The following is a 114856-nucleotide window of genomic DNA, read 5'->3' as shown; positions in this document are numbered from 1 at the left end:
GTGCCACCATAGACTTCATGTTTCATTAAAGGTACACCAGCCAGCTCATCAGGCAAGTGTTCATCGGCATCATGTTCACATATGATGATACCTTCGTCTTTCAACAGATCATGTTCCCTGATCGCTTCCACCAGTTTTTCATAGGATACTTGCTGATAGGGAGGGTCAAGGAAAATGATATCGAACTTCAAGCCACGTTTACCGGCAGCTTTCATAGCACGGAAAGCATCTGTTCGGAATACCTCTGCCTGCTCTTCTATATTAAGCGACTTCAAATTCTCGTATATCGTCTGAATTGCTTTTGGATGTTTATCGACGAACACACAATGGTCCAACCCCCGACTCAATGCTTCGATGCCAAGACCGCCACTTCCTGCGAATAAATCAAGTGTCTGGCCGCCTTCGAAAAAAGGACCAATGATTTGGAATAATGCTTCCTTAACTTTGTCCGTTGTCGGACGAGTAAGGCGGTTAGGGACCGGACGCAGCTGTCTTCCTTTATGTTCTCCAGCAATCACTCTCACAAGATATCCTCCTTATGTAGAACAGTTATCAGCTAATTTCTTTTTTAAAAATAACCTGGAACAAGGATTGGTGATGCCAAGTCATTCTCCATTATCCTACCACAAACTTTCTTCTTCGTGAAACTTCTCCCATTGCTAATAAAAATAAGGAAAAATTTTTGTATAAATTCCTGTTGTAGCGTTCATAATAACCAATGAAGCAGGAAGCAATGGCTTACTGCTTTAGAAGACGGAGAAGGCTTACATCCCCATAAGCCTTCCTCCGGTTTCTCCTCTCCCTTTGCTTTTTGTTTCTCCAAGTCAGAAACAAAAAGACGGGCTGTCCGTTTACCGGGCAGCCCTATTTTTGTTTTTCCTCGAAGGTAAGTCGTTGCTATACTTAACCGTTCACAACTTCTGTATTACATGCTAAAGTAAATGCGGGACACATTACATAAAATGAGGTGGCATATACATGAATCAAAAATTCATTGAACTGGGAGAAGGAACCGCTGACTTGTATGAACTGATTGAAATCGGGGACCGGATGGCTGACCGCGTTAAACACCTGATGACATTTGCTACAATTAAGAATGGTCAGCCTGTCGTTTCACTCGCTGTCGTTCTCCATCCATCAGGCGATGATAAATTCCAGCCGATTTATATCTGCCGGGAAGGTATTCCGGATCCTGAAGAAAAGAAAACACAACGTTATCAAATGTTTGAACAGCTCGCAGTCCGTCTGGATAAGTCTATCATTCCTCTTACAGTGAAACCTTCCGATCAATTTTATGAGACAGCGCTCTATTATCAGCACCTGATCGGAATCCTACGGATGAATCGTTATATTGCACCATTAACTTAGATTCATAGACTGTTTTTACCGGCCTTTATACGGCAACCTATCTGAATCCGGCCTCTTTCGGACAGGTTTTTGCTTTTTTCACTGCAATCTGTCCCAATCAAAAACACAGAGTAATCCATCCCAATAAAAAAGCCAGTCCCGCCTATCGCAGGCAGACTGGCTTTTTTCATCATATTCCCATTTTGTAATCGTATTGTTTAGCTTTATCTGGCTTTGCGTTTTCGTAGTTTGTTTTTACCTCCGGCTTATAGGAAGGAACCACTCTCGAGACGAACGGAAAACGTTCGAGTTTTTCCATCGTATCTTCGTGTTGCTCTTTATCTACGTATAAAATGGCATACTTGCTCTTTTTGGAAGCATAGATCAAATGACCATGCTTTTTTATTTGTCTTAAGTTCTTCATATGCTGAAAATAAATGACCATACCTTGTCGCTCGACGTTCATAGTTTTTCCTCGCTTTTATAGGCATTTACAGCAAGTGTATCAGAATTATAATTTTCAGGCAATTATTGTGGCATAGGATTTGCTTGTTATTGAAAAACGCAGATGGGAAAGATAGGATAGAATAAACGCGGTGCAGGAATGGAGAGATGGGAATGACGGATCACGAACGTGCATGGGAGAAATTTATCAACTATATGAAAGAAGCAGAAAGCATCCGTACCTTTGAAGTGAAATCCTTTACCGGCCTCCCTTTCATTTATATCCAACCCCGGCCGGAAACCTCGCAGCAGGAATTGGAAGAGCTCCTGAAACGCTCTGCAGCAGGTGCTATGAAAGGAAAACGCCTGACTCTTGCGATGAGTTTCGTTCGCAAAAGCCAAGCGTTCTATGTGTATAGGGTCCGATTTCTGGTCCCTCAGCGTAAAATGTTCTGTTGCGGAAACCTTTGTGATGACTGCATCCGTTTCACTGATCCCTTATGAATCAGGAGGCGCACCCACAGCCTCCGCCAGTACCGCATCCACAGCCGCTGTCAGTTAGGGCCATGCCATCACGAGGTACCTTGATATTTTCTGAAACACTGAAGGCCACAAGTTGACTCACTTCATCAAGAAGCTTCTGGAGTGCCCGTTCTTTCATCTTGAAAGCGGCAACTTTATCATTCATGTCCATTTCCCGTTTTACGGATCGGACCTCTTTCATTATACGGTAGTAATCAGGATGGTAGCGGCCAAACCGCTCCACATCTTCATATTGATCTTTGATTTGTTGAAAGTCATGAATCAGCCGTTGTGCCTGATCGTCTTCTTCCAGCTGCTTTTTTGCAGATTGGTAGTCCTCCATGACCTCTGATTGCAAAATCATTTGCCCGATTTGCTCAGAGGAATCCAACAAATCGACGATTTCCATCGTGGCCAGCATTTGTTTCACCTCCACTACTATCATATCAAATATGATAGTAGAAAGAAATGCACCAGGTTATTCATCTTTCATAGCTCTGGCCATCTGAACCAGCATATTCATCATTTGCAGCTGGTTCCCGATTTTTTCCACGCGCTGAATCGGTGTCCGTCCAAAGAACCGTTTCATCTCTTTATCAAAGACTGTCTGCTGTCCTGGGTCTCTTGTCAACTTTCTGTACCATTCAGGATTCATGCGAATGAAAGCCAGGCGTTCCTCATTCTCCTGTAAAAAACGATAGTTTTCTGCTTGCAATTCAGATCAGTCCTTTAAAAACGGAAAATTGTTGTTACCTGGGCCTTTAGGGGAGCTTTTCATTTCCTGAAACTGCTTTACCAGTGTCTGCAGATTTCCAAGCGCGCCATTCAAGTGATGGATATGGCCATTGATATTTTCCCAATTGACCTGGTCGACCATGTGTACAAACTGGTTCATCCATTCCTTTTTATCTGTTGACTTCTTCTCTTGTGATTGATCGTGATGGTCATCGCTTCGATAATCATCAAAGAAAGGGTCACCTTCTCCTAATAGAAGCCACTTTTCATAATAGTGTTGGAGATTTTCACGATTACTGCGCAGCTCTTTTTTCAGTTTCGGGTGATTATTTACGAATTCTCGGAACTGTTCAACACTTGGATGAAGCTTGTTGCTTACCATATGCTGCACCTCTTTTACTCAAGGATTACCTGTTATCAGCCTATGCCCACGCCTATAAAATGTGCGGGGAGGACGAGGAGGATTTATATGTTCATTGCATCCGTAGTGGTTCCTATCCTTATTTTTTATTTTTATCTGCGTACAAAAAGAGAACGGGAAAAATATGAACAGGAATGGCGAACATACGGAAAAGTTACATCCGGTGCTATTCTGGAGGGGAGAATCCTCCGAACCGTCTCTTATAAAGAAAAGTTTTACCAGGACCTTTATCTGCTGGTTACGGAATTGTGGGTCGATAGTAAGCAAGGAAGAGTGAAAGCGATAAAAAAAGAACCCGCATCCTCTGACCATGAGAAGGCTGGGTTCCGTACCGGGGAACATGTCCGGTTATCTGGCGAATGGCATCATTCTACATTTTATTTTTAACGAGGCACCAGGAAGTTTTGCGTATAGTAGTCTTTGTAGACGCCGACGCCAAGATGGGAATAGTTATCATGAAGCAGGGCTTCCCGGTGACCTTCACTATTCAACCATCCTTCCATAGCTGCAGCAGCATCCGGATATTGGGCGGCTATATTTTCACCAGCACGCGAGTAGGTCACTCCATCAGCCTGTAACCGTTCCTGCAGCCCAACGCCGTCCGGTGTATAATGAGAGAAATAATTATTATCCCTCATATCCTTACTGTGCTTGAAAGCCACTTCTGCTACAGGCTCCGACCACTCCAACGCACCTTTACCAAACCGGTGCCGGTAGCGGTTGGTTATATCAAAGATTTGTCGCTCCCTCGCTTCTTCAATTGCTTCCCAGTCTTCCTCCAATACTGTTTCCTTGGGCAGTTTTCCCCGATAAGAAATCTGATATGGCTGTTGTTTTAACAGAACTTCATAATTCATGACGCGAATAGATGAAAGCTGTTCAGTAAAGGTGTCGAAATAAAGCTGGGCATAAACACTGTGACTTAATTGTACCAGCGGCCGGGTCTTCAAATCATCCTCGGATAATTGAAAAGTGTATTGTTCCACACCTTTTTTATAAGAGACTTCTTTTTCAAAATCATGCTGGGATTGAACCGCTTGATACTCATCACCAATGGTAAGTGGATCAGCGTTCGTCTCGTCTCCTGTCAGAAACCAGGTCACAATCTTTTCCTCATCGATTCCGAATTGTAAATACTTATCGGAATCCTGATTATAAACCCACCAAGTATAGCCATAAGCGGTTGGGTCTTTTCGCTCCGGCTCTCCGTACTCCTCGATCAAGGATTGTTCGTCTTTACCGATCCATTTATACATATCCCCTTCAATAGACAAGCTTTCCTCTTCTTCGCTTGTATCAGGTGGTTCTTCTGATTGATCTTCTTCTAACATTTCAGCAAGCTTTACTGCAGCATCCTTTCCTTTCTGCAGCCCTTTTTCAAGTTTTCCATCAGCGAAATCTCCTGTAACTGCCAGGTAGATTCCCCCAGCTATCAAAATTAGCAGGACGAGGCGTATCAGATTCATGTCTTCTCTCCCTTATTTTAAATCATGTGGATTCTATCACAGATGCTACTATATTTTTACCATCAGTATAGTCGAACCTGCAACTATTTATGACTATCCTAACCGCATCAGAGACAGTTCTTTACTACCATAACTCTGTTTGCTATTGATTTTACCCACGGAAAGCGATCCGTTTTCCCAGCCACCATAATTACTACCTAACGTCTCGAAACTGAGTCTTCAGTAAAAGGGAGTTTTAATGGAATATCAACACAGAAATTTAACGGAGTCACAAAAAAACACGAGCCTGCATCATAGGCTCGTGTTTTCTGAATTAATGCACTTCTGGGCGTTCGGAGATTTCTTCTAAGGCTTTTCCCGCTGCTTGATCGGACATATCGTCCAGTGACAAGTCACCTAAAGAAAGAATCCCTACAAGTTTACCTTGTTCGACTACTGGCAATCGACGTACCTGGTGGTCTGCCATCACTTCACTTGCTTCCTGCAACGTGGCATCCGGCGTAACATGGTAAAGCTTGTCACTCATCACTTCCTGGATCGGGGTAGAACCAGGCTTTTTATTGGCATAGCCACGAATGACTAAGTCGCGGTCCGTCACCATACCAAGCAGCTCCTGATTGCTTCCTACTACAGGCACAGCACCTACATTTCTTTCTTTCATCAATGTTGCTGCATCGAATAAGTGATCATCTGCTGTACAGGATGAAATTTCTGATGTCATCACTTCACGAACTGATTTCATTATTTGTACCCTCCTTCTAATAAAAAGACAGTCATAACTGTCCATTCATCAGGTAGTTTATCCAAAACGAAAGAAAGTTTGCATGCAACGTTAAACGATTTATAGTATAATGAATTGCAACGTGCTCAATTTCATACTATGATAATCTTAACTACATACAATTATTGAGAGGTGTTTGGAATGAAACTAGAAGGTACTGGTATCGAAGGGTTAGTCATTAAACAAAAAGCGCTTCATCATGTCATGAACAAAGCCGGCTTTATCCGTGGCGGGCAATGGGATTACGAACGCGTCACCTATGATTACAAGATCGGCTCGCCTGAAAAGAATATTACTTATTATGTGCGTGTGCAGGGTTATGCAATTGAAGGAGATGTAGATTCGGGAAACGCTGTCTTCAAAATGCTGACACCTTTACTAGGCCGCCACTACTATCCTCACGGGGTTGAATATGGAGAGCAGGAAGGCTTTTCTAAGGACTTGATGGACCGCGCAGCTAAGTTAGTCGAAAGAGCTGCCGGGGATATCAAGAATCATCAAGAAGTGGTTTAAGCAATAACTGATACCGCATCCTAACTAACTAGTCAGGTTGCGGTTTTTTAACATCTTACACTCATTAACTGTTCAAACACCCACGACTTTGCTATATTTTGAATTATAGGTGTTATTTAGGAAAGGAGATACATAAACAAATTGTTCCGCTACCTTACAAAACGTCAATGGATCTTGATTGTAATTACCTTACTCTTCATCATTGCGGCTTATTTCCTACTGCCAGTATCTGTCCCTTTAATTATGGCTTTCGTGACCGCTTTGTTTCTTAATCCGGCCATCCGGATGATGCAATTCCGTTTCCGCATGAAGCGGAAATTGGCGGTCATCATCACCTTTCTTCTCTTTTTATTACTGATCAGTATACTCGGTACATTTGTAGTCACCAAAACAGTAACCCAAGTAGCGCATGTGGCAGAAAATGCACCGACATATGTGAAACAGATCAACCAGATGGTACAGAATTGGGAAGAAAGCATCGACCGCTATGCCCAAGACCTGCCGGATGAGTTTGTAACAGAAATCACTGCAGGTATGCAAAGCAATGTGAGAAATCTCAGTGAAACCATAACAGATACGCTTACCATCGAAAACATAACGAAAGTATTTGCTAAAATTCCAGAGTATCTCGTAAGTTTTATCGTCTATTTAATCGCGTTATTCCTGTTCATGCTTGAAATGCCAAGGCTGAAAGAAAATACGTACGAATTTATGACAGAAGAAACATCCGAAAAAGTGAAATTCATGAATGCTCGTTTATCTTATGTGGTATTCGGTTTTTTAAAAGCCCAATTTCTTGTAAGTATCATCATTTTTATAGTAACCTTAATCGGCTTATTGTTTATCTCACCCGAGGTTGCCGTAGTCATGGCTCTAATCATATGGGCTATTGACTTCATCCCGATCATCGGTTCGATTGTCATCTTAGCTCCTTGGTCATTGTATATGTACCTTGCCGGGGACGCAGTGGCAGGTACGAAACTTGCTATCTTAGCCGTGCTGCTCCTTGCCATCCGCCGTACAGTAGAACCGAAAGTGATGGGAAGACATATCGGTCTGTCTCCCCTGGCGACATTGGTTGCCATGTTTCTCGGTCTTCAATTGATGGGGATTATGGGTTTCATTCTCGGACCATTAATTTTAATTGCCTTTAATTCAGCCAAAGAAGCTGGCATTATCCGCTGGAACTTCAAAATATGATATAACAGAATATTACTGGGTATAAAAAAAGCTGATCCAATAAGTCTGTAATAAGACAAAATGGTTCAGCTTTTTTTATCGGTTTAGAAAAAATCAAGAAATGCCGGGTTATTTTTTGGAAGCCAGTTCGTCAGCAGCGTCAAACTGTCTGATGCCCCTGACAATTTGTTCATAAAAGCGGCTTTCTCTACAGAAAGACTTCCTAGGACAACAGCGGAGAGAGTCCGGATGTCCATTTCTATATCCGCACCACCTGTTGTCTTCTCAACCTCCATGTTGCCATCAGTAAGTGTACATACCCATACCCCTTCATTCCATGGTGCATAGCGGTCTGTGACCTTCAACTTAAGTGAACCGTTCCCCTGTTTCAAAAAAGGGTACTCCTCAAAGAATTTAACCACATCTACAATTCTTGCCATAAAGTATGGTTTTCTTACTTCCTTGAAAGAAGGATTGGCAAAATGAAACGCGTCCAAATCACCTGGAAGCATAGAGAGTTCGATATCGCCTGTCATGGAATCATGATTCTTCATCCATTGCAATAGACCTGTGAATGCCTCGTAACTTTGGTAAATGAACTCTTCGATCACCAGGCGGTCTCTTTTCATTTCCGCCAGCAGGTAACCTTCTATTTTTCCATATGCTTCGTAAGCGATGATCTGGGTATTTTCCGAGATGACCCGCCGCTCCCACCACCATGGTTCCCGCTTTAGCATCAGCATATAGTCTGATACTGCCTGTTCATAAACAGGATTCAACAGGCGGGCTGCATCTTCCTTATGTATTCGCTTCAACTTTCCCTTCTCTGGGGTCTTCCCTGAAATAAGATGTTCCAGTTTCCCTTTATATGTGTAAGTATGTTGCGTGAGCTCAAAGCCATAATTCCGATAAAACGGTATAGAAAATGGATGAAGCATGGAAAGGGATGTTCCCTGTTCGTACATTGTAAGCAAAGCATGCTTCATCAGTGCTCCGACATATCCTTTCCTCCTGTCTTCCGGCCATGTTGCCACACCGGCAATACCACCCATTTTAATCATCTGTTCATTTAATGTTACATGTAACGAATGAAGATGAAGTTTAGCAGCCAGTTTTTCTTCATCAAATATTCCATAAATATCCTGCTTATCCATCTGCCATTTCCTGTCTTCTATTTGAGTTTGCGTCAATGTATAATTAAAAGCGTTCTCACCTAACCTCAAACAATCATCATAGTTCGTGTCTGTGATTTTTTTCAGTTCACTCATCTACTGTTCCTCACTTTCTTAAAAAATAATATGGTATCCTCACGACCATAAATTTTAAAACCTGTGTTCTTTAGTACTCGTAACGAAGGAAGGTTGGATTGATCACATTGAGCAGTAATAACAGCGACTTTTCGCGTGAAGACCCAATCAGATACTGCTGCTACCGCCTCTTGGGCAAAGCCCTTTCCCCTTGCAGATGGAACAATCGTATAGCCTATCTCCACTTGCTCTCCCTTATCTGCACTCTTCAAGTTAACATTACCGATTACTTTCCTGATTGGTTTCTCAATCAAATACCAGGGACCGAAGCCGGCTTCCAGTTCTTTTGCTTCCAGGGCTTCTGTATAAAAAGGAAGCAGTGCTAGCAGACCATTACCTGGCCACTCAGTGGTTTTAATCAAGTGATTTTCCTGAAAAAACTTATTCCTTTCATTGATCAGCCATTGTGCATCCTCCTGAGTCATCGCACGAGCCTGAAGCCTTTTTGTTTCTAAAAACAAATGAACCTTCTCCTCTCTTCGTTTCGGGTATTCATTGTTTACTTTACCTAAAGAATAAAAAAATCGCATGAAACCGTTTTGGACTCCATGCGACTCTCCTGATTAGAAACCGAAAATTGCTCGAAAAACATTCGTTGTTTCGCCGGGTTCGTAGATGATGTATAGAAGGAAAAATACAATGACACCGGTAACAGCTGAGAAAAACCAAATCACACTGGTGACTGGCCCTAGTTTACGGTGCTTAGAGATATTACGCTTCAAAGCAAGCCTCAGTGTTACTAAGCCGAAGATCGCACCTGTGGTAGCCAATATGATATGGAAAATCATATAGATGGTATAGTACGTCTCTACCCCTTCAGGTCCGCCGAAGCTTGTATTTCCAACTAAAATAGTTCTAGTTAAGTAAATAATAAAAAATAATAGGGCACTGATGGCCGCGGACAACATCACTTGCCGGTGACGGCGACGGTGTCCTTTAGCAATCAGCACCCACCCAATCGCTACAAGCGTACCGCTAATAGCAATAAATAATGTGCTGATTGTTGGCAGTAAAGGCATAGACGGTCATTCCCTTCAAGCAAAATCCTGATACTCTTTCATACTAATAAAGATAAGGAAAATGCACAAGTTTGTTAAATAACTCCAGAACTCACAGAACATTATCATCGTACCGTTTAAGACAACCTTCAGCTTTTCATAAAGTATGAAAAAAAGCTTTCCTGACAAGTCAGGAAAGCTTTCCAGGCTATCAAGAATCTTGGGTTATATGTGCTGGCACCGGATCGATGATGTCCCGCTCTTTGTTGAACCAGGTGAAGAAGATCTTTGCGATAATAGCCCCGAAAATGATCTCCTGGGCAACTTTCATAATAATTCCTGCACTCTGCTGATCATCTAATAAGGATAACGGAGAGAACAGCTCAGGGCCGCTCATTTTCAGTCCAGCCATCCCATTTAATACATCCTGAGGAACACATAGACTCAAAGCTTGCACCCATGGTCCTCCTTCCGTAAATGTCGCGTACAATGGAACGTCTGCAAATATGATCAAGGCACATGCCGGTGTAATCAATACGCCATTGGCAAATATATAACCAATTTTCAATAGCTCACTGAGGCGATCCAATTCTTCCAGTGGAGGAAAAACGGACATCCACATCAAAAAGGCAGTAAACAAAATACCAAGGGTTATGCCTGCATGAGCAAACTCCCCGGTTTTCGCGTAATCGAATACCGATGGCAGGTGATAAAGTGAAAATGAAGCATTGAATAATAACAAGGCAATCAACGGCTTAGAAAGGAGCAATAAAATCGGACGAACTACCGGGATATGGAATAATTTCTTCCACATCCATTTAGGAATCCCTTTAATGATTAATATTGGGAACAATAAGTAATAAAGAGCCATTTGCGTCATATGTGCCGTAAAAATGATGTGGGCAAGCAAATCAATTGGCGATCCTTTGATAATATACAAGACGATTAAACCCGTATAGAACAAGGCCTGCTGCTTCCCAGTCGGGCGCCCTTCATCCGTGAAGTGATGGCGGCCTGGACCGGTAATGTAATAGTAAAGCCCGGCCAATAGCAATATAAATAAAAAATAGTAAGGACTCCACAGTGCCCGGAACCCGAATATCTGTAATTCTAACCACATAATGTTCACTCCATATTGGTCTGTTGTTATAACCCTATTTTAACTAAATCCGCTGAAATTCTCGACTATTTTTACCTGATCGCTGAAATGTTCACAAAAAAGACAAAATCTTTCCCTAATTGAAGAAAGAGATCGGAACAAATTGTCCCGATCTCATAAAGCTTATTCTTACCACCAAATAATCGTTGTGAATGTAAGAATTGTCATGAACGCTACCGCGATTCCTCCATAAATCATCAATGCCGGCATTTCATGGTCTTTATTTTTCATATGCATGAAATAATAAAGCTGGAATACGACCTGGACTACTGCCAACAGCAGAATGATTGGTATCGTGAAATATTTACTGACATCACTGACCACTAACGCAAAAGCTGCGATAGTAAAAATGATCATCATGACAAAACTGATTACCTGATGCTGCATCTCTTGTTTATGTTCTGCTTTTTCAAACTCGTTATGAGTGGAATTGGTGTCTTTTGCCATTGATTAACCCACCTTTCCCATCAGGTATACAACTGTAAAGATGAATACCCAAACGACGTCGATGAAGTGCCAGTACAAGCTGGCAATATAAAACTTTGGAGCATTGTACAGGTTCAAACCACGCTTGGCGTTCCTGCCCATTAATGTAAGAATCCAAAGAAGACCGAATAGTACGTGGCCCCCGTGGAAACCGACGAGTGTATAGAAAGCTGACCCTAACGCAGAAGACCGGAAAGTAAATTCATATTCATGAATATAGTGATAGAATTCATAAATCTCAAATCCAAGGAAAGTAAAACCTAGAGCAACTGTTACTCCAAGCCAGACCATCATCTTGGAAAAGTTATTATTTTTCATGTGATACATGGCATAGACACTTGTCAAAGAACTTGTCAATAACAGCATGGTCATGACAAATACGAGCTCCAGGCCAAACAATTCCTCCGTACCTGGCCCACCAGCAGTAGAATCATTCAATGCCAGATAGGTACCGAATAGACTTGCGAATAAAACTGTTTCTCCCCCAAGGAAAAACCAGAATCCCAGGAATTTATTTTTACCTTCAAGGGTGGCTTTTTCCGGTTCGTGGGGCATTTGTTTCGGATTTAAAATATCTTCGTTACTCATACCTGGCCATCCCCCTTTTCCAGATCTTCTTTATGGATATGATAACCAAGGTCGTCTTTTACAGAACGGACGAACATGGAACCAAGTGTAATACCCATACCAATGAATACAAGAGACAACCAGACAGGATTATCGACTTGGTAGATGAAACCGAAACCTGCAATGAACAGCCCGAAGGACATCACAAAAGGAATGATGGAACCGTAAGGCATATGGATATCTCCAAGCGGCTCAGCTGGTGTCATTGCTTTCTTACCTTCCGACTTCTCAATCCATAACGCATCCAGACCACGTACCAAAGGTGTCTGTTTAAAGTTATAAAATGGAGGCGGTGAAGGAATAGACCATTCCAGTGTACGTCCATCAAATGGATCGGCAGATGCTTTCGGCTCTTTCATAGCTGTATAGATGACATTCCATAGGAAGATGATGACACCAAGCGCCATGAAGAAAGCACCAATCGTACTGATCAGGTTTCCAGTATCAAGCCCTTGCCCATCAAGGAACTTCCAGTAACGTCTAGGCATACCCATCAGACCAAGGAAGTGCTGGATGAAGAATGTCAAATGGAAACCGATGAAAAATGGCCAGAATGCCCATTTTCCAAGCTTTTCGTTCAGAACTTTACCGAACATTTTCGGCCACCAGTAATGCAAAGCAGCGAAAATACCGAATACAACCCCACCTACGATGACGTAGTGGAAGTGAGCAACAACGAAATACGTATCGTGGTACTGATAGTCAGCAGCAGCTGCTGCAAGCATGACACCAGTCATACCACCGATAGTAAATGTCGGAATAAATGCTACCGACCAAAGCATTGCTGTTGTCATTCGAATTGTTCCGCCCCACATGGTAAATAACCAGTTAAAGATTTTAATACCTGTCGGAACAGCGATCGCCATTGTAGTTACAGCGAAAATAGAGTTGGCAACCGGCCCCATACCTGTTGTGAACATGTGGTGAGCCCAAACCATGAACCCTAGGAAACCGATCAACACAGTTGCAAACACCATGGCGGAATACCCAAACAGACGTTTTTTGGAAAATGTAGAGAACACTTCACTGAAGACACCGAACACAGGAAGAATCAAAATGTAAACTTCCGGGTGACCGAAAATCCAGAATAAATGCTCCCAGATAATGACGTTACCGCCGGATGCGACATCAAAGAAGACGGACCCGAACATACGGTCAAACATCATCAAGAACAAACCGACTGTCAAAGCCGGGAATGCAAACAGAATCAATGTACTTGTGACAAATACTGTCCAGGTGAACAGTGGCATACGCATATAGCTCATACCTGGCGCACGCATATTGACGATTGTCACCAGGAAGTTGATACCACCGATCAATGTACCGGCACCTGAAATCTGAAGACCCATCACATAGAAGTCTACCCCATGTGTAGGGGAAGTTGTGGATAATGGAGCATAAGCTGTCCACCCGGCATCAGGCGCTCCACCCATAAACCAGGAAAAGTTAAGGATCAGACCGCCAAAAAAGAACAGCCAGAAACCTAATGAGTTAAGAAACGGGAATGCTACATCTCGTGCCCCAATTTGAAGTGGAACCACGGCATTCATTAATGCGAATAGTAATGGCATCGCTGCCAAAAAGATCATGGTTGTACCATGCATCGTAATCATTTCGTTGTATAAACCTGCACTGATGAATTCATTGTCCGGTTTAATCAGCTGAATCCGGATAATCATAGCTTCCAGGCCGCCCAATAGGAAAAACAAACCACCGGCGACAAGATAAAGATGCGCAATCTTTTTATGGTCGACCGTCGTTAAGTAATCCCACATAAAAGCGCCGAAGCCTTTCTTTTGCGCTACTGCAGTACTCACGCTTTTAACCTCCCTCTAAACTAAATACCTATATCACATAGCTTTTAAATTATTGTGCACTTTCCGGTGTTACCTCTGAAGGCTTCAATTGCATCAAGTATTCAGCCACCTTACCTGCTTCTTCTTCGTTTACAAGGTTTGGAGGCATGGTGTTGCCTGGCTTGATTTCATTAGGATGCAGGATCCAATTTACAATGTTTTCTTTTGTCGGTTCCAGAATCCCTGCCACTTTGGCACGATCACCGAAGTTTGTCAGGTTAGGACCGACACCTTTTGGCTGAGAACCGATGGCGTGACAGCTTAAGCAGTTGTTTTCGAAGATTTCTTTACCTTCTTGTGCAACCTCTGTCTCAGGCTCAGCTTCAGGGTCTGCATTTTGCATATCGCTTACCCACTGTTCATACTCTTCCGGACTAACAACAACGACACGGAAGTCCATCAAGGAGTGGGAAGGACCGCAAAGTTCAGTACATTGTCCCCAATAGACGCCTTCTTCTGTTGCTTCCAGGTACATTGTATTTTCGTTATCCCCCGGGTTCGTATCGATTTTACCTGCAATCGATGGCACCCAGAAGGAATGGATGACGTCAGCTGACTTCATCGTTAAGTATACGCGTTCCCCTTTAGGGATGTATAAATCCTGGCTGGTTGAAATTTCTTCGCCAGCATAATCGAACTGCCACCAGAATTGTGCGGAGGTGACATCAATTCGTATGTCTGCTTCATCTGATGACTCTTCTGCCAAGTCAAAGACAGCCGTCACTGTTGGTACTGCAAGCACTAACAATAGAATAATCGGAATGACTGTCCAGATGATTTCAAGCATTTTGTTACCTTCGGTTTGTTTAGGAATATAATCCTCTTGCCCTTTTTTCTGACGGTAACGAATCAGAACAAATGTGTAAATGGCCATAACGACGATGAATACAAAGATCATAATGGCAATACTCAGAATCATCAAATCGTATAGTAGTTCCGCTCCATACCCTTCAGGTTTAAGTGCGCTGACTTTATCAACTCCACAGCCTGACAGGATCAAGGAGAGCGATCCGAGCAAGAACAAAGCACGGAATTTTCCCATCCATCCTTTCATGAATACAACCTCTCTTTCTCTTTTTAGCTTTACTTTTATTTCATAATCAGATGATGGCTTCTATGCCATCATCTGATTTGATTAATAAGGCAGTGTGACAATAACCATCAATGGGAATAGGATGGTCAGGTATAACAAGGAATAAAGGAACATCCATGTTGCCCATTTAATGTCATCTTTCATCTTGAAACCGGCCAGTGCCAATACCAGCCAGCCTGCTGTCAACAAACCACTGATAATCATAAAAGTGATCCCCAGTGAAGCTAAATAGATAGGCAGTGGCAACAGACATGCCACATAGACGACCATTTGACGTTTCGTGATGCCGAAGCCGTGGACGACTGGCAACATCGGAATATTAGCCGCTTTATACTCATCTTTCTTCTTCATAGCTAGTGCTAAGAAGTGAGGCGGCTGCCAAATGAACATGATCAAAAATAGGATGAGCGCTTCAAGGCGAAGGCCTGGTTCAATCGCAGCCCAGCCGATAAGCGGAGGAACCGCTCCAGAAAAGCTCCCGATGACCGTATTGATCGTATACCTTCTCTTTGACCACATCGTGTACAAAATTACATAGACAAACCACCCAAAAGCACCGAGAAGTGCAGCTTCAACAGTTGTAAATAACAATAATAAGAATCCAACGATGGATACGACGATGCCCATTGTCTTCACATTGGAAAGTGAGATCGTACCAGTGACAGTAGGACGTGTCTGCGTTCGTGACATAACAGGATCGATGTCCCGATCATACCAGTTATTAAGGATACAACCTCCCGCTATAATGAAAGCGGTTCCGACCATCGTAAGCAAAAATGTCGGCCAATGAGCTATGAAGGATGACCCGGTAAAATGCAGGGCCAGCCAAAAGCCTGCAAAGGTCGTAATCAAATTGGAATTGATGATTCCTATCTTGATCAGACTCATGATATCAGCCCAAAGTGATGATTTGCTGACAGTCGAATGGTTGATGGCTTGTGACGATGCCGTCTCGACTGTTCTCGTATTGTTCATCAGTTTATCTTCCTCCTTCAACCTCCCTCACAAAACAATGGTTCGACATAAAATGGAAGCTGTTTTTTTAGGGTGGGGTTTCAAAAAAATCATTGAAGGGGCAAGAACCCTCTCAAATAGCCCTTGGGGCATCAAAGCCATTGTATCACGGAATACCTTTTCAATCTATTTAATCACATTATTTTTGTAAGATGTGACAAATTTGTGAAAACATGCCCCCATAATAAAATAAAAGGCAATCCAGCCTTTCTCCATGTTTTACTATTGACTTGGAAATGCCTTCAGATCAAGGTTTTTACGTTTATTCCGTTTCAATATCCCCTATATATTTCTAGCAAACAACAGCTTCATTTGCAAGTGTTTTTTACATTTCCATGCTGTTAACAATACAAAATAAACAAAAATGTGACAAACAGATTTCCATTAAAAAAGGCTGGCCTGTTTGATGAGGCCAGCCCTTAGTGTTACCACTTATTCAAATTCAATCAATAGATCGCCTACGTGAATTGCCTCGTTGTTCTTAACATATATATCTTTAATTTGACCGGAAAACGGAGCCTGGACGGTTGTTTCCATCTTCATCGCTTCCGTAATCATCAAGTGATCACCTTTCTCTACATTCTCACCCTTTTCAGACAACACTTGGATGACGGTGCCCGGCATACTTGCACCAATATGCTTATCGTTGGATTTATCCGCCTTCGGGCGTTCCTGGACAGCTGATTTTATACTATTGTCCTTGACGACCACTTCCCGCGGCTGGCCGTTCAGTTCGAAGTAAACCGTTCTTGTTGCATCGGCTTGTGCTTCACCAATAGAAACAAGTTTAACGATCAGCGTTTTCCCCTGCTCGATTTCCACTTCGATTTCTTCGCCCAGTCTCATGCCATAGAAGAACGTCGGAGTATCCAATACGGACATATCTCCGTATTGTTCATAGAAGCGGTGATGATCCATGAATACTTTCGGATAGAGCGCATACGTAATCATATCAAAACTTGTAACTTGACGATCCAGTGAATGGAATAAGGTGTCCCGCAATTCCTTGAAATCCACCGGTGGCAACAGTTCCCCCGGACGGACCTGGATCGGTTTCCTGCCTTTCAATACGATACGCTGCAATTCAGCAGGAAAGCCTTGATACGGCTGCCCTAAATACCCTTCAAAGAACTCGACGACGGAATCAGGAAATGCTAATGAATCTCCTTTTTCATAGACATCGTCTTCTGTGAGATCATTCTGTACCATAAACAATGCCATATCCCCGACTACTTTGGAGGAAGGTGTCACTTTAACAACATCACCGAACATATCGTTTACTTTCCGGTACATCTTCTTTACTTCATCCCAGCGACTTGCGAGACCGACAGCCTTTGCCTGCTGCTGAAGATTGCTGTATTGCCCGCCAGGCATTTCATGCTCATAAACTTCCGTATGCGGGGATTTCATTCCGCTTTCAAAGTCAGCGTAATAATTACGGGTGTCTTCCCAGTAATGGCCTAGCTCTTCATATGCTTTAATGTCCATGTTCGGTTTGCGGTCATTGCCTTCCAAAGCATAATATAGACTGCTCGCACTAGGCTGGGAGGTGAGTCCTGCCATTGGACCCGCTGCCACGTCCACGACATCCACTCCTGCCTCAACGGCGCGGGCATAGGTGAAAATACCATTCCCGCTCGTATCATGTGTATGAAGATGAATCGGTATATCGATCGAATCTTTCAAACTGGATACAAGCTGATAAGCAGCTTCAGGTTTTAAGAGTCCCGCCATGTCTTTAATTCCAAGAATATGGGCTCCGGCATTCTGCAATTCTTTTGCCATTCGGACGTAGTAATCCAAGTCGTATTTAGGACGGGAGGAATCAAGAATATCTCCAGTATAACAAAGGGCTGCTTCTGCCACTTTTTCATTATCCCGGACGGAATCGATAGCTAGCTTCATGCCATCAATCCAGTTAAGACTGTCAAAGATACGGAAGACATCGATGCCCGCTGTAGCGCTCTTTTCAACAAACTCACGGATCAGGTTATCCGGATAGTTTTTATAACCGACCGCATTACTCGCTCGTAAAAGCATCTGGAATAGTACATTCGGCATCTTTTCACGAAGCTTCAACAAACGCTGCCATGGGTCTTCTTTCAGGAATCGTGAGGCCACATCAAATGTCGCTCCTCCCCACATTTCCACAGAGAACAACTCAGGTAAAAGACGCGCAGTCGGCTCAGCGATGGTCTCCAAATCTTTTGTACGAACCCTCGTCGCCAGCAAGGATTGATGGGCATCCCGGAACGTAGTATCTGTCAGCAATACCTCATTTCGTTCTTTCAGCCAGTTCGCCAGGCCATCCGGGCCCTGCTGGTCCAATATTTGCTTGGTCCCTTCCTGTATCGGTTCAGAATATTTCACTTTAGGGATTCTCGGCTTGGCATACACCGGTTTCTTTTTATTTTCTAATCCTTCAAAACCGTTGACTGTCCGGTCTGCAATATAATTAAGCATTTTTGTACCACGGTCTTTTCGTTTCGGAAAGACGAATAGCTCAGGAGAACGATCAATGAATGTTGTATCATACTCCCCAGACAGGAACTGATTGTGCTGGATGACGTTCTCCAGAAACGGAATGTTCGTCTTGATACCGCGAATACGGAATTCCCGAAGGTTACGCACCATCTTCTTGGCTGCCTGATCAAATGTAAGCGCCCAAGTGGAAACCTTGACAAGTAACGAATCATAAAACGGGGAAATGACAGCTCCCTGGAAGCCGTTACCTGCATCAAGCCGCACCCCGAAACCGCCGCCGGAACGATAAGCCATGATTTTTCCTGTATCCGGCATGAAATTATTCAATGGATCTTCTGTAGTAACCCGGGACTGGATGGCATATCCATGGGTCCTTATCTCGGATTGCTGAGGTATGGCGATCTGTTCCTCATGAAGGTTATACCCTTCCGCAATCCGGATTTGCGTCTGTACGATGTCGACCCCGGTGATCAATTCGGTGATCGTATGCTCTACCTGCACTCGCGGGTTGACTTCAATAAAGAAATATTCATTATCTGTCACCAGGAATTCTACTGTCCCGGCGTTGATATAATTCACATTTTTCATCAGCTTTACTGCTGCTTCACAAATCTCTTCTCTTAAGGTTTCTGTAAGTGACACACTTGGGGCCACTTCAACCACTTTCTGGTGACGACGCTGCACCGAGCAGTCACGTTCATACAAGTGGATGATATTCTGGTCCACGTCCCCGAGAATTTGAACTTCAATATGCTTCGGCTGTTCGATTAACCGCTCGACATAAACCTCATCGCTGCCAAATGCCGCCTTGGCTTCTGATTTGGCACGGTCATAGGCTTCGTGGACGTTATCAGCGCTTCTGACAATACGCATGCCTCGGCCGCCGCCTCCCAAGGCTGCCTTAATGATGATAGGATATCCATGTTTCTCCCCAAATTCTTTCACTTCATCAAAGGTCGAAACCGGTCCGTCTGTTCCCGGAATGACGGGTATACCTGCCTGGACAGCCTGATCCCTGGCTTTTACTTTATCTCCAAACATATTCAAATGCTCACTGGAAGGCCCGATAAAAATGATGCCTTCTTCTTCACAGCGACGGGCGAAATGAATGTTTTCAGATAAAAAGCCATAACCTGGATGGATCGCATCTACTCCTACGTTTTTTGCAATTTCAATAATCCCTTCAATATCCAAATAAGCATCAATCGGCTTTTTACCTTCACCGACAAGATAGGCTTCATCTGCTTTATAACGGTGGAAAGCGCCAGTGTCTTCTTTTGAATAGACCGCCACCGTACGAATATTCATTTCTGTACAGGCACGGAAAACACGAATGGCGATTTCACCTCGGTTTGCTACTAAAACTTTATTGATCTTTCTGGTTTCAGTCATGATCTCACTCCTTGTCGTTCTGGTTGATTAGTGTTTTGAATCGTAGTACTTTTACCGGCAGGCACTGGCCGACGATCTTTTGTCTGTTCTTCTTTTACATGGACGGTGAGTGCGACATTATTCAAGATACCGACAGAGAGCATCATAATTAATAAGGAGGAACCGCCATAGCTTACAAATGGCAGCGGCACACCGGTGATTGGCAGCATACCGGACATTGCACCAAGATTGATGAATGCCTGGATGCCGATCATGGCGGAAATTCCAAGCGCAAGCAGGGAACCGAAAGTATCCTTACACTGCCTGGATATGTACAATCCCCGCAATACCAGTCCACCCAGCATACCAATAACGATGATCACTCCAATAAAACCTAATTCCTCAGCGATTACAGCCATAATAAAATCCGTATGCGGCTCAGGAAGGAAACCTAACTTCTGTACACCTTGGCCCAGGCCTTCCCCAAATAACCCGCCTGTGCCGATTGCCACGTAGGATTGGATTAAATGATAGCCGTCCCCATCTGGTGTTTCGAACGGCTGGAACGCGCCTGTAAAACGAGCTAACCGTTCGTCCGTCACCATTTGAGGTGCTAATAGTAAAATGAATACCAGCGTGACCCCGATCAATAAGGCGATGTGCTTTCCTTTAATTCCGGAGCTTGCAATAACAAAGCTGGCAATCAAACCGATAATGGCCGCCGTCCCAATATCCGGCTGCAACACGATTAAACCTAGAATCATGCTGGTCAAGATTAAGGGCGGAAGGACGGCTTTACCAAAATCATCGATGTAACGCTGCTTTTTCGAATAGATCGCAGACAGGTAAATGATCAATCCAATTTTAACGAATTCAGCTGGCTGAAAACTCATGAATTTCAAGTCATACCAGGATGTGGCATTGTTGACGTTCTTACCGAAAAAGAAAAGACCCACCAGCATGAATATCATCAATAATACAATCAGTTTAGTCATGCGCTGCAGGTGTCTGTAAGGAAAAATAGTAAAAAAGAACAGCAAGCCTATGCCAATGAACCCCCACATCAGCTGTTTTTTCAAAAAGTGAAAACTGGACGTATCCAATAATACTGGGCCATAAACCATGCTGGCGCTATAGATCATCACAGCTCCAAATCCAGTCAAAAGAATCGGTAAGATAAAAAGAGTAAAGTCGATATTTTTCAATTTTTGTCGCATTACGTTCCATCCCTCTATAATAATTTACTAGATTCGTCGCAAAATTCCTTCTTTTTATAACCAAGTATTTTTATAGCTGTCGAGTTATGTATGATATAAAAATCAGAAAAACCTGGTGTGACGCCAAAAGTTTATCTTTTCATCGCGTCATTTAAATGCCTGGCTTATCGCCAGGTCTTTTTTGAAAAAGCCTTCGTATATGTCCTGCATTAATCCTTTCTCAAAGTATAAAAAAACCCAAATTACAACATTAGCTGTCGCAATTTGAGCTTATATATCAAGATTTCTGTGCAGCTTCATGTAATACATTCAACTGTTGTTCCAAGTTATCCAGCAGTGCTTTGCCTTCCTCCTCGGTTATTAGATCGAGTCGTACCGCGAAATCGATTTCACGTGACAGCCCGAACATTTGTGTATCTAAAACTTCTTCATATAAAGGACATTGTGGCATGGTCAGATTATCCATTTGAACCTTGATTAACTTCAAGATCTTATCTGCATCAGCCTTGAGAAGGGCGTAGGCTTTTTCGCGATGATCTACAGCCAAATCAGATAACATCAAAAATCCCCTCCAATAACAGACTTCTATCTACTATATTATCGTCTGTCCCGCCAAATTGCAATATAAGATATAGGTCAAACTTTAAAACCTATTCCTTTTATCCTTTTTCTCGTGCCTGAATGCTATACTATTGTCATTTAAAAAATGGCTCTGTTAAACTTTGTTGTTGATTTTCATAATAGGCTTATTCAACAATAGGGCCGAATTGTGGAAGACTCAGTTTCAAGATAGTGAGGGTTCTTTACCATAATAGCGTCAGGGATGTCCGGGAAACTACTCGCTTTCCTGCGGGGGAACCGGCAAGCCTCCTCGGTCGTTTTCACTCCCTGTGGGGTCTTGCCTAGTCCCTTATCCCGCTGGAGTCTCGCAGTTTCCCTGCCACCCCATCCGAAGGATGGGAGAAAAGAACCCCTGTTATATTGCAGATGTCTTCTACTTTTAATGGATAATTGAATAAAGACGCGGCTTTAAGCTCATATTTCATGCATAGCTCACTCTTGGTTTGAAGAACGATATACCGATGCTTCCGTATCTCTCATAAACGCAAGGAGGTCCGGGAAATTGCGAGACTCCAGTGGGATGAACATGAGCGGTGAGATCCCGCAAGGCGAAGCCTGAGGAAGCTCACCACATGCCCACGGAAAGCGAGTAATTTCCCGGACCTCCACACCGTTACTACCGTAACGGAAACAAACTATCTCGAAACTGAGTCTTCAATTAAAGGGAGCTATTTTTGTGAAATCAACACGGAGCTTTAACAGAGCCTAAAAAATAGATAAATCATAGCGGTTGGCGAGGAGTTCCAATAGCTTTAAGCCGACGACGCTGTTTCCTTTCTCGTCGAGAGCTGCCCCGTATACGGCGATCCCGCCAAAGCCGTTGACCGACCCAACCACAGCGCCGGAGACGCCACTTTTCGCTGGTATTCCCACCCGGATGGCAAAAGAACCAGAAGCATCGTACATGCCACACGTCACCATAAATGTTTTACAGATACGGGCCAAATGCCTTGGAATGATTTGCCTGCCAGACTCGAGGTCTTTGCCATCATTGGCAAAAATAGCACCGATACGGGCGAGGTGATGGATGTTCACTTCGATTGCACACTGTTTCGTATAAGCATCCAGGTTTTCTTCCACACTTCCTTCAATTACGCCATGCTGTTTCATATAGTAGCAAAGGGAGCGATTCAAGTATGCTGTCTGGAATTCAGACACCGCCACGTCTTCGTTATACCGGATAGACTGGTCATCTGTCATTTCATGAATGAAACTGAGCAGTCGCCCTACTTTTTCATCAGGCGTTGCCCCGTGAATCATATTGGTTACAGCCAGGGCGCCGGCATTAATCATCGGGTTCAGTGGTTTGGAAGGTGCATGCTGCTCCAGTCGATAAATCGAGTGGAATGGGTCTCCGGTCGGCTCCATGCCAACACGGTCGAAGACATATTCTTCCCCATTGTCCATTAAAGCTAAAGCAAGGGAAAGTACTTTGGAGATACTTTGCAGTGTAAAACAACAGACAAGGTTCCCGGCGCTGACACATTCTCCGTCCAGATCATAGACAGCGACTGCCAGTTCGTCGGGGTCCTGCTTCGCTAATGCAGGTATATAGTCTGCGACCTTTCCATCTCTCGCTAAGGGTCTTACGTTTTCCAGCCAATCTTCTAATACTTCTTTCGTTAAATTTTTGGCCACTTTTATTACCTCCTTCGGGTGCAATGATTACAATTTTTTGCTATTCTGAATTATGGTGATTATTTTATTGAAAGGTGGCCCTTGCCATGATTGTCCAAATAGCAGGAAATGTGAACTATCCAATTACACTGGATCCGACCGTCTGGATCTTTGATGATCGGAAGGTAACTATGGAAGAAGCATTCGGTACGGTTGATAAAGAAAATACGGAGGAAGATGAACTCCAGAAAGCTTCCATGCGTTGGGATCGTGAAATTTACCAACAAAAAATCGACCCACCCGTTAATAGGAGTATTTCCCGTTTTGAGAAAGAAAAAATCCTAAAAGAGACATATTTAATCGATTTAAAACCTTTTATTAAGACAAGCGAACCTGCCAATGATTCGATAGGCGTTACGCTAGAAACTACAAAAGGTAACAAAGAAGTGTCAATCGAAGACATGAGGCAGGCACTTGCGTTGTTTTCTGTCGAAGGCCGTCCGCTTAAAGAAGATGGCCCAATTCATCTGTATTGGGCAGACGGAAGCAATCAAAACGATCCAATCACAGGCGTCACGAAAATCATCTTCAATTAATTTGCATCCATGCAAATTAAGCTGGCTGGCAGGTTTGTTTGAAGTCTCCTGCCTGCCAGCTTTTTATTTATCGTGTGTTTACAAGAAATCGGCTGCGAGCTGGGCGAGTGGTGAACGTTCCCCTTTTATCAGTTTCACATGTCCGCTCAAGTTATGATGCTTGAATTTCTCCACCACATGCATAAGCCCATTATTATATTCGTCTAAATAAGGATGGTCGATCTGCTGAGTGTCTCCCAGAAGGACAATTTTGCTTCCCTCCCCGATTCTTGTCAGGATTGTTTTTACTTCATGGCGGGTAAGGTTCTGCGCTTCATCGATTAATATGAGCTGATCGGGTATACTTCTGCCCCTGATGTAAGTCAATGCTTCTACTTGTATCGAACCAAGACCTGATAAAATGCCGTCCAGCTCACCCGGCTTTTTCACATTGAATAAATGCTCCAGGTTATCATATATCGGCTGGACCCACGGTCTAAGTTTTTCATCTTTCTCTCCTGGAAGATAACCTAAGTCTTTCCCCAGTGGTACAATCGGGCGTGCTACTAACATCTTCTTATACAATCCTAAGTCTTCGATTTGCATCAAACCGGCAGCAAGCGCCAGCAGCGTTTTGCCTGTCCCTGCTTTCCCCGTCAACGTGACTAATGGTATGTCCCGTCTTAGCAGCAGCTCCATCGCCATGATTTGCTGCGCATTTCTTGGTTTTATCCCCCACACATGTTCATTGGAAAATTGGCAAGGCTTTAAAAACCCCTGCTGGTTTACCATTCCCATTGCTGATTGGGAAGGATTGTTCCGGTTTTTTAAAATAAAAAATTCATTCGGGTAATAAGACCGTGTCAATTCCTGGATGGGAAGCTGTCCATCTTTGTAAAAGCGGTCCAGGGCTTCTTTTTCTGCATAAAGTTCGGAAAAGCCTGGGTATATTTCATCTTTGTGAATGGCCCGTTCATTCAGAAAGTCTTCAGCTGGTATTCCCATCGCATCCGCTTTCACCCGCATCAGCATATCTTTCGAAACAAGTATCACCTGTTTGCCGTCTTTCTTTTGTTTTTCTTCTTCGTGCAGATTCAGCGCTACTGCCAAGATCCGGTTATCATTTGTTTTTTCAACAAAAATTTCTTCCATTTTTTGATAAGATCGGTGGTTCAATTCGATTTTCAATTTACCTCCATTGCGAAGCAGAACCCCTTTGTGCAGTTCACCTTTCACGCGAAGCCTATCAATGATACGCGATACCTGCCTTGCATTGCGGCCTATTTCTTCCATGATTCTTTTCTTCGTATCCACTTCTTCTAATACGACGGCTGGAATGATGACTTCATTATCCTCAAAAGTATAAATTGCGTTTGGATCCTGAAGCAGGACGTTCGTATCCAAGACATAGATTTTTTTCAAACAGTACGCCTCCTATATATCAGGTTGAAGGGTTCCAAGGGTTCTTACCTCATTTATATGTTCCGATGCATAAGGATAGACGACCTGACAAACGCTAGTAAAAAAAGAAGGTGAACTTACAATGAAAAAACATATGCTTAACGCCTTGATATTGACTGCTTTATTCGCTTTGACGGCTTGTCAGAACGACGATCCGGAAACATTACAGCAAGAGCGTGATGGAACAGAACCGTTGATGGTAAAAGATTCAGATCCTATAGAAAAGGAAGATCGTTCCAATCAGGAGATTGCGCAACACCTAGCTAAACTGGCAACAGAAGTCCCAAATGTGCATGATGCTACTGCGATTGTGCTGGGTCCTTATGTTGTGGTGGGCATAGACGTTGATAAGGAATTAGATCGGTCCCGGGTGGGCACGATCAAATATTCTGTAGGAGAATCATTGAAACATGACCCATACGGAAAACAAGCAGTTGTTGTTGCCGATGCAGACGGTGTAGAACGAATCAGGCAATTGAACAACAAACTGCAGGAAGGCCATCCGATTCAGGCCATTAGCGAAGAATTAAGTGCCATTGTCGGCCGTTACATGCCGGAAATGCCAATTGATGACGACCGTCCGGAAGAGCCTGATCCGAATAAAGAATCTGTTCCTGAAAGAGAAGAACAGAAGCTGGATGAAATCGAAGAAGAGCAATCCAACGAACATTTGAACAAAGAAAATAATTGAATTACAAAAGCGCAAGCGCCTTGCTCACCCCTGACAAGCTTAAGGCAATCCTCGCCGTGACGTTTTTTGTACTTTAGACCAATTAAGTTTATAAAGGTTTAAAGTATAAGTAAAACTAAAGCTTTCGCCATAAAACATTGGCGATAAGCCAAGTTTTTCTAATCACAGAGAGGATTGACTTAAGACCTCGAGGGGGTAGGCGCTGGAGCTGGATGTAACCACTACGTAAAATTATACACAAAAAGAAAATTTTATAATTTATTAAACCAAAAAGAACAGCTAAATCCTTTTCAGGATTTAGCTGTTTGCTTTTTCAAGTATTTCTCGTTCTTTTTCGGTCAGTTCATTATAATACTGGACCCCGAATTGAGAACCTTCGGACACCATCTTAGTATTTTCGTGATTGTCTTCCTGCGGATTTCCAGCTGCTTCTACTGGTAAATCACTGCCATTAGACTTTGTGAAAAGTGACTGCGCTTTCCCTTTCCATTGGCCCCGGCGTTCTTCATCCTTCAGCAAGTATGCTAAAGTACCTGCGCCTAGTGCACCTACCGTTGAAAAAATCCATCTTTTCCTCAAAGAAATCATCCTTTCTTGGTCTTCTGTAAATACACTTCCCGAAATGTATTTATTTGAAACAGTATTTTTCTGGTTAATCCTTCAAGGAGGTCATGACCTGGCGATCCAGCTTGGCCGCAGCTTTCTCATCATATGTTTTATCATAGTCAGGTCCTTTAGAAATTTTCGCTCCGTAAAACATGACATCTCTTACTTCTTCAATGTCCACTTCAATTTTGGCGAGCTTCAACGGAATCTCTTCGATTCGTTCGGTCAACACCTTCCCCTCTCCTTTAATGGAATAAGTGGAGTCTGCATCAATTAAAGTCAACACGATTTTAGGGGCGGATTTAATATTCCGGACAATAACCGAACGATTATCCACCGCGAATACAAGGGTTCTTCTGTCTTTGGCATATACCCAGCTGATCGCATTCACCATCGGAGAACGCGTCTCTTCATGATAAGTAGATAACAACATAAATGTTTCTTGTTGCAGCAGTTCATATTGTTTATCGTTTAAAGCTTGTTCTACTTGATTCGCCATTCCTATTCCTCCTTTGTGTTTAACCCAGTCTTGAGGGATAACTGATAAACCTTTGCTTTAATGCGTCTATATATATGGTATGTTATACTTTTACTATAGGCTTTCAAGCTAATAGGTGAACTACTATAAGGATAAAAGCCGTCTTGTAAATCAGGCTTTGTCTTTTTGGATGAGCCTGTATCAGAAAGAAACCAATGATTAACTGAGGTGAAATTTATGCGGGTCAAATGTGTCATTTGTGATGATATAAACAATATCGACAGTAATTGCCTACAGGCAAAACGGCTGAGAAACCGGCGCCTCACTACGTACATGTGTCCAAGCTGTCATGATCGTATTGAGGAAAAAACTAAACAAAGATTGGCAACTGGTGATTTCCGCATCTATAAAGAACGGAAAACCGAAAAATATCTTAGTTAGAAAAAGGGCTGACCGGAGAGATTCACTTCTCTATCGAGGTCAGCCTTTGTTGTACATGAAGAATGTTTTACTCTATTAAGTCATCGTGACGACTTGGCGACAAGCCAAGTCCTTCTAGTATTAATGATAATTTTTAAATTTATGTGGCTCTTCTTCAATCTGGTTAAGGATCAGTTCAATCAGTTCAGTCGGAAAGCGGAACTTGCGCACTTTATCCTCTGTGATGCATTCCACTTGATACATTTCTTCATCCCGATGGATTTCTATGTCTGTCAGGTGATGATCTTCCTTCAGCATTTCGTAAAAAAAATCGGCTGTTTCGTTTGCAGACAGGTCGTCGGGACGGTTTTCGGCAACTACTTTGATGGTGAGCCAATTATAAACAGCATCCTGCAGTGAGCGCATTCCTTCACTCTCCTTATATTATCCTTCGTTTCTTCCGCTTCGTTCCCTATGGAGCCGGAGTCGGTAAATCCCTAATACGACGGCTGAAGCAAGCAGGCTTTCTGCAATCGGTAGGTTCAAGCCAAGAATCAGCGTCAAAAAGAAAGTTCCAATAATTAATACAGCATATACAATAATGTTCTGTATTAAAGGCAGTTTCCTTGCAAAACCAAGCTTGAACGTAACGATCGCCAGGATGACGACGGTTAAATACAATAAAAAGAAGCCACGGAAAAGCAAGGCTACTTCATTTTCATTATTCATATTCACTTCTGTACCCAAGCCCTGGAAGAAGAAATCTGCTATCGGCCACAAATCATTGGGTACATTTAAAACATTTTCCTCGTTCATGATGTTCCCCCTTGTTCTCTCTTGTCTCCATCATACTAAACATATGCAGCTGGCGCTAGAAGAAATTATCAGGATCCCCCTTAGGATTCGACCATTTTCAACAAACGATAACTCAGCTATACTTGAATAGTACATATAAAAGAGGTGAGAGTTATGGGAAAAATAGACTGGAAAAGGATGTTTACCGCTTTTTTAGCGATCCTTTGTTTTGTATTTGTAGGATTCGCCCTGGGTATGAAGAACTTCTGGCTAGCCGGACTGTTTCTTTTGCTTGGTTTTGGGGTTATGGGTTTTGGCATAGCTGCTAAACGTAAAAAACGATCGTGACTACAGGGTCACGATCGTTTTTTAGTTATTTCTTCAATTCGATATACTCACTGACAATTTCTTTGTGGATGTCCTTATGGGACGTCAGGATGGAGTTTTTCTCTAGCATATTGACCGGCTCTCCATCAGCCTGGGTGGTTATTCCTCCGGCTTCATCAACGATGACAATTCCCGCCGCTATATCCCACGGCATCAGACTCATCGTTAAATAACCATCAATAATACCTTCCGCAACGTATGCAAATTCCAGTGCTGCTGAACCAAAGGAACGGGTCCCTCTTACTGTTTCAACAAGACGGTGAATTCCTTCTTCACTTACCCGTTTATTGCGTAACGCCCAGAACGAGTTGATACATAAAATCGAACTTTCCAATGATTGAGGCTTTCTCAGAGAGTCCAGTCGTTTATCGTTCTTATAAGCACCTTCTCCCCGAATCCCTGTATAAAGGACGTCAGCCATGACATCATAAATGATTCCAATTTCTCCAACTCCGTCTTGATATATCCCGACTGATATGGCGAAGTTCCGCTTTTGATGGACGAAATTCATGGTACCGTCGATCGGATCAACGATCCAAACAGTGCCATCAAGTGTCTTGATTTCATCCCCGAATCCTTCTTCTCCAAACAGCTTATGATCCGGATATGTGGAGTTTATTTTCTCAACGAAGAATTTTTCTGTTGCCTTGTCTAATTCTGTCACAAGATCATTGGGGCCCGCTTTGGTTTCCACCTTAAATGGCTGCTCCATCTGCTGACGAATGTTTTCCCCTGCTTCAAGCACCCATGACTTTGCCTGTTCGAATAGATTTTGCTTTGTTTGTGTTTCCATGACAAGAACTCCTTTAACGTTTTAACGTAAAAATACTGTATGATTAGCCTAACAAATATCTACCATATCATACACTTATTTCTTTTACTCATTATATATTAGAAAAATTTGACTTGTCGCCTATCACTTATGCGGAAGCCTTCATGTTTTCTTATACTTTGATTCTTTACAAAAGTTAAACTTTTTAAAGTACAAAAAAAGAGCAACTAATCAGCTGCCCTGTTTATGCCATCCATTGAAGTAGCTCGGTACGCAGTTCATTCAATCGTTGCTTGCTTATGGCTATTTGCTCTTCATCCTCCTCCATCATCGCATCATATAAAGTCATCAGTTCATAATCTATTTCCAGACGGATGACGGGAAGTTTCTCTTCAGCCTCTCTTTGCCACAACGCTTCCATAACACGCTTCATTGTTTACCCTCCCTTTGTCGAAACCCTCTTTTGTCTATTTATATGAGCAGTTTGCTTATTCGGTATGTGTTTTTATTTACTTTTATTTAACCAATCTCACCGGGTTTCAAACCAATAGAACGTATTATTTAGCAGTTTGGCTATACTATGGTAAACTTTCAATTAGCAAAATTGTTTAGGAGTTGATGGTACATGGAGCGTTTTAACGGGTTTACCGATAAGGACTTTGACGTATTCACGATACCTGGTCTCGAGGAACGGATGGAAGTGCTACGGTCACAAGTGTCACCGAAGCTCGAAGCGATTGCAACTGAGCTCGCACCGGATGTAACGGCGCTGACAGGAGACGAAATGTTTGTTCACGTCGCCAAGCATGCCCGACGTACGAAGAATCCACCGGAAGATACATGGGCAGCGCTTGCTAACAATAACCGGGGGTATAAAAAACTTCCTCATTTCCAAATCGGATTATGGGAAACGCATGTATTTGTCTGGTTCGCAGTTATTTACGAAAGTCCCGTAAAACAGGACTTTGCTAAAGCAATCAAGAAAGAAGATAACCAAATTCGAAAAGAAATACCAGAAGACTTTGTATGGTCGATCGATCACACGAAGCCGGATGTCCTTCCTCAAAAAGAATTGACGGATGAAAAATTCAGTGAGATGGTCGATCGGCTGGAAAATGTCAAGAAGGCTGAGCTGCTTTGTGGTCTGAATATCGATCGTAATGATCCGGTTTTGAAAGATGCTGATAAGTTTCTAGCCCGTTGCAAGGGTGCCTTCGAAACACTCGAACCTCTTTACCGCATGGCAAAACAAGCCTGATTGCACATCCAGAGTTGATCAGCAAGATAAGCGACTCACTTTTATTAAAAAAGTCTGACCTTAGCCAAAATGGCATTATGGTCAGACTTTTTATTAAGACATGCTTACTTTATCGCCGTTTTCCAATTCTTTTGCTTTTTTCACGGTCCGGTAGCAAGAGTAACCGGATTCTTTCTCGAACTTGCCGCATAATTGCTTTTCTTCACTTTTGGAAGGTACAATCTGTTTGAAGCGTGTATAGGCGAGCATCAGCTCATCCCGTTTTACACTTTTTTCATATGCCTGCTCTACTAACGAATAAAAATTGACAACATCGATAATTTCCTGTTTGGACCATGTTTCATCGATAGGATAGGTATAATTCATACTGGAATCCCCTTTCTTCTATGTGCACCACTTCTTACGGATATTTTCCGCTTCATTAATCATGTTATCTATTAAAGCTTTTACTGTAGGAACATCCTTTATTCTTCCGGCAACCTGTCCTGCCCAGGCAAAACCTTCTTCCACTTCTCCCTGATAGATATATCGTTTATTGGCTTCCCCGCTGATATAGTTCTTCAAACCTTCATAGCCCTGGTTCGTCGCTTCCAGAGCAAGAATTTCATCAGTCCATTTATTTTTTAGTGCCCGGGCCGGTGCTTTCAGGGAACGTTTGATCACCGTGGTACTCATTTCGTCCGCATCTACCAAGGCCTTTTTATAACTTTCATGAGCGTGGACACATTCTTTCGTGGCGATGAATCGGGTACCCATTTCGATGCCTTCCGCCCCAAGACTAAGCGCAGCCATCAATCCTCTTCCGTCTCCGATACCGCCGGATGCGATGACAGGAATGGACACGGAATCGGCTACCTGGGGAGTGAGAACAAACGTGCCAATATCATCGCGGCCGATGTGTCCCCCTCCTTCCTGGCCAACAACCATGACGGCATCGGCACCAAGTTGTTCCGCTTTTTCTGCCTGCCTTCTGGCTGCGACAAGTACCAACTTTTTAATAGCTGTCCCTTCTACCATTTCTAAGACGGGTTTAGGGTTCCCTCCTGTAACAGAAATGACAGGGACATTTTCGTTCACAGCAACTTCCACCATATGTTCGAACGGCCGGCCATGCTGACCGATAGCAAAGTTGACGCCAAACGGTTTATCGGTCATGGCTCTGACACGTCTGATTTCTTCTTTCAATTGCTCAGGTCCATCCATACTCATAGCCGTAATCTGGCCGAGCCCTCCCGATTCAGAAACGGCTGCGGCAAGTTCGGAATAAGCGAGGTGAGCCAGGCCACCCTGGATAATCGGATATGTAATACCTAATAGCTCCGTTACTTTCGTTTCCCAATTCATGTTTCCATCCTCCTTTTTTTCATTCTATCATGATTGACTTACAAGGCATCAACTAATAACCACGATTAAAAAAAGCTAGCCACATTGCCTGCCATCTGCTATAATTCATTTGTTTTATATGATTACATGAAGAGGTGTATCGATTGTCTCAAGACAGAACTCCATTATTCTCGGGCCTCATTGCTCACGCAAAGAAGGATCCGATTCAATTTCATATACCAGGTCATAAAAAAGGAAAAGGGATGGATAAGGAATTTCGTGAATTTATCGGAGAAAATACTTTATCCATCGATATGATCAATATTGAACCGCTGGATGACCTTCATCACCCACAGGGCATTATTAAAGAAGCACAAGATTTGGCGGCAGAAGCATTTGGTGCCGACTATACGTTTTATTCCGTCCAGGGCACTAGTGGAGCCATCATGACGATGGTCATGAGTGTCTGCCAGCCAGGCGACAAAATCATCGTCCCCCGGAATGTCCATAAGTCCGTAACATCTGCGATTATTTTTTCAGGGGCGACACCGATTTTCATTCATCCGGAGCTTGATGGTCAGCTCGGCATTTCTCATGGGATTACGCCCGAAGCAGTAAACCGGGCGCTTCATGCTCACCCGGATGCCAAAGGAGTACTCGTTATCAATCCGACCTACTTCGGGATAGCGGCTGACTTAAAGAAAATCGTCGAAGTAGCTCATGATTTTCATGTGCCTGTACTGGTCGATGAAGCCCACGGCGTCCATATCCATTTCCATGACGACCTTCCTCTTTCAGCCATGCAGGCAGGAGCAGACCTTGCTGCCACCAGTGTCCATAAACTGGGCGGCTCTATGACTCAAAGCTCCGTATTGAACTTGAGAGAGGGGCTTGTGTCCCATGAACGAGTGCAGGCCGTTTTATCAATGCTGACCACCACTTCCACTTCTTATGTGCTGCTGGCATCGCTGGATGCGGCACGAAGACAACTCGCAATCAAGGGAAAAGAAATGCTCGAGCGCACGATCCTCTTAGCACAAGATACACGTCGGGCAATCAATGATATACCAGGCCTATATTGTGTCGGCAAAGAAATACTAGGCAGTGATGCCACATACGATTACGACCCCACTAAATTGATCATCTCCGTAAAAGAACTGGGCATGACAGGCTATGATGTGGAGGTTTGGCTGAGGGAGCACTACCGGATTGAAGTAGAGTTATCAGACTTATATAATATCCTCTGTCTGGTAACACCGGGAGATACCAGCGAGGAAACGGAAAGTCTTGTCCAAGCGTTGAAAGAACTTGCTGCCTTACAAACGGATCGTGCGGCAAGACAACCCGTCAAGGTAAAAGTTCCGGAAATACCACTGCTCGCCTTGTCACCAAGGGAAGCTTTTTATTCAGAAACAGAGGTTGTACCTTTAGATGAAGGAATTGGAAGAATCAGTGCTGAGTCGTTGATGATTTACCCTCCGGGAATTCCTATTTTCATTCCCGGCGAAATCATAACAGCTGATAATGTAGCCTATATCCGCGATAATCTCGATGCCGGCCTTCCTGTCCAAGGGCCTGAGGATGAAACACTGGCAACCATCCGCGTCATTAAAGAACATCGCGCTTTTAAATAATCAGGATGCATATTTGCGGATTAAGCATCATAAAAATAAAACCCCGCCGGGATGCCGGCGGGGTTCTCTTATGTGTGAGGAAGACTATTTCTTTTTCGGATGACAAGACGGACAAGTACTATAAAGAGTGGAAACCTTCTCATCTTCATAATGCTCAATGATCTTCTGGCAGTCTTGACATACAATTGTACCCATCTGAATATCCAGCTCCTTTACAAGTAATTTGTAATCGTTTTCAGGTTATGGTCTTATTTTAATATGACACATTTAAAAAATCAAGCCCAAAAAGTATGTCACATTTATTTTTTTCTTTCCCAATTAAGATAACCTTTAAACGAACTGGCTGGAATTATTCGTAAGAAGCTTCCATCAGCTCTGCCGGAGGCACTACATCATTCAGAAAATCAGCGAGATCCATCGCAACCATTTTATCCGGGAGACGGAATTTTTTCTGCAGGAAATCCAGATCCTTTACATCCGAACTGTCAAGCAGCGAAGATTGGCCGGTTTGCATACATACCACGAGGGGCTTGCCGAAAAATTGACTAGTGTACACAATACCAAAGTCATACCTTCCTTCTTTCGTAGTGAATCCCACAAACCTGACATTAGACTGCTCCATTTCATCATACAATTTCTCCATATACATATATTTACCTCCTCAATATTTTAAGCCTGGTTGGCTTTTTTGTAGAAATAGATGCCAGCTTTTATTCCGTAAACGTGACAAATGTTATTGAGCTACCTTTATGGGAAGTGCTAACATAAGATTAGAAACCTATGACAGGAGTTGGAAAAATGGGTAAAAGTGCATTCATTCATTTAGTAGAAGAAAGTGTACAGCAAACGATTTCTTTGAAAGAGGTACATGATTTACTCAACTATTATCAGGAAATCACTGCTAAAACCGGGGAACAGCTCGATTGGAGTTACAACAGCCACGCTTTTCCTTACTTAGTGACAGAGAAAAACGACGATAATGGCAACTACCTGCATTTAAGAGGCACGGATCCAAATTATCAACATTTGCTGGTGGGAGTAGGAAGTACAAAAGGATCAACAGACGACCAGGAACAATTTTTCATTCAAATAACCCTGCCTGAAGCCTCTACACATGGAGATAAAAACAAAGGGAATGAGCTGGCAAAATTCTTTGCGAAGAAATTAGAAGGAAAGTTACATTTATTCAACGATCGTATTATGTATTATTATAAACGAAAACTATCGTAATTAGAATAATAATGCACGTGAATGTATTTCTTTTTCTCAGAAAATGGAGACAAGCCAGTCAAGCAGCGGCCTGGTTGAACTTTTATATTGTATAAGAGACAATGGATCAATAATCGAGACAACAACGTTTTAAGTGAGAACGTAGACAGAGGATGAGAGACAATTCTTCGATTTTGAGTGACAAATTTAAAATTAAACGAGACAAAAACTAGAAAAAGAGAGAGCCTCTCCTCTTTAATGAGACAAAACACCACCCCACAAAGGGTGGTGTTTCATATTATGGCCGCTTGATCAAAAGCGGGTCCAGTATTTCAAAGCCTTTTTCTTCCAGCCCAAGGACAATATCATCGAGACCTTCTGCAGTCCATTCACGATCATGCATAAGCAAATTGGCGCCGTCCGCTAATAAAGGAGATTCGACCATAATGTCGGCAATGGCCGATGCTGTCTGGTAATCCTGTTCCCAATCATAGCCATATGTCCAATTCATCAATAGCATACCTTCTTCCTCCACTAACTGTTTGGAGTAATCGGTATTCTGTCCAAACGGTGCGCGGAAAAATTCCGGGCGCTCTCCAATTATTTCTTCGACCCGGTCATTCAACCCGACTATTTCTTCATACTGTTCCTCTTCTGTCAAGCTGGGCAAAGAAGCATGGTTGAAAGTATGGTTTCCGATTGGAAAGCCTAATTCGTGGATTTGTTTCAGCTTCTCCTCTTCTTCCGGTGTGTCAAGGAAATGGCCATTTACAAAGAATATGGCAGGCGCTTCAAGTTCTTTCAACGTTTTCGCCATGTCGACACTAAACTTATCAGGCGCATCATCAATCGTGACGAGCGCTACCTTTTCATTTGCCTGATCATCGATCGGCTTTACAGCCCAGTTTCCAGCCAACTCATATAATGGCTCACTCACTTGCTGATACGCCTCTTCTTCCTGTGGTTCATCTCCCTTTTCTCCTGCTTCAGCAGCCTTTTCATCCCCTTCGGAATTCTCCTCCGGCTGCTCGACTGGATTGTCTTTTTCTTCAGCATTAACAGAATCTTGTTCTGCTTCTACATCCTCTTCCATACTGCATGCACCTAACACCATCACCAAAAACAGCAGCATCAAACCTTTTCTCATGTCAAAATGACCCCCAAGATGTTATTTTTTTCTATGTATTTCCAACAATTTCATTATACCTGATTTTTTATAGTTTTTACTATGGTTTCTTATTAATTTATACTATAATAAGAAATCGTGGCTGGAGCCTAAGGAAATGTAGGGTGAATCTATATGATGGAACGTCTTCGGCAATTCAAACTTTTTGGAAGCAGGACACTAAAAACCGGCATCTCGGTCTTTATAACCGCACTGATCTGCGGTTATTTTGGTTGGCCGGTTATTTTTGCTGTCATAACAGCTATTGTCACAATTGAACACACGGCAGCAGATTCCATCCGGAAGGCAGCGATAAGGTTTCCCGCCTCGGCAATAGGAGCACTGATTGCTACCACCTTATATGGGGTGTTCGGAAAAGGGGCACTCACGTATGCATTGGTAGCTATGCTTACCATCGCGATATGCCATAAGCTCAAGCTTCAGGACGGGATACTGGTAGCTACGATTACGGCAACTGCTATGATCCCTGATTTCCAGGAAAATTACATTGTTTCGTTCTTCATAAGATTGGGTACTACATCTATTGGTATAGTAGTTTCTTCCCTAGTCAACTTTTTTTTGCTGCCACCGAATTATTTTACAAGTATTCACCGCAGTATCGACCGGCTGTATGGACAAGCAGCTGACTTGCTGGAGTTGATATTAAAAGAAGTGATTGGAGAGCGTCATGCAAAGAAGGGCCTTATTAATAGAAGGTATCAAGAGCTAACAAAACATATGGAACAAACCCACCAGCTTTCTCAATATCAAAGGGAAGAATGGTCCTATCATAAGCACACCAATTTCGATATGCGTGCCTTTCAATTTGCTCAAAAAAAGCTGGACTTATTGCAGCAGATCATTTATCACTTAGGAAATCTGCAGTATATCCACACAGATGCAGGTGATTTCAATCACCCTGAAAAACATTTGATCGGAAGAATGATTCCTTCATTTGTGGCAATATTAAGAGCACCTGAGCATGAAATTCCAGAAGAGCATTTTAAGCAAATCGAAGAACTGGATCATGTGTTTTGGGATTGGAAACAAGAACATATCGAACACGAATCAAGATACCGTCACCATCTACCGCCGCAGACGGTATTGCTTTATGAATTGCTTTGTTTGCATGACGTTATGGAAGAGTTGAAGGAACTCTCCACTTCCAAACACGCAGCTATTTATTATCAATATGTAAAAAAACAGCAAGGGATGAGCTGATAACCTCAAACAGTAGTAATTTCTTACGAAAGGATGATGAAATTGAAACAGGTTACAAAGGTTTTTTATATTTCGGTTGTTATCGCCTTAATATTCATCATTTGGGGCGTCATACCGGAATCAACATTACCAACCTGGAACCTTAATAACGTTACAACCAGTATACAAGGTTTTATAACGGAGAAGTTTGGATGGTTTTATTTACTTTCTGCAACAGGCTTCCTGGCATTTGCAATCTTTTTAATCTTTTCCCGTTATGGAAAAATTAAATTGGGAAAGCCGGATGACGAACCGGAGTACCCTTACATTACCTGGTTTGCCATGTTATTCAGTGCTGGTATGGGTATTGGACTTGTTTTCTGGGGTGCTGCTGAGCCGCTATCCCATTTCCATGCACCGCCTACTGCTGATCCGGCAACACAGGAAGCGGCACGGGAAGCGATGCGCTACAGCTTTTTCCACTGGGGACTGCACCCATGGGCTATCTATGCCGTAATCGCATTAGCTCTTGCTTATTTCAAGTTCCGTAAAAATGCTCCAGGTGTTTTTAGTGCAGCATTGGTGCCATTGCTTGGTGAAGAACGAATTAAAGGACCAATCGGCACAATAATAGATTCCATTGCCGTATTCGCAACCATTTTCGGGGTGGCTACATCTCTTGGATTCGGAGCCTTGCAGATCTCGAGTGGTCTCGCTTATTTGATTCCAGGATTAAATGATAATTTCATGCTGCAGTTATCTATTATCGGTGTTGTTACCGTCCTGTTCATGCTTTCTGCCATGACAGGATTGAATAAAGGCATCAAATACTTGAGTAATACGAATATTGTATTGGCCCTATTGTTGATGTTCTTCCTGCTATTTGCAGGTCCTACAAACTTTATCATGGATTACTTTACAACCACATTCGGGTCTTATATTTCAAACCTTCCACAGATGAGTTTGCGTATGACTCCGTTCTCGGAAGAAAATAACTCCTGGATCCAGGGCTGGACCATCTTCTACTGGGCCTGGTGGATTTCATGGGGACCATTCGTAGGAACGTTTATCGCTCGTGTTTCCCGCGGCCGTACTGTCCGTGAATTCATTCTTGGTGTCCTGCTGGTACCAACTATATTCGGCGCACTTTGGTTCTCTGTTTTCGGCGGTACAACGATTCACCTTGAATTCTTCCAAGGCATGGATATCCAGTCCGCGGTGGATGAACTAGGGACAGAAGTTGCCCTATTTGCAATGTTAGAAAATGTACCACTTGGCATGGTAATGTCAATTATCGGACTGTCGTTGATCAGTACGTTCTTTATCACATCGGCTGACTCTGCTACCTTCGTACTTGGAATGCAGACGACAGGCGGCAGCTTGAATCCACGTAACCCGGTTAAGTTTACGTGGGGGGTAATCCAGTCTGGTGCGGCGGCTGTGCTGCTATGGATGGGTGGCTTAGAATCTCTCCAGACGGCAGCCATCATATCCGCCTTCCCGTTCACGATTATTATGATTATGTTATGCGTCTCGTTATTACGGACGTTTGCTGAAGAGGATAGAAAAATAGGATTAAAAGCTAAAAAATAATTGATCTGTTATAGTTTAAGAAAGGCGAGTATAGAACCGCATCGGTTTTATACTCGCCTTTTCATTTTCTTTATACTGTTAAATTAAAGCTCCCTTTTGTTGAAGACTCAGTTTAGAGACTTTAGATTGGATTGAGGTGGAAAGCGAACCCTTCCCCAACGCCCCTTTACTTCTACAATCATCTCGAAATCAAGTTTTCGACTTTTTGGTCTTTTAATTGAGGTTATCGTTGTTCCATTATTACAATTTAACATTGCGATTAAACAACACTTCTGTGGTTTTTCACTTCCATGACATTTCGATAACATTCGCTTTTTTTCGTATCTTCTCTGATAAAATGTAACCAGTTTCTACGATAGAAAGAGAGTGGTATTGCATTGACTAAACTACTTCTGCCAGTCGGTTTGATTTTCATCATGATTTCAGGGTGCTTCCCTGAACAGAAAAAAATAGAAGTCATCAGCGCCAATTCGAATGGATATGAAGTTCAGTTATTGACCGAGGAAGAGGATAAAGACATCGACAAAGCATATATGGATGCCTTTCTCTCTTTTAAAAACCAGCACAACCAGCAGCCAATTGAATTTTTCAAAAGTACTGCATCGTTATATCAGGTGGAGCAACACATTAACAAGCTGCCCGCCTTTCTAATCCGAAAAGACGAAAAAACGGTAGCTACCATTACCGGTGAACGGCAAAGTGAGGAAATCGTCGAGCAGCTAATGGAAATCATAAAATAAATAAACTTCAATCATAATAAATGGAGCTGTCTTCGTGAATGCAGCCGACATGCTCCACCCCTTTCTCGAATATTGCGCTTCTCTTATAGAAGTACTGCTGTCCTTCTCCTAAAGTTTTGTACATATTAGCAAAACTTTGCTTATCGCAAAGTATTTTATTCCGAAAGCCTAGTGTTTCTTATACACCATTCCTTGATCAAGGTTAAAGTATTTTAAAATATAAAAAATCCTGAACCAATAAGGTTCAGGATTTTTTTGAATGCATTATTATTTGATGTGGATTGGTGTTCCAAGAGCTACTTCAGCTGCTTCCATGCTGATTTCCCCTAGGGATGGATGAGCATGGATCGTAAGTGCAAGGTCTTCCGCAGTCATACCAGTTTCAATTGCCAGTCCTAGTTCAGCAATGACATCACTGGCATTGGCTCCGGCAACTTGTGCACCGATAACCAGGCCATCATCTTGACGGGTAACCAGTTTTACGAAACCGTCTGTTTCGTTCAAGGACAGCGCACGGCCGTTTGCCGCAAACGGGAACTTGGAAGCTTTGACTTCGTAACCAGCTTCTTTTGCGTCTTTTTCGGTATAGCCGACAGATGCAAGTTCCGGATCAGAGAAGACAACCATTGGAATGCCAAGGTAGTCGATTTCTGATTTTTCACCTGCAATAACTTCTGCAGCAATTTTACCTTCATAAGAAGCTTTGTGTGCAAGTGGAGGACCTTCGACAATGTCACCGATCGCGAAGATGTTATCTACGCTTGTACGGCATTGTTTGTCGATCTTGATAAGTCCCTTGTCTGACATTTCGATACCAACTTGCTCAAGGCCGATTTCATCTGTATTAGGCTTACGTCCAACGGTAACAAGCAGGTAGTCTGCTTCAATCGTTTTCTCTTCGCCTTTCACTTCATACGTGACTTTTACGCCATCTTTTGTTTCTTCAACGCCTTGTGCCATCGCATTTGTAACAACATTGACACCTTTTTTCTTCAGACGCTTCTTGACAAGCTGCGTCATCTGTTTCTCGAAGCCGCCAAGAATGTCTTTGGTTCCTTCAAGGATAGTAACTTCTGTATCGAAATCAGCATAGGCAGTCCCAAGCTCTGTTCCGATATATCCGCCGCCGATGACAACCATCTTCTTAGGAATTTCTTTCAGGTTCAAGGCACCTGTAGAATCCAGTACACGGTCGGAATATTTGAAGTTAGGCAGTTCAATTGGAGTAGAACCTGTAGCAATGATGCAATTCTTGAACGTGTACGTTTGAGAATTTTTGTCATCCATCACGCGTACTGTGTTCTTATCGACAAAGTAAACTTCGCCTTTAAGAATATCCACGCTGTTTCCTTTTAGTAGTCCTTCTACACCGCCTGTAAGTTTATCAACGACTTTCCCTTTCCATTCTTGGACTTTGGAAAAATCGACTGTTGTGTTTTCGGACTGGATGCCCATCTCGTCGGCACCTTTTGCATGCGCGTAACGGTGGCCAGCCTGGATTAGTGCTTTAGAAGGGATACACCCTACGTTCAAGCAGACACCACCAAGTGTTCCTTTGTCTACGATTGTTACCTTTTGACCAGTTTGTGCGGCACGGATAGCAGCTACATAGCCGCCAGGACCCGCACCAACTACTAACGTGTCTAATTCAATTGGAAAATCTCCTACTACCATACTTTACGCCTCCATCATAATAAGTTGTGGATCGTTCAGTAAACGCTTGATGTGGTTCATTGCGTGCTGAGCTGTTGCACCATCGATGATACGGTGGTCAAAGCTCAAGGATACAGCAAGAACTGGAGCGACTACGATTTCACCATCGCGCACAACGGCTTTTTCGCCGATGCGGCCGATTCCAAGAATCGCTACTTCCGGATGGTTGATGACCGGAGTGAACCATTGGCCGCCGGCAGAACCGATATTAGTGATTGTAGTAGAACCGCCCTTCATTTCTTCAGATGACAGTTTACCATCACGAGCTTTCACAGCAAGTTCATTGATTTCACTTGAGATAGTGAAAATGGATTTGCGGTCAGCATCTTTTACGACTGGTACAAGCAATCCTTTGTCAGTATCTGCTGCTATACCAATATTATAGTAGTGTTTCTGAATAATTTCATCCGTTTCGTCATCAACTTGTGTATTTAGCGCCGGATATTTTCTCAAGGCAGATACAAGTGATTTGACTACATAAGGAAGGTAAGTCAGTTTAATATCCTGTTCAGCAGCAACTGCTTTGAACTTCTTACGGTGAGCGACAAGCTCAGTTACATCCACTTCATCCATCAATGTAACATGCGGTGCTGTTTGCTTGGAATTAACCATCGCTTTAGCGATCGCTTTACGAATACCGCTCATCTTCTCACGAGTTTCTGGATATTGACCTTCCAGTACAGGCTGTTGTTTTTCAGTAGAAGCCGCAGCTTGCTGGTCTTGTGCTTCTTCTTTCGCTTCGCCTGCTTCTGCCTGTGGCTGCTGATCGCCGCTCAAGTATGCATCAACATCTTCTTTTGTTACACGGCCGTTTTTACCACTGCCTTGGACCTTACGGATGTCGACATCGTTATCACGAGCGTGTTTGCGGACAGATGGCATGGCGATGACACGCTTACCTTCATCTACTTCTTCATCGTCTGCAGCAGGAGCTTCTTCTTTAGCTGCGCCTTTGTCTTCAGCAGCTGGCTCTTCAGATTTAGCTTCTTCTTCAGGAGCTTCTTCCTGTTTATCATCTTCGCTGTCGTCAGACTCATATCCCTCGGCATCAAATGTGATGATTGTGGTACCAACTGTAGTGGTAGCACCTTCTTCCACTAATACCTCTTTGACAGTACCTTCAACAGGAGATGGGATTTCTACGACAGCTTTATCATTTTGCACTTCGCAAAGAACATCGTCTTCTTTTACTTCGTCACCGGCTTTGACAAACCATTTTACAATTTCACCTTCATGGATGCCTTCACCGATATCCGGTAGTTTAAATTCGAAAGCCACGAATATTGCCTCCCTTTTCTAGGTTTCAATTAAAAGTTAATTACTTGATTAACTTTCTCTACAACGTCGTTATGGTTTGGAAGCCATACCGTTTCTGCTTGAGAGAAAGGATAAACCGTATCTGGAGCAGCTACACGCAATACCGGAGCTTCCAGATGAAGGATTGCTTTTTCCTGGATTTCAGCAACAACCGCTGATGCAACTCCAGCCTGCTTCTGTGCTTCCTGTAATACGACCGCACGATTAGTTTTTTCAACAGATTGAAGCACTGTTTCATAATCGATCGGAGCAACTGTACGTAAGTCGATAACTTCTGCAGATACACCGTTTTCTTCCAGCTCATCCGCAGCTTTCAATGCGGTATGAACCATGGCACCGTATGCTACTAACGTTACGTCTTTACCTTCACGTTTCACTGCAGCTTTGCCAAGTTCTACTGTGTACTCCTCTTCCGGTACTTCTTCACGGAAAGAACGGTAAAGCTTCATGTGCTCAAGGAAAATAACCGGATCGTTGTCACGGATAGATTGAATCAACAATCCCTTCGCGTCATATGGATTGGAAGGAATGACTACTTTCAGACCAGGCTGCTGGGCCATCAAGCCTTCCAGGCTGTCCGCATGAAGTTCAGGTGTGTGTACTCCACCGCCAAACGGTGAACGAACAGTGATAGGCATGGTACGAGTACCGCCGGAACGGTAACGATACCGAGCCATTTGTCCACTTATTGCATCCATAGTTTCAAACACAAAACCGAAGAACTGGATTTCAGGTACCGGACGGAATCCTTGCAGGGCAAGTCCGATTGACATGCCGCCGATTCCTGATTCTGCTAACGGTGTATCGAATACACGATCTTCACCGAATTCTTTTTGTAAGCCTTCCGTAGCACGGAAAACACCGCCGTTTTGGCCGACGTCTTCACCGAAGACTAGCACATTTTCGTCATTTTTTAATTCTGTGCGCATCGCATCAGTGATGGCTTGGATCATTGTCATTTGTGCCATGGTTTATTTCGACTCCTTTGCCTCGTATTCTTCCCTTTGCTCTTGAAGGCTGGCAGGAAGTTCTTCGTACATGATATCCATCAGTTCTGTAACTTTCTGTTTTGGCTGCTCGTCTGCTTTTTTGATGGCAGCTTTAACTTCTTCTTTCGCTTGTTCGATTACTTCATTTTCTTCTTCTTCAGACCATAGGCCTTTGTTTTCAAGGAACGTACGGAAACGGACGATAGGATCTTTTGCTTCCCATTCATTGTCAGTTTCTTCTGTACGGTAACGTGTCGGGTCGTCACCAGCCATCGTATGAGGACCGTAACGGTATGTCATTGTTTCGATCAATGTCGGACCTTCACCGTTAATGGCACGTTCACGCGCATCTTTGGTTGCTGCATAGACAGCCAAAACGTCCATACCGTCTACCTGGATGCCTTCGATACCAGCTGCGACTGCTTTTTGTGCGATTGTTTTCGCAGCTGATTGCTTTTCTACTGGAACGGAAATGGCATAACGGTTGTTTTGAACTACGAATACTGCTTGTGCGTTGAATGCACCAGCAAAGTTAATACCTTCGTAGAAGTCACCTTGGGAGGCACCGCCGTCCCCTGTGTAAGTAATTGCGATTGCGTCTTTGCCGCGTTTCTTCATACCAATACCGACACCAGCAGCTTGTGTGATCTGTGCACCGATAATGATTTGCGGGCTGACTGCATTCACACCTTCTGGCATCTGGTTACCGTGAAAGTGTCCACGGGAGAATAGGAATGCCTGGTACAGCGGCAGACCATGCCAGATCAATTGAGGTACATCACGGTACCCTGGAAGAATAAAGTCTTCTTTTTCTAATGCATAATGACTGCCTAGCTGGGAAGCTTCCTGTCCTGCTGTCGGAGCATAGAATCCCAGGCGGCCTTGACGGTTCAAGGCAATGGAACGTTGGTCCAAGATACGTGTGTAAACCATGCGGCGCATGATCTCTTTCAAATCATCGTCTGAAAGGTCAGGCATTGCATCTTCGTTTACGATTTCGCCTTTTTCATTCAGAATTTGAAACATTTCGAACTGATTTTCAATGTTTTCAAGTGAGCGTTTCAAACTGATTCACCTCTTCCTTCCTATTAAAAAAATGGATACTTTCCTTAGCTTTCCCAAAAGCTGAAAAAACCTGTACCGATTTGCTCTTATTCTTTTACCCTTTAGCCATTTATATTAATCATAAGCCTTACACAATGGAAACTGTTACAATAAGAACACAAAAATAACTGGTACAATGAAATGTTCTGTTTGTAGTTTAGCTTATCTTACTAGGAAACGTCAAACAGTTTGTATCATTTTTCATGGAGGTTTTTTAATAACAGCTGGGGCAACAAGGATGAAACAGGCTGGATGGCATGCAGCCTATGAAGTCTGTTTCAGTAAAATGCCACCCCTGTATCAATTACGGTTCTGGAAAAAATGGATCTCGTGTTATTTTGAATGATTAATATCCTAAAATGCTCAACAAAAAAAGACCGCCAAGGGCGGCCTTTTTATTCCTGGTCTGTATCTTCTTCCTCTGAATCGGGGTTATCTTCTTTCTCCTGCTCATTGGATTCCGATTCGGAAGCTCCATTTTCTTGTTCGCTGTATTCCACATTCAAATCTGCCGCTTCATAGAAAGTTTTCTTCTGCTCGTTGTATTGTTCCGTATACTGATTGAATTCCTCATTCGCTTCAATGACTTTATCATAGCTGTCATTGATTTTGTCGATTTGATTCTGCAATGTTTCTTCTTCTAAATCTTCTTGCTGAAGCAGCTCGTATAATTCTTTATCCAGTTCAATCGCTGCCTGGTAACTTTCATACAATTGCTGGTAGGCATCATAACGCTTATTCATCGTTTCCACCAATTTTTGTGCTTCTTCCTTGGCTTCTGCCTGTTCTTCTTCATCTAAATCATCAATAATCGGTTCGATTTCATCAAATTCTTCTTTAGCTGCATCGATGCTTTCTTTTTCACGGTCAATCTTTTCCTGACGCTCTTCCACTAAAGATGCCGCTTCCTGGGAATACTCCTGGATCTGGTCGAACTCGTCCATACTCAGGTTAATGATTTTGTTATACAGTTCCTGTTCCTTACGTTCCAATTCAACGATCGGCTCTTGTTGTTCCCGGAATTCTTCCTCCAAAGAAACAGCTTCTTCAAGATGTTCATAGATCTGTTCCTCAGGAGCCGGCCCATTATTGCAGGCTGCTAACATAACCAGGATGAGTGTTAATGGTATGAATAGCTTTCTTAAAAACACGAAACTTCCCCCTTAAAGAAGTATGGATTTTTCCATACTTTTCATCATAATTTACATACTATAATAAAAAAAATTAAATTGGAAGGATATTTTATCCAATATTGTAGTAGAATGGGGATTTCTCTTATCCCCCTTCTGATGTCATCTATGTTAAACTATATGAAGATATTTGAAGACAGAGATAGAGAGAAAGGATGGACATTGGTATGATTACAATGAAAGATATTGTCCGGGAGGGTCATCCGGTACTTCGTGAAGTGGCTGAAGAGGTGGAAATGCCCCCTAGCGAGGAAGAGAAAGAAACCCTGGAAGAAATGCTGCAATATTTAATAAACAGTCAGGACGAACAAATCTGTGACCGTTACAGCTTAAGACCGGGTGTAGGATTGGCCGCTCCTCAAATTGGGGTATCCAAAAGGATGCTTGCGGTCCATTTTACGGATTTCAATGATAAATTATATAGTTATGGCTTGTTTAACCCGAAAATTGTCAGTCATTCCGTTGAAAAAGCTTATTTGACGAGCGGTGAAGGGTGCCTGTCTGTAGATCGGGAAGTGCCTGGATATGTTCCGCGATATGCACGCGTCACAATCAAAGCGACTGATTTGGAAGGTAACGAAGTCAAATTACGTTTGCGTGATTTTGCGGCAATCGTCTTCCAGCATGAAATCGACCATTTGAATGGCGTGATGTTCTACGATCATATCGATTCGGATAATCCATTCAAAGAACCAGAAAACGCCAAAGCCCTCGATCATTAAAAACAAATTTTCATTTCATAACATAGTAAAAGCATAGAGCCCTCGTGGCTCTATGCTTTTTATTATGGTCCCATTCAATTAAAATGCCGAAAAGTCGAAGACTTGATTTCGAGATGATTGCTTGCATGACGGCCCGGTGGGGAACGACTCCCTTTCCGCGGACATGCGCTGAGCCTCCTCGAGCTTACGCTCTGCGGGGTCTCACCTGTCATGCTCATCCCGCAGGAGTCTCGCCGTTCCCCACCGGACCTTGCCATAGAAAATTCTCGAAATCACACTTGATGCTATCACCCAATGATGCCATTTATGATCATTGAATTAAGAGATGATCCCCTTTTCGTTCTTTACCATCTGTTTTTGAAGGGTCCGTTTATTACAAAGCTGGCTGGATGGGCAGGGAAACGGCGAGACTCCCGCGGGAGAAGGGGCTAGGCGAGATCCCGCAGGGCTTTTGCCCGAGGAAGCTTGCCAGGTCCCCCGCAGGAAAGCAAGTCGTTTCCCTGCCCATCCTTCTCTTACATGATAACGGACCTCTTAGTTTTCTAGAAGGCCGACTTCGTGGATGGCTTTGACTAGTCCGCCTTCGTCGACATCATCGGTTACGTAATCAGCGAGGGGTTTAAGTTCGGGAATTGAATTCCCCATCGCTACGGCTGTTCCGACCACTTCCATCATTTCCTTATCGTTCGGTCCATCACCAAATCCGTAAGAGTCTTCGATGCGCAGACCGCTTGCCTCGATCATTTTTTTGATTCCTTCTGCTTTCGAACCACCGCCAGGCAAGACATCACAGGCTTTCGGATGCCAGCGGATAAAATCAAAAGCGTCGTGCTCCCCGCGATATTCTTCAATTTCATCCCCTTCACAGAAAATCAAGGATTGATATATATTCCTGCCATCATAAAAGGCATCGTCGATATCCGGGTAATCAAAATGTAAGCTCGCCATACTTTCCGAAATATGTTCATGCCCGGGTTCTGTCGCTTTCATTTCTTCATGATTCATAAATACCATCGGGTGGCCGGTTTCTTGTGCATGTTCAAAGAGAGTGGTCAGCCTTTCTGTTGAAAGAGGATTCTCATAAATGACCTCCCCTTCAAATACCACATACTGGCCATTAAAACTTACAAACGATTCGATCCCTAGCGTTTTTCTAATATCCTCGAACATGAATGGTGCCCTGCCAGTCGCAATAGCGCAGTAGACTCCTTCTTCCTGAAGGCGTTTGATTGTCAGAATCGTCTCTTCCGGCAGTTCTTTATTATGATTTAGCAAAGTTCCATCAATATCAAAAAAAGCAATCTTCTTATTCATTTTTTCATCCTCCTGCTGTTCCATTATTATCTGTTATTTCTTTTCAGTTATTTTTAATCAATGAATACACCATAGCATGACTGAAACAAGATGAGAAGGGAAAAACTATGGGATAACTACAGGAATTTCAAGCGCCAATTTAGGGTATCGTTGGATAATAAATCCTCTCAGATGATAGTTCTTTGTTTCATTATTTCTCAAACCGTATTATACTAAGAGTAACGGGATTGGGTCGGTTGAACGTTTTTAGTTGTTTTCTTCATCACCTTGAAAGGAGATGAGTGCTATGCTGAAGCGCTTAAGAAGAAAGCTGAAAAAACGTTGGAAAGATTTTTGGAAGCGTAAAACGTTAGCCTGAGACGGTCTTCTCCTACGAATTAGGAGTAGCAAAAAAACATCCGATAAACTATGCGCTATTATTATTGCTAGGAAAAAATGGAAAACATTAGCAGTTAGGAGAGATATTAGAAAATGGTATATAAAGTGTTATATCAGGAACTTCCTGCCGAAGTTCCTGTTAGAGAACGTACAAAAGCTCTGTATGTAGAAGCAGAGACAGAAAGAAAAGTTCGTGAACATCTGTCCGATCGTGGGATTAATATTGAATTTATTCAGGGGTTAGATGAGGAACACCTGAATTATGAAAAACAAACGGTTGAAAACCTTGAAGTGGAGAACGGCTGATCATGAAATTCGTAAAAAATGATCAAACCGCTGTTTTCGCACTAGGCGGCTTAGGTGAAATCGGTAAAAATACGTATGGCGTCCAGTTCCAGGACGAAATCATCTTGATTGATGCGGGTATCAAATTCCCGGAAGATGAATTACTTGGAATTGATTATGTCATTCCGGATTACACCTATCTCGTGCAAAACCAGGACAAAATCAAAGGTCTTTTCATCACCCACGGACACGAAGACCACATAGGCGGCATTCCTTATCTTCTACGTGAAATCAATGTGCCTATCTATGCAGGAAAGTTAGCGATCGGACTACTTAAAAACAAATTAGACGAACACGGTTTATTACGTAATGCTAAATTGAACGTAATTCAGGAAGATGATGTCATCAAATTCCGTAAAACATCGGTGACATTCTTCAAAACAACACACAGTATTCCGGATTCATTCGGTGTCGTTGTCAAAACACCACCAGGGAATATTGTGCATACTGGTGATTTCAAATTTGATTTCACCCCGGTTGGAGAGCCAGCAAACCTAGCAAAAATGGCTGAAATCGGAAAAGAAGGCGTCTTAGCTCTATTATCGGATAGTACGAACAGTGAAGTCCCAGGTTTTACAAAGTCTGAAAGTGTTGTCGGACAAAGCATCCAGGATATTTTCAGCCGCGTCAATGGACGAGTTATTTTCGCCACTTTTGCATCCAATATCTATCGTTTACAGCAGGCGGTAGAAGCAGCGGTGAAACATAACCGTAAAGTCGCCGTATTTGGACGCAGCATGGAATCGTCCATTCGAATCGGCCAGGAACTCGGCTATATTCAGGCGCCGAAGGATACTTTTATCGATGCCCATCAGATCAACCGTCTTCCAGCACATGAGGTCATGATCCTGTGTACCGGCTCCCAAGGTGAACCAATGGCAGCTCTATCCCGTATCGCCAATGGTACACATCGTCAGATTCAGATCATGCCAGGAGATACTGTCGTGTTCTCCTCTTCCCCAATCCCAGGGAACACGTTGAGTGTATCTAAGACAATCAACATGCTTTACCGTAACGGTGCGGATGTTATTCACGGACCACTAAATGACATCCATACTTCTGGTCATGGAAGCCAGGAGGAAATGAAATTGATGCTTCGTTTGATGCAGCCTAAGTATTTCATGCCGATTCATGGTGAATACCGTATGTTAAAAGAGCATACGAAACTGGCACAACAGACAAACATCGATCCGAGCGACTGCTTCGTTATGGATAACGGGGACGTTTTGGCCCTCGGAAAAGATAATGCAATGATTGCAGGTAAAATCCCATCCGGTTCTGTATATGTAGATGGAAGCGGTATTGGTGATATCGGGAACATCGTGTTACGCGACCGTCGCATCCTTTCTGAAGAAGGGCTTGTGATTGTAGTTGTAAGTATCAACATGAAGGAATTCAAGATCGCATCCGGTCCAGATATTATATCGCGCGGTTTTGTCTATATGCGTGAATCTGAAGATCTCATCAAAGAAGCGCAAAAGCTAGTTTCCCAGCATGTTGAAAAAGTGATGGAACGCCGTACGACCCAGTGGTCGGAAATCAAGAATGAAATTACGGATACCATTGCACCATTCTTATTTGATAAAACAAAACGCCGTCCGATGATCCTTCCGATCATCATGGAGGTATAAGAACAAAAGCGCAAGCGCCTTGCTCACCCCCGACAAGCTTAAGACAAGCCTCGTCGTGACGTTTTTTGTCACAGAGAGGTTTGTCTTAAGACCTCGAGGGGGTAGGCGCTGGAGCTGGATAGAACCAACCACGTAAAGTTATCCAAAAAAGGAAATTTTATAATTTCCTAGATAATAATTAAGCCCGGACATTATAAAATGTCCGGGCTTTTTATTACTATTCAGGGTCAGATAAAGATCCTTTTTTTATTGTAGTAAAGAGCTATCTGCCATCAGGTTAGTCGGTCGATTGTTTTTTTCATATCAGGAAGTTCAATGTTGCCTGTATCGAAGAACTCTTTAATCAAAAATTTGCTGTAATTGACTGCCTGGGTATAACCGATGTGACCTGGTAATGGCGCCTGTTCTTCAATGACGACGTCAATGATGGCGGGTTTGTCGCTAGCGAATGCCTGGTTCATACTGCTGCTTAAGTCTTCAAATTTTTCCACACGATAACCTTCTCCGCCGCACGCTTCCGCAAACTTAGCAAAATCCATTTCGCCTAAGTCAGTTTGATATGTCTGGTGTCCCATTTGCTGCTGCTCGTATTTGATCATGCCAATTGATTTGTTATTGAGGATAATCACTTTGATCGGAAGTTCATATTTTACGGCTGTCACAAAATCCTGGGACACCATATTGAAGCCGCCATCCCCGCATACAGCAATAGCCTGGCGATCCGGGTAGGCAATTTGTGCCGCTATTGCCCCTGGAAGTCCACTTCCCATCGTCGCCAGCCAGCCTGAAATGATAAAATCCTGCTGCATCAATGGAAGAAAGCGGGTCACCCAAACGGTTACATTCCCGACATCGCACGAAATAACGGCATTCTTTTCCATCACCTGTTCCAGCTGGTACATCACTTGCGGGGCATGCATTGGATCCTCTTCCAGCTTTTTCTCCTCCTGAATCTTAACATGCCATTCTTTCATTCTTTCCTGACTCTCTGTTAAAAACGAATCGTCTTTCTTTTCACTCATATGAGAAGTAAGATAGGCAAGTGTTTCCTTGGCATCGCCTGCAAGTCCCACTTCGATTGGATACATTTTTCCAAGATGTTCAGGCTTATAATCAATCTGGATGGCTTTTACACCATCAGGCAGGAAATCACGGTAAGGAAATTGGGTACCTATTAAAATGATTAAGTCTGCGTCCATCATTGCCTTGTAGGCAGGTTTTGTCCCTATCTGCCCATGCTGTCCAAGACAAAGCGGATGCTGATCCGGGATCACCCCTTTAGCTAGCAGACTAAGAATGATTGGTGCTTTGATATGTTCAGCAAACGTCACCAGTTCCTCACTGGCTCCTTTCACCCCTTTACCTGCGAGGATGACCGGCTTTTTCGCCTCGTCAAGCAGCGATCGAGCTTCTTTTAATGATCCCTCTGATGGGAAAATTTGCGGACGATAGTGACCTTGAGACGTCAGCCGGCTTTCATTTTTGAATTTCCTCGCAAATAAATCATCCGGTACAATCAATACCGAGACACCTTTATTTACATAGGCCTCACGAATCGCCTGATTCAATAAGTCAGGAAGCTGGGATTCCGTCGCTGCCCGCTTGTTAAAAACGGCGACATCATCAAACATACGCTCCAGGTTGACTTCCTGAAAGGCATCCGTGCCAATTTCTTCACTGTCCACTTGCCCGACAATGGCGAGGACAGGTGCCCTGTCAGCTTTGGCATCATATAACCCATTCATCAGATGGATGGCTCCTGGTCCTGCGATGGACATACATACCCCGATTTTTCCGGTTAGTTTAGCATACGAGGCGGCAGCGAGCGCTCCTACCTCTTCATGGCGCACTTGAATAAATTTTAATTTCTCTTCCTGTTTTCGTAAATCGTCAATCAATTCATTGATGGAATCACCTGGCATGCCATAGACATGATCAATACCCCAATCAATCAACATTTCTGTCATCACGGCACCCGTGCGTTTTTCTAACAACATAAAGCACCCTCTCTACATCTAGTTATCTTATATCCATGTGTATATCCTTCCCCGCAACAAAGGAAACCTACCCCCATAAAATTACTTGGCAGGAAATGATCATACAAAAAAGACTGACAGAGTTCATTCTCCGCCAGTCCTTAATCAGCTTATCACCATTTTTTGTAAAACATTTCTATTTTAATCGTCTTCTACAACCAGGTTTTTCTCGAAGCGTGAGATATCCTTATCAGCACCGATAACGATCAGGATATCGCCTTCTTGAATCATCTCTGTTGCCATTGGAGAGACGATAACATCTTTGTCACGCTTAATAGCAACAACGTTACATCCATATTGCGCACGAATATCAAGGTCGACAAGTGACCGTCCGCTCATTTTATTTCCGGCTTTCACTTCCACGACACTGTGGTCGTCGGAAAGCTCAATATAGTCAAGAATATTGTTAGACATGATGTTATGGGCAATTCGTTTACCCATGTCACGTTCCGGGTGAATGACATGATCGGCGCCTATTTTGCTCAATATTTTTTCATGGTAATCATTCTGAGCTTTGACAGTAATCTTTTTAATACCAAGCTCTTCCAGGATTACGGTAGTCAGAAGACTTGCCTGGATATTGTCGCCAATGGCAACGATCACATGATCGATATTACGGATTCCCAGTTCTCTTAACACGGTTTCGTCGGTAGAATCAGCAATAACAGCGTGGGATGCAATTTCTTTGTATTCATTTACTTTATCTTCATCTAAATCAATGGCGAGTACTTCAAGACCTTCTTTGCTCAATTCCTTGCAGATGCTTCCGCCGAAGCGTCCCAAGCCAATGACTGCATACTCTTTCTTCATCGTAAATCCTCCATTTTTGCTTACATCAGATAGAAGTATTCTATCATAATTTAAGGTTTGCGACGAGCACCCAAAAGAATTAAGAACAGCCTCCGCATTCAGGAGGCTGTCGTCATCACTTTTTCCCTTTGACATAATCAGCATCAAACAAGAACATCCTCATTAATAAAATGAGCGATGGAATCAATAGGAACAATCCGGCAATAAATGCAATCACAAGGGCAAGCCCCATCGCATCATTGACGACACCTTCGGAAAGGGTGATGTAAGGATAAAGCAGGTAAGGCAAATGAGAAGCACCATAACCGAAAAATGCGGTGAAAAACTGGAACATGACGGCTATGAACGCCCAGCCGTAATATTTGCCCTGGTAAATCAGGAAGATGGCAAGCATGAAAAATCCGACAGACAGTCCAAACACCCACCATAGTTCCATCATCCGATTAAAGTGATCTTCATTATGCTGACTCATCGCAATAAATGTGGTGAGACTGGCAATAATCGTAGGCGAACTCCAAAACAGGGCATACTTTTTCACTAAATTCAATGCTCCCTGGTCATCAGCACGGTGAGCATAGAAGCTTAGGAATGCTGCACTGATATACAGGACAGAGACTATTGCTAGAAATACCACGCTCCAGGAGTACGGACTGGTTAGTAATTCACCTGTCAGTAAGTGTACGCCTTCCGCTGTCTCTTTTATGAACCCGCCTTCCGAGATGGTCAATGCTGTTGATAAGGAAGCAGGAATCAACAGACCAGTAGCTCCATAAAGGAACAAATAAACGTTACTCTGTTTCGACCCGTAGTTTTCAAATGCATAGAATGAGCCGCGGATAGCAATCAGTACAATTGCTATACTCCCAGGAACGAGCAGTGTCTGCCCGTAGTAATAGGCCGCATCCGGGAAGAAACCGACAAGTCCCACGAAGAAGAATACAAAAAAGACATTGGTCACTTCCCACACCGGGGATAAATAACGGGAAATCAATCGATTAATTAAATGATCCCGCTTTGTCACCTTGGCATAATAGGCAAAAAATCCGGCACCGAAATCAATCGAAGCGACAATAAGGTAGCCATATAAAAAGACCCATAATACAGTGATTCCTATCAGTTCGTATGTCATCAGCGCTCCTCCCCTTTAGTCGTGAATTCTGGATAATGCCGTTCCAGCTCTGATTCAGCAGGGTTTTTTTTGAACAATTTGCGCAGCACGGTGACGACACCGATCCCTAACACGGTATATAAAAGAATGAACAGTAAGAGCATCCAGCCGACATTCGGAGAGGTAGTGGCACCTTCTGCAACGGTCATGTAGCCTCTCAAAATCCATGGCTGGCGTCCTACCTCGGCATAAATCCAGCCGAATTCAATGGCAAGCATAGCAAGCGGACCGTTGAATACAATCAGCCACAACAGCCATTTGTTATTTTCATTCCATTTTTTTACCTTAGCAACTATCAAATAGAGCAAGCTCACCCCTAAGGAATAGAATCCGATCAGCACCATTAAGTCAAACATATAATGCACCCATAACGGAGCTATTTCATCTTCAGGAAATTGATCAAGTCCGACTACTTCGCCATTGAAATCTCCGGTGGCAAGAAAGCTCAATGCTTTCGGCAGACGAAGGGCATTTTCGACTTCATTCTCCTCGTTCAACCGGCCGAATAATATCAAATCTGCGCCTTCCTCTGTTTCAAAATGCCATTCTGCTACGGCCAGTTTTTCCGGTTGTTCATGCGCCAGGAATTTCGCAGATAAATCCCCCGCGACAGCCGTTAATAAAGCAAAAATGAAAATGGAGCCAACCGTCAGTTTTAAAGCTTTTTTATGGTATTCGGTGTTTCTTTTTCTAATGATATAAAAAGCAGTAATAGCCGCGAGGATTGCGGCAGATGTCAAATAAGCTGTCGACAGCACATGGAACACCTTCGTCGGTGTCGCCGGATTGAACATCGCAACAAGCGGCTGGACATTCACTAACGCACCATCCTTGACTTCAAACCCTTGCGGCGTATTCATAAAGGAGTTGACGGTCGTAATAAAAAACGCCGACATTCCGGCTCCAATCACGACAGGAATGGATAAAAACCAATGATAGATCGGCTTTTTAAATCGATCCCAGGTATATAAGTAGGCACCAAGAAAAATTGCCTCAAAAAAGAAGGCGAACGTTTCCAGGAACAATGGGAGGCTGATGACGTTACCAGCAACCTGCATGAAACTCGGCCATAATAAGGACAATTGCAACCCGATAGCCGTACCGGTTACCACACCAACCGCTACGAGTATAATGAACCCTCTTGTCCACCTTCTGGCCAGCAGGGTATAATTCGGGTCTTTCTTTTTGATCCCCATGAATTCCGCAATGGAAATCAATAGCGGAACCCCGACCCCGATCGTTGCAAAAATAATATGAAAACCAAGCGTTAACGATGTCAATAACCTGCTTAGCATGACGTTATCTAATTCAAACAAATACCTTCCCTCCCCATTACACTTCAAAATACATGATCTCTATGGATACTCTACCCTAAAAATACTAACCCTAGTATAATATGTGAAATCGTTTTATATTTCATATAATCATGACTATTTTGTGACATACTTCACATATTATTTCTAGTTTTTATCGTATAATATTTGTTTCGTTATTGTCCAAAGAAAAGTTTACCCCGATACCACCTTCTACAAAACAGGCTCGTTGATGGACAAGATAAAAAAACGCCTGGACTTTGATATCCAGGCGTTTTGATATTTCTTTACTTTTTATATAGCGTCTAGCATTTGGAATTGCGTCTTGACCAGGTCGTAATATTCACCTTTTTGGTCCATCAGCTCATCATGGCTGCCTTGTTCGAGAATTTTACCATGCTCCAGCACAATGATGTTATCCGCTTCCCTGATCGTAGAAAGACGGTGGGCGATAATAATCGCTGTCCTTCCTTTTAGTAACCTGCGCAGTGCAGACTGAATTTTCACTTCGGTTTCTGTATCGATGCTTGCTGTAGCTTCATCCAGAATCAGGATTCTTGGATCAGCGAGCAGCGCTCTTGCAAACGATAGCAATTGGCGTTCCCCTGCGGAAAGAACGTTGCCCCGCTCTTCCACTTCTGTCTCATATCCATTCGATAGACGCTGGATAAATTCATCAGCCCCAACGACCTTTGCCGCTTCGATTACTTCTTCATCCGTTGCATCCGGACGGCCGAAACGAATATTTTCCATGATGGTGCCGGAAAAAATGAAGGTATCCTGAAGGACGACACTAATTTGCTGGCGGATACTGTCAATGGTAACATCGCGCAGGTCGGTTCCATCAATTTTCACAGCTCCTTTAGTAGGATCATAGAAACGGCTGATCAAATTGGCAATTGTAGATTTACCGGAACCTGTATGACCGACCAATGCTACAGTCTGCCCTTGTTTCATCTCCAGTGAAATTTCATGAAGTGCAATCCTTTTATCATCATATGAAAACTGGACATGGTCGAATTCGATATGACCCTTGATGCGGTCTAACTGTGTCGCATCTGGCTTCTCCGCCACGTTTGGCTGCTCATCGAGAAATTCAAATATCCGTTCTGACGCCGCCATTGCCATCAGCAGCTGGTTATACATCTGTCCGAGACGTGAAATCGGCTCCCAAAACATTCCGAGGAAAAAGGCAAAGGAGACAAAGGTACCAACTTCAATTCCCCCGTTCGCCGGTCCCTGAATGATCAGCCACGCCCCATAAGAAATAAGAATGACGGTGCCGATGGCGTTACTCATTTCTACAAATGGACGGAACATAGCACTTTTCTTCGTCGCATTCCGCCAGGCTTCAAAACTGTCGGTATTGACACCGTCAAAGAACTCAGCATTTTCTTTTTCCTGCGAAAACGACTGGGTGATCCTAATACCCTGAATGCTTTCATTCAGATGGGAATTCAAGCGGGATTGCTGGATCCTAACCCGCTGCCAGGAACGCCGGATATTACGGCGTAATTTCGTTGAAATGTAAAACATTATTGGCAGGACGACCATGATCGCCAATGCGAGTTTCGGGCTCAGCACGAATAATATTATGATAATGCCAAGCAAGGTCACAATGTCCATCAATAGATTGATAATTCCATTGGTGAACAGTTCCTGCAATGAATTGATATCATTCATGATCCGGACAAGTATCGAACCGGCTGAACGCGAGTCGAAAAACCGGTGTGATAACCGCTGGACATGGGAGAACAAGTGCTGACGCAAATCATAAATGACGTTTTGCCCCAGGATGTTCACCCATTTAATCCGGAATACGTTCCCAAGATAACTGAATAAGTAAAGAATGGCGATTCCGACTACGAGTTGAATCAGCATATTGACGTCCTGATTCGCAATCGCAATATCAATCGCTACTTTACCTATCAGAATCGGTACGACTAACCGGATGATCGTTGATACCAGCATGGCGATGATCGCTGCCGGCAGCAGCGTTTTTGCGTATGGTTTTAAATATTTTAATAACCGGACCATCTGTTCCCAGTTGAACGGCTTCTCAATCGCCTGGTCGATGGTGTAATGAAACCGGTTCAAGTGCTTATTTTCCTGTGGTTTCGTTTTTTGTCTGCGTGCCAAGGTGACTCCCCCCTTTTTGATTTCAGGTATTGGATGCTTTCAAAATCTGTTCTTTATCCTGATACTGAATATCATAGATACGCTGATATGGACCACCGTTAGAAAGCAGGAAGTCGTGGGTACCACGCTCTTTTACTTCCCCATCCTCCAGGACGATAATTTCATCCGCGTGCTTCAAGGAAGAAATTCGGTGTGCAATGATGAAGGTCGTTCTCCCTTGCATCACTTCCTTCAAAGCTTTTTGAATCTTGAATTCTGTTTCCATATCCACAGCAGAAGTAGCATCATCTAAGACAAGAATACTCGGGTCAATCAATATCGCCCGTGCAATTGCAATCCGCTGCTTTTGTCCACCGGATAAGCCCATTCCGCGCTCACCCAGCAACGTATCGTAACCTTCAGGCATATCCATGATGAATTCATGTGCCTGCGCCCGCTTGGCAGCATCGATGACTTCTTCTAACGTAGCATCCGGGTTCCCATAAGCAATGTTTTCTTTGATCGTCGTTGAAAAAAGGAACGATTCCTGAAGTACAAACCCGATATTGCGGCGTAAAGTTTTCAAGGCATAGTGGTCGACGGGTTTGCCATCAACTAGTACCTCTCCGGTTTCAGGTTCATAAAATCGAGTGATTAACTGGGTGATACTTGTTTTCCCGGAACCAGTGGCCCCGATTAAACCGATGACCTTGCCTGGAGGGGCATCAAAATTGACATTTTTTAATGCTGAATCATCGTCTTCTGTATAAGTCAGTGTTACATCACGGAAAGTGACATGACCGTTTAAACGCTCCAGAGTAATTGGTTTATCCTTTTCCTGAATATCTTCTTTTGCTTCTAAAATTTCGAGAAGACGTTCCCCGGACGCTTTCGATTGAGAAAATAAGTTAATAACAAAACCGAGATTCATTAATGGTCCAAGGATATACCAGACGAGGCTGAAGAATGCGACGAGTTCACCGAGGCCAAGATTCCCATTGACGACCATGCTGCCCCCGTACGCCAGCAATGCGACGACAGATACATTTCCGATGAACTCCATCAATGGAAAGTATTTTGCCCAGATATTGGCGGTGGTCAGGTAATTCTGTCGGTAGTCCTGGTTACGGTCGGAGAATCTGCCGATTTCAAAACCTTCCCTTGATAATGATTTAACGGTTGTCATGCCGCTAATATTTTCCTGTACGCGTGTATTCAATTTCCCGAACGATTTACGAATGCCTCGGAAAGCTGGATGGACGCGTTTATCAAACTGGAAAACTACGACTGCCAGAAATGGCATGGCTGCCATCGTTACAAGCGCTAGTGGCACGGAATAATAAAACATGACACTTAGGCTGATGACAATCAATAACGTGATACGGATCAATTCAGCAATACCGAATGAAAGGAAAAATCGGAACCCTTCCACATCCGCTGTCAGCCGGGACATGATATCGCCGGTTTTGGCGTTGTCATAATACTTAAATGGGAGACGCTGTAATTTTTTATAAAGTTCATCTCTTAATTTATAGACGGAAGTGATACCGAATAAATCACCTAAGTATTGTTGTAAGTAAGTGGCAATCCCTTTGATGGCCATCAGGATAATGAAGGCGCCTGCCAAATAAGGAATAAGATTATACCGTTCATCTGCTACAACATCATCGATTGTGATCTGCAAAATGATCGGGTATACCACAGTAATCCCCGTCACAAATAATAAAAACAACAGCGACCAAAAGAAATACTTTTTATAAGGCCAGTAAAATTCTTTCAGCTTTTTGAAAGTATCCATTGTCTCCCTCCTCTTTCTGTAACATTTTAACGTAATTATAAATATATCGGGTTACGAAATAAATATCCACCTTTTTGAGCTAATTTTTTAAAAATTCTCCATGCTTTATTCTAGTGTAAAATTGGACAGCACTAATGTACATGACAGGTGGATCTTCATAGGAAAACGAAGGATATAAGTCATTAAAAAACCACCAGCCTTAACTGGTGGTTTCGATTACTGCTTATTTTTCTTTATTGCCAAGGACGCGGTTGACGCGTTTGCGGAGCATTTTCATACCGCCGCCACCTGCCTGGAAGTGACGAAGGTTGCCTTCTTCATCGAACACATAGTACGCAGGTACATATTGATTTTCAAAGGCATCGGTAAGTGCGTGTTTGTTGTCTACGAAAATTGGCTGCGTAATATCATGCTCAGCAGCGACTTCTTTGATTTTATCCAAATCAAGGTCTTTTTCAGAGCGTGGCATATGGACAGCAACCACGTTCAAGTCGTCTTTGTATTCGTCACGGAATTCATTGACATTCGGCATAGCTTCTTTACATAGACCGCAGCTGACAGACCAGAAATGGATCAATGTAGGTTTATCCCCTAAAAGCTCATCTTTAGAGACTTGTCCGTTCAACCATTCGGTTGCGCCTTCCAGTTCAGGCATTGGTGCTCTTAAACGCATGTTAATTCCTCCTTAAAAAAGGTACAGTTCGATTATTTAGATATAAAAGGGCCTAACATGAAGTTAGACCCTTGTGAATAGCTTGTCCTTTTATGACCCCTATTATAGAGTCTCTTGACCTGGCTTCCAGTTTGCAGGGCAAAGTCCGCCAGTTTGAAGTGCTTGAAGTACACGTAGTGTTTCATCAACGTCACGACCGATGTTGTTGTGGTTAACTACTTGATACATCAATTCGCCTTCCGGGCTGATGATGAATAGGCCGCGAAGTGCAACACCTTCATCTTCAATTAGTACACCAAAGTCTTCAGAGACTTTATGGTTCGTGTCAGCAGCCAATGGGTAAGCAAGATCGCCTAGGCCATTGTCATCACGGGAAGTGTTGATCCATGCCAAGTGTGTGTGGATAGTATCTGTAGATACTCCAACTACCTCTGCATCCAAATCTTCGAATTCATCGTAACGATCGGAAAGTGCAGTGATTTCTGTCGGACATACGAAAGTGAAGTCCATTGGATAGAAGAATAGCACTGTCCATTTGTCGTTTTTCATGTTTTCTTCCAAAGATACTTTTCCGAATTCTTTGTTCGGAAGTACTGCGTCCATTTCGAAGCGTGGAGCTTGTTTTGCTACCATACGTTCTGCCATGAAAATCCCTCCAAAAATATTGAATTAGTTGTTGTAATCACTCACAAGTCCTATTATAACGAGCAGCTTGTTTAAAGTCAATATTAAATTATAATAAATTTAATCTGGCTTCTTCGACTTCCATAATCAAGCATGCCCTAATAATATAACCCTTACACATTCTCATTAAACAATAATGATTGATGAATGTAAAATGATAGGCTTTACATCCGGTAAAAACCTTTTCTATCCCGGTTATTAGCGAATCAACCGTTTGATTTGATAAATTATTACAAAATCCGCTATTCTATTACATAGCATGGTATGAAATTAAGGAGTTGTTCACATGAATTTGTTTGAGGATGGTTTCCAAATCAATTTAACGGAAATCACAGAGCTATTGATTACAGTAGGATTAAAAATCCTGGTGCTTCTCATAGCATTCGCAATTATAGCACCGATTGGCCGCAAAGCGATCAGTGGTGCCATCAACCGGATCAGCAGGCATCGGAAAATTCCGGAGCCACGCACGAAAACGCTGGAACGTCTTTCGATCAATTTGTTTTCCTACATTATGATGTTCGTTTTTGTGGTGATGCTGCTTGAGATGGTCGGCATTCCGATCGGACCATTACTTGCGGGTGCTGGTATTGTCGGTCTCGCCATTGGTTTTGGCGCTCAAGGCCTTGTCAGTGACATCGTTACCGGTTTTTTCATTTTGATTGAGCGACAGGTAGATGTAGATGATTACGTGACCGCAGCAGGTTATGACGGAGTGGTGGAAGAAGTTGGCCTGCGGACGACTAAGCTGCGCGGCTTTGATGGAACTCTTCATTATATCCCCAACCGGGAAATCTCAGGTGTCAGCAACCACTCTCGCGGCAACATGCGCGCGATGATCGACATCGGCATCGCTTATGATGAAAATATCGAGGAAGCCGTCGCTGTTCTTCAGCGCGTCTGTGATGATTTTGCAGCCAACGATGAACGAATCAAAGAAGGACCAGATGTCCTTGGCGTTCAAACACTTGGTTCCTCCGATGTCGTCTTACGAATTCTTGGCAAAACCACAAACATGGAACAATGGGGCGTCGAAAGAGATTTACGCAAGGCGATGAAAGAAGCGCTTGATGCTGCGGGCATTGAAATCCCGTTCCCGCACCAGGTGTATATAGAAAAGAAGGATAACGCCGAAGCTTAACGGCCCCCTGGACCGGCTGTCTCGTATATGGGTAGTTTGTCTCGAAAATTTTCGTTTTTGTCTCATTAAATCACGAATTTGTCTCTCAAAATCGAAATATTTTCTCATTAATGAACCCGACGGAATCACAAACGGAGGTAAATTCTCATATAAGCCGAATCTGTCTCTTAAAAAGTTAATTCCTAAAAAAATTATCCCGGGCATCTGCGCCCGGGATTTTTATTCTTCCCATACCTCTACTTTTCTAATTTGCCCATCAATCATATCAACGATTTTAAAATGATGATTCCGGAAGGTGACCTCTGTCCCTTCTGAAGCATCGATATCATTTGTATAAATAAAGCCAGCAATCGTGTCGTAATCTTCATTCTCAAGATCCAAATCAAAATATTCATTCATATCCTGAATCGAGACTTTCCCTTCCACAAGGAAGTGGCCGTTTTTCAGACGTTTGATCGCCCGCTCTTCTTCGTGGTCAAATTCGTCGCGGATCTCCCCTACGATTTCTTCAATAATATCTTCAATGGTTACAATCCCGGATGTCCCTCCATATTCATCGATCAGGACAGCCATATGCGTCCGTTCTTTTTGCATCCGGACCAGCAAGTCATGGATCGGGATATTTTCAAATACTTTGAATCCCGGGCGGATGAAAGGCTCTAACGTATCCAGGTCTTCGAAATCATTATAAAATAATTCCTTCAAATGAATGACACCCAGGATATGGTCTTTATCACCGTCAATCACTGGATATCTCGTAAACCGTTCTTGCTGGATATAACGACTGATCGCTTTAACTGAATCGTTGATATCGATAACAGCCATTTCCGTACGGGGAATCATGATTTCCTTTGCTGTCCGGTTATCGAATTCAAAAATACGGTCCACGTAGGTGAATTCCGATCGGTTAATTTCCCCTTTTTGATAACTTTCTGATAATATGTGGCGCAATTCTTCTTCGGAGTGCACCTCTTCGGATTCATTGGCAGCATGAAGTCCGAACATACGAACCAGGATATTGGCAGACCCGTTCAGAAGCCAGATCAACGGATACATTAGCTTGCTGTATAATATCAGCGGCTTTGCCAACAGCAGCGTGATTGCTTCTGCTTTTTGGATGGCTACTGTCTTTGGGGCTAGTTCTCCTAAAACCACATGTAAAAAGGTGATGACAAAAAAGGCGATTCCGAATGAGATGGTATGACTGACAGCACTCGGCAGCTCAAATCCTTCCAATAACGGGTGGAGGAGCACCTCAAGGGTCGGTTCACCGAGCCAGCCTAATCCCAATGCGGTAATTGTGATTCCCAGCTGACAGGCAGATAGGTAATAATCCAGGTTATTTGTCAGCCGTAATACACTCTTCGCTTTTTTATCCCCTGCTTCAGCCCTTGCTTCCATTTTTGTTTTCCGTACCTTGACGATAGCGAATTCACTCGCTACAAAAAAAGCCGTCAATACGATCAGCAAGGCTACTGCCAAAAGCTTAAATGTGGTTTCCATCCAATCTCTCCTCTAACGACTATGTATCGGGGCAATGCGCCCCATTTGCTTATCGCATCCGCTGCTCCACTTGCTGACAGACTTCTTCCGCTGTCGCACCATGGGCATTGATGACTGACTGCTCTGTTTGTGCGTCCGCCATTCCCATCACATCTTTATCCTGACCGGAAATGACACAGCAGTCGCATCCTTGTGCATCCTGTTCATTTCGAAGGGTTACTATATCATACCCTTTTTCCTGTAAAGCGGAACTAATATCTGTCAAACTTTCCTCTACTGCAATTTTTCTCATTTCTTATTCCTCCTTGAATAGGGTAAGGTCTACGTCCCTATTGTTACCAACGTTAAAGGAGGTATGCAGATAACCATGCTTACCAGTTTCGGGTGACAGCTTCCACTATGTCCACCCCAACAGCTAATGCTCGTTCATCCGGTGTAAGTTTTGCGTGATGAAGTCCATATTCAGATTCCACTCCAAGCCAGAACATAAACCCGGGAATCTCTTTCAGCATATAACCGAAGTCCTCCCCAGTCATCGCTGGAGGTGCCTCCTGGAACGTGACACCATCCACTTTTTCGGAAATCTGCCGGAAAGCATCCACATGGCTGCCGTTATTGTACACCTGATAATAATTAGCTCCATAATCAATCGAAGCGGTACATTCATGGCCGATTTCAAGTCCTTCTGCCAGCCGTTCAATATTCGCCTTTACTTTTTTCATCGCTTCCGGGGACATTGCCCGGATGGTCCCCTCCAGGCGGGCGTGTTCTGCAATTACATTCTGGACCGTTCCACCAGTAATTTTGCCAATTGTGACGACTGCACTATCCAACGGATCGACACGTCGGGCAACGATTTGCTGCAGCTGCGTGACAAAATAGCTGGCAGCCACTACCATATCATGCGTCTGATGTGGATAAGCGGCATGTCCACCCTTCCCTTTCAAATCAATAAACAACTCGCTCGTGTTAGCAAACAGCAGGCCTTCTCTGGAGGAAACGGTCCCGACCGGCAGATCTGGTGCAATATGAAGAGCAAAAATGACATCAGGACGCCACGCTTGAAATTCTTTACTATTCAAAAGCGGCTCGGCACCGCCTGGTCCTTCCTCTGCCGGCTGAAAAATAAACAATGTGTTGTCAGCTGCCGGTTTTTCAGCAAGCCGTCTTAATGACCCCAATGCGATAGTCATATGGAAGTCATGACCGCAGGCATGCATGCTGCCTTCATGTCGGGATTGAAAATCATACCCGGTTTCTTCCGTAATAGGCAATCCGTCAATATCGGCCCGGTAGCCAATCGTTTTTGATGGCTTCTCGCCTTTTACAAAAACTAAAATTCCTGTCCGCCATGTTTTGATTTCGATATGTTCCTGCGGCATTCTTCCAATCTCATCTAAGAGATACTGTTGTGTTTTGTATTCCTGGAAGCCAAGCTCCGGGATCTGATGCAAGTCTCTTCTAATTATTTGAAGCTGGTTTTTATCCAACCCGCCCACCTCTTTCCTTTAGGATCTGCTAAACATATAAATGTTTCCGTTTTTCCCATAAACGCAAGGAGGCCCGGGAAATTGCGAGACTCCAATGGGATAATAGTACAAGGTGAGATCCCGCAGGGCTTTAGCCCGAGGAAGCTCACCGTACGCCCATGGAAAGCGAGTGATTTCCCGGACCTCCCTACCGTTACTACCGTAACGGAAACAAATTATCTCGAAACTGAGTCTTCTATTAAAGGAAAACGGATGCAATAATTCTTATAGAAAAGGCCCTGCGATGTGCAAGGCCTTAAGGGTTGATCAGTTATCCAGTTTGCGTAGTTCCTGTTTGATTTCTGTCTTGGATTTCGTCTGATCGTCGATATCTTTGATTTTTTTCGCTGGTGTACCGGCAACCAGTGTATTTGGAGGGACATCTTCTGTAACGATGGATCCTGCTGCTACAACAGAACCTTCACCGACCGTGACACCTTCCAGTACTACTGCGTTGGCGCCGATTACGACACCATCTTCAATTACTACCGGGCTGGCAGATGGCGGCTCGATAACTCCTGCAAGTACCGCGCCTGCTCCGATGTGGCAGTTTTTGCCGACCGTTGCGCGTCCACCTAGTACTACGTTCATATCGATCATCGTACCTTCACCAACAACAGAACCGATGTTGATCATCGAACCCATCATAATGACACAGCCATCGCCGATTTCCACCTGGTCGCGGATGACAGCGCCTGGCTCGATACGAGCGTTGATGCCCTTCAAGTCAAGCAATGGAATTGCAGAGTTTCTGCGGTCGTTTTCTACTACGTAATCCGCAATCGCATCTTTATTATTATCAAGCAGCTGTTCAACGTCTTTCCATTCACCGAAAAGTACACCGCTTTTTTCTTCGACAAAATCCTGAACGTTCTCACCGAAGTCGATACTCTTCAAGTTTTCCCCTTTCAGGTAAACTTTGACTGGTGTTGACTTGGTGCTATTCGAAATAAACGAAATAATTTCGTTTGCATCCATTTGTTTCATGTGTCAATTCCTCCTTCATGGTATGTAACGTACTGCTTCATTTACTTTATCAAAGTGAAATGTTTGTGACAAGAATTTCACTTGTTTCTTTATTTTTTCGTCACGTTGCTTTTGTCCCCTTTTGGCAACAAACTGATCAAAAAAAGACTGATGATCGCCAGAACCAATATACCGAGATAGACAAGATGAAGCCCGGAGGTTAAGGCGTCCTGTAGCACTTCAAGGGCACCGGGGGAAAGACTCTCCCTTTTTTCCGCATCCAGGAGCAGGTTGGTAGAGTCGACGGTCAACTCCTTGCCGAGGTCCGCTTGAGCAATGGCTGTCTGAATTCTGCTGTTGAGCATGCCTCCGAGCAAAGCTGCGCCCACCGCACTCCCCAGGGAACGCATGAACATGTTGGACGCTGTAGCGATCCCCCTTGTTTTCCAATCTACCGTACTTTGAATCGAGACAATGAAGGAAGTCGTCGAAAGCCCCATGCCGACACCGATGAAAAACGAGCCTGTCGCTGCCCAAACCGGACCTTTTTCCGGAGATAACAAAAAGAAGAAGATGCCCCCGATAATTAAAGAAATACCACCAATGAATGAGGTGGACCGAAATCCGATCCGAAGCAGCAATCTTCCTGCAAGAGCAGATGAGATAGGCCAGCCAATCGACATCGTGGTTAACGTGAAACCGGCGACAATCGCAGGCTTCTCCATCACACCCTGAACGAATGCCGGCAAGTAACTGGATACACCGATCAGGATCATTCCTGTGGTCAATGAGGTGATATTGGCAATGGATATTGAGCGATGCTTCCAAATTTCAAATGGCATCATCGGTGCGCTTACCCTTTTCTCCTGGAAGAAAAAAAGGACGAATCCGATAGATGATAGACTGGCAAGTAAGAGCATCAACTGTGAATTCCAGTCAATCCTGACCCCGCCTTCCACCAGAATCAGCATGAGAGCACTGACAGCAATGAACATGAAAAATGCACCGCCGTAGTCGATTTTCCTGTCTGTCTTATCCAGTTCCTCATGAAAGAAAAGGATAATTCCCGCCATCGCCAGCACTCCTAACGGGATATTCATCCAGAATACATAGGGCCAGCTCAACACATCAACAAAAAAGCCGCCGAGTGCCGGGCCGGTTACAGCCGAAATTCCCCAGACGCTTGATAGGTAGCCTTGAATATTGGCCCGCTCTTCTTTCGTATAAATATCGCCGACAATTGTCGTGGCAATCGGCATCAATGCCCCGGCCCCTAATCCCTGGATGAGCCTGGTGAAAATGAGCATTTCCATAGAAACAGCAAACCCGCTTAATGTCGAACCAATTAAAAATACCGATATTCCAATTAAAAATATCGGCTTTCTTCCAAAGATGTCTGAGAGTTTACCGAATATCAGCACCGTCGCAGCATTCGTCAGCAGATAAGCAGAAAATACCCAGCTGTAGAGACTGAATCCTCCTAAATCGGCGACGATGCTTGGCATCGCTGTAGAAACAATCGTAGCTTCAATTGCTGCCAGAAACATGGCGAGCATAATTGATGCTAACACGAGCGGCCGTTTAATCGTTTTTTTATGTACAACAGACTGTTCCATAAATCCCCTTCACTTTCTTCACCTTAAGATAAAACAGGGGCTGACTCTTTAATAGAGTCGAGCCCCGGTTGATTATATTATCTTTTTTCTCTACCCCTTTACCTTATCCCGTAAGAGGTGCGTTTCTGTATGCAAATAACGATTCAACTGCTTTAAAATTGCTCTGCGCGTCAAAATACCATCAAAAGAACCTTCTTCATCTGCAACACAGACAAACGGGTGATCGATGACATATTTCAACGCCTTTTCAAACGAATCATCCCGGTGAAGAATCGGGATATCTGTTTTCATGACCGTGTTGACACACATCTCGGATAGTTTATTAAATTCAAATTGTTCGATTCCTAATGTTTGTTCGATGATAGCGGCTTTGCTGATTGTCCCTTTCAGCTTAAATGCAGCATCCAGTACAGGAACAGCAGAATATCCGGTCTTAACTAAGACCAGTAAAGCGTGCTCGAGTGGATTGCCTACCTGAACATGGGCGACTTTATCAGCAGGAATCATCAGTTCGTTTACTGTGGTGTGGAGCAACTCATCGTTTGGTACATTAATCATTTTTCAACACTCCCTTATCATCCAGCAGTCGAAGGAGCATACGGAAAACACCATACATAGCAAAAAGGCTTTATTATCAAAGCCTTCCCTCCCACTGTTCATGGATATTACATGGAACCACGGGATATGCTACTTCATTATTTTAACATAATCCGGTGAAGCGAGTAGACTTTTATGGAAGAAAACTTTTTTAACGTGCACTTCCGACTGATCCCTCCTATTCCTCACTGACAGCTTCTTTATCGACATTAATGATAATTTCGACTAATGTAATTTTATTACATTTCTTACAATACCCCGGCATTCTATAAAGCAAACAGCATTTAGGACATTTATAAAACATAAAAAAAACACCCTTTTTAACAGTTTATGTACCATTTAAAGCCGGGGTGTTCTCTAGCCAGGAAAAATAAAACATGAGATAATGGATGTTAATGAAAGAAGACAAGGAGATGTTCATTCAAAAATGTCAACACATACCTTTACGAAACCGGAAGAGATAGCCAATACAATTACCCATGGGATCGGAGCGATATTAAGTGTGGCGGCGCTTATATTACTTTTAGTGTTTGCCAGTATGGAGGGAAACCCGTGGCACATTGTTTCCGTAGCTATTTACGGAGCGACCATGGTATTAATGTATGTTTCTTCCACATTATGTCATGGTTTTCCAAAAGGGAAAATGAAAGATCTCTTTGAAATTTTTGACCACTCGGCCATCTATTTATTTATAGCTGGAACTTACACTCCAATTATGCTCGTTCCATTGAGAGGCACTCTGGGCTGGACGTTGTTCGGCATCGTGTGGGGCATTGCTATCCTGGGCATTGTTTTCAAAGTATTCTTTGTCAAACGGTTCGTCATGCTGTCGACTTTGTTCTATATTTTGATGGGGTGGCTGATTATTCTTGCTTGGGGACCGCTGACTGCGGAGTTACCGGCACAAGGGATAACCTATCTTGTTGTCGGCGGCGTGCTGTACTCGATCGGCAGTATTTTTTACGTGTGGCGGAGTTTTCCATTTCACCACATGGTGTGGCATCTATTCGTGCTAGGAGGATCCCTGTTCCACTTCTTCACCATTTTCTTTTATATCCATTGATTGATAACAAGCAGTGACGCATAAGTGAAAATCTTTAAAATTTTACTCATTTAAGAGAAAAAAATGCCGGATTTGAGAGAGTACACCATATAAGAGAGACAACTTTTTGATTAAGAGAGACAAATTTGAAAATAAAAGCGACAATACCTGCATTATATGAGAATGAAATAAGTGTAAGAGAGAAACCAACCTTTATAAGAGAGAAAAGTGAAGGACCACCTGACAGGTTCAGGTGGTCCTTCTTGTATTTCTATGCAAATCGGGGCCTGTATAACCTTAAAAAGGGAATTGGTTGAGCCATTGGCCGCCGTCCAGGGTGACGACCTCGCCATTCATATAAGACGCCTTATCCGAAAGTATGAAATGCGCCAAATCAGCAATTTCTTCCGGGGTGCCCAGTCTTCTCAATGGAACCGATTGAAGCGTCCGCTTCGCTGCCTCTTCGGACTCAAACAGTTTATCTGCCCCTCCGGTTCGTTCGATCGGACCAGGCGCTATCGCGTTGACCCTTACCCCATATTTGGAGCCCCATTCGACGGCCAATGTCCGCGTCATACTGAGCACGCCTGCTTTTGCGGCTGCGGAATGAATGACACCGGCTCCAGCATTCCAGGCATAAGTAGCCACCATGTTCAAAATAGTACCCTTTGTTTTATTTTCAATCCAGTAATTTCCAACGGCATGACTACAATAGAATGTTCCGTTCAAAACGATATCAATGACGGTCTTCCACCCATTTGCAGACAGCTTCTCTGCAGGAGCGATAAAATTACCGGCCGCATTATTGACCAGGTGATCAACCCGCCCGAAGGCTGCTTCTGTCTCTATTACCATCCGTTCGGCATCTTCTATATTTCTTACATCCATAACAATGGTAAGTACCTGAGCCGGGTCATCCCCCATAATTTCCTCTTTTGCTGATTGCAGGCGTTCCTCATTACGGCCGGTTATGACAACATTTGCGCCCTCCTGGACGAACTTCTTTGCCATGTATTTCCCCATTCCGCTGGAACCGCCTGTAACTATTACAACTTGACCTTCCATAACAACTCCTCCTTCACTATGTATGTATTCCATATCAAAAACTGAATTCCTGTTCATTTTTCAAAATATATCAATCTATTTTCATTTTCACTATAAATCTAGCACATATCCTACTTTCTGCTATAATAACCTAGACTGAGGGAATATATGATGCAACCGAAGACATTTACATGGATATAGAAAGGAAATTTATATGAAGATGAATCGGCGAGCTTTCCTGAGAAAAGCATTCGGCAGTCTTCTTGCCTTCATGGGCCTAACCGGCGGAACATACTATTATGCGAGATACATGGAGCCGGATATGCTCACCATCCAGGAAGAAACACTGACAAATAGTAAAATTCCCGGGTCATTCCGTGACTTTAAGATCGTACAGTTTTCCGATACTCATATCGGCTTTCACTATACATTGGAGCAATTGAAAGAAGTCGTTGATCGAATTAACCGTATGAACCCGGATCTGATACTTTTCACTGGAGACCTGGTCGATCGTCCGAACGCCTACGAATGGAATGGCAAGATTGTAGAGGTATTAAAAAAGCTGCAAGCTCCCCATGGGAAGTACTGGATTTACGGCAATCATGACCATGGTGGTTATGGCACAGATATCGTCAAGAAAAAGATGGACGAAGCCGGCTTTCAACTGCTCCAAAACGAACATACTGTCATAAAAAAGGAACAATCTTCCTTTATTCTTGCTGGGGTTGACGATCTCATGCTTGGTAAACCGGATATGGAAAAAACACTTCAGGGAGCAGATAGCGATTCTTTCGTACTTCTGATGGTTCATGAACCGGATTATGCGGATGAGGTAGCCAACTATCCGGTAGACGTGCAATTATCAGGGCATAGCCATGGCGGTCAAGTCCAGATACCTTTTTTCGGATACCTTGTCACACCACCCTATGCTGAAAAATATGTAGAAGGCCGGCATACGATCGGTAATCTCGATCTCTATGTCAGCCGTGGTCTCGGTACCACCCGGCTTCCTTACCGATTCTTGTGTAAACCGGAAATTACGATTCATACGTTAAAAAATAGTTGAGAAAAATACGACATTTTTATGACAAATAAGCCAAAAATAGCAACACGCCAGCCTTCATGTTACAATAAATTCCGAATGTTAAAGAAGATGGACAGCTTCAGGTTGGAGGGAACAGGATGAAACTTATGTACAAACTGTCCTTGCCTTTTTTTGCTGTGTTGTTATTCCTTGCTGCATGCGGTCAGGAAATTGAGGAAAATATGTCCCGGGATGTAGAAGAATTCTCAGCAATCAATGAGCAAGGCGAGGAAAGAAGTTTAGAAGACTACCAGGGTCAATATTGGGTAGCTGATTTTATTTTCACCAATTGTGATACCGTATGTCCGCCAATGACTGCTAATATGGCACGCCTTCAGACAATGATGGAAGAAGAAGGTATTGAAGATGTGCAGTTAGTCTCTTTCAGTGTCGACCCTGAAAATGATGATCCTGAGGCATTAAAAGAATTCGGAGATAAATTCCAGGCAGACTTTGGCAATTGGGACTTTTTGACTGGCTATGATTTTGATGAAATCCGTCAGCTTTCCATCAAGTCGTTTCAATCCATGCTGGAAGAAGAACCCAATTCAGATCAAATGATGCATGGTACACGCTTTTATTTGGTGAATCCTGATGGAGAAGCAATCAAACATTACAGTGGTACAGAATCGGGATCCATGGAAGAGATTTTAGAGGACCTTAAGAAAACACAATAATCCAATGGCGCACCTTATTGTGCGCCTTTACCTTTACCCTTGTCCAGTGTTGTAAGAAAGGAGTGTATCCGTTGAAAGAAAAACATGCCTTGACCGACCATGAATTAGCCGAATCGTTATTTATTATCAACCGCCACGCTAAGACAGCACCTGAACCAAAAGAATTATATGATTTAAAAAAACAAACCATCGCGAAGCTTCTCAAGGAAAACCGCGCCAAAAAAGTCGGTCTCCACTTTTCTGATCATCCTAAATTAAGTCAGCAGCATTCCACCCTGTTGATTCAGATAGGAAACTATTACTTTCATATTCCCGCTCAGAAAAAGGATTTTCAGGAACTTCGCCATTTAGGGAAGTTGGACAAGGATTACCGGAACCCCAAACCACGATTGTCTCTTTCCCGCGCGAAGAAAAATTTGTATCGTTATTTGGATCGGAAACCGGCACCCTCCAATAACAAATCTTTTCAAAAAAGCTCCTATACCTCCTCCTATCTTGGAAGTATGAACTTCCGCCCCTGGAATCAACGTGGTAAACGGTCTTGATTGAAAATCAAATAAAAGAAATAATAAATTCTCCTAAAAAACTTTCAGCCATTTTTGACTGGAAGTTTTTATTTTTTCGCCAATATTTTTTCCATTAACACCCAGTCAAAAACTTCCCCAACCCGCTCTGAACAGGTATTCACCCGCCATACAGAATATACTTTTAAAATTTTTTAGAAATATTTTTTAAAAACAAAAGGTTGTCATTTCAACGATGTAAGCGTTTACCGTTTTTCTGATTTATCTAAACTATCAGAAAATTTACTTTTACCCTGTTGACGCCCTGCAAATAAGGGCGTATAGTAATCGTCAAATTCAAAAAAAATTAATTTTCTGAAAGCTGAAAGGCAGGAAGTTTTGGGCCCTGAAACTTACACATATTTTGAAAGCCGGGCTCATAAATTTCACAACAATCCTTTATGAATTTTAAACAATAATCAGTTAAAGAGAGGAGTGTGCAAAAGGATGAGTAACCAATGGATTTATCTCAACGGCGAATACGTCACCAAACAGGACGCAGTCGTTTCTGTTTATGATCATGGTTTTCTATACGGAGATGGGGTGTTCGAAGGTATTCGTGTTTACAGCGGAAACATCTTCAAACTCGATGAACACCTTGACCGTTTATATGACTCAGCAAAATCGATCATGCTGAATATTCCCTACACAAAAGAGGAGTTTCAGGACATTATTGTCGAGACTGTCCGCAAGAATCAGTTGGAAACAGCCTATATTCGCGTCGTTGTTTCCCGCGGTCCAGGAGATCTCGGGTTAGATCCAAATAAGTGCTCAGAACCTCGAATCGTAGTCATCGCGGAAGCACTCGCTCTCTTCCCGAAAGAACTTTATGAACGAGGTGTCCGGCTGGCATCGGTTGCAAGTCGAAGGAACCGTGCCGATGTTCTTCCTCCACAAGTGAAATCATTGAATTATTTAAATAATATTTTAGTGAAAATGGAAGCGAACCAGGCTGGAGTCGATGAAGCGCTGATGCTGAACGACCAGGGTTATGTCACAGAAGGATCCGCCGATAATGTCTTCATCGTAAAAAACGGGGTCATCAAAACTCCTCCCGTCTACCTGGGAGCCCTGGAAGGCATTACAAGAAACACAATCATCGATTTAGCGAAGCAATTAGGTTATGAAATGCGGGAAGAGCCATTCACCCGCCACGATGTCTATGTAGCAGATGAAGTATTCCTGACAGGGACAGCGGCTGAAGTCATTGCCGTCAATGAAGTGGATTCCCGGGTAATTAACAATCGTAAACCGGGTAAGGTCACCAACCATCTGTTGTCTGAATTCCGCAAACTCACTACCGAAGACGGTGTGAAAGTATATGATTCTGATGCAAAAGTTCAAGTAAGCTGAAGCAGACAAATTAATAGTTAACTCCATGACGGGAACAAAGGAATAAGTAACTGTATTCACAGAGAGCCGGGGTTGCTGGAAGCCCGGAAATACACCTTATTCCGACATCCTCCCTGAGTGTCGGGCTGAACGATTCATCCATTAGGTCCGACCGGGTGCCTTCCTAAGCACCTGTTATCAAAAGAAGCTGTACTGGTTGAATAGGCAGCTTCCCAAGGCAGTATTTGTGAGGATACTGTAAACGAGGGTGGTACCGTGAAAAGCAAAGTCTTTTCTCCCCTCTTGCTCCACACGTTAGTTCGATGTGGAAACAAGAGATGGATGAAAAGGCTTTTTTCATTGCTAAAAATGTTTAGATTAAAAGAATCAACTATCACTTAGGAGGGATTTAAAAAATGAAGGTAGAAGCGAAGCCGCACTATGAAACCCAAACGAAACCAAAGTCAGGTGCGGACCTGCTCGTGGATGCATTGATCCAGGAAGAAGTCAAAACCATTTTTGGATATCCGGGGGGTGCAGTATTACCGATTTATGACGCGCTGTATCGCGCCGGTGATGCATTCCATCACGTCTTAGCACGGCATGAGCAAGGTTCTATCCATGCTGCTGAAGGCTATGCCAGAGTAACCGGGAAGCCAGGCGTTGTCATTGCCACTTCCGGGCCAGGGGCGACAAACCTGATTACCGGCATTGCGGATGCCATGATGGATTCCCTTCCGGTCGTCGTTTTCACCGGGCAGGTGGCCCGCGGCGTTATCGGAACCGATGCTTTTCAGGAAGCGGATGTTATGGGTATTACAACTCCCATCACCAAGCATAACTACCAGGTACAGTCGCTGTCCGACCTGCCTAGAATTGTAAAAGAAGCCTTTCACATCGCTTCTACCGGACGGCCGGGACCTGTTGTGGTTGATATTCCGAAAGATATTTCAACGGAGGTGGATGACAATCCTCCAAGCGTGGAGTTTTCACTTCCCGGCTATCAACCGAACTTGAAACCGAATCCGCTCCAAATTAAAAAGCTGACAGATGCGATGGCGCAGGCAAAGAAACCAGTGCTGCTCGCCGGGGCCGGCGTCCATCACGGGAAAGCTTCCGAAGAGTTGAAGGCTTTTGCTGAACAGCATTCCCTCCCTGTCGTACACACACTGCACGGGCTGGGTACTTTCCCTGGCAGCCACTCCCTTTCATTCGGAATGGCAGGAATGCACGGCACCTATGCAGCCAACATGGCGCTTTATGAATGCGATTTGCTCATCAACATCGGATCTCGTTTCGATGACCGTCTGACCGGAAAATTAGAACATTTCGCACCGAAAGCAACCGTCGCTCATATTGATGTCGACCCAGCAGAAATCGGAAAGAATGTACCAACCCAAATACCGATTGTCTCCGACTCAAAAGCGGCATTGGAAGCTCTATTAAAAAATGCAGATGCTTCCCCATCAACGGAAGAATGGTACAAAAAGCTGGATAGCTACCGTGAAGAATATCCACTTTGGTACAACAAACCGGAAACGGACATGGTGCCACAATGGCTGATGGAAAAGGTCCACAGCTACACCGGTGGAGATGCTATTGTGACTACGGACGTTGGCCAGCACCAAATGTGGGCTGCACAGTACTACAAATTGGAAAAACCGAATCGCTGGGTCACTTCCGGAGGACTTGGCACCATGGGATTCGGCTTCCCGGCAGCCATTGGGGCTCAGCTTGCTGCTCCTGAAGATAAAGTCGTAGCTGTCGTTGGCGATGGCGGATTCCAAATGACATTGCAGGAGCTGTCCCTGCTTCAGGAAATGAAGCTTCCTGTAAAAGTGATCATCGTCAACAACCAGGCACTTGGAATGGTCCGCCAATGGCAGGAAAGCTTTTATGAAAAACGCTATTCCGAATCGATCCTGTCGACACAGCCTGATTTTGTAAAGCTTGCCGAAAGCTACAATATAAAAGGCATGAGAATCGAGTCACAGCAGGACCTGGAAGAAAGACTTCCAGAAGCACTCTCAAACGATGAACCAGTTGTCGTTGACTGCCGGGTACTCCAGCAGGAAAACGTCTATCCGATGATTGCACCAGGAAAAGGAATCCACGAAATGATCGGGGTGAAACCATGAGAAGAATTGTGACAGCAACTGTTCAAAACCGAAGCGGCGTACTGAACCGGGTGACAGGGCTGTTAGCGAAACGGCAGTTCAATATCGAAAGTATCTCTGTTGGCCGCACGGAAGCAGAAGGTATTTCAAAAATGACATTTGTCGTCGACGTTGAAGACGAACGGAAACTGGAACAGCTGACCAAGCAACTGAATAAACAAATCGATGTTCTCAAGGTTTCCGATATTACCGATAAAGCGATTGTTGCAAGTGAACTTGCATTGATACGAGTAGTCAGCAATGCACAGATAAGAAATGAAATTCAGGGTATCATCGAGCCATTCCGGGCGTCGATCATCGATATCAGCAAGGACAGTCTGACCGTTCAGGTGACAGGCAAACACGAAAAAATTGAAGCATTAATCGACCTGCTTCGCCCATACGGTATCAAAGAACTGGCACGGACCGGCCTCACCGCCTTCCTCCGCGGCCAGCAGCCACAAGTAGCAGAAATGAAAAACTACTCTATTTTAAAATAATAGTTTATTAGTTTAAGCATTGTTGATTCACCCATAGGCATGGGAAACGGCGAGACTCCCGCGGGAAGAGCAAGACTGACAAGACCCCACAGGGCGATAGCCCGAGGAGGCTTGACGTCTTCCCCGCGGAAAGCGAGTCGTTTCCCCCGCCTCCCATTAAAATATCAACAATAAATTACAAATAATAAAATTCTGGAGGATGATTAATTATGGCAAAGGTACTTTATCACAACGACATTAACGAACAGGTATTGATGAATAAAAAGGTAGCGGTTGTAGGCTATGGTTCTCAAGGTCACGCTCACGCACAAAACTTGAAAGAAAGCGGCCATCAGGTAGTTGTTGGTCTAAGACCAGGAAAGTCCTGGGACAAAGCGGAAGAAGACGGCCAGGAAGTCAAAACCGTACCAGAAGCAGTTGAAGAAGCAGACGTAGTAATGGTGCTCCTTCCAGATGAACACCAGCCGAAAGTTTTCGAAGAACAAATCAAGCCGAATCTGCAGGAAGGCAATGCACTTGTTTTCGCTCACGGATTCAACGTCCATTTCAACCAGGTCGTCCCTCCTTCTGACGTCGACGTATTTCTTGTAGCACCGAAAGGCCCAGGACATCTGGTACGCCGGACATTCGAAGAAGGCGCAGGCGTTCCGGCATTGATCGGTGTCGAACAGGATTATACTGGTGAAGCAAAAGAGTTAGCACTTGCCTACGCAAAAGGCATCGGCGCTGGCCGTGCAGGCGTATTGGAAACGACGTTCCAGGAAGAAACAGAAACAGACTTGTTCGGTGAGCAAGCGGTCCTTTGCGGCGGGCTTTCCAATCTTGTCAAATCCGGTTTTGAAACATTGACAGAAGCAGGCTACCAGCCTGAAGTTGCCTACTTCGAATGTATGCACGAACTGAAATTGATCGTCGACTTGATGTATGAAGGCGGACTGGAAGGCATGCGTTATTCCATTTCCGATACAGCACAATGGGGCGACTTCGTTTCCGGACCACGTGTCATCAACGAAGAAACAAAAGCCCGCATGAAAGAAGTGCTAAGTGATATCCAGACAGGTAAATTCGCGAAGGGCTGGATCACAGAAAATCAGGTCAACCGTCCAGAATTCAACGCAACCAACAACCTTGAAAATAACCATCAAATCGAAAAAGTGGGACGTGAATTACGCGAACTGATGCCTTTCGTCAAGCAGCAGAAGAAACAAAAACAGGAGGTGTAAGTATATGACCCATGTGAAGGTGTTTGATACCACCCTTCGTGACGGTGAACAATCAGCCGGAGTCAATCTAAACAAACTGGAAAAAATCGAAATCGCCAAGCAGCTGGAACGTTTCGGCGTTGATATCATGGAAGCCGGTTTTCCGGCTTCCTCAGAAGGAGAGTTCGAAGCGGTACGCGAAATCGCCCGAACCATCAAGAATGTTTCGGTGACAGGATTGGCTCGCGCAGTAAAAAGTGATATCGATACAGCATGGGAAGCATTAAAGGATGGTGTGGAGCCCCGTCTCCACGTCTTCCTTGCCACCTCCCCCATTCACATGACTTATAAATTGAAGAAAACACCGGAAGAAGTTTTGCAGACGGCAGTCGAAACAGTCGCTTATGCGAAACAGAAATTCCATCACATCGAATGGTCAGCGGAAGATGCTACCAGAACGGACAAAGATTTTCTTGTCAAAATCATCGAAGCTGTCATTGATGCCGGAGCTACCGTCATCAACATCCCGGATACGGTCGGCTATACGACACCGGAAGAATACGGCAAACTGTTCCGCTACCTGAAAGAAAACGTTCCAAATATCGATAAAGTCTCCCTTTCCGCCCATTGTCATGATGACCTTGGCATGGCAGTAGCTAACTCGATTGCAGCGATTGAAAATGGTGCAACCCAGGTGGAAGGTACGATCAACGGCATCGGCGAACGTGCCGGCAATGCTTCTCTTGAAGAAATTGCGGTCGCGATGAAAATTCGCCAGGATGTCTATCCATTTACAAACAGCCTGAACTTGAAAGAAATCAAACGGACGAGTGACATGGTAAGTAAGCTGACCGGCATGATGATTCCTGGAAACAAAGCAGTGGTCGGCCGCAATGCGTTTGCCCATGAATCAGGAATCCATCAGGATGGCGTCTTAAAAGAAGCCTCCACTTACGAAATCATCACACCGGAAATGGTCGGAGTGAAATCAAATAACATGGTGCTTGGGAAGCATTCCGGCAGCCATGCATTCAAAGAAAAAGTTCATGATCTCGGCTATCGCTTCAACGATGCCAAAATGAAAGAAGCGTTCAAAGCGTTTAAACAGCTGACAGCCAAGAAAAAAGAAGTCACCGACGAGGACTTGTTTACGATTCTGATGGATACGCAAGTCGACAGTGCTGCCATCAAAAAATATAAGCTGGAAGCATTCCAGGTCCAATATGGTTCTGCCAACCTGCCAACAGCGACTGTAGCTTTGACTACCCCGGAAGGAACAAGACTTGAACATGCCGGCACCGGTCAAGGAAGTGTCGAGGCGATCTACAATACGCTCGAAAGTCTTGTCCATGAAGAAATTCACCTGGAGGACTATCAATTGAGCTCGATTGGCAAAGGACGCGATGCCTTAGCAGAAGTCCATGTAAAAATGACCGTCAATGATACAGAAACAAGCGGCCGGGGTACTGCCCAGGACGTATTAGAAGCTTCCGCCAATGCATTTTTGAATGCGGTCAACCGCGTATTTGTCACCCAGCACGTTCAGGAACAAAAACAAGCGCACGTATAACCAACAAAGGACCACTACTTTTATTGAGGGAGGAAATTTTATGAACAAACATATCGTATTGCTGCCGGGAGATGGAGTCGGTCAGGAAATCATCGGTTCCGCCCGTTCCGTCCTGGAAGAAGTTGCTGAAAAATACGGTCATTCGTTTACGTTTGAAACTCATGCCATCGGCGGTACGGCTGTCGATGAGCATGGCACTCCCCTTCCGGAGGAGACAGTTGCCGCTTGTAAACGAGCGGATGCGGTTTTGCTGGGTGCGGTCGGTGGTCCAAAATGGGATGACCTCCCTTCCCACCTTCGTCCTGAAAAAGGATTGCTCGGCATTCGGAAAGAACTTGGGCTGTTTGCCAACCTTCGTCCGGTCAAAGGGTTCAAAAAATTACTTGGTGCTTCCCCGCTGAAGGAAGAACTTGTCGAAGACAGTGACTTGTTGATTGTCCGTGAATTAACGGGAGGGCTTTATTTCGGTACCCCTTCTGAACGCCAGGACAATGGACAGTCGGTTGTCGATACCCTTTTCTATGAGCGCCATGAAATCGAAAGAATCGTAGATAAAGCATTCCAAAGCGCTCGTCTGCGCCGCAACCATCTGACTTCGGTCGATAAAGCCAATGTACTGGAATCCAGTAAACTGTGGCGGGAAGTCGTCGAAGAGAAAAAGGCCGATTATCCGGACGTTACGGTCGAGCATATGCTTGTTGATGCGGCGGCTATGAAGCTGATTCAGAACCCTGCACAGTTCGATGTCATCGTCACAGAAAATATGTTCGGTGACATTCTGAGTGATGAAGCTTCTGTATTGACTGGATCACTGGGCATGCTTCCTTCTGCCAGCCTTCGTTCCGATGGTGTCGGACTGTATGAACCAGTACACGGTTCTGCACCGGATATTGCCGGGCAGAATATCGCCAACCCGCTGGCGATGATTTTATCTACAGCCTTGATGCTGCGCCACTCTTTCGGTATGGAAGAAGAAGCAGCCTGCATTGAAAAAGCGGTAGAAGAAGTCATCGACACCGGTTATCATACAAAAGATTTGAAAGTAGCGAATGGCATTGAAACGGATACGACGAACATGACTCGTAAAGTCGTGGAATATCTGACAGAAAGTGATGCGGCCAGCTGTATCATGAGTGCCTATGCCTGATTACTGACGCGAGGAGTGAAAACAATGACCCAGCCAAAAACAATCATCGAAAAAATTTGGGAGAATCATATCGTCCATCAGGAGCCTGGCAAGCCTGATCTGCTTTATATCGATTTGCATCTGATTCATGAAGTCACTTCTCCCCAGGCTTTTGAAGGACTAAGAATGAAGGGGCGGAAAGTGCGTCGTCCTGAATTGACGTTCGCTACGATGGACCATAATGTCCCGACGAAGCAACGGCATATCATCAAAGATGAAGTTTCAAAAAAACAGATGCACACCTTGAAAGAAAATTGTGAAGAGTTCGGTGTCCCGCTTGCTGACATCGACCACCCTGATCAGGGGATCGTCCACGTTATCGGACCAGAGCTTGGTCTCACCCAGCCAGGCAAGACCATTGTCTGCGGGGACAGCCATACCTCGACTCACGGTGCATTCGGGGCATTAGCCTTTGGAATTGGAACGAGTGAAGTGGAACATGTCCTTTCCACCCAGACACTTGGCCAGGCAGCTCCGAAAACACTTGAGGTTAAAGTGAATGGCAAGCTTGGCACTGGCGTTACGGCTAAGGATTTGATTCTGGCTATCATCGCCAAGCATGGCGTCCGTTTCGGCACCGGCTATGTAATCGAATATACCGGTGAAGCTGTCCGCAACCTTTCCATGGAAGAACGGATGACGGTCTGTAACATGTCGATTGAAGCCGGTGCCCGCGCCGGTCTGATTTCACCAGACGATACAACGATCGAGTACCTTCGCGGCCGACGCCATGTTCCGGATGGAGAAGCTTTTGATGAAGCTGCCGATCAATGGCGTGCCCTGGCTACCGATGAAGGTGCAAGTTACGATGCCACCGTTGAAATCGATGCCGATGAAGTCGAACCTCAGGTAACATGGGGAACGAATCCATCCATGTGTATTCCGGTCAGCGCCAATGTACCGGACCCTGCCAGCCAGGAAAAAGATTATGAGCAGGACGCTGTCCAGCGGGCTCTCGACTACATGGGACTGGAAGCCAACCAGCCGATCGACTCTGTTAAAGTCGATTATGTGTTCATCGGCTCCTGTACCAACTCCCGGTTGAGCGATTTGAAAAAAGCAGCAGATGTCATTCAAGGCAGAAAAGTCGATGAAAAAGTCACTGCCCTCGTTGTTCCAGGCTCGAGAACAGTCAAGGAACAAGCGGAAGCAGAAGGTCTGGATGTCATTTTCAAAACAGCCGGCTTTGAATGGCGTGAAGCAGGATGCAGCATGTGCCTGGCGATGAATGACGATATCGTCCCTCCTGGCGAACGGTGCGCATCTACTTCCAACCGTAACTTCGAAGGCAGACAAGGAAACGGGGCCCGCACCCACCTGGTCAGCCCGGAAATGGCGGCAGCGGCTGCACTTGAAGGTCATTTTGTTGATGTAAGAAAAATTACCGATACAGCAGTAAACAGATAGGAGGTCTTTCCATGGAACCGATACGCGTTCATTCCGGGCTTGTCTACCCATTGAATCGCTCAAATGTCGATACAGACCAAATCATCCCAAAACAATTCCTGAAACGAATCGAACGCCAGGGCTTCGGCCAATTCCTTTTTTATAACTGGCGTTTTGATGAAGAAGGAGAAAAACGTGACAGCTTTACGATGAATGATGAGAAGTATAATGACGCTTCCATTCTGGTCGCCGGAGATAATTTCGGCTGCGGTTCCTCCCGGGAACACGCACCCTGGGCAATTTTGGATTACGGCTTCCAAGTTGTAATCGCACCAAGCTTCGCCGATATTTTTTATAATAACTGCGTCAAGAACGGCATCCTCCCTGTCAAACTGACAGAAGATGAAACACAGGCAATCATTAAAAAAGCGGAACAGCAGATGCTTAACTTGACGGTTGATCTGGAAAAGCAGCTGGTCGTCGATGAAGAGGACTTCAGCTTCAGCTTCGACATTTCGGATTACCATAAACAGATGCTGTTGAACGGCTGGGATGAAATCGCCGTCACATTAACAAACGAAGACAAAATCACCGCCTATGAAGAACGTCAGCAAATTATTGGATGATGAGATTGGATAGAGTTTAATTCTTCCACCATCATTAGAAAATCATAATAAAAAATTATAAGGAGTGTGAAGACATTGGGAATTCGTTATTATTAACCAAGGTGGCGGATGCTATGGAACAGCTTTCCTCTGTTGTGCATCGTACCCCGCTCACCACTTCAGCGACATTAAATGAACAAACAGGAAAAAATGTGTTTATGAAGATGGAAAACCAGCAAAAAACCGGCGCATTTAAAATCAGAGGTGCCAGCTACAAAATCTCGCAATTGACCAAGCATGAAATGAAGCGTGGGGTAATTGCCGCTTCTGCCGGCAACCATGCCCAGGGTGTCGCGCTGGCAGCCGCAAAACGCGGCATCGAAGCAAAAATTTTCATGCCAGCCAACACACCGAAAGCAAAGACTAAAGCTACGGAAGGCTACGGAGCAAAAATCGTGCTGACGGGCGAGTCTTTTCAGGAAGCCTATGAGGCGGCTATCGAAGAACAGAAGCGATCCAAAGCTGTATTCATCCACCCTTTTGATGATCCCGATGTCATGGCGGGACAAGGAACGATTGCTATCGAGATGCTTGAGGACCAGCCTTCCCTCGATACACTTATCGTCCCTGTCGGCGGGGGCGGCCTGATCAGCGGCATCGCTTTTGCCGCGAAAAGCATCAACCCGGCCATCCAGGTAATCGGCGTTCAGGCGGAAGGTGCGAGTGCCACTTATAATCAGTTTCACTCCAAAGGGGCTACTTCCCTTCCATCTGTTTCGACGATTGCTGATGGAATTGCAGTAAAACGCCCGGGAGAAAAAACGTATCCGATCATCCGAAACTATGTCGATAAGATGATCACAGTTTCTGATCAGCAGATTGCGGCCACCATGGTCCAGCTGCTGGAACGGGAGAAAACTATGGTAGAAGGTGCCGGCGCTACAGCATTAGCAGCCCTCCTTTCCTATCATAAAAAAATCAACTCCCATAACTGTGGTGTCATCGTCAGTGGAGGTAACATGGATATTGCAAAACTCCCTGCCATCCAGTCCTTGTCTCAGCAAAACAAATATAAAGTCGTATGATCGTACAGGCAGCCCACGGTATGGGGCTGCCTGTTTTCGTGAACTATTTTACTCATTTTTCAATGAGATGATTAATGCTCGCTTTCTGGTGGTATGTTATACATTAAAAGGAGGCATTTGATTATGTTAAAATACATTCTGGCAGTACTACTGCCGCCTTTAGCAGTATTTATGGCAGGCAGACCAATGACAGCTTTATTCAACTTGATTCTGACAGCAATTTTCTGGATTCCAGGTGCCATCCACGCTGTCTTAGTCGTACGTAACAAAGAACTTGGCACCGTTTAACTAAAATTCATTCTGAAAGGCCCCTCTCCCCAGGGGTCTTTTTCATTTGGCTCTTTCCGTATCCTTTACTTCCCTTTAACTCATCACTGGATAGAACAGTGAAATAAATAAAGGTTCAGGCTAACCGCTGCGGAAATACACTACGCTTTCCGCAGGCGGCTGATGAGCCTCCTCGAGCTAACGCTCTCCGGGGTCTCATTTAGGCCTCTGCTCCTGCAGGAGTCTCCGTGTATTTCCTCCGCTGATAGCGTGCATCGTATTCTTTGCCTTCTTAGGTTCCATAGGTTTTTATATAGCAAATTCTTCATTAGAGAGTTCGTCTAAGCGTAGGCAGAATACGTAGACTCCTTGGGGAACAGCACGATTCCGAAGACCCCGCAGCGGTGGGTTTCCGCGAGGAGGCTGAGGCCGTGCCCCAGGAAAGCGAAGTATTCTGCCGAAGCGGCTGCGAAGCACTCTGGAAATATCACTGAGCAGTTTATAATTGCCTTTTCTTTTACACAGCTTACGGATAGGCATAGAATAAGAAGGAAGAAACATAGACTAGCCTAACGATATATAAGGAGGGATCCCATGCGAACTGCTAATCCTACGTTGAATGACCGGACTTTCAATAAACAGCGTGCTGCCACTGGTAAGCGCACGATGACGGTACAAGGGACCGTCAATCGAGTATTCATTCTGCTGTTCCTTTTGATGGCTACTGCCTACTATACCTGGAACCTCTACGCTGCAGGTGAGCCTGTCGGCGTCTACATTTGGGTTGGCATCATCGGCTCGTTGATTTTTGCTTTAATCACAGCTTTTGTACCAAAAGCGGCTCCTGTCACAGCTCCAGTATACGCCGCGTTAGAAGGGTTATTCATCGGAGCTATTTCGGCGCAGTATGCCAGTTTGTACGAAGGCATCGTCGTCCAGGCTGCATTGCTTACAATCATGACTTTATTCGGTCTATTGATTATCTATAAACTGCGTATTATCAAGGTGACGAAGAATTTCCGTATGGGTGTGATGGCTGCTACCCTCGGAATTTTCCTTGTCTATTTAGTGGATATTGTCCTTCGTGTCTTTACATCATCCATGCAAGTGCCCCTGCTCCATGAATCCAGTCTGCTCGGGATCGGCGTCAGTCTTTTCATTGTAGCGATTGCCGCCTTGAATCTCGTACTTGATTTTGATTTTATCGAACGGGCATCGAATCGCGGAGTTCCGAAGCACATGGAATGGTATGGAGCATTTGGCCTTGTCGTTACCCTTGTCTGGTTATATATTGAGATGCTCCGGCTGCTTGCAAAATTAAGAAGTCGCTAGAACCACCTGCAATCAGCTCTAGGCTGACTGCAGGTTTTATTTTTTCCGATAAGAGGAAGATAGATGGTAGAGGAGGTAGATATGATGGATCAAATGAATGATTTTCTCTATCAATTGAAACGGCATATGCAATACACAAGTGAACTCAGGGACGCTTACGAAAAATTGCCAGTCGAGCAAAAAGAAATCGTGAAAAATGCTTCCCCACGGAAGGAATCCCCGGAGGATCTATCCAAGCATGCCTATCAATGGCACGACAACCTGTTCAAGGTGGTTGACAAATAGAATTAGAAAAGGCTGTACCCAACTGGGTGCAGCCTTGGTTATGTATCGTACGATTTTTACAGACGCGCAGCTGGTTTACTAGACAGAAGGTGTAGCCTTCTGGACATCTTGATGAACTTACTAGACAGTTTCTGAAGTTTATTGGACACTTATTATTTTTTACTAGACATTGCTGAACATTTACTGGACACAGCCACTGATTACTAGACAATTTCAGAAATCAGACGTCATTACGGATGATTAAGTAAATGATCAAGCCGATAACCGGAAAAAATAAAGTGCCGATTAAAATGAGTAAGGCATACTCCTGGCTTTTACCTTTTCTCCGTGAATCGCGGTAAGCCCAAATGCTGGTTATAATATTCAGCACAAAGACCAGCACTCCAAATAATAGGAATAAAGCAAAAATGCTTCCCACTTCCACCATCAATATACGCTCCCTTCTGTTTCTCCCATTCTATTATCGGCTTCCTGCGTTTATGTTTCAAGAATTTGAAAACCATGCCTGAAGCTAATTTTATGATTTTCCTACAAAAAATAAAACACGTCTATGGTGTAGACGTGTTCATGTCGCTTGCCCTTCTTCAAACCAGCGATCTTCCCATAACCTGTACTCCCACTCTTTGATAAGATCGAGACCTGCCTGGAAAGAAGTACAATCTTTTTCACTAACAGGCCTGGCATGGCAGTCATAACTTCCATCACGCCTCGCTGTCATTAAGGCAACCTTCCATTTTTCTTTTACATCTTCCGCATCGGCTCCTCTTAATACGATCAGCCAGTACGCTGCCTCCCTGTCATTACTATTCACTAAACTTCTTAACACTTTCAGATCTCTTTCTCCAATCGAAATCGCTTTTTTCGTATAGTATTCTACATAATTCATCCCAGCCTTCCCCCTCTCCTGAAATCAAAATGGTAATTTGAATTTTCTGAATTCAGCGCTCAAAAATGTTGTGCTGCCCCTATGATTAAATTAAGAGCAGCACTTTCAACTATGCCAGTCGGAATACGACGCCATACCCGCCTTTCGGGTACTTCCATTCAATATTATCGTGAGGACAGCCAATCCTGCAGCTGCCGCATTCATGACAACCTTCATACCCCACCTGAATCCGGTCCCCTTCAAACTTATACACTTCTCCCGGACAAAAATACGTACAAGGCTTATCCGGACATTTTTCCAGGCAAATCGTCTGGTCAAGAATCTTCAAATGGGATTCCTTATCCGCTCGGAACCTGACGAGATATTGCTTTTCTTCAATCGTCGCTTTCGCCATTATTTCATCACCTTCCATGCCCGGTACATATCCTGTACTGTCCGGATTTTTCCGCGTTCCATAAACATATTGAAAATCCCTTTTTGCTTTTCCTGTTTACTTATTCCGTCCACGGTAAAGAAGATGCGGGCAGCCCGGTTCAGCATCGGAATATACTCTTTCAAATATTGTGGATGGTTTTCCAATGTTTCCGTGGCATCTTTATACTTTTCCAAGTCCTTGCCAATAAAGCTTTCGTAGACTTTTTCCCGGTAGATATCCAGTACTTCTTCCGTATACTTACCGGTTTGTTTTGCCAGCAAGATGGCTTCAGCAGCAAAACTACCGGATTTCATCGCCATATTGGAACCTTCGCGGTGAATGCCGTTGACGAGCTGGGCGGCATCGCCGGCAACAATCACTCCGTCACCAACCAGCTTCGGAATAGCATGATATCCTCCTTCCGGTATTAAATGGGCGAGATATTCCGCCTCTTCTGCTCCTTTAATGAGCGGTTTGACCATCGGATGATGTTTTACATATTCCAAAAGGTCATAGGGCTTCATTTTACTGTTAACAAGGCTCGACAATGTGGTTCCCACACCGATATTCAGGCTTTCCTTGTTTGTATACAGAAACGCTGTTCCGAGATGACCTTTTGTGGCATCCCCGAACATTTCAATGGTACACCCCTGCCCATCTTCAAGGTTGAACCGTTCATTGATGGTTTCGGCTGAGAGGTTGAGTACTTCCATCACCGTCAATGCTACTTGAGCGGGCTCGATTTCCTCGTGGAATCCGAGTTGTTTGGCTAGCAGCGAATTGACACCGTCTGCCAGTACGACGACATCAGCGTATACATCCCCATCCGGACGATCGGTTCTTACCCCGACGACTTTTCCATTTTTAACGAGACAAGCATCCACTACCGTTTCGTTGATTAACGTTACCCCTTGTTCCTGCGCTTTTTTTGCAAACCATTGATCGAACTTGGCACGCAATATCGTAAAGTTATTATAGTTCTCCTCATTAGCCCACGCCTGGCCCTTATAGCCAAGTGTAATCGCAGATTCTTCATCGAGCAGCCACATCCGCTGCTCTACTACTGGACGTTCAATGGGAGCTTCCTTCCAGAATTCAGGAATGATTTCTTCTAACTGCTGCTTATACAGCACCCCGCCCATGACGTTTTTTGCGCCAGGATATTCCCCTCGTTCAATTTGGAGTACTTTCAGTCCGTTTTTCGCACATAAATAGGCACAGCTGGTTCCGGCAGGACCGGCACCAACGACGATGACGTCAAATTTTTCAGGCATGGGAAACCACCTCTTCCTTCAGAAGCTCGTCAAAAGCATCAATCAGAACCGGCAGGATTTCCCTGGCATCCCCTACAATCCCATAGGTAGCGACATCAAAGATAGGAGCCTCCGGATCGTTATTAACGGCGATGATTATTTCGGAGTTTTTCATCCCGACTGTATGCTGGATCGCCCCGGACACTCCGATGGCGAAATAAATTTTCGGCGTCACTGTCTCACCCGTCTGCCCGACCTGGTGATCATGGGAAAGCCAGCCTGCTTCGACAGCATCCCTGGTACCGCCAACCGTGGCACCGATTGTTTCAGCAAATTGATGAATGAGCTGGAATCCTTGTTCATCTCCCATCCCTTTGCCGCCGCAGACAATGACATCGGCATCTTCCAGGTTTACCGACTTACCTGGTCCTTTGACAATTTCAAGTACCTTCGTGCGGATATCCGCTTCCTTCATGTCCAGTCTTTCTTCGATAACCGTGCCTTTCCGGGAAGAGTCCGGTTTTAATGCTTTCATCACCTTCGGGCGGACAGTCGCCATTTGCGGCCGATGTTTTTTACATAGAATGGTCGCCATGATGTTGCCGCCAAACGCAGGTCTGCTTGCCTCTAATAGTCTTTTATCCACATCGACATCAAGCATTGTACAATCGGCCGTAAGCCCAGTCTTCAAGTCTGTGGCGACTGCAGATGCAATGTCTTTTCCATTGGGAGTTGCTCCATAGAGGATGATTTCCGGCAGGTGCATGCGGGCTAATTTTCCCATTCCTGCTAAATAAGGTTCGGTTCTGTAGTCCCTTAAAATAGGTGCATCGATGACATATACTTCATCGGCACCATGATGGATCAACGGATCGGTAAGTTGTCGGACTTCATGCCCTAACAATACCGCTGCAAGCGGCGTTTCCAGCTTATCTGCCAACTCTCTCCCTGCGCCGAGAAGCTCAAGCGATACTCCTGCTATGCTGCCATCGACAACTTCAGCGAACACCCAAATACCTCGATGGTCTTCTATCATACCGCTGCTCCCCCTTTCTTTTGGAACAAGTGCCGTTTTTCATGCAATACATCGAGCAGCTGGTCCACTTGCTCCTTGGGGGTACCTTCCAGCGTGTGGCCGCCTTCCTGCTTCGGAGGTGCAAACATTTTCCCTACTATGGTCGGCGATCCTTTCAGTCCAAGTTGTTTTCGGTCTACTTCTCCTAACTGGTCGACATTCCAAACGACCGGTTGATAAGAGACTGCTTTCAACATATTCGGAAACGGTGCATATTCAATCTCGTTTATTTCTTTTTCTATTGTTATCAGACAAGGAAGTGAAGTACGGATATGGGCATAACCGTCTTGAAGCTTACGTTGAAGTTCTACGTAGTCTTTGGTGACTTTTGTGATGGAAGTGATGTTTGTTACTGGCGGGATGTCGAGCCTGCTGGCAATACCGGGTCCTACCTGCCCGGTATCTCCGTCAATCGCATGTTTTCCGCAGAAAATCATATCGATCGGGGAAGCAGAACTGATTTTTTCGAGCGCTTTTGTCAGGGCATAACTGGTGGCTAATGTGTCGGCTCCGGCAAATGCCCTGTCGGAGATCAAGTACCCTTCATCAGCACCGATTTCGATACTTTTTTTGATAACCGCATCGGCCTGAGGCGGCCCCATGGATAATACGGACACCTTTCCTCCGTATTCGCGTTTCAAACGCACGGCTTCCTGTACCGCATGAGCATCATAAGGATTCATGATCGAGGGGACGCCCCGCCGGTCCAGCGTATTTGTTTTCGGATTGATTTTGATTACTTTCGTATCTGGTACCTGTTTCACACAAACAACAATGTGCATGCAGTATCAACCCCCTTTCTTTTAAATGGCCTTGTTCCCAACCCTAACCAGCAAAGGAGCAAAGCCTGATAGTAAGATTTTCTGTCCATCATTTGTTAGCGCTTGCAAGATTGGGTGAACAGGCGAATGTTCCCAAGAGCAAGACAGATAACGGGGATGAAATCTATCTATTCCGATTAGATGATGACAGAAAATTCATTTTCCACCTTGATACTAGCAAACAACTGAACCTTCCTCTATGACATACATCACAGATTGCTCAGGGTAAGGAATAATTTTTGCAAACGACGATGAGATATATGCTAGTTTTATCTTTACTTGGTCCTCCCCTCATGTATTTGGGCATAAAAAAACCTGCTGCCTTTTTAGCAACAGGTTTGTAATCTTTACCACCGCTTGACGGCGGGTCTTGATGATTTTCTGAAGAAACGGAACACTTGCCTGATGAGGCCATACAACGTATAACAAACACCAAATACTACGACTGCGAGCAGCTGCACAGCCAATGCTTCCTCCGTAATACTACCATTTAATTTCACCACCCTGTACAACTGAATGCTGATCAACAGATTGGTTACCGCCAGGCTGATCACCAAAAATGTGAGCAGCCGCTTCCAGTTGGCGTGCATAAGCCATAACGTAACCGGTTCAAACAGCCAGACTCCGGCAGCCAGCAGCATAAACGGCAGAAGAAAATGTATATAAATCGGATCGATTCCAAGGATTGCAAACGTGTCGAGATCGAACTGCAGCCACTTGCTTATCATATTCCAATTAAACCAGTCTTTCATTTCATCACGTCCCCTTTTCATTTACGACCAGTGTGGCCAGGCCAGGGGGATTTTAAACCCATGTAAGTAATCGGAAAGAATGATAGCCGGTCAGCTTTTACTTCTGATATAATTCGTTCATCAGGAGGAATTTGAATGAAAAAAGCAATCCTATTCGTGCTGATCGGCGCCTCGCTTTGGGGAACGATCGGGTTATATGTAAAAATGCTGGAACAAGCAGGCTTTACCCCTATGGAAATTGTAACGATCCGGGTGTTTTTCGCCAGCGTGTTTCTGCTTGGCTATATGCTGCTCCGGTATCGTAAACAGATGAAACTGAAAAACTGGAAAGACATCCGGTATTTTATCGGCACCGGAATCGGGAGCATTGTGTTCTTCAACTATTGCCTGTTTGCCAGTATGGCAGAAACCAACATCCCAATTGCCACTGCCCTCTTATATACTGGTCCAGCTTTTGTCATGATTCTATCTATTATTCTATTTAAAGAGCCGTACACGGCTAAAAAGGGGCTGGCACTAGGGCTGACACTGGTCGGTGCTGCTTTTGCAGTTGGTGCCTTTCCCTCACCGGATGCAAGTTTATCTACTGCCGGTATTTTACTCGGAATCGGATCCGGCTTCGGCTATGCCTTATATAGCATTTTCAGCAAATTCGCCTTTGTAAAATATGACAGCCTGACCATCACCTTTTATACATTTATTACGGCGACAGCGGCTTTGCTTCCGTTTTTTCCTTACGGAGAAAAATTGGCGATTCTATTGTCTCCCGGCCCGCTCATGCTTGGCATCGGACTTGGGTTGTTGCCGACAGCTGTTGCCTATATCTCCTACACACTCGGATTATTTGAAATGGAAGCATCGAAAGCGTCCATATTGAGCACCATCGAACCGGTAGTGGCCATTATCATCGGCATTACTGTTTTTGAGGATGCCTTCAATGGATGGCAAATGGCTGGCATGCTTGCTATCATTTCTGCAGTGGTCGTCATTTCAAAAAGTCGTAAACGTGTGAAAATCACAGCCAGGGTGTGATTTATATCATTATCTCCATAGTGGATACCTTGTATGATAGAGGTAACCAATGAAGGAGGTAGATGAAATGACTACTTTTACAAGAGAAAATACACCTGCTGAAATCGTAAATATATATCCGAAGGCGAGCGACTTATTCAAAAAGAACCGGATCGACTTCTGCTGCGGAGGAGATCGTCCGCTAGGTGAAGTATTTGAGGAAAAGAAAATGGATGAAGGCATGATTTTACACCAGCTGAACGAAGATTACTCCGACTGGATTACAAAAGGAAATGAAGGTCCGGATTGGAGCAAAGTTTCCAACACCGAACTCGTCGATCACATTGTTTACACCCATCATGCTTTTTTAAATGATGAACTGCCGGCATTAGGACAGTTTGTCACTAAAATCTACCGGGTCCACGGTGCCAACCACCCGCATTTGCAAGAATTACATCGATTGTATAATGAGCTGAAAGTCGAATTGGAATCCCACCTGATCAAAGAAGAAATGGAAGTATTCCCGCTGATCAAGCAATATGATGTGGAGCCTAGTGAAGAATTGCGACAGCGGATTCACGAGGCGAATGGCGGCTTAGAAGATGAACACGACCAGGCCGGGGATCTCTTAAAAGAAATCCATAACCTGACCAATGGGTTTGAACCACCTGTGGACGCTTGCAACTCGTACCGGATCACTTACAAGCGGCTGGCAGAACTCGAAGCCGATACATTCCAGCATATCCATTTAGAAAATAATATTTTGTTTAAGCGGATCTAAATTAAAAAAATCCACCTGGACGCGGTCCGGGTGGATTTTTCTATGCTTTCAAAAAGGCTTCCAAGGCTTTCTCCTGCTGTTTCATTTCGTTATAACCTTGCATGTAAAGATTATGGAGCTTTTGTTTGTTACGCTCTATTCTCCCGACCGCAAGCGGCTCATCCGGTCGGATAATGAATACTTTCCCCTCTTTTTCAAGCTCATGCAGCCTTCTGGTCAACTGGTTGTATTTATCATGACGAGTCAGGAGGCTGTCCACGAATTTAGGATATTGTTTGAACTTGCGCTGGATATACCAGCCAAGCCGCATCCTTTTCTTCATATATCCTTGATTTCTCGTCAGGATGACGACATGCTTTTCGTTCCCTTGTTCAATAGACCGCTCGATTGGCACAGGGTCGGCTATCCCGCCATCCATCAGATATTTACCATCATAAGGAATACTCGGCGATATCAATGGAATCGAACACGATGCCCGCATGATCGTAAGTAAACTGTTCCGGTCCGGAAAATCATTATAATAGTGGGGCATTCCTGTCTCCATATCTGTTGTAGCAACCGCAAACTTCGTCTTTCTCGCTTCGAATGTATCATAATCGAATGGAACAAGTTCATTCGGCAGTTTGTCAAAAATAAAGTCCATGCCGAACAATTCTTTTTGACGGAACGCCCGTTTATAGGAAATATACTCCGGATGATCCCCGTAGCCGACGAGCACATCATAGTTCCTGCCCCGCTGTTTGGCTACATAGGAGCTTCCGTTTGACGCTCCTGCCGATGCACCGACTACATAGGGAAAATGAAGATCCATATCAAGAAAATAATCCAGCACACCTGCAGTATAGGTCCCTCGCATGCCCCCGCCTTCTAATACAAGCCCTGTTTTTTCCATACCTAAACACCTTCTTTTTGCTGATATGGAAATTTTAACATTTTTCAGGTTGGGGTCAAACGTATCCACTCAAAATGTAAGACAGCTGCCTGGTTATAGGCAGCTGTCTGTTTATTTGTATAAAATGGAGGCTTTCGCCATAAAAAACCTGGCTGCAGGCCAAGTTTTTCTAATGGTATAATCAGTTTACATTCAGTTTGACATTTTTGGATTGCTTTTCTTCGAGATTCTTCTCGATTTCCTGCATGGCGCGCGGATCTCTTAAAAGTTCTTCCTTGTTTTTGTTGACAAGTTCATCAAAGGAAGGTAAATTTGGTCGCATGTCGTATGCTCCTTTCATGAAGTTTACGTTATCATTATATCAAAGTTATTAACTCACTTATCTAAATTGTTTGAACATTTTGTTAACATTTTTGATTTTTCTAATAATTGGAGGCCTTTTTTATGGAACATTTAGTGAACAAAAATATTAAAGACATCGAAATTTCCGGCATCCGCAAATTTTTTAACATGGTCAGTGACTATGAGGATGTCCTATCCCTATCAATCGGCCAGCCTGACTTCCACACCCCGGAGCACGTGAAACAGGCTGCCCATCAGGCAATCGACGCAAATTACACTACCTATACCCACAATGCCGGCATTTTAAAACTGCGGGAGGCAATCAGTTCTTCTGCCTCCCATAAATATAACCTGGACTATGACCCGGCAGAAGAAGTGATTGTGACGGTCGGGGCATCTCAGGGCATTGATATTACCTTAAGGACCTTGCTTTCCCCCGGAGATGAAGTTCTGTTGCCAGGACCGGTTTATCCGGGTTATGAACCTTTGATCCACTTGGCTGGCGGTGTTCCTGTCCATATTGATATAACAGGTAACGGGTTCAAAATGACAGCTGATTTAATCGAACAGGCAATGACCGACCGGACAAAGTGCATCATCCTTCCCTACCCGTCCAACCCGACCGGAGTTACGTTGACCAAACAAGAGCTGAAAGAAATCGCCACCCTCATTGCTGGTAAAGACTTGATTGTACTTGCCGATGAGATCTACAGTGAGCTCGTTTATGAGCAGGAGCATGTATCCCTTGCTTCGTACCCTGAAGTAAGGGATCAGGTCATTGTCGTTAATGGGGTTTCCAAATCCCATGCGATGACCGGCTGGCGGATCGGCTATCTGCTGGGGCCGGCAGTATTGATGAAACACATATTAAAAGTACACCAGTACAACGTGTCATGTGCCACCTCCATCAGCCAGTATGCAGCACTGGAAGCGATTGAAAACGGAGCAGACGACCCGGCTGCCATGCGCGAAGAATATCGAAAACGTCGTGATTATGTGATGGAGCGGATGGATGAAATGGGGCTTGAATACATCCAGCCTGGCGGAGCCTTTTACATTTTTCCAAAACTTGCGAAAGGGGAACTGACTTCCTTTGAGCTTGGGCTTGAACTGGTACGTGAGGCAGGAGTTGCATTAGTGCCGGGGGATGCTTTTTCCAATTACGGTGAAGGATATATGCGGCTGTCTTACGCCTATGATATGGAGACGTTGGAGAAAGGAATGGATCGTCTGGCCGAATTTATGAAAAAGTAATTTTCACCTCTTTTGTGAGACAATTTCACGTTAAATGAGCACTATTTTGATTAAGATAGACAATAATAAGGGTAAGAGAGAAGCTCTTGAAATTATGAGAGACAAAATCGAAATTATGAGTGACACATTTGAAAATAAGAGTGAAATAAAATTCCTAATAGAGACAACATAAGAAATGAAAAGAAGTCAAATTAATAACACCGCTGGCAGCTTCCAGCGGTGTTTTGCTTACTTGTAAAAATTGTAGACAGCTTGTGTGCCATCGTCTTCATAACCTAGTTCAACGAGACGCTCATAAATGGACTCCGACAGCTTAAGACCCGGAAGTTCCAGTCCCATCCGGTCAGCTTCTTCGATGGCGATTCTCAGATCCTTCACAAAATGCTTAATATAAAAACCAGGAGCGAAATCGCCGCCGATCATTCGCGGAGCCAGGTTGCTTAACGACCAGCTGCCTGCTGCCCCTGTGGAAATGCTTTTCAGTACATTTTCCGGAGATAAGCCAGATTTCTCAGCATAGACGACCGCTTCTGCTACTCCTAACATATTAGAAGCAATCGCAATCTGGTTGCACATTTTTGTATGCTGACCAGCACCAGCCTGTCCCTGATAAACAATGTTGGTTCCCATCGCTTCGAAAATTGGTTTGACCGTTGCAAATGCTTTTTCAGAGCCGCCAACCATGATGGACAGCTTGCCTTCTCTTGCTCCTATATCCCCGCCGGACACCGGTGCATCTAATGCTTCTGCCCCCTTCTCACTGGCAGCCTTCGCTATTTTCTCAGCCAGGCTTGGGGTCGATGTTGTCATATCGATCAGGTGCATTCCCTCACGAACATGATCCAGCAAACCGTTTTCCTCGAAATAAACTTGTTCGACATCGTAAGGATAGCCTACGATCGTGATGATCGTATCACTTTTTTCTGCCAAATCCTCGATATTATCACACCACTCTGCCCCTGCTTCTATCAACGCTTCAGCTTTTGATTTCGTCCGTGTATGTATACAAACCTCATAACCTTTAGAAAGCAGCTGGCCGATCATACCTTTCCCCATGACTCCTGTACCGATAAAACCAATGTTCATGCAGCATTCCTCCTTTGCCCTTTCTATCATGATAGCAGATAGAACATCAATCAAACCAGATATATCAATCATCATTATAAAAAGGCTCTCCCATTGCGATAAAGGACAGCCTTTTTATGTTTTTTTATATTTGTTTGTATAATTGTCATAGATGTTCAATAGTTCGTCCAGCTCCTGGCTGATACGAACCGATTCAGGGCTTGAGAAACCTTTCGCTAAGGCAACCCTGGTCATGTTGTTACGTAAGCGTTCAATTCTTTCCAGAAGTTGTTCAGCCTGATTGAAATTGGACACAAGGTTACCTCCAATCCCTGCTTTTAAAGATAGTTTACCATAGCAGAAATGGATTGACACCTATCCGTTTTCAGGCTAGCTGATTTTTCTTTTACGTTTCATATACTCGATGATAAGCGTATCTAAAACCTGGCTTTGCTTAATGGTATATAGACTATCCCTTCCGTACTGATCAGCTAAGGACAACATCTTTTTTTGAGAATGGTTGATCTTTCCTTCCAATTCCACCAATGCGACTTCCTTTTCTAATTGTGCCACGAAAATAAAACCTCCAGCTATTTTTTTCACCGAGATAAATTATGACCGATAATCAGAGGGTTGTAAATAAAATCGCAAAACTAGACAAACATCGTCAAAATTAGTTGTTCTATTATGGTAAATATACTCGTATTTATACATTTTAACTCGGATAATTTTCCTAAGGTAGAAAATTCAATTTTCATAGACAGAGATAAAAGAAAATTTCAAGGTCTGCTCATGATAGCTGACAAATGTGTTAAAATAAGGATGGATGAAGCCGTGCTGTACACGTGCTTCGCAGGACAATCACGTCCCCCCTCTTCTTGATGTCCAAGAAGAGCTTATCACATTGGCTATCATTAGGAAGGGAAGATCAAGATTGTCAGAAGAAGCTAAAAACGAGTGGTGGGAATGGCTGAAAGCGATCATCATCGCTGTTCTCCTTGCTTTCTTATTACGCACTTTTTTCTTTGCCACCTCGATCGTCGAGGGTATAAGTATGAATCCAACGCTTGAGAGCGGCGAGCGTGTCATGTTCAATAAAATCATCTATTACCTGGAAGAGCCTTCGTATGGCGAAATTGTCATTATTCATAGACCAGTTAAAAGTTATGTGAAACGCATCATCGCCTTGCCGAATGATATTGTCGAAGTACGCGATCACAAGCTTTATATCAATGGGCGAGAGCAAGATGAAAGCTACCTGGATAAAGATTCCATTCAAGAAACGACCAATTATGGGCCGGTTAAAGTACCGGAGGATCACTATTTTGTAATGGGGGACAACCGGTCGATCAGTAAAGATAGCCGTAACGGACTCGGCTTCATAGAGAAAAGTGAAATTATCGGACGCTCCGAACTTGTCATCTATCCTTTCAACGAATGGGGCATGACCCGATGAGGACGTTCCATCGTAAAAACCATCCTGTCTTTTAGGCAGGATGGTTTTATCGATTATGGATTCAATTTTTCTGGCAGTTGGTGTAAGGTCTCGATCATGATATCAAGTCTACCCTCCACTCGGTGAAGCAGATAAAAAGTCACCGCGATGGGGAAACCGACATCTGTGAGCAATGCTACCCAATGGTCCATCTCCTATTGTCCTCCTTTCCTAACTAGAAAGAGGCTGCCCTGCCGGACAACCTCTTTGGACTTACAATTGGATCTCTTCGACGTTACGTTCGACGATACGTGCTTCTTTTTTAGTAACGAGATCACCGCCGTTTGAATAAAAACAATTAGCAGCAATGATGGCATCCATCGCAGTATTGATCAATGCAGGATCAGCCGGTTCGACAGGCTCATCCAGCGTTATGGTCACTGTCTTGTCCTCTTCGTTTTGAAATTTCAATTCAAGTTTCTTCATGATTCTCCTCCTCTCTTGTTAATAGAATTTGATTAAATGTTCATGATTTTGTTGTCGTCTTTGCGTTCGATCGCATAAAGTTCGCGCTGCTGTAACGGCTCTAACGCTTTAGCTACCGTATACAACTGTTCTGCTGTTGCTTCTGTTTTTACGTTGTTGAAGTTTTTGCTTTTGAAAATAAAATTTCCTCGGTCGTCCTGTCCGTTCTCCAGTACCATACGCAACAGGGAGCCTACTTTTTCACTTGTCACTGCCATGTCCCTCACCTCCTTTCAACTCTATAATCGAAAGGAGAATGAAAGTGGTGCTGGTCTATTTAAAAAACTTTACTCACAAGAACCATATTCAATTCGACGTCTGAATTGTGGTAGACTCGATTTCAAAATGATTAGTGGAGTTTAGGAGCTTCGGGAAACGATTCGCTTTCCGTGGGCGTGTGCTGAGTCTCCTCAGGCTTCGCCTTGCGGGGCCTCAGCGCTCCCGCTTATCCCACAGGAGTCTCACCGTTTCCCTACGCCCCTTTGCCATAAAAGTATATTTGAAATCGATTTACAACAATTTGCGCAGGGTTGTAAAAATAACGCTCCTTTTTTTATGAATGGTCTTCATTGTATATACTAGGATGGTTTCGTTACTCTTTTTATGGTAATGGGGACTTGGAAATGACGAGACTCCTGCGGGAAAGGATAGACAGGCAAGACCCCGCAGAGCTTTAGCTCGAGGAGGCTTGCCGTCTTCCCCGCGGAAAGCGAGTTATTTCCAAGTCCCCATTTTCTCACGTAAAAGTAACGAAACCGATCTTCAGTTAAAAGGAGCTTTAGCTTTTATCTTTTACAAATAAAAAAGTAGTTCAGCTATGGGGTACAATGCTTGTTTGTACTCCAAAACTGAACTACTTTTGATTTCCTTTTGAGGAATTAACCGTGATCAAAGATACAGTATCCGATGTTCAAAAGGATGATAAGTGCTGAAATAATAAAAAATGTTACCTCCCACATGTGCTTCACCTCCGAAACTGTAGAAAGGATCGTACAAATCCATTCTCTTTAACAGTGTGCTCATAAAATAAGTAATCAATCATTGCTCTTCATCAGAAGATATGTCTATTAAGATTTTACCTGCCTTTTCCTTTTAAATCAAGCAAATTCATGCGTCCACCCTTTCTCGTGTGTGCATCCGTTGCCAGCAATTCACAGGTTTGCCACAACTTTATTACCAAAATGTGAAATCCATCACAAAGTTTCCTCAAAATTGATAAAAGGTGATATGATGTAACTGTAAAAGATAACACCAACACAAATAGCCGGCTAAGGTGTTCTTCTTTTAGCTAATCATGTGAAATGTTGAACAAAACACTATTTAAGGAGTGGGAATCATGATTAATAACTTTTTAAGAGAAAACAATGTTGCGGCAGCTATTCTTACGGTGATTCGGGTCTATCTAGGTTATGCCTGGCTGACTGCAGGCTGGGGAAAATTGACTGGAGGCGGTTTCGATTCTGCCGGTTTCATCCAAGGGGCAATTGGCAAAGCAAGCGGTGAACACCCTGCTGTTCAAGCCTGGTGGGCCAGCTTCCTGGAAGGTGTAGCACTTCCTAACGCAGAAATCTTTACGTTCCTTGTCATGTGGGGTGAAGTATTAGTAGGTATCGCACTTATTCTAGGAATTTTCACTAACTTTGCAGCAATCATGGGATTAGCAATGAACTTCGCCTTCTTGTTCAGTGGAACAGTAAGCACGAACGCTCAAATGGTTTTATTGACAGTATTCATTGCAGCAGCTGGATACAACGCTGGCAAGATTGGTTTAGATCGCTGGGTCATCCCTTACATCCGCCAATATACTACTAAAAAAGAAGCCAAAACAGCTCCGGCAGCTTAACTAATGCAACAGCTTATTAATACCACCAGCCGTTCACTTCCACCATAACAGGCGATTCTCGATAAGGAGAATCGCCTGTTTGTTATTTATCCTTTATCGACACAAGCATCATCCGACGGTATCCGAAGATAAGAAAAGAAGTATGATCAGATTCCGTCACGTAATGAAAATAGTCCAGCAATCGCCCTCGTTGATCATAATAGTCGATCACTATGTCCACTGGGACGTATAAGGTAATAGCTTCCGTCGATTCACCCTGGTTTATAGGAGGGAAGGCATCACCGTAGCGCGCTTTTGCATTCAGCTTAGAATAACGGGGGTTCGCATGGATCAAGCGCAGTATAGCTTCTCCTGTTGGCGGCCGTTCGATTGGATATGTCTCCATGCGGGCTCCTCCCGGATATTCAATAAGGCAATAGATATGGGTGGCAGAAACGTTTTGCTTCTCTTTGCCAAAGCGGAATGTTGAACCCACCAGGGTCCAATGTCCTGCCGACAGTTCATGATTACGGCCATCCACTTCTACTGAAACAGATCTTTTACCGGCATTTATCAGGACAGACCCCTCCGTCAATTTGATTGTTGCAGCTGCCTTTTTCATTGCTCCCCTCCTTCCCTGTTCATTATTAATATATTTTTACTTTCCTTTCCTCATGTTAGAAAAACCTGGCATACCTTCTAAGTATTTATGGCGAAGTACTTTGTATTTTTTCATAAAAAAGTACGCTTGGAAAGTGAAATCCAAGCGTTTTGTTTGTTCTGTATTTGATTTTTTCTACGAAACCCTGCCTAAGAAGTAAAGCTTTTTATAGGTATTCACATTCATGTTTTGCTTTGAGACGATTCCAGCGTTTATCTACTTCTATTTCAAATGCGCGATAGAGCTGTTCATGTTCCGGTTTCAGCATATGCTTCGCTTTACCGAGATACTTCAGCCATTCACTGACAGGTTCCCGCTTGTTTTTGGCTTCTGGATTATAAGTGATGGTTGTCTTCCCTTTTTCTACTTCATATAACGGGAAGAAACAGGAATCCACGGCCGCCTTGATGATCCTCTGACCATACCGCTCTTCACTTTTCCAGTTCAACGGACAGGTAATCAGAAGCTTCCCGTAAACCAATCCTTCATGCTTGGCGTACCATTGGGCTTTGGCTGCTTTTTTGATCAAATCCTGTGGATATGCTTCTGTCCCTGTGAAAACGTATGGAATATTCGTTGCTGCCATGATTTGCGGCGTATCTTTATGGTGGAATGCTTTCCCCTTCTGGTTCTTGCCGACATTCGACGTGGACGTCATATGACCGATTGGAGTCGAATAAGACTGTTGCGACCCGGTATTCATATAGCCTTCGTTATCATATTCCACGATGATCATTCCATGGTTTCGCAGCGAAGTCCCAATGGCAGACCCCATCCCGATATCCATCCCGCCGTCACCGGTTACCATGACGAATGTGAAATCATCACCGATTTCAACTTCGCCACGACGTTTGATTTCATAAAAGGCTTCCACTGTCCCGGATAAGGTGGCTGCCCCATTTTGGAAAAGGTTATGGATGAACGTCTGCTTATGGGATGTATGTGGATAAGCCGCACTGACGACGTAGCCGCATCCTGTCTGGAATAAAACCATGACGTCCCCTTCAATTCCTTTGAAAAATAATTCAAGACCAGGGAAGATCCCACAGCCTGGGCAAGCGCCATGCCCTGAGGCAATCCGCTTCGGTTTACTCATCAGCTGACGGAGCGGCGGAACTTTCACTTTCAATTGATCGGTTTCCGCGTCATGCGTAACTTTTATCAGTCCGGTATCAAAAGAACCTGTTTGCGGCTCGATAACCGGGAGCAGCCGTTGTTTCTTATCACCAGCATGAATGCCATGATAATCAAACGGCTTCGCAGCAACAGAGGTTTCTGCGGCTTCTAAGGCGTCATCGAAAAACACCTCTGCGTCTTGTTCATAAAAATCTTTTCCACCGACACCAAAGACACGGCTTAACACCACCGGTTGTGCTCCTGATAGCTCCTGGAGAGCTGATTTGATTTCCAGTGTCATATTGGCTCCATTAGCGCCATAACTATCTGCCCGTTCTCCAACGAGGACAGCTTTGACGTTTTTTAATGCCTCTTTCATTGCTTCTTTTGGAAATGGCCGAATCATGTTCGGTGTGATGACACCGACTTTTTTTCCTTGTTTCCGATAGCGGTCGACGACATCTTTCGCGGTCTCAGCCGCTGAGTTGATTAAAAATACTGCGGCTTCTGCGTCTTCCATGGCATAGGTTTCAATTGTCGGATAGGACCTCCCTGACAATTTTTCATATTCTTCCTGGATTTCTTCAAATACCTTGTCTGCATGGTACATCGCCTGGGACTGCTGGTAATTATTATGGATCAAATCGTCGCCATTCATATGGGCCCCGATGGTTACCGGGTTATTTTTATCAATAGCATTCGGGAAATCTGCCGGCCGTTCGCCAACAAATTCAGTCACTACTTCTCTATCTTTAAACGATAGGACTTTTCTTTTTTGATGGGAGGTAAAAAACCCGTCATAAGCGACAATGACCGGAAGACGGACGTCTCTGTGCTCTGCCACTTTCAATGCCATGATGTTCAAGTCGTAGACTGCCTGTGGTGTATTAGCAGTTAATATGACCCATCCGGTATTGAGAGCAAAGTATAAATCCGAATGGTCGCCGCGAATATCAAGCGGGCCGCTCACAGCTCTGGTGACGAGATTCAATACCATCGGAAACCTGGTGCCTGACTGTACCGGCAGCTGCTCCAGCATGAACAGGAAACCATTCGCACTTGTCGCGTTGAAGACCCGCGCTCCACTGACCGAGGCACCGTAACAGATTCCTGCCGATCCATGTTCCCCATCGGCTGGAATCAGCTTGATGTCATGCTCGCCTTTCGCCTTCATCTGATCGAGATATTGAGCGATTTCAGTTGAAGGAGTGATTGGGAAATAACCCATGATGTGATAATTGATCTGAGCGGCAGCTTTTGCCGCCATTTCATTGCCGGATTCAAAACTTACCTGCTGATTGACAGGTGCCTGCAATTTCTCCTGTTCTGTTATGACGTGATTCATCTCATCACTCCTTCTGTGTAAGGAAAAGGTTGTTTGACTCGATTCTCATCGCTGAAACCAAGCGTTTCACGGATTTCGGTTAAAGCGGAAGTCGGACAGACTTCGACACATTTCAAACAGCCCTTGCAATAGTTATAGTCAATACCTTGAAGAAACATCTGTTTCCGTCCCCGTTTGTCTTCCCCTTCCTCCCATACAAAACAAAAATCCGGGCATACTGTATCGCAATGGGTACAATTGATACATTTCTCTTGTTCGAAAGCTGGAAGAAATCCCTGTCTCGAACCGCTCAAGTCTTTTTCAATACTGTTAGCCTGGGCACTGATGATGCCGCCGATTTCCTGGGTTTCATATCCCAGGCGCGGCAGTTTCCGCTCGAACTGTTTTTGTACGGCGTTAAGCGTTTCGAAACTTTGAAACTGTACTTCTTCATAACCCCGGTTGAATGTACGAAGGTTAGCTTCGACGAGGTGTGGATATTTTTTTTCGAACGTCTGGCGGATGACATCCCGCATATTATCGGCATCTAAAAAACCAAGTACGCGATAAAGTGCACCCAGCATAGCGGTATTTAGACGAGAGTTTTCTTCTACAGCAATGTTCATCGCATCGATCACCGCTAACGTTCCGTGATGAAGCTCGAGCTCTTCTTTCACTTCTTCCATAGAGCGTTCACTGTTGACCAGCACGATGCCATCCGGCTGCAAGCCGCTTGTCACATCAACCGTCTTGTACAACGCTTCATGAAAAACTCCGATAACATGAGGCTCTTCAATCGGAGAATGGGCACGGATTTCCACCTCAGGATTACAGAAACGGATGAATGCTTTGACCGGTGTCCCCTTTTTTTCTGAACCATAGGAGGAAAAATTAGAGCCATTCAATCCATGCCCTAACACACCGGCTTCCGCCAGCATTTTCCCGGCAAGGTTAGCGCCAAGACCACCGATCGATTCCAGACGGATTTCAAAAAAACCGAGTGCATTGGTTTTCGGTAAAATAGTCATAAGATCCCCCTTACTTTTTTGAAACTTCGTATTAATTGACGCGTAGGCTGATTCTACATCCATTATAAAAACGGTTGCAGCTTTTGTATGTGACAAAGGTCATAACTGTATTATTTTTTCATAAGAAACCATGAAACACATTCTTAAAACAGGACTGAACTTCAACCTATAACACGGAGACAGAAACTCATTTGATATATAACAGAAATAATAAGTTTGCATACATGAGGAAATTACATAAGCATGTCTTCATAATCTGCCGGCTGATGGGGATGATAGAAATAAGGAGGGATGTCTGATGCGTGAAGAAAATATCGAACAGCAGATGGACGAATTCACTTCATTTCCACATCAAATTAATGCACCGAATGTCGATAAGAAAAAAAGGAAAGCTCCATTTGTGAACCCATATGGTGTGACGATCGGAGACAGTTACTATGACTCCATGAATTCGCCGCTCAATCATTGGAGCGAAGAAATCGATCCAGCTGTCATGTCCGGTGATGAATGGGTGCATGAGACCAATGATATTGGGTGGAATACGTCTCATAACCGCAAACTCATGGAAGAAAATTATTATGCTAAGCGAAAAAACTTCTCCCACCCTACGCATGATGCCTCTTATCAGACCGACTGAATCGAGATAAATGACCGATATTTGGGTAAATGACCATACACGAAACTCCCGGTTGCATATAGTATCAGTGTACCAACCGAGGAGGTGAGCTTTTCATGTACCATTGTTACCCATACGGACGCCGAGGTGGTTATGGCAACAACTTCGCGTTGATTGTAGTGTTGTTTATTTTGCTCATCATTGTAGGAGCAGCATTCTACTGCTAATAGCAGATGAGAAAGCACAAAAAGCGCTCTCCTGGTGTCAGGAGGCGCTTTTTTTGTGTTCATTAAAGCTTTTTCTTTATCCGATGATGATACGTTCTTTAGGGTAATGATAGTTGCCTGTTTGCTTCTTCTCCTGTTTTAAGGTAAACAAGAAGGTCAGTATCCCAATTCTTCCGATGAACATCAGCATCATCAATACAAATTTTGCAAAAGTGGACAACCCCGGCGTAATACCGGTGGACAAGCCAACAGTTCCAAAAGCGGAAGTCACTTCAAACAGGATATCTCCTAGGCTGAACGGTTCCGTAATAGTCAATGCCACTACCGCGGCAAAACAAATGATTACCGCCATGATGGTAACAACAACTGCCTTGATCAAATCTTCGTCATGAATTTCTCTGCGAAACACTCGAACGCGTGTCTGCCCCCTGGCATAAGTAAGCATAAAAATGACCAGGAGTGCGAAGGTCGTCGTCCGAATCCCGCCTCCGACACTACTTGGAGAAGCCCCGATGAACATCAGTGAAGACAGGAACAATTTAGTTTGTTCTGTCAGTAAACTGACATCCATCGTCGACAAACCGCCACTACGCGTGGTCACGGATTGGAATAAGGCATAGAACAATATTTCATGCCAGTTTTTATCGCTGAAGAAATGATTCATTTCAAACAGGATGATAAACGCCATTCCAACGATAACCAACATTAAGAAAGTGAAAGAGGTCAGTTTCGCAAACAAGGAAAACTTTTTAGCGTCCAGGCCCTTGGAATTATTGAATAAGTATTCCTTCACTTCAATAAGAACCGGGAAACCAATAGCACCGGCAACAATCAGCAGCATATTAATGAACTGGACAAAATAATCATCGGCAAACGGAATTAATGAAGCACCGGTGATATCGAATCCCCCGTTGGTCATGGCACTGATCGCACCGAAAAAGCCTTGAAGGTACGCCTCTTTCGGAGGATAATATTGTAAAAAATAAGTGCCTAGGGTAAGAAAGCCGATAAACTCTATCAACAAAACAACCAGGAAAATCTGCCGGATTAACCGGACCACACCCTGGAAGGACGTCTGATTCTGGTCAGTCATAATCAGCCGCCGCTCTTTGAGTCCGATCTTTTTCCCCAGCAGCATCCAAATAGCTGTTCCGATACTCATGACACCGATCCCGCCAAGCTGCAGCACAAATGCGAGCATAATAACCCCAGTGGTACTGAACGTGTCGGCCACAGTTATGACGCTTAAACCAGTCACACTGACAGCGCTGACAGCGGTAAATAATATATCAATGAACGATAATTCCACTCCCGGCTGATGCGCAACCGGAAGGGCCAATAATATCGATGAAATTGTGACTGCAAATAAATAGAATAAAGCGATCAGTTTAAATGGAGATAGATTGTTGATTGATCGCAAATTCCTTCCGTTCTTCAATGCCATAAACTTTCTCCTTTTCAGACAAACTGCGATATTCCCTGCGAGAATCTTCTACCCATTATAGCAGTGTGCTTGGTAAATTTCCTAGAAAATCATAAAAAATTATCGATTGAACTACAATTTCCTGCCATATTCCATGTAGAATGGAGTTAGTACGAGCAAATTTTCAAGGTACATAGTTAAATGACAGCGGAAATAGGATGGAAAACGTTCCTTAAAGAAAAGAATGAAAGGGTTTTCTAATATGTTAAACGATAAAGTGAAACATGAGCTGATTACGATTGTGGGAGCAGATAATGTCCAGGATAGCAAAGCCAGCCTGCTTGTATATTCCTATGATGCAACGCCACAGTTCCAATCCATGCCGGATGCAGTGGTAGCACCACGGAATACTGATGAAGTAGCGGAAGTTTTGAAATTGTGCAATGAGCATCATATCCCGGTCGTTCCACGGGGTTCCGGAACAAACCTTTCGGCAGGAACGACTCCTGTTGAAGGAGGTATCGTGCTCTTATTCAAGCACATGCAGGATATCATCGAGATTGATGAAGAGAACTTGACGGTAACGGTCCAGCCTGGCTTGATCACGCTGGATTTGATCAATGCAGTGGAAGCAAAGGGGTTATTTTACCCGCCTGACCCGTCTTCGATGAAAATATCGACGATGGGCGGCAACTTGAATGAAAATTCCGGCGGGCTCCGTGGTTTGAAGTACGGAGTGACGCGGGATTATGTAATGGGACTCGAAGTGGTACTGCCGAACGGAGATATCATCCACACCGGAGGGAAGCTCGCCAAGGATGTCGCTGGATATGATTTGACACGCTTGTTTGTCGGGTCGGAAGGTACACTTGGAGTGATTACCGAAGCGACATTGAAATTGGTTCCGATGCCGGAAACGAAAAAGACGATCCTGGCATTATATGAAGATATTGAAGCGGCCGCCGAGGCAGTGTCCAGCATCATCGCCCACCGGATCATACCAACGACGTTGGAATTCCTCGACCAGCCCACATTGAAGGTAGTGGAAGAATATGCGCAAATCGGCCTCCCGACAGATATTGAAGCCGTACTACTGATTGAACAGGACGGTCCTCAAGAGGTCGTCGACCGTGATATCGAAAAGATTGCCGCCTTGTGCCGGGACAACCAGGCGATCCGCGTCGATGTGGCGAAGTCTGAATTGGAAGCCGATGCGCTTCGTACCGCAAGAAGAACGGCGCTTTCAGCCCTGGCAAGGTTAAAGCCGACGACGATTTTAGAAGATGCTACCGTTCCACGGTCAAAAATAGCGGAAATGGTGCGGGCGATCAATGACATCGCTCGAGAATACAAGGTGGACATTTGCACATTCGGTCATGCCGGGGATGGGAACCTCCACCCTACCTGCCTGACAGACGTGCGCAATAAAGAAGAAATCCACCGGGTTGAACAAGCTTTTGAAGCCATTTTTCATCAGGCAGTCGAACTCGGAGGAACCATCACCGGGGAGCATGGCGTAGGTGCCATGAAATCTCCTTACCTCCATCTGAAACTGGGAGATGAGGGTATAGCTGCGATGAAAGGGATTAAGCAGGCGTTCGACCCTAACAACATCATGAATCCAGGTAAAATGTTTGCCAAATCGGAACGAAAACGGGTGGTGGTTCACGCATGATTACCGAACAAGAAAGACAGCGGATCCAGACGGAGTTTCAGGAGAAGATGGATTACGATGAACTGCTTAACTGCATGCGCTGCGGATTTTGCCTTCCCAGCTGCCCGACCTATATCGAAAGCGGTTATGACGAAGCCCACTCTCCTCGCGGGAGAATTGCTTTGATGAAGGCGGTCGTCGATGGGGATATTGAGCCGGACGATGATGTGAAGCGCTCCCTCGACATGTGTCTTGGCTGCCGGGCATGTGAGCCGGTGTGTCCATCGGGGGTCAATTATGGCCACCTGCTTGAACAGGCACGGGACATCATCTACCAGAACCACGAGTTGTCAGCGACCACAAAGGCCATCCGTAATATCGCCTTCAAAGGGTTGTTCCCGAACCAGGGACGGATGCGGACGATGACAGGGCTGTTAGGCTTTTACCAGCGAAGCGGTTTGCAAAAAGCGGCCAGACGTACCGGGATAATGAAATTTCTTCCCGATAACCTGACGGCGATGGAAAAAGTTCTTCCGGAAGTACCTTCGCTGAAACAATTGAAAAACCGTCCCGATCACCTGCCTTCACTCGTACCGCAAAAGAAAAAGGTTGCCTTTTTTTCCGGCTGCCTCATGGACTCCATGTTCATGTCGACGAATGATGCCACGATGAAATTGCTGCAGTATGCCGGCTGCGAAATTGTCATCCCTGACAGTCAGGCTTGCTGTGGGGCTCTTCATGGACATAGCGGGGAAATGAAGCAGGCTAAAGACCTCGCCAAACGGAATATCATTGCTTTTGAAGACACTGGCGCTGACTATATCATTACCAATGCTGGCGGCTGCGGGGCGTTTTTGCATGACTATGGTCATCTGCTGAAAGATGAACCGGATTGGGCCGAGCGGGGAAAAGACTTCGCTGAAAAAATTAAAGATATCTCAAGTGTTCTGATTGAGCTTGGGTTCGATGAACTCCCCTTACAATTACCCGATCAGATTGTCACCTATCAGGATTCCTGTCATTTGAAAAATGTCCAGAAAACATTTCTCGAGCCCCGTCAGCTGCTTCAGGTGATTGATGGTGTTCAGTATGTGGAGATGAAAGACGCCGACCGTTGCTGTGGTTCTGCCGGAATTTATAATATTGTAGAATCGGAAATGTCGATGCAGATTCTTGATTATAAAATGAAACAGGTGGAAACAACGCACGCGAAAACGATTGTAACCGCTAATCCCGGATGCCTATTGCAAATGAAGCTCGGCATCGAACGGGAAGGATTATCGGACACAATTCGGGCAGTTCATATTGTCGATTTCCTACTGGAAGCATACGAATACGCACGTCAGCCTGTTGGTGTCTAACGAAACAAAAGCGCAGGCGCCTTGCTCACCCCCGACAAGCTTAAGTCAAACCTCGCCGTGACGTTTTTTGTCACAGAGAGGATTGACTTAAGACCTCGAGGGGGTAGGCGCTGGAGCTGGATGTAACCCGCTACTTACAGTTATCTATAAAAAGAAAATTTTATATTGGCGAGATAAGTCTTCTGAAAGAAAAAAATATCGGCCGATCCTATCAAAGGATACGGCCGATAACTCATTTTTTATTATTGTTACTGCCACGTTTTTTAAACTCTTCCAGCAGCTCCTCTCCCTGGTAGCCTTCTTCAATCAAAAGCTTCAATGTTTTTTCAATTTGATCCTGTCTTCGATCGACGATTGCCCCCATGAACAGGACGTTCATATTATCACTGATAATATTCGTGTCGATTGCTTTTACTAAAAAGGTTGCCGGCTGATTGCTTTCTTTGGTAATTTTAACCTGGACCAGCAGTTCTTCTTCACTTTTTACATATTCTTCGAAAAACGATTGGTAGCTTTGATCAACATAGGCTTCAATCACCCACCTGCCTTTATCGTCTTCCCGGTTGATGATCAGTCCGTCGATGAGTTTGATGCGGCGCTGGGTAATGTCTTCCGCTTTTTCTTCTACCAGATCGAGGGAAACTAGCTTGAACGTTTTCATCCCATCCACTCCCACTTTATGTATCTGATTTCATTATAGAGTAGCAAACGTCTTTCGGCAAAAAGTTTCTATTATCCTTCGTAAGTGTGACGGTCGGCAGCTTCCGTTACCAAAAGTTGAGGTAAAGGGGTCCGGGAAATAACTCGCTTTCCGCGGGGAAGACGGCAACCCTCCTCGAGCTTAAAGCTCTGCGGGGTCTTGTCAGCCCTTCCTTTCCCACTGGAGTCTCGCTATTTCCCTCCCCCTTAGCCTCTTAATTGTTTAACGGAATCCTACTTTGAATTATCTAAACCAATATAGAATACTTGGTAAAGAAATTTACAGTTCAAAAAAGCTTAGAAACATATAGTGTCTCTAAGCTTTTTCCGAACTACACAATTGACTACACTGCTTGTGCTTTTTTGACTGATTCTGATGGTGGACGATGCTAACCGCCGATGTAGGACATTTCGATTTTTTCTCGTTTGAGCGGTTTTCCTTCTGCCCGTTCATCAGAATATCGGTCGGTGCGGCCGCTCCATAGTTTGATCAGCTCCAGGATCAATTGGTGATCACTGGCATTTTCCCGAAGCGGCATCTTGATGTCATAGCCTTCGGTTGCAAACAGACAGGTGTATAGCTTGCCGTCTGCAGATAGTCTGATTCTTGTGCAGCTGCCACAGAAGGAATCTGTCACTGATGAAATGACGCCAATCTCCCCGCCGCCGTCGAGATAACGGTAGCGCGAGGCGACCTCGCCGTAATAGTTCTGCTCGACCGGCTCAAGTGGCATTTCCGCACTGATGCGATCGACGATTTCCTGTTTGGAAACGACAGTATCCATGTTCCAGCCGTTATGATTGCCGACATCCATAAACTCAATGAACCTGAGGATAACGTCTGAATTTTTGAAGTAACGGGCCATCGGAAGAATCTGGCTGTCGTTCAGACCTTTTTTTACGACCATATTAATCTTGACCTGGAGTCCTGCTTCCTGTGCCGCTTCAATCCCTTTCAGTACCGGTTTTGTCTTGACGCCGCGGCCATTGATTTCCTTAAAGACATCATCTTCGATCGCATCAAGACTCAGGTTAACACGGTCAAGGCCGGCCTCTTTCAGCTTTTTCGCCTGCTTCGTCAAAAATACACCGTTGGTGGTGATGGCAATGTCTTTAATCCCATCAATAGCGTATAAGCGTTTGATCAGCTGATCGAGATTCTTCCGCAGTAACGGTTCGCCGCCAGTGATGCGGATTTTTTCTGTGCCGAACTTCGCGAATATTTCCGTAAGACGGACAATTTCATCAAAGCTCAACAGTTCTTTGAATGGTAAAAATCGATAATCTTCCCCGAATATTTCGGCTGGCATGCAGTACGTGCAGCGGAAATTACATTGGTCGATGACCGAAATACGCAAATCTTTCATCGGGCGGTTCAACCGGTCCCGGATATATTGGGTATCTGTCATGAGTAAATCACTTCTCCTTTACTCCTGTTAACAGGAGCTATTCAAACGTTGCCTGGCCAGTGGGATCCTCAAGGAGAATCGCCTGGACGGCATCCCCTGCTGCGAATCCTCTTGTTCCTCCTGGCAGCATAATCAATGCATCGGTATTCGCGAGCGTCGTAACGACTGCTGACTTGTCCATTCCAGCCGGGCTCACCAGCACGTTTCCACCTTCATAATGGATGTACCCACGTACAAATCTGGTAAATGGATTTGGTTTCGGAAAATCTTTCCCAAGGATGGCAGCTATTTTACGATGATACGGTTTTGCCACTCCTGAATAGCGCTGGATGACTGGAAATGTATATAATTCAAACCCGACATAGCATGCGGATGGGTTGCCGGAGAGACCGAACAACAGCTTGCCGTCTTTTTCCGCCACCGTGGTGACGCTGCCCGGGCGCATCGCTATTTTATTGAACAATACCTGCGCTTCCAGCTTTTCGTAGATTTCCGGCATCAGGTCGAAATCACCTACCGAGACGCCCCCTGTCGTTATCAGCATATCTACTTCTGCGAAGGCATTTGTCACTGCCTGATAGCACGTATCGAAATCATCTTCCAGTTTGCCGTAATATTGGACAATACCGCCGGCACGTTCGATTTGGGCGGCGATCATATAAGCATTGGAGTTTCTGATTTTACCCGGCTGCAGCTCTTCGTCGACGTCGAGCAGTTCGGTGCCGGTCGCAAAAAGACCAACCACCGGCCGCCTGCCAACTTTAACAGCAGGATAGCCGAAAGTCGCGAGCAACGCTTTTACTCCAGGATTGATTTTTGTTCCTTTTTTCACCAGAACATCGCCGAGTGACGTTTCCGAACCTTTCTCGATGATATTCTGCCCTTGTTCCATTTGCCGTTTGATGGTCATATAGCTTTTTCCATTCTCTTCCTGGGTCTGGCAGATTTCAAACATCGCCACACAGTCGGCACCTTCCGGGATTTCTGCCCCGGTCATAATCCGGACCGCTTCCCCGTTCTCGATCGGCCGGCTTGCCCGATGGCCGGCACCAACTTGTTCGATGACATGAAAAGTGACGGGATTGTCTGAACCAGCTTCCTTCGTATCCTCTGATTTCAATGCAAATCCGTCGTATGGAGACTTATGAAATGGAGGTATCGGATGAGAGGCTGTAATGTCCTCGGCGAGGATGCGGTTTTCGCATTCGTCAATGGCAACCTCTTCTGTCCCGCCGAATCGGGCGTACTCCATCACTTTCGCTACAGCATCGGTTACTGGAATCGGTTTGCGGTCGAACTTCATATCAACAATCCTTTCCGTGTCGCACTTCTATTAAAAATCTTCTTATCTGTCATTCTAACGTAAATTCATCCTATTTTGTAAAATTATGATTGATAGTACAATTTCCCTTATTATAACAGGAGGAAGGTGATATCTATTCTTCGAAATCTTAACGTTTAATGAACTCTTTTTTAAGGCGCTGTTAAACTTTGTTGTTGATTTTTAATAATAGGTTTATTTCAAAACTGGATCGAAAAGTCGAAGACTTGATTTCGAGATATCTAGGGTTCTTTACCATAAAAGTGTCAGGGCTGGCTGGGAAACTACTCGCTTTCCTGTGGGGGAGCTGGCGAGCTTCCTCGGGCTATCGCCCTGTGGGATCTCGCCTAGATCCTTCTCCCACGGGAGTCTCGCAGTTTCCCAGCCAACCCATCCGAAAGGTGAGAGAAACGAACCCCCTGTCAAATTGTAGTTCCATTCTACGTTGCTGAATAATATTTGAACAAAGTCGAGGGCTTTTAGATAGCATTTCATGTTTAGCTCACTCTATATTTGAAGGCTTGCATACGGATGTTTCCGTTCTCTTATAAACGCAAGGAGGTCCGGGAAATTGCGAGACTCCAATGGGAGGATAGTACATGGTGAGATCCCGCAGGGCTTTAGCCCGAGGAAGCTCACCGTACGCCCATGGAAAGCGAGTAATTTCCCGGACCTCCAAACCGTTACTACCGTAACGGAAACAACATATCTCGAAACTGAGTCTTCAGGAAAAGGGAGCTTTTATTGTAAAATCAACACGATGCTTTAACAGAGCCTTTTTTAAAAACGAAGACTGTTTTTTATTGATGGATTAGGGGTAAATTAATGAATAGTTAAATGATGGAGGGATGTAATATGAATACTACATACGACGTGATCGTCATCGGTACCGGGGTAGCCGGGAGTACGGTCGCAGCGAAAGTACAGAAAGCGGGCCTGGAGGTGGCCATCGTTGATGAACGTCCGTTTGGAGGCACCTGTCCGCAGCGCGGATGTGACCCTAAAAAAGTAATGACTGGCATCAGCAGAATTGTTGATGATGCCAGCCGTGTCAAAGGTCTTGGGCTGGACGGTGAGGTATCTTTGAATTGGAAAGACCTGCTGGCGTTCAAAAATGAATTCACCGAACCGATTCCTCAAGGAACAGAGGACAAATTTCAGAGGCTGGGTATCAAGCAATATCACGGGACCGCAACTTTTCTTGATCCCCATACCTTAAAAATCGGCGAGGAAAATGTCACGGCCAAATATATTGTGATTGCAACCGGGGCGAAACCTGCGGACCTTCCTTTTGAGGGTGCGGATCATCTGATATCCAGTGATCAATTTTTCGAAATGGAGCAGCTGCCGGACCGCCTGATGTTTGTAGGAGGCGGGTATATTTCCTTTGAATTCGCCCAGCTGGCAGCACGTCTGGGAAAAGAGGTCCTTATCATCCATCGCGGACGAAATGTCCTCGAGAATCATGATTTTGAAATGACCAACAAACTGATTGAACATACGAAAGATTTGGGTGTGGAAATACACACAAATACGGAAGTAACGAAAATTACAAAACTCGATGGCGGCTATAAAATTGATGTCAAGAAATTCAACCATGAACATGCCATGAAAGCGGATATGGTCTTCCACGGAGCAGGACGGACTCCGAACATCGACCATCTGGGACTCGAGAACGCAGGAATTGAATACTCCAACAAAGGAATTAAGGTGAATGAAAATCAGCAATCCGTCCCACATCAGCACATCTACGCAGCCGGTGATTGTGCCGACACCGGGCTTCCTCCGCTGACACCGACTGCCGGAGCAGAAGCTGCGCGACTGACAAGTCATCTCCTGCATGGGGAAAATCAGGAAGCCTTTCAAAAACCTGTGCCGTCCATTGTCTTTACCTATCCGGCACTTGGTTCGGTCGGACTGAGCCAGCAGGAAGCACGCGATAATCATATTCCGTATGAAGCAGAGTCTAAAACAATTACCAAGTTCTTTACTTATCAGCGGACAAAAGAGCCTGGTGCTTATGCGAAAATTTTAATGAACCCTTCCACCGGGCAAATTATCGGTGCTCACTTTTTATCCAGTGAAGCGGAACACCTCGTCAACCTGTTTGCGCTCGCAATCCAGCAGGGGCTGACGAAAGACGATTTGACCT

Annotated in this window: 121 protein-coding genes (2 of these 121 only partly in view); 46 read left to right on the top strand and 75 right to left on the bottom strand. The window is 44.2% G+C overall.

The window, feature by feature from the left end; all coding sequences use genetic code 11:
* Positions 1 to 524 carry the 5' portion of a 16S rRNA (guanine(966)-N(2))-methyltransferase RsmD gene (rsmD, locus tag B9Y67_RS15565; RefSeq protein WP_085508039.1) on the bottom strand. Its footprint begins 25 nt before the window's first position, so only the first 524 of its 549 coding nucleotides appear in the window; it begins with the start codon at positions 522 to 524; its stop codon lies beyond the left edge, outside the window.
* A gap of 454 nt (positions 525 to 978) precedes the next feature.
* Here rsmD and B9Y67_RS15560 point away from each other — a divergent pair, with 454 nt between their 5' ends.
* A complete protein-coding gene (locus tag B9Y67_RS15560) occupies positions 979 to 1368 on the top strand; it encodes a DUF7147 family protein (RefSeq protein WP_085508037.1) in 390 nt (129 codons plus the stop codon).
* Positions 1369 to 1537: 169 nt separating this feature from the next.
* On the opposite strand, the gene B9Y67_RS15555 is transcribed toward B9Y67_RS15560, so the two are convergent.
* Positions 1538 to 1813 carry a YlbG family protein gene (locus B9Y67_RS15555; RefSeq protein WP_085508035.1) on the bottom strand — a complete coding sequence of 92 codons (276 nt, stop codon included), beginning with the start codon at positions 1811 to 1813 and terminating at the stop codon, positions 1538 to 1540.
* 152 nt (positions 1814 to 1965) lie between these two features.
* Between B9Y67_RS15555 and B9Y67_RS15550 the strand changes: the two genes are divergently transcribed.
* Complete coding sequence (locus B9Y67_RS15550) at positions 1966 to 2295, top strand: hypothetical protein (RefSeq protein ID WP_085508033.1); 330 nt, start codon at positions 1966 to 1968, stop codon at positions 2293 to 2295.
* A gap of 1 nt (position 2296) precedes the next feature.
* On the opposite strand, the gene B9Y67_RS15545 is transcribed toward B9Y67_RS15550, so the two are convergent.
* The 3 genes from B9Y67_RS15545 to ylbD are packed head-to-tail and all read right to left on the bottom strand — an operon-like array spanning position 2297 to position 3430.
* Positions 2297 to 2734 carry a YlbF/YmcA family competence regulator gene (locus tag B9Y67_RS15545; RefSeq protein WP_085508031.1) on the bottom strand — a complete coding sequence of 146 codons (438 nt, stop codon included), beginning with the start codon at positions 2732 to 2734 and terminating at the stop codon, positions 2297 to 2299.
* 57 nt (positions 2735 to 2791) lie between these two features.
* Positions 2792 to 3028: a YlbE-like family protein gene (locus B9Y67_RS15540; protein WP_062445697.1), complete on the bottom strand. Its 237-nt coding sequence runs from the start codon at positions 3026 to 3028 to the stop codon at positions 2792 to 2794.
* Between the two features lie 6 nt (positions 3029 to 3034).
* Positions 3035 to 3430, bottom strand: a complete 396-nt coding sequence (gene ylbD, locus B9Y67_RS15535; RefSeq protein ID WP_085508029.1) for a spore coat protein YlbD — start codon at positions 3428 to 3430, stop codon at positions 3035 to 3037.
* A gap of 87 nt (positions 3431 to 3517) precedes the next feature.
* On the opposite strand from ylbD, the gene B9Y67_RS15530 reads away from it, so the two are divergent.
* Positions 3518 to 3856 carry a hypothetical protein gene (locus B9Y67_RS15530; protein ID WP_085508027.1) on the top strand — a complete coding sequence of 113 codons (339 nt, stop codon included), beginning with the start codon at positions 3518 to 3520 and terminating at the stop codon, positions 3854 to 3856.
* On the opposite strand, the gene B9Y67_RS15525 is transcribed toward B9Y67_RS15530, so the two are convergent.
* Entirely contained in the window at positions 3853 to 4935 is a 1083-nt protein-coding gene (locus B9Y67_RS15525) for a CAP domain-containing protein (RefSeq protein ID WP_085508025.1), read from the bottom strand. The genes B9Y67_RS15530 and B9Y67_RS15525 overlap by 4 nt on opposite strands.
* Positions 4936 to 5248: 313 nt before the next feature.
* Entirely contained in the window at positions 5249 to 5677 is a 429-nt protein-coding gene (locus tag B9Y67_RS15520; protein WP_085508023.1) for a CBS domain-containing protein, read from the bottom strand.
* A 180-nt stretch (positions 5678 to 5857) separates the two neighbouring features.
* Here B9Y67_RS15520 and B9Y67_RS15515 point away from each other — a divergent pair, with 180 nt between their 5' ends.
* Together B9Y67_RS15515 and ytvI are read left to right on the top strand one after the other, a co-directional pair.
* Positions 5858 to 6229, top strand: a complete 372-nt coding sequence (locus B9Y67_RS15515) for a YugN family protein (RefSeq protein ID WP_085508021.1) — start codon at positions 5858 to 5860, stop codon at positions 6227 to 6229.
* Between the two features lie 141 nt (positions 6230 to 6370).
* Positions 6371 to 7429 carry a sporulation integral membrane protein YtvI gene (ytvI, locus tag B9Y67_RS15510; protein WP_085508019.1) on the top strand — a complete coding sequence of 353 codons (1059 nt, stop codon included), beginning with the start codon at positions 6371 to 6373 and terminating at the stop codon, positions 7427 to 7429.
* Between the two features lie 83 nt (positions 7430 to 7512).
* Here ytvI and B9Y67_RS15505 read toward each other — a convergent pair whose 3' ends face one another.
* From B9Y67_RS15505 to glsA, 13 genes are all read right to left on the bottom strand, one after another.
* Complete coding sequence (locus B9Y67_RS15505; protein ID WP_085508017.1) at positions 7513 to 8676, bottom strand: GNAT family N-acetyltransferase; 1164 nt, start codon at positions 8674 to 8676, stop codon at positions 7513 to 7515.
* Positions 8673 to 9245 (bottom strand): GNAT family N-acetyltransferase, encoded by a 573-nt coding sequence (locus tag B9Y67_RS15500; RefSeq protein ID WP_085508015.1) that lies wholly within the window; start codon positions 9243 to 9245, stop codon positions 8673 to 8675. Before B9Y67_RS15500 ends, B9Y67_RS15505 begins: the two co-directional genes overlap by 4 nt.
* Positions 9246 to 9278: 33 nt before the next feature.
* Positions 9279 to 9734 (bottom strand): DUF420 domain-containing protein, encoded by a 456-nt coding sequence (locus tag B9Y67_RS15495; protein ID WP_085508013.1) that lies wholly within the window; start codon positions 9732 to 9734, stop codon positions 9279 to 9281.
* A gap of 190 nt (positions 9735 to 9924) precedes the next feature.
* Complete coding sequence (gene ctaG / locus B9Y67_RS15490; protein ID WP_085508010.1) at positions 9925 to 10833, bottom strand: cytochrome c oxidase assembly factor CtaG; 909 nt, start codon at positions 10831 to 10833, stop codon at positions 9925 to 9927.
* 168 nt (positions 10834 to 11001) lie between these two features.
* Entirely contained in the window at positions 11002 to 11319 is a 318-nt protein-coding gene (gene ctaF, locus B9Y67_RS15485) for a cytochrome c oxidase subunit IVB (protein ID WP_085508007.1), read from the bottom strand.
* A 3-nt stretch (positions 11320 to 11322) separates the two neighbouring features.
* On the bottom strand, positions 11323 to 11946 hold the full coding sequence (locus B9Y67_RS15480; protein ID WP_085508005.1) for a cytochrome (ubi)quinol oxidase subunit III: 624 nt from the start codon (positions 11944 to 11946) through the stop codon (positions 11323 to 11325).
* On the bottom strand, positions 11943 to 13802 hold the full coding sequence (gene ctaD / locus B9Y67_RS15475; protein ID WP_085508003.1) for a cytochrome c oxidase subunit I: 1860 nt from the start codon (positions 13800 to 13802) through the stop codon (positions 11943 to 11945). The genes B9Y67_RS15480 and ctaD overlap by 4 nt, the downstream gene beginning before the upstream one ends.
* A 49-nt stretch (positions 13803 to 13851) precedes the next feature.
* Complete coding sequence (gene coxB / locus B9Y67_RS15470; RefSeq protein ID WP_085508000.1) at positions 13852 to 14895, bottom strand: cytochrome c oxidase subunit II; 1044 nt, start codon at positions 14893 to 14895, stop codon at positions 13852 to 13854.
* Positions 14896 to 14976: 81 nt separating this feature from the next.
* Positions 14977 to 15909 (bottom strand): heme o synthase, encoded by a 933-nt coding sequence (gene cyoE / locus B9Y67_RS15465; RefSeq protein ID WP_062445670.1) that lies wholly within the window; start codon positions 15907 to 15909, stop codon positions 14977 to 14979.
* Positions 15910 to 16380: 471 nt separating this feature from the next.
* On the bottom strand, positions 16381 to 19824 hold the full coding sequence (gene pyc, locus B9Y67_RS15460) for a pyruvate carboxylase (RefSeq protein ID WP_085507998.1): 3444 nt from the start codon (positions 19822 to 19824) through the stop codon (positions 16381 to 16383).
* The gene (gene ftsW / locus B9Y67_RS15455; RefSeq protein ID WP_085507995.1) at positions 19821 to 21020 is read right to left on the bottom strand and encodes a putative lipid II flippase FtsW; all 1200 of its coding nucleotides are present in this window, start codon (positions 21018 to 21020) and stop codon (positions 19821 to 19823) included. Before ftsW ends, pyc begins: the two co-directional genes overlap by 4 nt.
* 277 nt (positions 21021 to 21297) lie before the next feature.
* Positions 21298 to 21579 carry an Fpa/YlaN family protein gene (locus B9Y67_RS15450; RefSeq protein WP_085507993.1) on the bottom strand — a complete coding sequence of 94 codons (282 nt, stop codon included), beginning with the start codon at positions 21577 to 21579 and terminating at the stop codon, positions 21298 to 21300.
* A gap of 767 nt (positions 21580 to 22346) precedes the next feature.
* Positions 22347 to 23279 (bottom strand): glutaminase A, encoded by a 933-nt coding sequence (glsA, locus tag B9Y67_RS15445; protein WP_085507991.1) that lies wholly within the window; start codon positions 23277 to 23279, stop codon positions 22347 to 22349.
* An 86-nt stretch (positions 23280 to 23365) separates the two neighbouring features.
* Between glsA and B9Y67_RS15440 the strand changes: the two genes are divergently transcribed.
* Positions 23366 to 23854, top strand: a complete 489-nt coding sequence (locus tag B9Y67_RS15440; RefSeq protein WP_085507988.1) for a hypothetical protein — start codon at positions 23366 to 23368, stop codon at positions 23852 to 23854.
* Between the two features lie 78 nt (positions 23855 to 23932).
* Here B9Y67_RS15440 and B9Y67_RS15435 read toward each other — a convergent pair whose 3' ends face one another.
* Positions 23933 to 25255: a PhoH family protein gene (locus B9Y67_RS15435; protein WP_085507986.1), complete on the bottom strand. Its 1323-nt coding sequence runs from the start codon at positions 25253 to 25255 to the stop codon at positions 23933 to 23935.
* A 121-nt stretch (positions 25256 to 25376) separates the two neighbouring features.
* Between B9Y67_RS15435 and B9Y67_RS15430 the strand changes: the two genes are divergently transcribed.
* Positions 25377 to 25985 (top strand): YhcN/YlaJ family sporulation lipoprotein, encoded by a 609-nt coding sequence (locus tag B9Y67_RS15430; RefSeq protein ID WP_139823823.1) that lies wholly within the window; start codon positions 25377 to 25379, stop codon positions 25983 to 25985.
* 297 nt (positions 25986 to 26282) lie between these two features.
* On the opposite strand, the gene B9Y67_RS15425 is transcribed toward B9Y67_RS15430, so the two are convergent.
* A complete protein-coding gene (locus tag B9Y67_RS15425) occupies positions 26283 to 26573 on the bottom strand; it encodes a hypothetical protein (RefSeq protein ID WP_308789074.1) in 291 nt (96 codons plus the stop codon).
* A gap of 64 nt (positions 26574 to 26637) precedes the next feature.
* Complete coding sequence (locus B9Y67_RS15420) at positions 26638 to 27090, bottom strand: pyridoxamine 5'-phosphate oxidase family protein (RefSeq protein ID WP_085507983.1); 453 nt, start codon at positions 27088 to 27090, stop codon at positions 26638 to 26640.
* A 216-nt stretch (positions 27091 to 27306) separates the two neighbouring features.
* Here B9Y67_RS15420 and B9Y67_RS15415 point away from each other — a divergent pair, with 216 nt between their 5' ends.
* Positions 27307 to 27510: a YlaI family protein gene (locus B9Y67_RS15415; protein WP_085507980.1), complete on the top strand. Its 204-nt coding sequence runs from the start codon at positions 27307 to 27309 to the stop codon at positions 27508 to 27510.
* A gap of 120 nt (positions 27511 to 27630) precedes the next feature.
* Here B9Y67_RS15415 and B9Y67_RS15410 read toward each other — a convergent pair whose 3' ends face one another.
* The gene (locus B9Y67_RS15410; protein ID WP_085507978.1) at positions 27631 to 27915 is read right to left on the bottom strand and encodes a hypothetical protein; all 285 of its coding nucleotides are present in this window, start codon (positions 27913 to 27915) and stop codon (positions 27631 to 27633) included.
* A gap of 18 nt (positions 27916 to 27933) precedes the next feature.
* Positions 27934 to 28305 carry a YlaH-like family protein gene (locus B9Y67_RS15405; protein WP_085507976.1) on the bottom strand — a complete coding sequence of 124 codons (372 nt, stop codon included), beginning with the start codon at positions 28303 to 28305 and terminating at the stop codon, positions 27934 to 27936.
* A gap of 153 nt (positions 28306 to 28458) precedes the next feature.
* Here B9Y67_RS15405 and B9Y67_RS20770 point away from each other — a divergent pair, with 153 nt between their 5' ends.
* Complete coding sequence (locus B9Y67_RS20770; protein ID WP_166761358.1) at positions 28459 to 28632, top strand: DUF5325 family protein; 174 nt, start codon at positions 28459 to 28461, stop codon at positions 28630 to 28632.
* Between the two features lie 25 nt (positions 28633 to 28657).
* On the opposite strand, the gene B9Y67_RS15400 is transcribed toward B9Y67_RS20770, so the two are convergent.
* Complete coding sequence (locus tag B9Y67_RS15400; RefSeq protein ID WP_085507973.1) at positions 28658 to 29464, bottom strand: inositol monophosphatase family protein; 807 nt, start codon at positions 29462 to 29464, stop codon at positions 28658 to 28660.
* A 223-nt stretch (positions 29465 to 29687) separates the two neighbouring features.
* Positions 29688 to 29876 carry a hypothetical protein gene (locus tag B9Y67_RS15395; protein WP_085507971.1) on the bottom strand — a complete coding sequence of 63 codons (189 nt, stop codon included), beginning with the start codon at positions 29874 to 29876 and terminating at the stop codon, positions 29688 to 29690.
* 192 nt (positions 29877 to 30068) lie between these two features.
* On the opposite strand from B9Y67_RS15395, the gene B9Y67_RS15390 reads away from it, so the two are divergent.
* Complete coding sequence (locus B9Y67_RS15390; protein WP_085507969.1) at positions 30069 to 30701, top strand: YktB family protein; 633 nt, start codon at positions 30069 to 30071, stop codon at positions 30699 to 30701.
* Positions 30702 to 30794: 93 nt separating this feature from the next.
* On the opposite strand, the gene B9Y67_RS15385 is transcribed toward B9Y67_RS15390, so the two are convergent.
* Both B9Y67_RS15385 and B9Y67_RS15380 read right to left on the bottom strand, forming a co-directional pair.
* On the bottom strand, positions 30795 to 31067 hold the full coding sequence (locus B9Y67_RS15385; protein ID WP_085507967.1) for a UPF0223 family protein: 273 nt from the start codon (positions 31065 to 31067) through the stop codon (positions 30795 to 30797).
* 18 nt (positions 31068 to 31085) lie between these two features.
* On the bottom strand, positions 31086 to 32045 hold the full coding sequence (locus B9Y67_RS15380) for an NAD(P)H-dependent flavin oxidoreductase (RefSeq protein ID WP_085507966.1): 960 nt from the start codon (positions 32043 to 32045) through the stop codon (positions 31086 to 31088).
* A 143-nt stretch (positions 32046 to 32188) separates the two neighbouring features.
* Here B9Y67_RS15380 and B9Y67_RS15375 point away from each other — a divergent pair, with 143 nt between their 5' ends.
* The gene (locus B9Y67_RS15375) at positions 32189 to 33658 is read left to right on the top strand and encodes an aminotransferase class I/II-fold pyridoxal phosphate-dependent enzyme (protein ID WP_085507964.1); all 1470 of its coding nucleotides are present in this window, start codon (positions 32189 to 32191) and stop codon (positions 33656 to 33658) included.
* Positions 33659 to 33742: 84 nt separating this feature from the next.
* Here the strand turns inward: B9Y67_RS15375 and B9Y67_RS15370 are convergent, their stop codons facing one another.
* A complete protein-coding gene (locus tag B9Y67_RS15370; RefSeq protein ID WP_085507962.1) occupies positions 33743 to 33853 on the bottom strand; it encodes a GapA-binding peptide SR1P in 111 nt (36 codons plus the stop codon).
* 154 nt (positions 33854 to 34007) lie between these two features.
* Complete coding sequence (locus tag B9Y67_RS15365; protein ID WP_085507960.1) at positions 34008 to 34307, bottom strand: DUF3055 domain-containing protein; 300 nt, start codon at positions 34305 to 34307, stop codon at positions 34008 to 34010.
* Positions 34308 to 34456: 149 nt separating this feature from the next.
* Between B9Y67_RS15365 and B9Y67_RS15360 the strand changes: the two genes are divergently transcribed.
* A complete protein-coding gene (locus B9Y67_RS15360; RefSeq protein ID WP_085507958.1) occupies positions 34457 to 34888 on the top strand; it encodes a DUF1885 family protein in 432 nt (143 codons plus the stop codon).
* Positions 34889 to 35165: 277 nt separating this feature from the next.
* Here the strand turns inward: B9Y67_RS15360 and B9Y67_RS15355 are convergent, their stop codons facing one another.
* Positions 35166 to 36014: a polysaccharide deacetylase family protein gene (locus B9Y67_RS15355; RefSeq protein WP_085507956.1), complete on the bottom strand. Its 849-nt coding sequence runs from the start codon at positions 36012 to 36014 to the stop codon at positions 35166 to 35168.
* A gap of 153 nt (positions 36015 to 36167) precedes the next feature.
* On the opposite strand from B9Y67_RS15355, the gene B9Y67_RS15350 reads away from it, so the two are divergent.
* The 3 genes from B9Y67_RS15350 (at position 36168) to B9Y67_RS15340 (ending at position 39565) form a co-directional block, all read left to right on the top strand.
* Positions 36168 to 37253 carry an FUSC family protein gene (locus tag B9Y67_RS15350; protein WP_085507954.1) on the top strand — a complete coding sequence of 362 codons (1086 nt, stop codon included), beginning with the start codon at positions 36168 to 36170 and terminating at the stop codon, positions 37251 to 37253.
* A 42-nt stretch (positions 37254 to 37295) separates the two neighbouring features.
* Positions 37296 to 38825, top strand: a complete 1530-nt coding sequence (locus B9Y67_RS15345; protein ID WP_085507952.1) for a glycine betaine uptake BCCT transporter — start codon at positions 37296 to 37298, stop codon at positions 38823 to 38825.
* 377 nt (positions 38826 to 39202) lie between these two features.
* Positions 39203 to 39565, top strand: a complete 363-nt coding sequence (locus B9Y67_RS15340; RefSeq protein ID WP_085507950.1) for a thioredoxin domain-containing protein — start codon at positions 39203 to 39205, stop codon at positions 39563 to 39565.
* Between the two features lie 267 nt (positions 39566 to 39832).
* Here B9Y67_RS15340 and lpdA read toward each other — a convergent pair whose 3' ends face one another.
* The 5 genes from lpdA to B9Y67_RS15315 all read right to left on the bottom strand — a co-directional run bounded on the left by lpdA (position 39833) and on the right by B9Y67_RS15315 (position 45839).
* The gene (lpdA, locus tag B9Y67_RS15335) at positions 39833 to 41239 is read right to left on the bottom strand and encodes a dihydrolipoyl dehydrogenase (RefSeq protein ID WP_085507947.1); all 1407 of its coding nucleotides are present in this window, start codon (positions 41237 to 41239) and stop codon (positions 39833 to 39835) included.
* Positions 41240 to 41242: 3 nt separating this feature from the next.
* Positions 41243 to 42556, bottom strand: a complete 1314-nt coding sequence (locus tag B9Y67_RS15330) for a dihydrolipoamide acetyltransferase family protein (protein WP_085507945.1) — start codon at positions 42554 to 42556, stop codon at positions 41243 to 41245.
* A 29-nt stretch (positions 42557 to 42585) separates the two neighbouring features.
* The gene (locus B9Y67_RS15325; RefSeq protein WP_085507943.1) at positions 42586 to 43563 is read right to left on the bottom strand and encodes an alpha-ketoacid dehydrogenase subunit beta; all 978 of its coding nucleotides are present in this window, start codon (positions 43561 to 43563) and stop codon (positions 42586 to 42588) included.
* Positions 43564 to 43566: 3 nt separating this feature from the next.
* Positions 43567 to 44610 (bottom strand): pyruvate dehydrogenase (acetyl-transferring) E1 component subunit alpha, encoded by a 1044-nt coding sequence (gene pdhA, locus B9Y67_RS15320; RefSeq protein WP_176224073.1) that lies wholly within the window; start codon positions 44608 to 44610, stop codon positions 43567 to 43569.
* A gap of 473 nt (positions 44611 to 45083) precedes the next feature.
* The gene (locus B9Y67_RS15315; protein WP_254901824.1) at positions 45084 to 45839 is read right to left on the bottom strand and encodes a YkyA family protein; all 756 of its coding nucleotides are present in this window, start codon (positions 45837 to 45839) and stop codon (positions 45084 to 45086) included.
* A 206-nt stretch (positions 45840 to 46045) separates the two neighbouring features.
* Here B9Y67_RS15315 and def point away from each other — a divergent pair, with 206 nt between their 5' ends.
* Positions 46046 to 46600: a peptide deformylase gene (gene def, locus B9Y67_RS15310; RefSeq protein ID WP_085507941.1), complete on the top strand. Its 555-nt coding sequence runs from the start codon at positions 46046 to 46048 to the stop codon at positions 46598 to 46600.
* Between the two features lie 534 nt (positions 46601 to 47134).
* On the opposite strand, the gene B9Y67_RS15305 is transcribed toward def, so the two are convergent.
* The gene (locus tag B9Y67_RS15305) at positions 47135 to 47914 is read right to left on the bottom strand and encodes a Cof-type HAD-IIB family hydrolase (RefSeq protein WP_085507939.1); all 780 of its coding nucleotides are present in this window, start codon (positions 47912 to 47914) and stop codon (positions 47135 to 47137) included.
* A 471-nt stretch (positions 47915 to 48385) separates the two neighbouring features.
* Between B9Y67_RS15305 and B9Y67_RS15300 the strand changes: the two genes are divergently transcribed.
* Together B9Y67_RS15300 and rnjA are read left to right on the top strand one after the other, a co-directional pair.
* A complete protein-coding gene (locus B9Y67_RS15300; RefSeq protein ID WP_085507937.1) occupies positions 48386 to 48598 on the top strand; it encodes a DNA-dependent RNA polymerase subunit epsilon in 213 nt (70 codons plus the stop codon).
* 2 nt (positions 48599 to 48600) lie between these two features.
* A complete protein-coding gene (gene rnjA / locus B9Y67_RS15295; protein ID WP_085507935.1) occupies positions 48601 to 50268 on the top strand; it encodes a ribonuclease J1 in 1668 nt (555 codons plus the stop codon).
* Between the two features lie 272 nt (positions 50269 to 50540).
* Here rnjA and B9Y67_RS15290 read toward each other — a convergent pair whose 3' ends face one another.
* The 8 genes from B9Y67_RS15290 to B9Y67_RS15255 all read right to left on the bottom strand — a co-directional run bounded on the left by B9Y67_RS15290 (position 50541) and on the right by B9Y67_RS15255 (position 60829).
* Positions 50541 to 52262 carry a pyruvate oxidase gene (locus tag B9Y67_RS15290; RefSeq protein ID WP_441007562.1) on the bottom strand — a complete coding sequence of 574 codons (1722 nt, stop codon included), beginning with the start codon at positions 52260 to 52262 and terminating at the stop codon, positions 50541 to 50543.
* A 183-nt stretch (positions 52263 to 52445) separates the two neighbouring features.
* On the bottom strand, positions 52446 to 53114 hold the full coding sequence (locus B9Y67_RS15285; protein ID WP_062445611.1) for a potassium channel family protein: 669 nt from the start codon (positions 53112 to 53114) through the stop codon (positions 52446 to 52448).
* A gap of 115 nt (positions 53115 to 53229) precedes the next feature.
* Positions 53230 to 54243: a cytochrome d ubiquinol oxidase subunit II gene (locus B9Y67_RS15280; protein WP_176224025.1), complete on the bottom strand. Its 1014-nt coding sequence runs from the start codon at positions 54241 to 54243 to the stop codon at positions 53230 to 53232.
* Complete coding sequence (locus B9Y67_RS15275; protein ID WP_085507929.1) at positions 54243 to 55598, bottom strand: cytochrome ubiquinol oxidase subunit I; 1356 nt, start codon at positions 55596 to 55598, stop codon at positions 54243 to 54245. The genes B9Y67_RS15280 and B9Y67_RS15275 overlap by 1 nt, the downstream gene beginning before the upstream one ends.
* 291 nt (positions 55599 to 55889) lie before the next feature.
* On the bottom strand, positions 55890 to 57734 hold the full coding sequence (locus B9Y67_RS15270) for an ABC transporter ATP-binding protein (RefSeq protein WP_085507927.1): 1845 nt from the start codon (positions 57732 to 57734) through the stop codon (positions 55890 to 55892).
* Positions 57735 to 57756: 22 nt separating this feature from the next.
* Complete coding sequence (locus B9Y67_RS15265; RefSeq protein ID WP_085507926.1) at positions 57757 to 59511, bottom strand: ABC transporter ATP-binding protein; 1755 nt, start codon at positions 59509 to 59511, stop codon at positions 57757 to 57759.
* Between the two features lie 223 nt (positions 59512 to 59734).
* Entirely contained in the window at positions 59735 to 60184 is a 450-nt protein-coding gene (locus B9Y67_RS15260) for a redoxin domain-containing protein (RefSeq protein ID WP_085507924.1), read from the bottom strand.
* A 102-nt stretch (positions 60185 to 60286) separates the two neighbouring features.
* Positions 60287 to 60829 (bottom strand): peroxiredoxin, encoded by a 543-nt coding sequence (locus B9Y67_RS15255; RefSeq protein WP_062445599.1) that lies wholly within the window; start codon positions 60827 to 60829, stop codon positions 60287 to 60289.
* Between the two features lie 325 nt (positions 60830 to 61154).
* Here B9Y67_RS15255 and B9Y67_RS15250 point away from each other — a divergent pair, with 325 nt between their 5' ends.
* The gene (locus B9Y67_RS15250; protein ID WP_085507922.1) at positions 61155 to 62009 is read left to right on the top strand and encodes a mechanosensitive ion channel family protein; all 855 of its coding nucleotides are present in this window, start codon (positions 61155 to 61157) and stop codon (positions 62007 to 62009) included.
* A 219-nt stretch (positions 62010 to 62228) separates the two neighbouring features.
* On the opposite strand, the gene B9Y67_RS15245 is transcribed toward B9Y67_RS15250, so the two are convergent.
* The 3 genes from B9Y67_RS15245 to B9Y67_RS15235 form a co-directional block, all read right to left on the bottom strand.
* The gene (locus tag B9Y67_RS15245) at positions 62229 to 63512 is read right to left on the bottom strand and encodes a hemolysin family protein (protein ID WP_085507920.1); all 1284 of its coding nucleotides are present in this window, start codon (positions 63510 to 63512) and stop codon (positions 62229 to 62231) included.
* A 49-nt stretch (positions 63513 to 63561) separates the two neighbouring features.
* Entirely contained in the window at positions 63562 to 63804 is a 243-nt protein-coding gene (locus tag B9Y67_RS15240) for a YkuS family protein (RefSeq protein ID WP_085507918.1), read from the bottom strand.
* A gap of 79 nt (positions 63805 to 63883) precedes the next feature.
* Positions 63884 to 65002 carry an N-acetyldiaminopimelate deacetylase gene (locus B9Y67_RS15235; protein WP_085507916.1) on the bottom strand — a complete coding sequence of 373 codons (1119 nt, stop codon included), beginning with the start codon at positions 65000 to 65002 and terminating at the stop codon, positions 63884 to 63886.
* Positions 65003 to 65083: 81 nt separating this feature from the next.
* Between B9Y67_RS15235 and B9Y67_RS15230 the strand changes: the two genes are divergently transcribed.
* Positions 65084 to 65263: a hypothetical protein gene (locus B9Y67_RS15230; protein WP_085507914.1), complete on the top strand. Its 180-nt coding sequence runs from the start codon at positions 65084 to 65086 to the stop codon at positions 65261 to 65263.
* A gap of 45 nt (positions 65264 to 65308) precedes the next feature.
* Here B9Y67_RS15230 and dapD read toward each other — a convergent pair whose 3' ends face one another.
* The 3 genes from dapD to cbpB all read right to left on the bottom strand — a co-directional run bounded on the left by dapD (position 65309) and on the right by cbpB (position 68181).
* Positions 65309 to 66028, bottom strand: a complete 720-nt coding sequence (gene dapD, locus B9Y67_RS15225) for a 2,3,4,5-tetrahydropyridine-2,6-dicarboxylate N-acetyltransferase (RefSeq protein ID WP_085507912.1) — start codon at positions 66026 to 66028, stop codon at positions 65309 to 65311.
* A gap of 89 nt (positions 66029 to 66117) precedes the next feature.
* On the bottom strand, positions 66118 to 67623 hold the full coding sequence (locus tag B9Y67_RS15220) for an MDR family MFS transporter (RefSeq protein WP_085507910.1): 1506 nt from the start codon (positions 67621 to 67623) through the stop codon (positions 66118 to 66120).
* Positions 67624 to 67713: 90 nt separating this feature from the next.
* The gene (gene cbpB / locus B9Y67_RS15215; RefSeq protein ID WP_085507908.1) at positions 67714 to 68181 is read right to left on the bottom strand and encodes a cyclic-di-AMP-binding protein CbpB; all 468 of its coding nucleotides are present in this window, start codon (positions 68179 to 68181) and stop codon (positions 67714 to 67716) included.
* A gap of 466 nt (positions 68182 to 68647) precedes the next feature.
* On the opposite strand from cbpB, the gene trhA reads away from it, so the two are divergent.
* Positions 68648 to 69283 (top strand): PAQR family membrane homeostasis protein TrhA, encoded by a 636-nt coding sequence (gene trhA / locus B9Y67_RS15210; RefSeq protein ID WP_085507906.1) that lies wholly within the window; start codon positions 68648 to 68650, stop codon positions 69281 to 69283.
* A 276-nt stretch (positions 69284 to 69559) separates the two neighbouring features.
* Here trhA and fadH read toward each other — a convergent pair whose 3' ends face one another.
* Positions 69560 to 70327 carry a 2,4-dienoyl-CoA reductase gene (gene fadH / locus B9Y67_RS15205; RefSeq protein WP_085507904.1) on the bottom strand — a complete coding sequence of 256 codons (768 nt, stop codon included), beginning with the start codon at positions 70325 to 70327 and terminating at the stop codon, positions 69560 to 69562.
* A 193-nt stretch (positions 70328 to 70520) separates the two neighbouring features.
* On the opposite strand from fadH, the gene B9Y67_RS15200 reads away from it, so the two are divergent.
* From B9Y67_RS15200 to B9Y67_RS15130, 15 genes are all read left to right on the top strand, one after another.
* Positions 70521 to 71372: a metallophosphoesterase gene (locus tag B9Y67_RS15200; RefSeq protein WP_369668769.1), complete on the top strand. Its 852-nt coding sequence runs from the start codon at positions 70521 to 70523 to the stop codon at positions 71370 to 71372.
* 116 nt (positions 71373 to 71488) lie between these two features.
* Positions 71489 to 72067 (top strand): SCO family protein, encoded by a 579-nt coding sequence (locus B9Y67_RS15195; protein ID WP_176224024.1) that lies wholly within the window; start codon positions 71489 to 71491, stop codon positions 72065 to 72067.
* A 71-nt stretch (positions 72068 to 72138) separates the two neighbouring features.
* Positions 72139 to 72612, top strand: coding sequence for a YkyB family protein (locus B9Y67_RS15190; RefSeq protein WP_085507902.1), 474 nt, complete (start codon positions 72139 to 72141; stop codon positions 72610 to 72612).
* A gap of 465 nt (positions 72613 to 73077) precedes the next feature.
* Positions 73078 to 73983, top strand: a complete 906-nt coding sequence (gene ilvE, locus B9Y67_RS15185; RefSeq protein WP_085507900.1) for a branched-chain-amino-acid transaminase — start codon at positions 73078 to 73080, stop codon at positions 73981 to 73983.
* Positions 73984 to 74378: 395 nt separating this feature from the next.
* Positions 74379 to 76100 carry an acetolactate synthase large subunit gene (gene ilvB, locus B9Y67_RS15180; protein ID WP_085507898.1) on the top strand — a complete coding sequence of 574 codons (1722 nt, stop codon included), beginning with the start codon at positions 74379 to 74381 and terminating at the stop codon, positions 76098 to 76100.
* Positions 76097 to 76618, top strand: coding sequence for an acetolactate synthase small subunit (gene ilvN / locus B9Y67_RS15175; RefSeq protein ID WP_062445571.1), 522 nt, complete (start codon positions 76097 to 76099; stop codon positions 76616 to 76618). The genes ilvB and ilvN overlap by 4 nt, the downstream gene beginning before the upstream one ends.
* Before the next feature lie 209 nt (positions 76619 to 76827).
* The gene (gene ilvC / locus B9Y67_RS15170) at positions 76828 to 77841 is read left to right on the top strand and encodes a ketol-acid reductoisomerase (RefSeq protein ID WP_085507896.1); all 1014 of its coding nucleotides are present in this window, start codon (positions 76828 to 76830) and stop codon (positions 77839 to 77841) included.
* 4 nt (positions 77842 to 77845) lie between these two features.
* Positions 77846 to 79390, top strand: a complete 1545-nt coding sequence (locus B9Y67_RS15165) for a 2-isopropylmalate synthase (protein WP_085507894.1) — start codon at positions 77846 to 77848, stop codon at positions 79388 to 79390.
* Between the two features lie 40 nt (positions 79391 to 79430).
* The gene (leuB, locus tag B9Y67_RS15160) at positions 79431 to 80537 is read left to right on the top strand and encodes a 3-isopropylmalate dehydrogenase (RefSeq protein WP_085507892.1); all 1107 of its coding nucleotides are present in this window, start codon (positions 79431 to 79433) and stop codon (positions 80535 to 80537) included.
* A 24-nt stretch (positions 80538 to 80561) separates the two neighbouring features.
* On the top strand, positions 80562 to 81983 hold the full coding sequence (gene leuC / locus B9Y67_RS15155) for a 3-isopropylmalate dehydratase large subunit (RefSeq protein ID WP_085507890.1): 1422 nt from the start codon (positions 80562 to 80564) through the stop codon (positions 81981 to 81983).
* Between the two features lie 11 nt (positions 81984 to 81994).
* Positions 81995 to 82588 carry a 3-isopropylmalate dehydratase small subunit gene (gene leuD, locus B9Y67_RS15150; protein ID WP_085507887.1) on the top strand — a complete coding sequence of 198 codons (594 nt, stop codon included), beginning with the start codon at positions 81995 to 81997 and terminating at the stop codon, positions 82586 to 82588.
* A 113-nt stretch (positions 82589 to 82701) separates the two neighbouring features.
* Positions 82702 to 83652: a threonine ammonia-lyase gene (gene ilvA / locus B9Y67_RS15145; RefSeq protein ID WP_085507885.1), complete on the top strand. Its 951-nt coding sequence runs from the start codon at positions 82702 to 82704 to the stop codon at positions 83650 to 83652.
* Between the two features lie 123 nt (positions 83653 to 83775).
* On the top strand, positions 83776 to 83940 hold the full coding sequence (locus B9Y67_RS15140) for a YqaE/Pmp3 family membrane protein (RefSeq protein ID WP_082412042.1): 165 nt from the start codon (positions 83776 to 83778) through the stop codon (positions 83938 to 83940).
* Positions 83941 to 84513: 573 nt separating this feature from the next.
* Positions 84514 to 85251: a Bax inhibitor-1/YccA family protein gene (locus tag B9Y67_RS15135; RefSeq protein WP_085507882.1), complete on the top strand. Its 738-nt coding sequence runs from the start codon at positions 84514 to 84516 to the stop codon at positions 85249 to 85251.
* Between the two features lie 84 nt (positions 85252 to 85335).
* On the top strand, positions 85336 to 85536 hold the full coding sequence (locus B9Y67_RS15130) for a hypothetical protein (protein WP_254901823.1): 201 nt from the start codon (positions 85336 to 85338) through the stop codon (positions 85534 to 85536).
* 220 nt (positions 85537 to 85756) lie between these two features.
* Here B9Y67_RS15130 and B9Y67_RS15125 read toward each other — a convergent pair whose 3' ends face one another.
* The 7 genes from B9Y67_RS15125 to B9Y67_RS15095 form a co-directional block, all read right to left on the bottom strand.
* Complete coding sequence (locus tag B9Y67_RS15125; protein ID WP_085507881.1) at positions 85757 to 85963, bottom strand: PLDc N-terminal domain-containing protein; 207 nt, start codon at positions 85961 to 85963, stop codon at positions 85757 to 85759.
* A 138-nt stretch (positions 85964 to 86101) separates the two neighbouring features.
* Positions 86102 to 86422, bottom strand: a complete 321-nt coding sequence (locus B9Y67_RS15120; protein ID WP_085507880.1) for a hypothetical protein — start codon at positions 86420 to 86422, stop codon at positions 86102 to 86104.
* 109 nt (positions 86423 to 86531) lie between these two features.
* Positions 86532 to 86816 carry a ferredoxin family protein gene (locus B9Y67_RS15115; protein ID WP_085509213.1) on the bottom strand — a complete coding sequence of 95 codons (285 nt, stop codon included), beginning with the start codon at positions 86814 to 86816 and terminating at the stop codon, positions 86532 to 86534.
* Positions 86816 to 88111 carry an FAD-dependent oxidoreductase gene (locus B9Y67_RS15110; protein WP_085507879.1) on the bottom strand — a complete coding sequence of 432 codons (1296 nt, stop codon included), beginning with the start codon at positions 88109 to 88111 and terminating at the stop codon, positions 86816 to 86818. The genes B9Y67_RS15115 and B9Y67_RS15110 overlap by 1 nt, the downstream gene beginning before the upstream one ends.
* On the bottom strand, positions 88104 to 89126 hold the full coding sequence (locus tag B9Y67_RS15105; protein WP_085507878.1) for an electron transfer flavoprotein subunit alpha/FixB family protein: 1023 nt from the start codon (positions 89124 to 89126) through the stop codon (positions 88104 to 88106). The genes B9Y67_RS15110 and B9Y67_RS15105 overlap by 8 nt, the downstream gene beginning before the upstream one ends.
* Complete coding sequence (locus tag B9Y67_RS15100) at positions 89123 to 89947, bottom strand: electron transfer flavoprotein subunit beta/FixA family protein (protein WP_085507877.1); 825 nt, start codon at positions 89945 to 89947, stop codon at positions 89123 to 89125. Before B9Y67_RS15100 ends, B9Y67_RS15105 begins: the two co-directional genes overlap by 4 nt.
* 386 nt (positions 89948 to 90333) lie before the next feature.
* Positions 90334 to 90738: a hypothetical protein gene (locus B9Y67_RS15095; protein ID WP_085507876.1), complete on the bottom strand. Its 405-nt coding sequence runs from the start codon at positions 90736 to 90738 to the stop codon at positions 90334 to 90336.
* 135 nt (positions 90739 to 90873) lie between these two features.
* On the opposite strand from B9Y67_RS15095, the gene B9Y67_RS15090 reads away from it, so the two are divergent.
* Together B9Y67_RS15090 and ric are read left to right on the top strand one after the other, a co-directional pair.
* On the top strand, positions 90874 to 91770 hold the full coding sequence (locus B9Y67_RS15090) for a DMT family transporter (protein ID WP_085507875.1): 897 nt from the start codon (positions 90874 to 90876) through the stop codon (positions 91768 to 91770).
* A gap of 67 nt (positions 91771 to 91837) precedes the next feature.
* Positions 91838 to 92530: an iron-sulfur cluster repair di-iron protein gene (gene ric / locus B9Y67_RS15085; RefSeq protein ID WP_085507874.1), complete on the top strand. Its 693-nt coding sequence runs from the start codon at positions 91838 to 91840 to the stop codon at positions 92528 to 92530.
* Between the two features lie 40 nt (positions 92531 to 92570).
* Here ric and B9Y67_RS15080 read toward each other — a convergent pair whose 3' ends face one another.
* Positions 92571 to 93422 (bottom strand): patatin-like phospholipase family protein, encoded by an 852-nt coding sequence (locus B9Y67_RS15080; RefSeq protein WP_085507873.1) that lies wholly within the window; start codon positions 93420 to 93422, stop codon positions 92571 to 92573.
* Positions 93423 to 93603: 181 nt separating this feature from the next.
* Positions 93604 to 93744 (bottom strand): FbpB family small basic protein, encoded by a 141-nt coding sequence (locus B9Y67_RS15075; RefSeq protein ID WP_139823822.1) that lies wholly within the window; start codon positions 93742 to 93744, stop codon positions 93604 to 93606.
* Between the two features lie 122 nt (positions 93745 to 93866).
* On the opposite strand from B9Y67_RS15075, the gene B9Y67_RS15070 reads away from it, so the two are divergent.
* Positions 93867 to 95018, top strand: a complete 1152-nt coding sequence (locus B9Y67_RS15070) for an aminotransferase A (RefSeq protein WP_085507872.1) — start codon at positions 93867 to 93869, stop codon at positions 95016 to 95018.
* 228 nt (positions 95019 to 95246) lie between these two features.
* Here B9Y67_RS15070 and B9Y67_RS15065 read toward each other — a convergent pair whose 3' ends face one another.
* From B9Y67_RS15065 to B9Y67_RS15055, 3 genes are all read right to left on the bottom strand, one after another.
* On the bottom strand, positions 95247 to 96104 hold the full coding sequence (locus tag B9Y67_RS15065; RefSeq protein ID WP_085507871.1) for an NAD(P)-dependent oxidoreductase: 858 nt from the start codon (positions 96102 to 96104) through the stop codon (positions 95247 to 95249).
* 114 nt (positions 96105 to 96218) lie between these two features.
* A complete protein-coding gene (locus B9Y67_RS15060) occupies positions 96219 to 96398 on the bottom strand; it encodes an aspartyl-phosphate phosphatase Spo0E family protein (RefSeq protein WP_254901822.1) in 180 nt (59 codons plus the stop codon).
* Between the two features lie 75 nt (positions 96399 to 96473).
* On the bottom strand, positions 96474 to 96656 hold the full coding sequence (locus B9Y67_RS15055) for an aspartyl-phosphate phosphatase Spo0E family protein (RefSeq protein WP_085507870.1): 183 nt from the start codon (positions 96654 to 96656) through the stop codon (positions 96474 to 96476).
* 361 nt (positions 96657 to 97017) lie between these two features.
* On the opposite strand from B9Y67_RS15055, the gene lepB reads away from it, so the two are divergent.
* On the top strand, positions 97018 to 97539 hold the full coding sequence (gene lepB / locus B9Y67_RS15050; protein WP_085507869.1) for a signal peptidase I: 522 nt from the start codon (positions 97018 to 97020) through the stop codon (positions 97537 to 97539).
* Positions 97540 to 97592: 53 nt separating this feature from the next.
* Here the strand turns inward: lepB and B9Y67_RS15045 are convergent, their stop codons facing one another.
* The 3 genes from B9Y67_RS15045 to B9Y67_RS15035 form a co-directional block, all read right to left on the bottom strand.
* Positions 97593 to 97730 (bottom strand): YvrJ family protein, encoded by a 138-nt coding sequence (locus B9Y67_RS15045; RefSeq protein ID WP_085507868.1) that lies wholly within the window; start codon positions 97728 to 97730, stop codon positions 97593 to 97595.
* A gap of 61 nt (positions 97731 to 97791) precedes the next feature.
* The gene (locus B9Y67_RS15040) at positions 97792 to 98004 is read right to left on the bottom strand and encodes a DUF2922 domain-containing protein (RefSeq protein ID WP_085507867.1); all 213 of its coding nucleotides are present in this window, start codon (positions 98002 to 98004) and stop codon (positions 97792 to 97794) included.
* A gap of 32 nt (positions 98005 to 98036) precedes the next feature.
* Positions 98037 to 98261, bottom strand: coding sequence for a DUF1659 domain-containing protein (locus B9Y67_RS15035; RefSeq protein WP_085507866.1), 225 nt, complete (start codon positions 98259 to 98261; stop codon positions 98037 to 98039).
* Between the two features lie 1118 nt (positions 98262 to 99379).
* Here B9Y67_RS15035 and B9Y67_RS15030 point away from each other — a divergent pair.
* Positions 99380 to 99886, top strand: coding sequence for a DoxX family protein (locus tag B9Y67_RS15030; protein WP_085507865.1), 507 nt, complete (start codon positions 99380 to 99382; stop codon positions 99884 to 99886).
* 82 nt (positions 99887 to 99968) lie between these two features.
* Here B9Y67_RS15030 and B9Y67_RS15025 read toward each other — a convergent pair whose 3' ends face one another.
* From B9Y67_RS15025 to B9Y67_RS15015, 3 genes are all read right to left on the bottom strand, one after another.
* Positions 99969 to 100487: a hypothetical protein gene (locus tag B9Y67_RS15025; RefSeq protein ID WP_085507864.1), complete on the bottom strand. Its 519-nt coding sequence runs from the start codon at positions 100485 to 100487 to the stop codon at positions 99969 to 99971.
* A 205-nt stretch (positions 100488 to 100692) separates the two neighbouring features.
* Positions 100693 to 102987, bottom strand: coding sequence for a thiamine pyrophosphate-dependent enzyme (locus B9Y67_RS15020; RefSeq protein WP_085507863.1), 2295 nt, complete (start codon positions 102985 to 102987; stop codon positions 100693 to 100695).
* A complete protein-coding gene (locus tag B9Y67_RS15015) occupies positions 102984 to 103994 on the bottom strand; it encodes a 2-oxoacid:acceptor oxidoreductase family protein (protein WP_085507861.1) in 1011 nt (336 codons plus the stop codon). The genes B9Y67_RS15020 and B9Y67_RS15015 overlap by 4 nt, the downstream gene beginning before the upstream one ends.
* 298 nt (positions 103995 to 104292) lie before the next feature.
* Between B9Y67_RS15015 and B9Y67_RS15010 the strand changes: the two genes are divergently transcribed.
* Both B9Y67_RS15010 and B9Y67_RS15005 read left to right on the top strand, forming a co-directional pair.
* The gene (locus tag B9Y67_RS15010; protein WP_085507859.1) at positions 104293 to 104631 is read left to right on the top strand and encodes a DUF3905 domain-containing protein; all 339 of its coding nucleotides are present in this window, start codon (positions 104293 to 104295) and stop codon (positions 104629 to 104631) included.
* A 95-nt stretch (positions 104632 to 104726) separates the two neighbouring features.
* Positions 104727 to 104837 (top strand): YjcZ family sporulation protein, encoded by a 111-nt coding sequence (locus B9Y67_RS15005; protein ID WP_085507857.1) that lies wholly within the window; start codon positions 104727 to 104729, stop codon positions 104835 to 104837.
* A 76-nt stretch (positions 104838 to 104913) separates the two neighbouring features.
* On the opposite strand, the gene B9Y67_RS15000 is transcribed toward B9Y67_RS15005, so the two are convergent.
* Positions 104914 to 106281 (bottom strand): TrkH family potassium uptake protein, encoded by a 1368-nt coding sequence (locus tag B9Y67_RS15000; protein WP_085507854.1) that lies wholly within the window; start codon positions 106279 to 106281, stop codon positions 104914 to 104916.
* A 241-nt stretch (positions 106282 to 106522) separates the two neighbouring features.
* Here B9Y67_RS15000 and glcD point away from each other — a divergent pair, with 241 nt between their 5' ends.
* Both glcD and B9Y67_RS14990 read left to right on the top strand, forming a co-directional pair.
* Positions 106523 to 107935: a glycolate oxidase subunit GlcD gene (glcD, locus tag B9Y67_RS14995; protein WP_085507852.1), complete on the top strand. Its 1413-nt coding sequence runs from the start codon at positions 106523 to 106525 to the stop codon at positions 107933 to 107935.
* Positions 107932 to 109275: a (Fe-S)-binding protein gene (locus B9Y67_RS14990; protein WP_085507850.1), complete on the top strand. Its 1344-nt coding sequence runs from the start codon at positions 107932 to 107934 to the stop codon at positions 109273 to 109275. The genes glcD and B9Y67_RS14990 overlap by 4 nt, the downstream gene beginning before the upstream one ends.
* Positions 109276 to 109507: 232 nt before the next feature.
* Here the strand turns inward: B9Y67_RS14990 and B9Y67_RS14985 are convergent, their stop codons facing one another.
* The 3 genes from B9Y67_RS14985 to B9Y67_RS14975 form a co-directional block, all read right to left on the bottom strand.
* On the bottom strand, positions 109508 to 109936 hold the full coding sequence (locus B9Y67_RS14985) for a YwpF-like family protein (RefSeq protein ID WP_085507847.1): 429 nt from the start codon (positions 109934 to 109936) through the stop codon (positions 109508 to 109510).
* Positions 109937 to 110363: 427 nt separating this feature from the next.
* Positions 110364 to 111383 (bottom strand): GTP 3',8-cyclase MoaA, encoded by a 1020-nt coding sequence (moaA, locus tag B9Y67_RS14980; RefSeq protein WP_085507845.1) that lies wholly within the window; start codon positions 111381 to 111383, stop codon positions 110364 to 110366.
* A gap of 37 nt (positions 111384 to 111420) precedes the next feature.
* On the bottom strand, positions 111421 to 112686 hold the full coding sequence (locus tag B9Y67_RS14975; protein WP_085507843.1) for a molybdopterin molybdotransferase MoeA: 1266 nt from the start codon (positions 112684 to 112686) through the stop codon (positions 111421 to 111423).
* 873 nt (positions 112687 to 113559) lie between these two features.
* Between B9Y67_RS14975 and B9Y67_RS14960 the strand changes: the two genes are divergently transcribed.
* On the top strand, positions 113560 to 114856 hold the 5' portion of the coding sequence (locus B9Y67_RS14960) for a dihydrolipoyl dehydrogenase family protein (RefSeq protein WP_176224023.1). 53 nt of this gene lie beyond the right edge of the window; the window shows 1297 of its 1350 coding nt (coding positions 1-1297); the start codon lies at positions 113560 to 113562; its stop codon lies off the right edge, out of view.

The organism is Thalassobacillus devorans, from assembly GCF_900176565.1.
Lineage (GTDB): Bacteria > Bacillota > Bacilli > Bacillales > Halobacillaceae > Thalassobacillus > Thalassobacillus devorans_A.
This window is presented reverse-complemented; position numbering and strand designations above follow the sequence as displayed.

Bases quoted from the DNA above. Each gene is read 5' to 3' on its own strand.
- B9Y67_RS15560 (WP_085508037.1), top strand. From the start codon at position 979: ATGAATCAAAAATTCATTGAACTGGGAGAAGGAACCGCTGACTTGTAT.
- B9Y67_RS15555 (WP_085508035.1), bottom strand. From the start codon at position 1,813: ATGAACGTCGAGCGACAAGGTATGGTCATTTATTTTCAGCATATGAAG.
- B9Y67_RS15550 (WP_085508033.1), top strand. From the start codon at position 1,966: ATGACGGATCACGAACGTGCATGGGAGAAATTTATCAACTATATGAAA.
- B9Y67_RS15545 (WP_085508031.1), bottom strand. From the start codon at position 2,734: ATGCTGGCCACGATGGAAATCGTCGATTTGTTGGATTCCTCTGAGCAA.
- ylbD (WP_085508029.1), bottom strand. From the start codon at position 3,430: ATGGTAAGCAACAAGCTTCATCCAAGTGTTGAACAGTTCCGAGAATTC.
- B9Y67_RS15530 (WP_085508027.1), top strand. From the start codon at position 3,518: ATGTTCATTGCATCCGTAGTGGTTCCTATCCTTATTTTTTATTTTTAT.
- B9Y67_RS15525 (WP_085508025.1), bottom strand. From the start codon at position 4,935: ATGAATCTGATACGCCTCGTCCTGCTAATTTTGATAGCTGGGGGAATC.
- B9Y67_RS15520 (WP_085508023.1), bottom strand. From the start codon at position 5,677: ATGAAATCAGTTCGTGAAGTGATGACATCAGAAATTTCATCCTGTACA.
- B9Y67_RS15515 (WP_085508021.1), top strand. From the start codon at position 5,858: ATGAAACTAGAAGGTACTGGTATCGAAGGGTTAGTCATTAAACAAAAA.
- B9Y67_RS15505 (WP_085508017.1), bottom strand. From the start codon at position 8,676: ATGAGTGAACTGAAAAAAATCACAGACACGAACTATGATGATTGTTTG.
- B9Y67_RS15500 (WP_085508015.1), bottom strand. From the start codon at position 9,245: ATGCGATTTTTTTATTCTTTAGGTAAAGTAAACAATGAATACCCGAAA.
- B9Y67_RS15495 (WP_085508013.1), bottom strand. From the start codon at position 9,734: ATGCCTTTACTGCCAACAATCAGCACATTATTTATTGCTATTAGCGGT.
- ctaG (WP_085508010.1), bottom strand. From the start codon at position 10,833: ATGTGGTTAGAATTACAGATATTCGGGTTCCGGGCACTGTGGAGTCCT.
- ctaF (WP_085508007.1), bottom strand. From the start codon at position 11,319: ATGGCAAAAGACACCAATTCCACTCATAACGAGTTTGAAAAAGCAGAA.
- B9Y67_RS15480 (WP_085508005.1), bottom strand. From the start codon at position 11,946: ATGAGTAACGAAGATATTTTAAATCCGAAACAAATGCCCCACGAACCG.
- coxB (WP_085508000.1), bottom strand. From the start codon at position 14,895: ATGAAAGGATGGATGGGAAAATTCCGTGCTTTGTTCTTGCTCGGATCG.
- cyoE (WP_062445670.1), bottom strand. From the start codon at position 15,909: ATGAACAATACGAGAACAGTCGAGACGGCATCGTCACAAGCCATCAAC.
- pyc (WP_085507998.1), bottom strand. From the start codon at position 19,824: ATGACTGAAACCAGAAAGATCAATAAAGTTTTAGTAGCAAACCGAGGT.
- ftsW (WP_085507995.1), bottom strand. From the start codon at position 21,020: ATGCGACAAAAATTGAAAAATATCGACTTTACTCTTTTTATCTTACCG.
- B9Y67_RS15450 (WP_085507993.1), bottom strand. From the start codon at position 21,579: ATGTTATCTGATTTGGCTGTAGATCATCGCGAAAAAGCCTACGCCCTT.
- B9Y67_RS15440 (WP_085507988.1), top strand. From the start codon at position 23,366: ATGATTGTCCAAATAGCAGGAAATGTGAACTATCCAATTACACTGGAT.
- B9Y67_RS15430 (WP_139823823.1), top strand. From the start codon at position 25,377: ATGAAAAAACATATGCTTAACGCCTTGATATTGACTGCTTTATTCGCT.
- B9Y67_RS15425 (WP_308789074.1), bottom strand. From the start codon at position 26,573: ATGATTTCTTTGAGGAAAAGATGGATTTTTTCAACGGTAGGTGCACTA.
- B9Y67_RS15420 (WP_085507983.1), bottom strand. From the start codon at position 27,090: ATGGCGAATCAAGTAGAACAAGCTTTAAACGATAAACAATATGAACTG.
- B9Y67_RS15415 (WP_085507980.1), top strand. From the start codon at position 27,307: ATGCGGGTCAAATGTGTCATTTGTGATGATATAAACAATATCGACAGT.
- B9Y67_RS15410 (WP_085507978.1), bottom strand. From the start codon at position 27,915: ATGCGCTCACTGCAGGATGCTGTTTATAATTGGCTCACCATCAAAGTA.
- B9Y67_RS15405 (WP_085507976.1), bottom strand. From the start codon at position 28,305: ATGAACGAGGAAAATGTTTTAAATGTACCCAATGATTTGTGGCCGATA.
- B9Y67_RS20770 (WP_166761358.1), top strand. From the start codon at position 28,459: ATGGGAAAAATAGACTGGAAAAGGATGTTTACCGCTTTTTTAGCGATC.
- B9Y67_RS15400 (WP_085507973.1), bottom strand. From the start codon at position 29,464: ATGGAAACACAAACAAAGCAAAATCTATTCGAACAGGCAAAGTCATGG.
- B9Y67_RS15395 (WP_085507971.1), bottom strand. From the start codon at position 29,876: ATGAAGCGTGTTATGGAAGCGTTGTGGCAAAGAGAGGCTGAAGAGAAA.
- B9Y67_RS15390 (WP_085507969.1), top strand. From the start codon at position 30,069: ATGGAGCGTTTTAACGGGTTTACCGATAAGGACTTTGACGTATTCACG.
- B9Y67_RS15385 (WP_085507967.1), bottom strand. From the start codon at position 31,067: ATGAATTATACCTATCCTATCGATGAAACATGGTCCAAACAGGAAATT.
- B9Y67_RS15380 (WP_085507966.1), bottom strand. From the start codon at position 32,045: ATGAATTGGGAAACGAAAGTAACGGAGCTATTAGGTATTACATATCCG.
- B9Y67_RS15370 (WP_085507962.1), bottom strand. From the start codon at position 33,853: ATGGGTACAATTGTATGTCAAGACTGCCAGAAGATCATTGAGCATTAT.
- B9Y67_RS15365 (WP_085507960.1), bottom strand. From the start codon at position 34,307: ATGTATATGGAGAAATTGTATGATGAAATGGAGCAGTCTAATGTCAGG.
- B9Y67_RS15360 (WP_085507958.1), top strand. From the start codon at position 34,457: ATGGGTAAAAGTGCATTCATTCATTTAGTAGAAGAAAGTGTACAGCAA.
- B9Y67_RS15355 (WP_085507956.1), bottom strand. From the start codon at position 36,014: ATGAGAAAAGGTTTGATGCTGCTGTTTTTGGTGATGGTGTTAGGTGCA.
- B9Y67_RS15350 (WP_085507954.1), top strand. From the start codon at position 36,168: ATGATGGAACGTCTTCGGCAATTCAAACTTTTTGGAAGCAGGACACTA.
- lpdA (WP_085507947.1), bottom strand. From the start codon at position 41,239: ATGGTAGTAGGAGATTTTCCAATTGAATTAGACACGTTAGTAGTTGGT.
- B9Y67_RS15325 (WP_085507943.1), bottom strand. From the start codon at position 43,563: ATGGCACAAATGACAATGATCCAAGCCATCACTGATGCGATGCGCACA.
- pdhA (WP_176224073.1), bottom strand. From the start codon at position 44,610: ATGTTTCAAATTCTGAATGAAAAAGGCGAAATCGTAAACGAAGATGCA.
- def (WP_085507941.1), top strand. From the start codon at position 46,046: ATGATTACAATGAAAGATATTGTCCGGGAGGGTCATCCGGTACTTCGT.
- B9Y67_RS15305 (WP_085507939.1), bottom strand. From the start codon at position 47,914: ATGAATAAGAAGATTGCTTTTTTTGATATTGATGGAACTTTGCTAAAT.
- B9Y67_RS15300 (WP_085507937.1), top strand. From the start codon at position 48,386: ATGGTATATAAAGTGTTATATCAGGAACTTCCTGCCGAAGTTCCTGTT.
- rnjA (WP_085507935.1), top strand. From the start codon at position 48,601: ATGAAATTCGTAAAAAATGATCAAACCGCTGTTTTCGCACTAGGCGGC.
- B9Y67_RS15285 (WP_062445611.1), bottom strand. From the start codon at position 53,114: ATGAAGAAAGAGTATGCAGTCATTGGCTTGGGACGCTTCGGCGGAAGC.
- B9Y67_RS15280 (WP_176224025.1), bottom strand. From the start codon at position 54,243: ATGACATACGAACTGATAGGAATCACTGTATTATGGGTCTTTTTATAT.
- B9Y67_RS15265 (WP_085507926.1), bottom strand. From the start codon at position 59,511: ATGGATACTTTCAAAAAGCTGAAAGAATTTTACTGGCCTTATAAAAAG.
- B9Y67_RS15260 (WP_085507924.1), bottom strand. From the start codon at position 60,184: ATGCGTTTAAGAGCACCAATGCCTGAACTGGAAGGCGCAACCGAATGG.
- B9Y67_RS15255 (WP_062445599.1), bottom strand. From the start codon at position 60,829: ATGGCAGAACGTATGGTAGCAAAACAAGCTCCACGCTTCGAAATGGAC.
- B9Y67_RS15250 (WP_085507922.1), top strand. From the start codon at position 61,155: ATGAATTTGTTTGAGGATGGTTTCCAAATCAATTTAACGGAAATCACA.
- B9Y67_RS15245 (WP_085507920.1), bottom strand. From the start codon at position 63,512: ATGGAAACCACATTTAAGCTTTTGGCAGTAGCCTTGCTGATCGTATTG.
- B9Y67_RS15240 (WP_085507918.1), bottom strand. From the start codon at position 63,804: ATGAGAAAAATTGCAGTAGAGGAAAGTTTGACAGATATTAGTTCCGCT.
- dapD (WP_085507912.1), bottom strand. From the start codon at position 66,028: ATGAAACAAATGGATGCAAACGAAATTATTTCGTTTATTTCGAATAGC.
- B9Y67_RS15220 (WP_085507910.1), bottom strand. From the start codon at position 67,623: ATGGAACAGTCTGTTGTACATAAAAAAACGATTAAACGGCCGCTCGTG.
- cbpB (WP_085507908.1), bottom strand. From the start codon at position 68,181: ATGATTAATGTACCAAACGATGAGTTGCTCCACACCACAGTAAACGAA.
- trhA (WP_085507906.1), top strand. From the start codon at position 68,648: ATGTCAACACATACCTTTACGAAACCGGAAGAGATAGCCAATACAATT.
- fadH (WP_085507904.1), bottom strand. From the start codon at position 70,327: ATGGAAGGTCAAGTTGTAATAGTTACAGGCGGTTCCAGCGGAATGGGG.
- B9Y67_RS15200 (WP_369668769.1), top strand. From the start codon at position 70,521: ATGAAGATGAATCGGCGAGCTTTCCTGAGAAAAGCATTCGGCAGTCTT.
- B9Y67_RS15195 (WP_176224024.1), top strand. From the start codon at position 71,489: ATGAAACTTATGTACAAACTGTCCTTGCCTTTTTTTGCTGTGTTGTTA.
- ilvE (WP_085507900.1), top strand. From the start codon at position 73,078: ATGAGTAACCAATGGATTTATCTCAACGGCGAATACGTCACCAAACAG.
- ilvB (WP_085507898.1), top strand. From the start codon at position 74,379: ATGAAGGTAGAAGCGAAGCCGCACTATGAAACCCAAACGAAACCAAAG.
- ilvN (WP_062445571.1), top strand. From the start codon at position 76,097: ATGAGAAGAATTGTGACAGCAACTGTTCAAAACCGAAGCGGCGTACTG.
- ilvC (WP_085507896.1), top strand. From the start codon at position 76,828: ATGGCAAAGGTACTTTATCACAACGACATTAACGAACAGGTATTGATG.
- B9Y67_RS15165 (WP_085507894.1), top strand. From the start codon at position 77,846: ATGACCCATGTGAAGGTGTTTGATACCACCCTTCGTGACGGTGAACAA.
- leuB (WP_085507892.1), top strand. From the start codon at position 79,431: ATGAACAAACATATCGTATTGCTGCCGGGAGATGGAGTCGGTCAGGAA.
- leuC (WP_085507890.1), top strand. From the start codon at position 80,562: ATGACCCAGCCAAAAACAATCATCGAAAAAATTTGGGAGAATCATATC.
- leuD (WP_085507887.1), top strand. From the start codon at position 81,995: ATGGAACCGATACGCGTTCATTCCGGGCTTGTCTACCCATTGAATCGC.
- ilvA (WP_085507885.1), top strand. From the start codon at position 82,702: ATGGAACAGCTTTCCTCTGTTGTGCATCGTACCCCGCTCACCACTTCA.
- B9Y67_RS15140 (WP_082412042.1), top strand. From the start codon at position 83,776: ATGTTAAAATACATTCTGGCAGTACTACTGCCGCCTTTAGCAGTATTT.
- B9Y67_RS15135 (WP_085507882.1), top strand. From the start codon at position 84,514: ATGCGAACTGCTAATCCTACGTTGAATGACCGGACTTTCAATAAACAG.
- B9Y67_RS15130 (WP_254901823.1), top strand. From the start codon at position 85,336: ATGGATCAAATGAATGATTTTCTCTATCAATTGAAACGGCATATGCAA.
- B9Y67_RS15125 (WP_085507881.1), bottom strand. From the start codon at position 85,963: ATGGTGGAAGTGGGAAGCATTTTTGCTTTATTCCTATTATTTGGAGTG.
- B9Y67_RS15120 (WP_085507880.1), bottom strand. From the start codon at position 86,422: ATGAATTATGTAGAATACTATACGAAAAAAGCGATTTCGATTGGAGAA.
- B9Y67_RS15115 (WP_085509213.1), bottom strand. From the start codon at position 86,816: ATGGCGAAAGCGACGATTGAAGAAAAGCAATATCTCGTCAGGTTCCGA.
- B9Y67_RS15110 (WP_085507879.1), bottom strand. From the start codon at position 88,111: ATGCCTGAAAAATTTGACGTCATCGTCGTTGGTGCCGGTCCTGCCGGA.
- B9Y67_RS15105 (WP_085507878.1), bottom strand. From the start codon at position 89,126: ATGATAGAAGACCATCGAGGTATTTGGGTGTTCGCTGAAGTTGTCGAT.
- B9Y67_RS15100 (WP_085507877.1), bottom strand. From the start codon at position 89,947: ATGCACATTGTTGTTTGTGTGAAACAGGTACCAGATACGAAAGTAATC.
- B9Y67_RS15095 (WP_085507876.1), bottom strand. From the start codon at position 90,738: ATGAAAGACTGGTTTAATTGGAATATGATAAGCAAGTGGCTGCAGTTC.
- B9Y67_RS15090 (WP_085507875.1), top strand. From the start codon at position 90,874: ATGAAAAAAGCAATCCTATTCGTGCTGATCGGCGCCTCGCTTTGGGGA.
- ric (WP_085507874.1), top strand. From the start codon at position 91,838: ATGACTACTTTTACAAGAGAAAATACACCTGCTGAAATCGTAAATATA.
- B9Y67_RS15080 (WP_085507873.1), bottom strand. From the start codon at position 93,422: ATGGAAAAAACAGGGCTTGTATTAGAAGGCGGGGGCATGCGAGGGACC.
- B9Y67_RS15075 (WP_139823822.1), bottom strand. From the start codon at position 93,744: ATGCGACCAAATTTACCTTCCTTTGATGAACTTGTCAACAAAAACAAG.
- B9Y67_RS15070 (WP_085507872.1), top strand. From the start codon at position 93,867: ATGGAACATTTAGTGAACAAAAATATTAAAGACATCGAAATTTCCGGC.
- B9Y67_RS15065 (WP_085507871.1), bottom strand. From the start codon at position 96,104: ATGAACATTGGTTTTATCGGTACAGGAGTCATGGGGAAAGGTATGATC.
- B9Y67_RS15045 (WP_085507868.1), bottom strand. From the start codon at position 97,730: ATGGACCATTGGGTAGCATTGCTCACAGATGTCGGTTTCCCCATCGCG.
- B9Y67_RS15040 (WP_085507867.1), bottom strand. From the start codon at position 98,004: ATGAAGAAACTTGAATTGAAATTTCAAAACGAAGAGGACAAGACAGTG.
- B9Y67_RS15035 (WP_085507866.1), bottom strand. From the start codon at position 98,261: ATGGCAGTGACAAGTGAAAAAGTAGGCTCCCTGTTGCGTATGGTACTG.
- B9Y67_RS15030 (WP_085507865.1), top strand. From the start codon at position 99,380: ATGATTAATAACTTTTTAAGAGAAAACAATGTTGCGGCAGCTATTCTT.
- B9Y67_RS15025 (WP_085507864.1), bottom strand. From the start codon at position 100,487: ATGAAAAAGGCAGCTGCAACAATCAAATTGACGGAGGGGTCTGTCCTG.
- B9Y67_RS15020 (WP_085507863.1), bottom strand. From the start codon at position 102,987: ATGAATCACGTCATAACAGAACAGGAGAAATTGCAGGCACCTGTCAAT.
- B9Y67_RS15015 (WP_085507861.1), bottom strand. From the start codon at position 103,994: ATGACTATTTTACCGAAAACCAATGCACTCGGTTTTTTTGAAATCCGT.
- B9Y67_RS15010 (WP_085507859.1), top strand. From the start codon at position 104,293: ATGCGTGAAGAAAATATCGAACAGCAGATGGACGAATTCACTTCATTT.
- B9Y67_RS15005 (WP_085507857.1), top strand. From the start codon at position 104,727: ATGTACCATTGTTACCCATACGGACGCCGAGGTGGTTATGGCAACAAC.
- B9Y67_RS15000 (WP_085507854.1), bottom strand. From the start codon at position 106,281: ATGGCATTGAAGAACGGAAGGAATTTGCGATCAATCAACAATCTATCT.
- glcD (WP_085507852.1), top strand. From the start codon at position 106,523: ATGTTAAACGATAAAGTGAAACATGAGCTGATTACGATTGTGGGAGCA.
- B9Y67_RS14990 (WP_085507850.1), top strand. From the start codon at position 107,932: ATGATTACCGAACAAGAAAGACAGCGGATCCAGACGGAGTTTCAGGAG.
- B9Y67_RS14985 (WP_085507847.1), bottom strand. From the start codon at position 109,936: ATGAAAACGTTCAAGCTAGTTTCCCTCGATCTGGTAGAAGAAAAAGCG.
- moaA (WP_085507845.1), bottom strand. From the start codon at position 111,383: ATGACAGATACCCAATATATCCGGGACCGGTTGAACCGCCCGATGAAA.
- B9Y67_RS14975 (WP_085507843.1), bottom strand. From the start codon at position 112,686: ATGAAGTTCGACCGCAAACCGATTCCAGTAACCGATGCTGTAGCGAAA.